Below are 113,249 nucleotides of genomic sequence, written 5' to 3'. Positions count from 1 at the left end.
CGAGCAGGCGCTGGCGGGCGAGTCCCGCGCGATGTCGAAGCAGGGCGCCGACTGAGTCGCTGGCCCGCATGTCACCGGCGCCAGCAAAAAGCCCACTGAACAGGCCAAAACCGCGCGCCGTGACGACGGCTGTCTGTCCCTCGCCCCTCGGGGGGGCGAGGGGAGTGCGACAGCGCATATCCGGCGTGCCGGTAAGGTGATGCAAGCGGCTCTCGGGTCTGCCGGCACGCGTCCGCATCAGGTTGATCCTCGTGTTTTCCTTACGTTTTCCTTTCGATTCCCTTCAATTTCCCTTCGGGTTCCTTTCATTCGTCTTTCGGTGTTACATCACAGCGTGATGTATGTATTTTGGCGGGATTTCCCGGCGTATCGGTGAATACCCCTAAACCAAGACAAATGAAAGCAAGCTGAAAGATCGCCTCTCTAATGTTCGTTCCATCCTGCAGGGACACTATTTTCTTCCTGCCGAACGGACCACCTCCGCATGCAAAGAGCCTGCGAGCGGAGGGGCACTGCTTTCACGTACTTTGAGGAGAATCGTTTTGCGCATACGCAGCCAAAAGGACTTTGCCTCCGGCCTGATGTTCATTCTGGTCGGATTGTGCTTTTCCTGGGTCGCCCGCGGCTATTCCATGGGAACAGCCGCCAAGATGGGCCCCGGATATTTTCCGTTTCTACTCGGCCTGGTACTCGCCGTGCTCGGTGCATTCGTGCTGATCGGCGCGGTATCGAAAAAGGGTGAAGCTGACCAGCTCGCCCGCTGGGACTTGAAGACCCTGTTGTGGATTCTGGGTTCGGTGGTGCTGTTCGGCCTGCTGCTCAAGCCGCTCGGCATGGTGTTGTCGGTGTTCGTGCTGGTGCTGGTGTCGTCGATGGCCAGCCATGAATTCAGCTGGAAGGGCGCGGTCTTGAACGCGATCGTCCTGGTGCTGATCAGCATGGGCGCCTTTGTGTACGGCATCAACCTGCAGATGCCGGTGTGGCCTGCTTTCATTACTGGTTAAGGAGTCGGCCATATGGAATTGATTGACCATCTTGCCTTGGGCTTTTCCACGGCGCTTTCGTTGCAGAACCTGGCATACGCCTTCCTGGGCTGTGTGCTGGGTACCTTGATCGGCGTGCTGCCGGGCCTGGGGCCTCTGGCCACCATCGCCATGCTGCTGCCGGTGACTTACACGCTGCCCCCGGTGGCCGCGCTGATCATGCTGGCCGGTATTTACTACGGCGCCCAGTACGGTGGCTCCACCACCGCTATCCTGGTCAACCTGCCGGGTGAATCGTCGTCGGTGGTGACCACCATCGATGGCTACCAGATGGCACGGCGGGGACGAGCGGGCGTGGCACTGGCCACCGCCGGCCTGGGTTCCTTCTTTGCCGGCTGCGTGGCTACCCTGATCCTGGCCGCGTTTGCTACGCCGCTGTCGGAACTGGCGTTCAAGTTCGGCCCTGCCGAGTACTTCTCGCTGATGTGCCTGGGCCTGATCGGCGCCGTGGTGCTGGCTTCGGGCTCGCTGCCCAAGGCCGTGGCGATGATCGTGCTGGGCCTGCTGCTGGGCCTGATCGGTACCGACGTGAACTCGGGCGCAGCACGCTTTTCCTTCGACATCCCCGAACTGACCGACGGCATCGACTTCGTCGCGCTGGCCATGGGTATGTTCGGCTTCGCGGAAATCATCGCGAACCTGGAGCAGAAGGAAGCCCGCGAGACCTTCACCGACAGCGTTACCAACCTCTGGCCGACCAGGGAAGATTTCCGTCGCATGATCCCGGCAGTGCTTCGCGGCACGTTCCTGGGCTCCGCGCTGGGCATCCTGCCGGGCGGCGGTGCGGCGCTGGCTTCGTTCGCAGCCTACTCGCTGGAAAAGAAGACTTCCAAGTACGCACATGAGTTTGGCAAGGGCGCCATCGAAGGCGTGGCAGGTCCGGAATCGGCCAACAACGCCGCGGCGCAGACCTCCTTCATCCCGCTGCTGACGCTGGGCATTCCGCCCAACGCCGTGATGGCGCTGATGGTGGGCGCGATGACCATCCACAACATCCAGCCGGGCCCGCAGGTCATGACCAGCAACCCCGCGCTGTTCTGGGGCCTGATCGCCTCGATGTGGATCGGCAACCTGATGCTGATCATCCTGAACCTGCCGATGATCGGCGTGTGGGTGAAGCTGCTGACCGTGCCTTACCGCTTCCTGTACCCGGCCATTCTCGTGTTCTGCGGTATCGGCGTGTACTCGGTCAACAACCAGACCTTCGACGTGTTCATGGCAGCTGGCTTCGGCATCATTGGCTACCTGTTCCTGAAGCTCAAGTGCGAGCCGGCGCCGTTGCTGCTGGGCTTCGTGCTGGGGCCGATGATGGAAGAAAACTTCCGCCGCTCCCTGCTGCTGTCGCGTGGCGAGTTCACGGTGTTCGTGACCCGTCCGCTGTCGCTGGGCCTGCTGATCGCAGCGGCTTCGCTGGTTGCCATCGTTGCCCTGCCTTCCATCAAGGCAAAGCGCGAAGAGGCGTTCCAGGAAGAGTAGTCGTCAAGCCCCACCCGCGCCGGCCTCGTGCCGGCGCGCGCAATGCAAGAAATGGGGTGCCTCGCGCACCCCTTTTTTTTAATTGGCGCGCCTGGTGCCGACCGGGCCGCTTGCAGGTAACACGCCCGGGTGCGCTCGCAGCGCCAGGGCTGCCTATGTAGATCTGCTCTATCGCACCGCTGGCTGGTGTGTCACAGGAGCCGCATGAGAGCGCCAACGCTAGACGGCTTCGTTTCGAAGCTGTACATCCTCAAGCTTGTCCAGTCGAGCCCGTCGACGGTCATGACGCTGGTCGACCGCCTGCGCGAGCATGGCGTGGAAAAGAACATCCGTTCGCTCAGGCCCATCCTGCGCAGCCTGATGATTGCGCGCGCGATCACAGCGGAGCTGGTGGAAGGCAGTGGCCGCGTCTATTGCATTACCGATAGCGGACGCGAAGAACTGCACAAATACCTGTCGCACCTCGACGTCCTGCAAAGCGACATCGAGCAGACGCGCTAGGACTGAGCCTCGCCCTCGGCCCACCGCGCCGGGTAGAGCAGCAGGCTGACGGTCGTGCCCCGCTCCGAAGACGCAATCGACAACTCGCCGCCAATGGCGGCCGCGCGGCTGCGCATATTGGCCAGGCCGTGGCCCTGCGCGCCGGACGTCGCATCGAAGCCGCGCCCGTCGTCGCGGATCTCGATCAGGATGGCCTCGGCCTCAGCGCTGGCGCCCGCTAAGCTGCGCGCCACCACTTGCACCGTAGCGCCGCCGGCATGCTGCATCACGTTGGAGAAGGCTTCCAGCAGCAGGTACTGCAGCTCGCGCACGATCTGCGGCGTCAGGCCGGCCACGGGCGGCAGCCGCTCCACTTGCCAGTCCACCCGCAACTTTGCCGCCTCCAGGCGCGCCCGCAGCCGGTAGCGCAGGTTGCCCAGCACCACGGCGAGGTCGCCGCCGGTGTCTTGCATGGCATCCACCGAGAGCTTCAAGGCATCCAGCGCTTGCTGCAGATGTTGCTGCAGCATCATGGGCGAGCCATGGCCCGAGCGCAGCAGGCTGAGCGCCCCGACCAGCGTGCTGCCCAGGCCATCGTGCATGTCGCGCATGATGCGCCCGCGCTCTCGCAGGGTGGCCTGCTCGCGCTCGATTTCGCGTGAGTGCGCATAGAGCAGATGCAACTCTTCTTCCTTTTGCGCAACCTTGCGGTCCAGGTTGCGGTTGAGCTCGGCCAGCGTGCTGGTGGTGCGCGTATAGCGGTCCACCAGCAGCCAGGCCATGCTGAGGCTGAACAACTGCGAGACGTACTTGGTCAGCGAGGTGTCCCAGTAAAAATCGTTGCTGAACTGGATGCGGATCACGTCGGCGGTGCTCAGCGCGCTGGCCAGCGCCACCGTGGCGGCCAGCACCAGGCGCTCGCGGCTGGGGCGCCGCAGCGCCGCCCACGCGAGCGCCGTGGCGATGCCGCACGCCAGCAGCATGTTGACGGCCCAGTCGAACAGCTTGAGGCTGGGGGCGTTGAACAGGAATGTCATCACCACGATCAGCGGCAGCTTGATCCACAGGAAAGCGGTGACCAGCCATGCCGGCCACGGCGAGCGAACGTCGATGATGATCAGCGCGAACCGGGCGGTGGCCACGATGAACAGGGTCCGGCTGGCCAGCACCAGCACCTGCCACGCGTGCAGCGGCAACGGGGCGCTGTCCAGCAGGCGCTCGACCACGCTGACCGACCATGCGATCTCGGCTAGCGCATAGAGGCCGAACAACGGATCGCGCTGGCGCCACCAGATCAGCAGCGAGATCGCCGTCAGCAACAGGCTCAGCGCGGTGATCACCAATGGCCCGATCACGCGGAACCAAAGTGCACCCAGGTAGTGCGAATGCACCAGCTGGCCCGGCCCGAACTCGACGCGCGACAGGCCGGCCTTGGCATTGGCACGGGCGGCGATCTTGATCGTCAGCACATTCTCCGGCAAGAGCATGGCCTCGGGCACGGGGATGTACAAGGGGCGCTGGCCGCCGTAGAGGGCTGGCGCATCCATGGCGCCGGAGGCGGCCAGCAGCTTGCCGTTGAGATGCATTTCGAAGCTGTTGGCCGCGCGCGCCAGGTACAGCGCGGGGATGTCCTGCCCGCCGCCGTGGTAGGGAAAGGCCAGGTGGTAGGTCGCCGTGCCGTCGCGGCCGGGGTAGATGCGGTCCCAGTCGTGGGGTAGTGCGATCTCGGCCGGCTGTGGCGCCTGGCCTTGCCCGGCGCCGTCGGGGCGGACCACGGCCAGCGCTTGCTGCAGCACCTGCACCTGGTTTGCCGGGTCCGGCGCCGATGGCCGCGACGAATCCTGGCGCTCGCCGCAGGCGGTGACCCCACAGCCCATGGCGAGCCACAGGGCACTCAGGCACACCAGCCGCAGGATGGGCAGCAGGGCCATCGGCATTGGCCTCAAAAGGTCTTCAACAGGCCAAGCTTGTGGGCTTCGAATACGGCCTCGGTGCGGGAGTTGACCGCCAGCTTGCCGTAGATATTCTTGATATGCGCCTGCACGGTGTGCACGCTGATCGCCAGGTGCCCGGCGGTTTCCGCATAGGTGTACCCGCGCGAGATCAGGTCGAGCACCTCGGTCTCGCGGGCGGATAGCGTCACGTCCATGCCAGGGGCGCCCTGCGCGTCCGGCGCCGGGATGCCAGGCACGCTGGCACTGCGCAGCCGGGTGATGACCTTGCGCGCGATCACCGGGCTCATCGGCGAGCCGCCGGCGCGCAACGCCAGCACGGAGGCGCGCAGATTGTCGTCCGATTCGTCCTTGAGCAGATAGCCGGTGGCGCCCGCGGCGATGCTGGCCAGCACATTGGCCTCGTCACCGAACATGGTGATCACCATGCAGTCGCAGCGCGGGTGCAGCCGGCGCGCGTGGCGGATGACATCGATGCCGGACCCGTCCGGCAGCCCGAGATCGCACAGCAGCACGTCGGGCTCGTGCGCGGCCAGCCACTCGCAGGCGCTGGCGCGCTGCGCGCAGGCCGCCATCACCTGAATGCCCGGCAAGCTGGCCAGCGCACTTTGCAGGCGCGCGCTGGTGGCGGGGTCATCCTCGACCAGCAGGACGCGGATATCGGCTTGCGGGGCCGCAGACAGGTTCTGTGAGGGCATGGTTTAGGCTGAGGTGGTCTCGACTATGGCGCGGATTGGCTGGGGGCGGTACTCCATATTCATGGGATGGCGTCTGGCGGCAATCGTAGCGCCGGCGCCGGATACGGTCAAACCGGCGGCAGCCCGCGCCGCCGCAGGGGGGGCAGGGCAGGGAGAAAGGAGAACGGAGAAGGAACCAAACCTACCCTTCGGTTCGGCCGTGTTTCCCGCCAGTCAGGCGGGAAACACCCCAGCGCGATGCGAAGCGAGCCGTGGAGGTTCACCAAGGCCGTATGGGGCGCCTCGGGCTTCGGCGAAAAGAGCGGAAAAGAGGGACCCATGTCTGAGTATCGCCTTAAGGCGATGCGAGTTTGGGTCCCGGCCGCTCTTTTCGTCGAAGCCCGAGGAGGTAGTCGCCCCATCCGGCGCGCCTTCTTTGCCTACTTTCTTGGCAAGACAAGAAAGTAGGTCGCCGCCCCGCAGGGGTGGTGAAACCGCAGTTGAAGCTGCAGTTGAAGCTGCAGTTGAAGCTGCAGTTGAAGCTGCAGTTGAAGCTGCAGTTGAAGCTGCAGTTGAAGCTGCAGTTGAAGCTGCAGTTGAAGCTGCAGTTGAAGCTGCAGTTGAAGCTGCAGTTGAAGTTGAAGTTAAAGCTCCAACCCAACCCACCCTCACCCCTCAAGAAGTCATAACAACCTGATTCCTCCCATTCCGCTTAGCCTGATAAAGCCCGGCATCAGCAATCTCCACAATCCGGCTAAAAGGCAAATCCGCACCAGGCACGATCGCCGTGCCCCCAATGCTGACAGTCACATGCTGCCCCACCGGCGACCCGCTATGCGGCACCTGCAGGGACTCGATCGCGCGCCTGACCTTCTCGGCCAGCAGCCGTGCCCCGCCGGGCGAGGTGGACGGCAGGATCATGGCGAACTCCTCGCCGCCAAAGCGCGCCGGAAGGTCCGCCGGGCGCGCGCAGTTCTCGCGGATCACGCGGGCCACGCGGCGCAGCACCTCGTCCCCGGCCACGTGGCCATAGGTGTCGTTGTAAGCCTTGAACGAGTCCACATCGATCATCAGCAGCGCCAGCTGGCTTTGCTCGCGATTGGCGCGTTTCCATTCGGCCCCGAGGTACTCGTCGAAATAACGCCGGTTGGACAGCCCGGTCAGCCCGTCCGAGTTGGTCAGCCGTTGCAACTCCAGGTTGGTCTCGAGCAACTGCTGCTGGCTCTGGCGCAGCGCGCGGTAGGCCTCGTCGCGCTGCTGCAGGTTAAGGTAGGAGCGCGAGTGATAGCGGATGCGCGCGACCAGCTCGATGGTGTCGGGCAGCTTGACCAGATAGTCGTTCGCGCCGGCGGCGAAGGCCGCGCTCTTCATGAGCGGGTCCTCCTTGGTGGAAAGCACGATGATGGGGATATCGCGCGTTGCCGGGTTGGCGCGGTAGCGGCGCACCAGCGTCAGGCCGTCGATGCCGGGCATCACCAGATCCTGCAGGATCACCGTGGGGCGGGTGCGCTCGGCCACGGCAACGGCCTCGTCAGGCTTGGCGCAATAGTGAAAATCGATATCGTGTTCGGGCTCCAGCTCGCGCCGTACCGCTTCGCCTACCATGGCCTGGTCGTCCACCAGCAGCACCATGGCCAGGTATTCATCCGGGCGCAGGGGCGCTCTAGGGGTTGTATCTTTAGGCATTGTCTTCCTCGTGCTCTCCGACCTGGAGACGCTAACAGCATGATCCTGGCATGGCGGCGCGGGTGCGCGCGGCCAGGTTTGCATCGTTTTTCATGTTGTTAGCGCCTCTGTGCTACCCCTGGTTGTTGATGGCATTGCATGCCCGTACGATGCGGGCGGCGATCTGCTGCAAAGGCAGGATTTCGCTGGCGGCCCCAATGGCGGCGGCGGCCTTGGGCATCCCGTAGACGGCACTGCTGGCCTGGTCCTGGGCGATGGTCAGGTAGCCGCGCTCGCGCATGGCCTTGAGGCCGAGCGCGCCGTCACGGCCCATGCCGGTGAGCAGCACGCCCACCGCGTCACCGCGCCAGTGCTGCGCCACGGTCTCGAAAAACACATCGATCGACGGCCGGTACAGGTAGTCGCTCGGCTCTTCGGTATAGACCATGCGTGAGGCGCTGACCAGGCGCAGGTGGTCGTTGGTGCCAGCCAGCAGCACGGTGCCCGGCTGCGGCGCCTCGCCCTCGCGGGCCAGGCGCACCGGCAGCGCGCACTGCGCGTCCAGCCAGTCGGCCATGCCGGCCGCGAAAGCCTCGTCCACGTGCTGGACTGCGACCACGGCGGCGGTGAAGCTGGCCGGCAGGCCACCCAGCACGGTAGCCAGCGCGGCCGGGCCGCCGGCCGACGCGCCCAGCGCGACAAGGCGCTCGGTACTCGCCTTGTGCCTTGGCGCCGCGGCCACGCGCGCGGGGCCGGTGCGGCCCTCCAGCAAGCGGCCGATATTGCGGATCTTGCGCAGCAGGGGGCCGCTTGCCAGTTGCGAATCCGGCTGGGTCAATGTGGGCGTGTCCACGGCGTCGATGGCGCCTTGTCCCATGGCATCGAAGACCTGGGTGGCGTTGCGGCCAAGGTCCATGGTCACCACCACGATGGCGCATGGCGTGGCGGCCATGATGCGGCGGGTTGCCTCGACGCCATCCATCACCGGCATCATCAGGTCCATCAGGATCAGGTCGGGCGTGCGCACGGCGGCCAGGCGCACGGCGCTCTCGCCATCCTCGGCCACCCATGTGACCTCCAGCGCGGGATCGAGGGCGATGACGCGCCGCAGGGCGACCACCGCCAGGTGGGAGTCGTTGACAATGCCGATCTTCATGCGCGTGCTTCTCCAATCAGGTCTTGCACCGCATCGAGCAACGCGGCGTCCTGGAAGCTGCCCTTGGCCAGATAATAGTCCGCGCCGGCCTGCAGGCCGCGCTGGCGATCCTGCTCCCGGTCCTTGTAGGAGACCACCATCACGGGCAGGTGCATCAGGCGGCCCTCGCGCTTGATGCGGCTGACCAGCTCGATGCCGTCCATGCGCGGCATGTCGATGTCGGTGATGACCAGATCGAAGGATTCCGCGCGCAGCACGTTCCAGGCATCCATGCCGTCCACCGCGACCGTGACCTCATAGCCGCGGTTGGACAGGAGCTTGCGCTCCAGCTCGCGCACCGTGAGCGAATCGTCCACCACCAGCACGCGCTTGCGCCGCACCGGCGCTGCCTCCGCTGCGCGGCGGATGCGGTCGATCTTGCCCTCCGAGAGCAGCTTCTCCACCGAGCGGACCATATCCTCCACGTCGAAGATGAGCACCGGCGTGCCATCCTCGGTGAGGCTGCCGGCGGCGATGTCCTTGATCTTGCCCAGGCTTGCCACCAGGGGCTGCACCACCAGGATGCGCTCGCCCAGCAGCCGGTCCACCGCCACGCCGTAGGTACGTTCGTGATCGCCCAGGACCACCACCGGCACGGTGTCCTCGTCGCGCCGGGTCTCCGCCTGCTGCAGGACCTGTGCCGCGCTCACCAGCCCGACCTGGCGGCCGCCAAAGCGGAAGTGCTGGCGGTTTTCCAGCTGTTCGATGCTGCCGCGCTCGAGGTTGATGGCCTGCATGACATAGGCCAGAGGAAAGGCATAGGCCTCGCCGGACACCTCCACCAGCAAGGCGCGCACCACCGACAAGGTGAGCGGCAACTCCAGGTGGAACTGCATGCCGCGCCCGCTTTCCTGCGTCAGGCGGATGCTTCCGCGCACCTGGCGGATCATGTCCTGCACGGCGTCGAGCCCGACGCCGCGCCCGGACACCTCGCTGACCGTGTCGCGCATGCTGAAGCCGGGCAACAGCAGGAAGTCGAGCAGCTCGGCCTGCGACAGCCTGGCCACGGTGTCCTCGGGCACCAGCTTGCGCTGCACGATGGCGGCGCGCAAGGCGTCGAGGTCCACGCCGGCACCGTCGTCGGCAATCACGATCATCAGGCGGCCGGCGTTGTGGCGCGCGTTCAGCGTGATGCGGCCTTCGGCCGGCTTGCCGGCGGCGCGGCGCGCCTCGGGCAGCTCGATGCCGTGGTCCACCGCGTTGCGCAGCAGGTGCGCCAGCGGCGCTTCGAGCTGTTCCAGGATGTCGCGGTCGACCTTGGTGCTCTCGCCGACCAGTTCAAGGTGCACTGCCTTGCCCAGCGAGCGCCCCAGGTCGCGCACCATGCGCGAGTAGCCGGTGAGCCCGTCGGCGAGGGGCCGCATGCGGCTGGCCAGTGCCCGGTCGTAGAGCTGGTGCGAAAGCTGGCCGGTGCGGTGGTCGTACTGCTCCAGCTCCGTGACCCGTTGCGACAGTTGCTGGTGGCTCTCGCCCAGCAGGCGCTGTGCTTCTGCCAGCGCGGCGTGGGCGGCGGGATCGGCCGCGCTGGCCGCGAGCGTGACCTGCAGGGCGTCGAGTGCCTGCAGCGCGCGCATCTGCATGCGCCGGGTTTGCTGCAGGGCGTTGCCGAAGGGCTTGAGCCAGTGCGTCTCCACCATCGCCGCGCCCGACAGCGCCAGCAGCTGGTCCAGCGTATCGGCGCTGACGCGCAGCATGCGCTCCTGGGCCTGCGGCTCGCGGGGGGCTTCGCCGGGCGCGAACGTGGCTGGCGTGGCTGGTGCCGTGGTTGCTCCTGGCGCTCCGGGGACCGTGTCGGCCGCCAGGCTATCGGGTGGTGCCGGGTGGATGGCCTCTGTCACCGCGGCCTCTGGCGCGCCTGCGGATATACCCCCGGGCGTTGCTGCCGCTGACGCATGACCCATGGCCCAGGCGTCGGAGTCCACCTCCTCGCCGGCCAGCAGCGCGGCCATGCGCAGCACCAGCGCATCGACCTCAGCCTTGCCGTCCCGGTCGGCCCAGTCCAGATCGCCGCCGGGCGGGCAGCCCAGCCGCAGCAGGAGGTCGGTGGCATGCAGCAGGGTGTCGATATGCACGGGCCGCAGCAGCAGCTCGCCACGCTGGGCGGCCACCAGGCAGTCTTCCATCACGTGTGCCACGCGCACGCCGCCATCCAGGCCGACGATGCGCGCGGCCCCCTTGAGGGAATGCGCGGCGCGCATGCACGCCTCGAGCTGCTCGGCCGCGGTGGGGTCGCGCTCCAGCGCCAGCAGGCCGGAGTTGAGGACTTCGGCCTGCGACTGCGCTTCCAGCGCGAACAGCTCGAGCAGCGAGGCGTCGCGCAACTGGTCGGGGTTCATGCCAGGCTCCGCTTCAAGGCTTGTTGCAGCAGGGCCGGGTCGAGCAAGCCCACCGTGCGTTGGCCGCTCTTCAGCAGCGCCCGGGTGTAATGCGCCGAGGCGCGTGACAAGGTGGTCGGCAAAGGCTGCAGGTCGGCTTCGGCGATCCGTTCGATGCCGGTGACTTCATCCACTGGCAGCGCGATGGCGGTGCGGCCCTGGCCCAGCACCAGCAGCCGGGCGCCGTGCCCGGCGCTGCCTTTGGCATTGGCGGCGGCGTTGGCGGCCGCGTTGGAGGCGGCGCCAGCGGCAGGGTCCTGCCCGAGCAGCCGTGCCAGCGAGATGCATACCAGCAGATTGCCGCGCACGCTGGCCAGGCCCAGTACCGCGGCGTGGCGGCGGTGCGGCAGCGAGTGCACGGGGCAGGGCGCGGTGACCAGCGCCAGCGCGCCCGCGGGCAGCGCCAGCCATTCGTCGCCGATGCGAAACACCAGGCATGACATGGCAGGCCCGCGCGCGGCGGTATTGGCATGACCGGCGTGGCCGTCCGGCAGGCTGACTTCGCCGGTGGGCAGGTTGTCGAGCAGCGTGAGCGCCGCGCGCGAATAGGTTGGGCAGTTGCGGCAATGGATGTGCTCGGCCAGCAGCGCGCAGCTGCCATCGCCCAGCACGCCGATGCGGCGCCAGCAATCGTCGACGGCGACCGTCACGGTGCCCATGCCGGGCGGCTGGCCATGTGCGGCCAGGGGATGCGATGCGGGCTCAGCCATGACGGATCGGGGTCTTGCGCTGTGCGCGGTTTCTCAGGCGGGCCGAGGCCGCGCCGTCGCCTTCCGCTTCCAGGATGGCAGCCATATGGTAGAGCGCCTCCTGGTGGGCCGGGTCGAGGTAAAGCGCGCGGCGATAGGACTCGCGCGCGTCGGCGGGACGGCCGGTGGCGTCGTAGAGCACGCCCAGCAGGCAGTAGCCGGCAGCCGACGGACCTTGCGTGTCCAGGTGCGCCACGCAGGCCGTCACTGCGGCGGCCAGTTCGCCGCGATCGGCAAGCCGGGATATCCGGGACAGCGCCTCGGCGCCGGCCTTGGCCCGTTCGGCCGCTTTGTCGGTGGCGGGGACGCCAGGTGCCGGTGCCGGTGCCGGGGGCGCTAGCACGCCGGTGGAACCCGCCTGGCCGCGTGCGGCCGGCGGCCTTGGGGGCAGTGGCGGCTGCGGCCACGGTTGCGGGGCGGCCCGGGCCGGCGCACTCGGGTGCGCAGGGTAGCGCGGCATTGCCGGCGTGGCGCTGCCCGCCTGGTGCGCGCCGCGCCGGGTGAAGGCAAAGGCGAGCGGCACGCCTGCCGAGATAAAGCCGTGCCGCGTAAGCAGGCTGGCCTCGGCCGGGCCGACAAAGAGCGTGGCATCCTGCCGGCTAAGCCGTTCCAGCATCTTGAGCGAACGGCGCTGGGTCGGCGGATCGAAATAGATCAGGAGGTTGCGGCAGAACACAAAGTGGTAGGGCGGTTCATTGGCCATCAGCCCCGGGTCGAGCAGGTTGCCGCGCAGCAGCCGCACCTTGGCGCGCACGTTGGCCTTGAGCGCGTAGCCACCCGCGCAAGGGGTGAAATGCCGGTCGCGGAAGTCCAGCGGGGCGCCCCTGAAGGAGTTGTTGCCGTATTGCCCGATGCGCGCGCGCTCCAGCGAGCGGGCGCTCACGTCCACGGCATCCACCTGGAAGCGTTGCTCCGGCACGCCGGCGTCCAGCAGCGCCATGACAATCGAGTATGGCTCTTCGCCGGTCGAGCAGGGCACGCTGAGGATGCGCAAGGGCGCGGCGCCGTCCGGCGCGCGATCACTGCCGAAGACCCGCATGGCGGCGAAGCGGCCGAGCGCCAGCAGCGCCTCGCGATGGCGGAAGAACCAGGTCTCGGGGACCACCACGGCTTCGATCAGCGACTGCAGTTCGTCCGGGTGCGAGTGCAGCAGGTTCCAGTACGCGTGGTGGTCGGGCACCGCGGCCGCTGCCAGGCGCTCGCGCAACGCGCGTTCGATCATGCCGGGGCCGACGGTGGCGGCGTCCAGGCCAATGCGCTCCTTGAGCAGCGCTTCGATATGGGAGGCGGTGGTCATGGCCCTGGCGCGCCGGCGTCAGCCGCCGGCAGATCGGGGAATAGCCTGGCGTGCACGTCATCAGGCAGCAGGGCATCGACCTTGATCCACTGCACCAGCCCCTGGCTGCCGCTGCGCACGGGCCCCAGGTAGCGGGCCGGGGCGGTGTCCACGCCGCTGTCGATAAACTCGGCGGGCTCGCAGCGCAGCGTCTCGGTAGCGTACTCCAGCCGTAGCCCGAGCAGGCGCGCGGGTGCCTCCGCGTGCCGGCGGTAATGCACCAATACGGTGCGTGTGCTGGTCCGGCTGGCGACCGGCGTGCCGATGGCCAGCGCATTGATGTCGATGACCGGCACCACCTGGCCGCCCCGCGCCAGCAGCCCGCTGACCCAGGCCGGCGCCTCGGGCAAGTGCTTGAGCGTGGTCAGCGGCAGCACTTCGACGATCTCCTTCGCGTCCAGCGCGTAGTGGTCGGGCCCGATGCGAAAGAGCAGGAAGAGTTTCATGGGGTGCCGTGGATGCCCGGGGCGCTCAACGTGCGCTCAAACCTTGAAGCGCGACACGCCGGTGCGCAGGTCGTTGGCGACCAGCGTCAGCTCGTCGATCGCCTGGCTGGACTGGCGCAGGGATTCCACCGTCTGCTGGGCCGCCTCGGACAACTGCATCAGGGCCTGGTTGATCTGTTCCGCGCCGCCCGCCTGGGCTTGCATGCCCTCGTTGACCATCTGCACGCGCGGTGCCAGCGACTGCACCTGGCCGATGATCTGGGAGAGCTGGTCGCCCACCTGGGTCACCTCCGACATGCCGCGCCGCACTTCCTCGGAGAACTTGTCCATGCCCATCACGCCCGCCGCCACCGCTGACTGGATCTCGCGCACCATCTGCTCGATGTCGTAGGTGGCCACCGCGGTCTGGTCGGCCAGGCGGCGGATCTCGGTGGCGACCACCGAGAAGCCACGCCCGTACTCGCCAGCCTTCTCGGCTTCGATGGCAGCGTTGAGCGACAGCAGGTTGGTCTGGTCCGCAACCTTGGCGATGGTGGTGACCACCTGGTTGATATTGCCCGCCTTCTCGTTCAGGGTGGCCAGCTTGGCGTTGACCGAGCCGGCGGCTTCCATCACATGGTGCATGGTGGCTTCCATGCGCGACAAGCTTGCCTGGCCGGTGCCGGCCAGGCCGGCGGTCTGCTCGGCGGCGCCGGAGACTTCGGTCATGGTGCGGACCAGGTCGCGCGAGGTGGCGGAGATCTCGCGCGAGGTGGCGCCGATCTCGGTGGTGGTGGCCGCCGTTTCGGTGGCGGTGGCCTGCTGCTGGCGCGCGGTGGCGGCGATCTCGTTGACCGAGGTGGTGACCTGGATGGCCGAGCGCTGGGCCTGTCCGACCAGCGCGGTGAGGTCGCCGGTCATCTGGTTGAAGCCCTGCTCGACTTCCAGGAACTCATCCTTGCGGTTTAGCGACAGGCGCTGGCGGAAGTCGCCGCCACGCATGTCGGCGAGCTGCCTGACGATCGCGCGCATCGGCACCGTAATGGAGCGGAACAGCAGGTAGCCGGCCACCAGCGACTCCAGAAGGGCGGCGATCAGGGAGATCTCGATGCTGATCTTGGCCGTTTGCACCGCCTGGTTGATGCTGCTGGCGCCCTCCTCGGCCACTTTGTTGTTATCTTCCAACAGTGCTTGCACGGCCGTGCGGCCTTCGGCCCAGGCTGCGTGGATGGGGCCGCGCAGCTTGGCCTCGGCGGCGGCGACCTCCGGGCCGGTCGCCGCGAACAGCGATGCCGAGACGTCATCATAGTGCCGGCGCAACTCGCGGTATTTCTCGAAGCGCTCGCGATCGTCGGCGCGCCGGATCGAATCGGCGTACTTAGCCTCCAGGCCATCCAACCGCTTGTGCAGGGCCGAGTTGGCCTCGGCGTATTGCCGGCGCTCGGCGTCATTGGCCGCGGTCACGCTCTGCCAGGCCAGCACATAGGTCTCGCCCCAGGCGCCGCGCATCGCGGTGCTGTAGTAGAGTCCCGGGAGCGCATCGTCGCGCAGCGCATTCGCGTGGGTCTGGATGGCCGACTGGCGGTCGTAGGCGACCACCGCCGTGAGTAAGATGACCGCCAGGATGAAGGCAAAACTTGCCAGGATGCGCGTGCGGATGGTCCAGTGAGTCACGGTGCGGTTTCCCGTTGCTTATTCTTGTCGGTGGGCGGTCCATGACCGGCCGGGCGCTCGGGAATCGGCGCGCGTGCGCGGGCCGGGCGCGAGCGGCCGGTTGATAGCGGCGTAGGGTACTGTAAGGCTCCGGCCATTTCAATGGCCGCCCGCGCAGCGGTAAGGAGATTCGATGCGTTGCAACTAGTTGCCGCAACATATCGTTTAACTTGGCTTGATTTTTTCCTGGTTTTAGTCACACTTGCCAGATAGACAGATCGGACCGATGTCGATAATCACGAACAGGGCAGGCATGGTGGCCAGGTCAGAGGCGAAGGCCGGCGCCCCGCCAAACGCGGACATTGATCCGCTGACGGGCGTAGCGTCGCGCCAGGCATTCTTGAACACGCTGGAAGGCCGCCTGCGCACGGAGGCTTCCCCGCGCTGCTCGCTATTGCTGCTTGGCATCGACGATTTCCGCGCGTTCAATGACATGCATGGCCATGCCGAGGGCGACGAGATCCTGCGCCGGGTGGCCCGCCGCCTGCGCGACGCCTCGCCGCGCGACGCCATCCTGGGGCGGATCGGCGGCGACGAGTTCGCCGTGCTGCTGCCTTCCATTGCCGATCCCACCCTGGTGCGCCACGTCAGCGCCGCCATCCTTTCGCTGCAGACCGAGCCCCACGAGTACGGCAACCGGCGCCACCACGTGCTGGCGAGCCTGGGCGCCTGCGTGATGCCTGCGGGCGGTGACAATGCTTCCGATGCCCTGGCCTCGGCCAGCCTGGCTCTGGGTCGGGCCAAGCGCGACGGCGGCCGCACCATCCGCTTCTTCAAGCCGCAGATGCGCACCGACGTGACGACCCGCCTGTCGCTGGTGCAAGCGCTGCGCGACGCCTACGCGCAGCGCCAGTTCGAGTTGCTGTACCAGCCCCAGATCGACCTGCGCGACGGCCGCGTGGTTGGCGCAGAGGCGCTGATGCGCTGGCGCCATCCCACCCAGGGCTTGCTGACGCCGGCCAGCTTCATCGATGCGCTGGCCGCCAGCAGCGTGGCGGCGGACGTCGGCGTCTGGCTGCTGCACACCGCCTGCGCCCAGGCGCGCATGTGGTCGCTCGGGTTTGCCGATGCACCGCGAGTGGCCATCAACCTGTTTGCCGCGCAGCTTAGCGAGAGCCGGCTGCTGACCGAAGTCCGTCACGTGCTGCGCGAGCTGGCACTGGCTCCGGAGCGGTTGGAGCTGGAGATCACCGAGACCATCGCCCTGCAGCAGGGCGACGAGTTTTCCGGGCAGTTGCAGACCCTGCGCCGCGATGGGGTGACCCTGACCTGCGACGATTTCGGCACCGGCTACGCCTCGCTCAGCTTCCTCAAGTCCTTCCCCGTGGACCGTATCAAGATCGACCAGTCGTTTATCCGCAATGTCACGCAGAACCCGGTCGACGCCGCCATCGTGCGCGCCATGGTGAACGTCGGTGGCAGCCTGGGCATCGGCGTGGTGGCCGAGGGCGTGGAAACCGTCGAGCAGCGGGATTTCCTCTCCGAGAACGGCTGCCATGAGGTGCAGGGCTACCTGTATGGCCGGCCCATGTCCGCCGACAAGTTCACCGAGTTCCTGCAGCAGTCCGCCGCCCGCTAAGCCGGGCCGGCCGTGCCTTTCCCCTCGCGCCGGCGTCCGGCGCCGATGCGCAATTGTTTCCAGCTTTGTCCTGAGTGCGCTGGCCCGCGGTGGCCCCGGCGGGCCAGCGCAGCCAGTTCGCGCCTTCCCGGCGCGGCTGCGCGGGGAAACAAGGGAAATATGTGCTTACAAAGTCAAGTGCGCCAGTCCGGCGGCCCGGCGTTATCGGAAGTATGGTGACAGCAGGGGCGGCAGGTGTTGGCCCGCGCGCCTATTTTGACCAAGAGGTATCCCCATGTTCCCTGACCGCAAGCTTGGCCCGCGCGCGCGCTTCCTGTTCCTGGCCACCAGCCTCGTTTTAGTCACTTGGCAACTGCCGGCGCTGGCGCAATCCGCCGATCCCAGCGACCGCATTGCCACCGTGACCGATGCCGCCGGCAACCTGAGCTTTGCCCCCGCGGGGTCCGACGACTGGGCGCAGGCCGCGCTGAACCGGCCGATCACGACCGGCGACCGCCTCTGGGTCGACAACGGCGGGCGGGCCGAGCTGCACGCCGGCTCCACGGCGATCCGGCTAGGCAGCGGCACTGCCGTGACCGTGCTCAATCTCGACGACAGCGCTACCCAGGTCAAGCTGACCCAGGGCACGCTGCAATTGCGCGTGCGCGCGCTGCCGCCCGACCAGCCGGTCGAGATCGATACGCCCAACCTGGCCTTCGTGCCGCGCGAGCCAGGCGACTACCGGCTGGACGTAGCGCCTGACGGCAGTTCCACGGTCGTCACCATGCACCACGGCTCGGCCATGCTGTACGGCGACAACCGCTCGCTGGAAATGCGGCGCGGCGAGCAAGTGCGCTTCGGTGGCACCGACCTGGCCGAGGAGGGCCGCGCCGCCAACCCGCCCATGGACGGCTTCGATAGCTGGACCATGGCGCGCGACGCGCGGGAGGACCGCTCGCCGTCCGCTCGCTACGTGGCGCCTGAAATGACGGGCTATGCCGCGCTGGACGATTACGGCGACTGGCAGGAAGACCCTGGGTACGGCGCCGTCTGGTTCCCGCGCGTGGTGGCCGCGGACTGGGCGCCCTATAGCGCCGGCCACTGGGCCTGGGTGGCGCCATGGGGATGGAGCTGGTGCGACGATGCGCCATGGGGCTTCGCCCCGTCCCACTATGGGCGCTGGGCGCGCGTTGGCGACCGCTGGGGATGGATGCCGGGCCCGAGGGTGGGCCGGCCGGTCTACGCGCCCGCGCTGGTTGGCTTTATCGGCGGCGGTCCGGGCAGCGGCTCCGGTGTGGCCTGGTACCCGCTAGGCCCGCGCGAGGCATATCGACCGGTCTATGGCGCCAGCCCGGCCTACATCACGCGCATCAACCATTTCACCGTCAACAATGAGGTGATCGAGAACCATATCCGGAACACCTATATCAACCGGAACGTGCCCGGCGCCATCACCGGCATGCCGGCACGCGCCTTTGTGCAAGGCCAGCGCGTGCCGCCCGGCGCGCACGGCATGGCATGGCGCAACCTGCCGCAGGGCGAGGCCAACGGCGCGCCGCCGCTGGCGCCCGTCAAGGCCAGCCTGATCGGCGCGGCGCCCGCGCGGCCGGCCCCGGCGGCAGTCATGCAGGGCTTCGCGCGCCCCGCCATAGCGGCGCGTGCGCCCGGCCGCCCGGCAGACGATGAACTGGCCCAGCGCTTTGCCCGCGCCGGCGGCACCGTGCCCGGCGCAGGCCCGGCATGGCAGGGTGGGCGCAATGCCCCGGGCGGCGGCCAGGCCATGGCACCCGCCCCGGTCCGGATGAGCCAGGCGGCACCGGGATACCACGGGCGCAACGGGGCAGGCCAGATGCCCGGCGGGCCGGGGACATCGAACGGCGGGAGTCCGGCAAATCCGGCAAATCCGGCAAATCCGGCAAATCCGGCAAATCAAGGCAATCCAGCCTTCGGGCCGCAGCGCGCGGAAGGCGGCGCCCGTGCCCCCGTGCCGCAAGGCCTGGTGGGTACCGACCATGGCGGGCAGCCGCCGGCGCAGGGCGGCGATCCGCGCACGCGCGGCTGGACCACGCGGCCGGAGCAGGCGCACGGCCAGCCGCCGCAAAATGGCCAGTCGGCCGCGCAGCCTCAGCAGGCGCAGCAAGCCCAACAAGCCCAACAAGCCCAGCAGCTTCAGCAACGCCAGGCTGAGCAGCGCGGCATGGTGCAGCAGAACGGCCGGACCCTGCAAACGGACCCGCAAGCCATGGCCCGCCAGCAGCAGGAGCGGCAGATGGGTGACCAGCAGCGGGCGCAACAGGCGCAGCAACAGCAGCAGGAGATGCAGCGCCAGCAGCAGCAAAGGCAGGTGGGTGACCAGCAGCGGGCGCAGCAGACGCAGCAACAGCAGCAGGAGATGCAGCGCCAGCAGCAGCAAAGGCAGGTGGGGGACCAGCAGCGGGCGCAGCAAGCGCAGCAACAGCAGCAGGAGATGCAGCGCCAGCAGCAGCAAAGGCAGATGGGTGACCAGCAGCGGGCGCAGCAAGCGCAGCAACAGCAGCAGGAGATGCAGCGCCAGCAGCAAAGACAGGCGGCGGACCAGCAACGGGCGCAGCAGGCGATACAGCAACAGCAAGCCATGCAGCGCCAGCAGCAGGATATGCAGCGTCAGCAGCAAGAGCAGCAGCGCCACCAGCAGGACATGCAGCGGCAGCAACAGGAGCAGCAACGCCAGCAGGAGCAACAGCGCCAGCAGCAGGTCATGCAGCGGCAGCAGCAAGACCAGCAGCGCCAGCAGCAAGACCAGCAACGCCAGCAGCAGGAGCAGCAACGCCAGCAGCAGCAACAGCGCCAGCAGCAGGAACAACAGCGCCAGCAGCAGGAGTTGCAGCGCCAGCAACAGCACGCCGCGCAGCCGCAGTCAGCTCAGCACGTGGCAATACAGCAGCAACCGCACGCCCAAGGGCAGGCAGACAAATCGCAAGAGCATGGACATGAGGTTCACTGAGCCGGCTCAGGCAGCCGGCTCAGGCGGCCGACCCCCGATCTGGGCGTCGGCCGCGTGGCCGGCCTTGCTGGCCTACTTAGCCAGCTCCGACAGGCGTACCGGTGCGATCTTGCCGTTCTGCACCCAGCCCACCACGGTGTCGGCAACGGTGCCGCCCTTGGCGTCGATGCTCTCGATCTCGTTGGGGTTGGCATCCTTGGCCAGCGTCTTCACCGCCTCCGGCATCCTGGCCCGGATTGCGGCCACGTCGCTGGTGGTGCCGGCCAGCTTCATGGCGCCGGCCAGCGCGTAGACCATGGTGTAGTTGAGCGACATCTCGGTGGTGGCGTCGCGCCCGTCATGCAGCTTCTTGTATTTGCTGTTGTAGGTTTGCGCGGCCGGGCGGGCATCGTTGGCCAGCGGCATCACGCCGATGGCGCCTTCGAGCATGGCAAGGCCGTTGGTGACCTTGGCCATTTCATCCAGCTTGGCCTGGTCCATCACGATGAAGCCGCCCTTGAAGCCCAGCTCGCGCGCCTGCTTGACCACCAGCGCGGTCGGCTCGGACGGGCCGCCGACAAACATCACGTCGGGCTTGTCGGCCAGCACGCGTGACACGCCGCTGTAGAAGTCGGTGGCCTTGGTGTAGGACATCGGGTTGTTGGCCACCACCTTGCCGCCCGCGCCTTCCCAGGCCGGCACAAACGCCTGCACCCAGGCCTTGGCGTAATCGTGGTCGGCCGGGGCCAGCGCTACGTTCTTGCCGTAGCGCTTCATCTGCGCCTTGATGAAGGGATCGATATAGCCGGTGTAGGACGGCGGGATGCGGATGGTCAGCTTGTTGCCGGTGTCCGTGATGCGCGGCACGCTGGAGTAGGCCATCACCAGGAACTTCTCCTGCTCGTTGAAGGCCTGCAGTGCAAAGATGCCGCCCGAGTGCGGCACGAACACGGCGGGCGTCTTGTATTGCTGCACCAGGCGGCGCGCGTTGATGGCGGCTTCGGCGGGGGCGTACTTGTCGTCCAGCGAGACCACTTCCAGCTTGACCTTCTTGCCTTTGACCTCAAGGCCCGAGGCGTTGATTTCGTCCACTGCCATCTGGATGCCGGACAGGACGTTCTTGCCGTACAGCGCGGCGCCGCCGGATAGCGGGCCGGTGTAGCCGAGTTTGACGACTTCCTGTGCGAAGGCGGTGCCGGATGCCATCAGGGTGGCTATGGCGGTGGCGGCTAGGGGGAAGAGGCGGCGGATCGTTTTGGTTTGCATTTGGCTGTCTCCAGTTGTGTTTGCACTGCGTTCGTTCTTGCCTGCTGGTTCTGGTCTTGCTCCCCTCTCCCGCATGGCGGGAGGGGGCGGGGGAGAGGGCGGGCGATCATTGCGCCGCCGCGCTGCGCAAAACCGTTGGCTTTGCTTTTTGTGGCTCCTAGCTAAGCCACCCCTCTCCCCAACTCTCTCCCCCTGAGGGGAGAGGGAGTAACTGCCGTCGTCATTTCCAACGGCTTTGGCGCGCTCTAGCCACCGATATAAGCGCGGCGGATTCCTTCATCCTTTAGCAGCGTGTCGCGGTCGCCTTGCATCACGATGCGGCCGCTCTCGATCACATACGCGCGGTGGGCGATGCCCAGCGCCGCATAAGCGTTCTGCTCGGCCAGCAGCACCGTGGTGCCCGCGCGGTTGATGCGCTGGATCACCTCGAACATCTGCTTGACCACCAGTGGCGCCAGGCCCAGCGATGGTTCGTCGAGCAGCAGCGTGCGCGGGCGTCCCATCAGCGCGCGGCCGAGCGCCACCATCTGCTGCTGTCCGCCGGAAAGCGAGCCCGCCGGATCGTCTTTTTTCTGCCGCAGGATCGGGAACATCTCGAAGACGTCTTCCAGCGAGCGCTTGATGCCGGCGGAGTCGCGACGGTGTACGTAGGCGCCCAGCGTCAGGTTCTTCTGCACGCTCATGGCGGGGAACAGCTTGCGCCCCTCAGGGCAGTGCACCAGTCCCGCCTGCACGATCTGCGAGGGCTTCATGCCGGCCAGCTCGCGGCCGTCAAAGCGCATGCTGCCGCCGCTGGTGCGGTGGATGCCGCTGAGCGCCATGAAGATCGAGCTCTTGCCGGCCCCGTTTGCGCCCAGCAGCACCACCAGCTCGCCGGCCGCGGCGTTCAGCGTGATGTTGTCGAGCGCGCGAAAGCTCCCGTACGAAAGCGAAACGCGTTCAAGCTGCAACATGGTCGGCTCCCAGATAGGCTTCGATGACCTGCGGGTCTTGCTGGATCTGCGCGGGCGATCCCTCGGCGATCTTCTCGCCGTAGTTGAGCACCATGATCTTGTCGGCCAGCCGCATGATCATGTCCATCTTGTGTTCAATCAGGCAAACCGTCTTGCCGTGGCGGACCATCTTGCGGATCAGTTCGGCCAGGCCCACGGTCTCCTCGGGGTTCACGCCGCCCGCGGGCTCGTCGAGCAGCAGCAGTTCGGCATCGGTGGCCAGCGCCAGCGCAAAGGCCACGCGCTTGCGCTCTTCCTGCGTGATGTCCGCCGCCACTTCATGCGCGAGGTGCGCCAGGCCCACGAAGTCGAGCGCCTCCTCGGCCTTGGCGCGGCACAGCCGTTCTTCCTCGCGCAGCCGGCGCGTGTTGAAGATCACGTCGGCCAGCCCCGCGTGCGTGCGCAGCCGGTGGCCGACGATCAGGTTGTCCAGCACGGTGGCGCGGTCGAACAGGTGCGTGGCCTGGAAGGTGCGGGCCACGCCAAGCCGGGCGATCTGGTCGGCGCGCAGGCCGGCCACGTCGCGGCCCTTGAGCAGGATCTGCCCGGAAGTTGGCGCATGGGTGCCGGCGATCAGGTTGAAGAAGGTGGTCTTGCCCGCGCCGTTGGGGCCGATGATGGCGTTGATATGGCCCGTCTCGAAGGTGATCGAGACATCGTGCACGGCGCTCAGGCCGCCGAATTTCTTGGTCAGGTTGCGGATCTCAAGCATGGTCGGCCCCTGCATTCGCAGCGTTTGCATTCGGGTTGCCGGCGACGGGCGCGTCGGCCGGGTGCGCGCGGCTTGTGCCGCCGCGGCGTGCGGCGGCGGCGCGGCGCGCCTGGCGCTTGGCCCACGAGCCCACGATGCCGTCCGGCACGAAAATGATCAGCAGCACCAGCACCGGCCCGAACACCAGCATGCGGTAGTCCTGCAGGAACTGCAGCGTCTGCGTGACCCACGGCACCAGCACCGCGCCCAGCAGCGGCCCCAGCAGCGTGCCGGTGCCGCCCACCAGCATCGCCATCACCATCTCGAAGGTCAGGTCGGTGCGCGCGATGTCCGGCCCGAGAAAACGCACCTGGCCCGCGTACAGCGCGCCGGCAAAGCCGGCATAGCCCACCGACAGCACGAACGACAGCACCTTGGTGCGCATCAGGTTGATGCCGAGCGCCTCCGCCAGCGCGTCGCTGTTGCGTACCGCCATGAAGCTGCGGCCCAGCAGCGAAGTGACGATGCGGTGCATCAGGAAGGTGCCCGCCACCAGGAAGAACAGCACCAGGTAGTACTGCGCCTGCACGTTGTCGAACGCGAGCGGGCCCACCGAGGCCGGCACCGGAATGCCGATCAGCCCCACGGTGCCGTGCGTCAGGCTCTCCCACTTCTCGATCAGCAGGTAGATGATGTAGCCGATGCACAGCGTGAAGATCGAGAAGTAATGGCCTTTGAGCCGCAGCGATACCACGCCGACGAAGTAGCCCACCACCATGCACACCACGCCGGACAGCACGAACGCCGCCCAGAACGGCACCTGGTGATCCACCGTGAGAATGCCCAGCGTATAAGCGCCGATGGCCATGAAGCCGCCGTGCGCCAGGTTGAGCTGGCCGGTGTAGCCCGTGATCAGGTTCAGCCCCAGCGTGGCGATGGCGTAGATGAAGGCCAGCGTCATCACCGTCAGGTAGTAGCTGTTGGGCGTGACCAGCGGGAACGCGATGGCCAGCGCCAGCAACAGGGCCCAGCCGGTCTTGCCTTGCAGTGTCTTTGTCATGGTGCGCTCCTTATGCGGCCTTGCCGGCAAACAGGCCTTGGGGGCGGATCGACAGGATGAGCACCAGCAGCGCAAAGGCGATGATGTCCTTGTAGTCCGTCGAGACGTAGAAGCCGCCGAAGCTCTCGGCCATGCCGATGATCAGCCCGCCCACGATGGCGCCGGGAATGCTGCCCATGCCGCCGAGGATGATGATGACGAAGGCCTTGGTGATGACCAGGTTGCCCATGCTTGGGTAGACCAGGTTGATCGGCGCGTAGAGCGTGGCGGCAATGGCGGCGAGCGCGCCGGAGATGGCAAACACCAGCAGCGTGACACGCGTGGCGTCGATGCCAACCAGCGCCGCGCCCTCGCGGTTCTGCGCCATCGCCACGATGGTGGAGCCGGTCACGGTGCGCGTGAGGAACAGGTGCAGCAGCACCATCAGCCCGAAGGCGGCGGCGATGATCAGCAGCCGTTGCGCCGGCGCGGTCAGGCCCATCACTTCCACCATCTGGCCGTAAGGCGTGGGCATGCGATGGAAGTCCGCGCCCCACATTGCCTGCGCGCCGGCTTCGAGGAACAGCATGATGCCGATGGCGGCGATCATGTCGTGCAACTCCGGCGCATTGCGCAGCGGATGGAACACCAGCCTGTCGGCCAGCATCGACAGGGCCGCCACCGCGATGGCGGCGGCGCCCATCGCCAGCCAGTAGTTCATGCCCAGCGACGTCATCAGGTAGTACGAGACGTAGGCACCTGCCATGTAGAAGGCGCCATGCGCGAAATTGGGCACGTGCAAGATGCCGTAGACCAGCGTCAGGCCCAACGCCACCAGGCTATATACGCCGCCCAGCGTCAGGCCGTTGAGGACTTGTTGAAGAAACAATGTCACGGGCTTACCTCATGCGACTTTTCGAATCACGAACGAAGGCACGCAAGCCGCGCTGCGGGCTGCGTGGAAATGGCCGCGCCGCGCAAAGAACAACGCGGGGGCCGCTTGGTCAGGCGGTGCGAGAGTCAGCCGCGGGGCGGTGCGGCCTGGTGAATGGCGTGATGCATGCTTGGTCTCCTGTGCGATGCGGCAATGGCCTGCCGTGCAGGCCCCGGGTGCGGTGTCGTCGTGTACCGTGAAGCGCTACGCATGTCTGCGTAGGTATGTTCCAGCACGATCGTTCGTTTTCATTGACTGTTGCATACGGCCTGAGGCACAGTCAAGAAATACGGAATAGTCTTCCGCACAGCGAAATAGCCGGCTTACCTCCGGCCCGCCATCTCCAAAGGCGGCCACAGGTCTGCTTCCCGCACCCAGTAGCCAAGCGTTATCGCCACGTATGAAGCGCACCTCGTCGATCCCGCTCTCGCCTGCCTCCTCCGCTTCCTTGCCGGGCGGCGCGCATGCCGCGGCCGTGCGTGCTGCCGATGCGCCGCACGACGGCGGGGAACCGGACATCGACCGTGACGACCGCAATTTCGTCACCGCGCTGGCGCGTGGACTGGACCTGCTGCGCGCCTTCGGCCCGCACGACGATTACCTTGGCAATGCGGAACTGGCGCGGCGCGCCGGCATCCCGCGCCCCACGGTTTCACGCCTGACCTACACGCTCACCAGCCTGGGCTACCTGATCTATTCCGCGTCGCTGGAGAAGTACCGGCTCGGCCAGGGCGCGATGGTGCTTGGCCAGCGTTACCTCGCCGGCTCGGGCATCCGCGAGATCGCGCAGCCGCTGATGCAATCGCTGGCGTTCGCCACCGATTGCACGGTGGCGCTTGCCACATCGGATCGCCACGAGATGGTGTACCTGGAAGTCTGCCAGCCGCGCGGCGCGCTGGTAATGCGGCTGGCGCCCGGCTCGCGCCTGCCCACCGCTACCTCCGCGATTGGCCGCGCGTGGCTGGCCGGGCTGGAGCCGCAGCGGCGCGCCGCCGTGCTGGCCGACCTCGAGCGCCACTACGGCGCGCGCTGGCCCACGATCCGCATCAAGCTCGAGCGTGCGCTGCGCGACTACGCCAAGCGCGGCTTCTGCCTGGCCCACGCGGAGTGGGACCGCACGGTCAGCGGCGCGGCCGCGCCCGTGGTGCTCGAAGGGGGCGCGGAAGTGCTGGCCATCAATATCGGCGGCGCGGCCACGCGGCTGACGCCGGAAATCCTCGACGGCAATCTCGGCCCGCGCATCCGCGAACTGGCCGAAGCGCTGCAGAGCCGTCTGTGGCAGGGGCGCGGATAGCCGCGCCGCGCGCCATCGATGCCATCGCCACGAATCGCTTTCTCACGGCCCCATGGCCACACATCCAGCTAGCAATACAGACATAGCAAACAAAGGAGACAAAGATGGAGATTCGCAACAAGACCGTCGTGGTGACCGGTGCGGCCACCGGCATCGGGCGCGCGCTGGCGCTTGCGTTTGCCGCCGGCGGCGCGCGCGGCGTGGCCGTGGCCGACCTGGATGGCAAGGGCGCGCAGGCGGTAGCCGAGGAAGTGGCCAAGGCCAGCCCGGACTGCCAGGTGTTCGCGCAGCAAACCGACGTGGCCGACGCTGCCGCCGTGCAGGCGCTGGCCGATGAGGCCACGCAACGCTTCGGCCAGATCGATGTGTTCTGCTCCAACGCCGGCATCATCCTGCGCAAGGGCCTGGATGCCAGCGCCGAGGAATGGCAGCGCATCTGGGAGATCAACGTCATGGCCCACATCCACGCCTCGCGCGCGGTGCTGCCGCAGATGCTGGCGCGCGGCGATGGCTATTTCGTCAACACCGTCTCCGCCGCCGGCCTGCTGTCGCAGATCGGCTCGGCACCCTATGCCGTGACCAAGCACGCCGCCATCGGCTTTGCCGAGTGGCTGTCGATCACCTACGGCGATCGCGGCATCAAGGTCAGCTGCATCTGCCCGCAGGGCGTGCAGACCCGCATGCTGTTCGGCGAGGATGGCGAGCGCAAGGGCTTCCTGCAGGCCGGCTCGGTCACGCCCGAGCACGTGGCGCAGGTCACGCTGGAAGGCGTGAAGGATGAGCGCTTCCTGATCCTGCCGCATCCCGAGGTGCTCGAGTATTACCAGCGCAAAGGACAAGATTACGATCGTTGGCTAAAGGGAATGCGCCGGCTGCACGATAAAGTGATGGCGGAGTTCGGCGGCACGGTGGTTTAAGCGTGGCGTGAAACCCCGCGCAACAGTCAGTTGAGTCACCGCTGCCGGCGGACAGGCGCAAGGCTTCGCTCCTTTGCTCCTTTGCTCCTTCGCCCCTTTGCGCCGGCAGCGTGCAAGATCCGTCCGACAACAGAATAAAACCGATCATCGGGAGACACACCATGCGTTGCAAACCTTTCGCAGCTGCCGTCCTGGCCGCCTGCGCCGCCTTCGCCGTGCCCTCGGCCCATGCCGACACCTATCCTTCCAAGCCCATCCGAATGGTGGTGGGCTTTCCCAGCGGCGGCGCGCCTGACATCCTGGCGCGCATCTTCTCCGAAAAAATCTCACCCTCGTGGGGCCAGCCCGTGGTGGTGGACAACAAGCCGGGCGCAGGCGGCAACATCGGCGCCGAAGCCGTCGCCCATGCCGCGCCGGATGGCTACACGCTGGCGCTGGGCACGGTCGGCACGCACTCCATCAACGGCTCGCTTTACAGCAAGATGCCGTACGACATGGTCAAGGATTTCACCCCGGTGATCCTGGTCGCCTCCACGCCCAACGTGCTGGTGGTCAACCCTTCCGTGCCGGCCAAGAACGTGGCCGAGCTGATCGCGCTGGCCAAGGCCAAGCCGGGCGCCCTGACTTTCGGCACGCCGGGCATTGGCACCTCGCCGCACGTGGCGGGCGAGATGTTCAACTCCCTGGCCGGGGTCAAGCTCACCCACGTGCCCTACAAGGGCCGCGCCATGGCCATACCCGATCTGCTCGGCGGCCATATCAGCATGATGTTCGACAACCTGCCGTCGGCGTTGCCGGTGATCAAGGAGGGCAAGGTACGGGCGCTAGGCGTGACCAGCGCGAAACGCTCGCACTCGGCGCCGGATATTCCCACGCTGGCAGAGCAGGGGCTGCCCGGGTTTGATGCGGACTCGTGGTTTGCGATCTTTGCACCGGCGAATACGCCCAAGGATGTGATCGCCAAGCTGAACACCGAGCTCAACCGGATTTACCAGCTTCCCGATGTGCAAGCCAAGCTCAAGACCTTGGGGCTGGATCCTATTCTTGGCACGCCGGAGAAGTTGGCGGGTTATCAGAAGGTTGAGATTGCCAAGTGGGCGAAGGTGGTGAGGGATTCGGGGGCTAAGGCGGAGTAAAGGTGTTGGTTTTTGGACCCAGGGGCTATACGACGTCGCTCTGCGAGGTTGGTCGCTGTTTGTTTGAGCGGCGATGGCTTTTGCACCCAAGGTGCCATACGACATCGCCCAGCAGGGGGTTTCGCTGTTTATTCATCGGCGATGGCGCTTGCACCCAAGAGCCATACGACATCCCCCTGCGGGGGCTGCCGGTCACTTTTCTTTGACCGGCAAAGAAAACTAACGAAAAGAAAGCCGCCCTGCCGGGAGCAGAGCAATCAGGCTTATGTGGGTCGGTGGTTGCGTCGTACGGCCCGGAGTGTTGGCTAGCCAATCCTACCGGCTTGGAGGGCATCGCAAATACATGACCCAATGGTCACGTGGTGGTGCCCCTGATCGCTTTGCTCGGTGCGCGTTCGGGCATCTGCCGTTCGCGGTGCGCAGCGTCACGATCCTGCCTGCCTCGGTGGTTTCGTGGTTTTGTCTCTGGCGGCGGGCGCCCGGCCATTTGATGCCCTGCCGTACCGGCGCGAGCGGTGCCTTACTCTCAACTCCCCTGGTTTCGTGGTGGGCACCGTGGCCCGTGCGCGAGGGCCGCGCTCACACACACGTTCGGACATCACCGCGCTCGCCCTCCGAGACAAAACCACGAAACCAGCCACACTCGAAACGGCGCAGCCCCTCGCATCGCGAACGGCAGATGTGGGAACGGTCACCGCACACGAGGTCAGGGGGCCGCACCACGTAACCCGTAGGTCATGCAAGTGCGATGCCCTTTGGGTCGGTAGGATCGGCTAGCCAACACTCTGGGCCGTACGACGCAACCATAGAGGCAAAAACAGCCTTATTGCTCTGCTCCCGGCAGGGCGGCTTTCTTTTCGTTAGTTTTCTTTGCCGGTCAAAGAAAAGTGACCGGCAGCCCCCGCAGGGGGATGTCGTATGGCTTTTGGGTGCAAGCGCCATCGCCGCTCAAACAAACAGCGACCAACCCCGCAGAGCAACGTCGTACGGCTTTGGGGCCCAAAAACCAACGCCGTATCAATCAAATCCAAAGTTCGAACAAGAGCCAACGGTTCTCCCCCCGCGCATAACCCCCCCTTCACTTCCCCCTATAACTAGGAAAAAACAACTCCTCCCCCTCCACCTTGTAAGCAGCAATGCTGTCCTGCCCATCCCTGGAAGTAATCCACTCCACCAACTTCATCGCATCCGCGTAATTGGTACCAGGATGCTTGGCCGGATTCACGGCAATCACGCCATACGGATTGAACATCCTGGGATCGCCCTCCAGCAGGATCGCCAATCCGGTCTTGGCACGATACGCGCCATAAGTGGCCCGATCAGATAACGTGTAGCCCGGCATCTGCGCTGCCATGGTCAGCACCTCGCCCATCCCCAGTCCGGCATTCACATACCACGGCTGCCCCTTCGGCTCGATCCCCGCCTGCTTCCAGTAGTCCTTCTCCATCACGTCGGTCCCGGAGTTATCCCCGCGCGAGATGAACTTGGTGCCGCCGGCGGCGATTTTCCTGAAGCCGGCCAGCACGTCCTTGCTGCCTTTCAGCCTGGCCGGGTCGCTGGCCGGGCCAACCACGATGAAGTCGTTGTACATGACGTCGCGGCGATTGACGCCGTAGCCTGCCGCCATGAATTCGTCTTCCATCTTGCGGGCGTGCACCAGCAGCACATCGACGTCGCCCATCTCGCCCATCTTCATCGCCTTGCCCGAGCCTACGGCGATCACTTTGACGGTGACGCCGCTCTTTTGCTCGAACCTGGGCAGCAGGAATTTCAGCAGGCCGGAGTTCTCCGTGCTGGTGGTCGTGGCCAGCTTGAGCTCGCCGGCGAAGGCGCTGGTGGCGGTGGTGGCGCCAGCCACGCCAACCAGGCAGACCAGTCCGATAGCGCACACGGCGCGGTTCGAAATATGGCGTAAAAGGCCTTGCTTGCCGACCGCTTGCATGGATTCTCCTTGTCTTATGTTTTCAGAAACACAATTGCCACAAACTCATGAGATCGGTGAGAATGCAGCAAAATAAGTGGAAATCAGCGCATTGCATTCTCGGTGAACCACATCTCTAAAGTAAATATGAAAAGCGTTTCATATGACATTTCGCTTTGACCTGTTCCCGGTAGTCGCCGCGGACGACAATCCTCGCTCCAACGGCAAGGTGTTCCAGCTGCTCAAGGCCGTGCGCGAGACGGGCTCCCTGCATCGCGCGGCGCGCGAGATCGGGTTGTCGTACCGGCACGCCTGGGGCGTGATGCGGTCTTGGGAGGAGATGCTTGGGCGCAGCATGCTCGATATGGAGCGCGGCCGCGGGGCGTCGCTGACGCTGTTCGGCGAGCGCTTGCTGCGTGCGGAGGGGCGCTTGCGCGATTCGATCGACCCGGTCATGCAGAAGGCCATGGTCGATTTCCTGGCGGACCTGGACGACGCGGCCCAGCCGCAGACCCGCATCCGTTTCTCCGGCAGCCATGATCCGGCCATGGAGGTCCTGGCGGGGGCGCTGCACGATGCGCCGGGCAGCCTGCAGCTCGACACCGTGTTCTGCGGCAGCGTGGAGGGCCTGATCTGCCTGCAGGAGCGGCAGTCCGAGCTGGCCGGCTTCTACGTCTCGCCGATCCAGAAGGCTGGCTCCGTGGCTCACGTGACGCTGCGCAAATGGCTGCGCCCGACCGCCGTGCGCTTGATCCGGCTGGCCTGGCGCGAGCAGGGCCTGATCGTCGCGCGCGAGCTCGCGCGCGAGATCCACGACCTGCGTGACCTGGCCCGTACCCGCGCCCGCTTTGTCAACCGCCAGCGCAGTTCTGGCACGCGCATGCTGTTCGACCAGTTGCTGGCCACCGAGGGACTCTTCCCGGACCAGATCGTCGGCTATGAAACCCCCGAGTTCAGCAACGAGAGGGTGGCGCAAGCGGTGCACGACGGCCATGCCGAGGTGGGGTTCGGCCTGCGCATGAATGCCGAAGCCCATGGGCTGGCCTTTGTGCCGCTGACGCGCGAGGCCTACTACCTGGCGCTGCGCAAGAACGACCAGATCACGCCCTGGGCGCATGGCTTGCTTTCGCATTTGGACGACCCGGCTTTCCGGCGCCGCATCGAGGCGCTCCCCGGCTATGCCATGGCGGAGCCTGATGGCATCCTGACGCCGCAGGAGGCACTCCCCTGGTACGGCCCCGACGGCAAGGAAGGCGGCTGACGCCGTGCGCCGGGGAGGGTGGGAGCCCGGCCGTTTGAGCGCGCGCGTATTACACTGGTTGCATAGGCGGGGCTGCATGCCCGCCAGACAGTGCCAGCAAGGAGCGCCATGCTAGAAACGGCCGCGTTGGCCGCGGGCTTGTCCTGGACCAGCGGATTCCGCCTTTACCTGGCCGTGTTCACGGCTGGCGCACTGGGCCGCCTGGGCTGGCTGCACCTGCCGCCCGGCCTGCAGGCGCTGGAATCGTGGTGGGTGATCGCGCTGGCCGCGCTGCTGGCCCTGGCCGAATTCGTGGCCGACAAGGTGCCGGGCTTCGATTCCTTCTGGGACAGCATCCAGACCTTTATCCGCATTCCCGCCGGCGCGATCCTGGCCGCCGCCGCCTTCGGGCAGCTCGATCCGCAATGGATGGTCGCCGCCGGGCTGGTCGGGGGCACGCTGGCCGGCACTGCCCATGCCGCCAAGGCCGGCACTCGCGCCCTGATCAACGTCTCGCCGGAACCGTTTTCGAATTGGGCTGCCTCACTGAGCGAGGACGTTGCCGCCAGCAGCGGGCTGCTGCTGGCTTTTTTCCTGCCCGTGGTGTTCCTGGTGGTGCTGGCCGTGCTGCTGCTGGTGGCGGCGTGGCTGCTGCCCAAGCTGTGGCGCGGCTTGCGCCATTTGCGCGACGCGTTGGCCAAGCGTGCTCCGGCAGCCTCGCCGGCGGGGCGTCAGCCCCGGCGCTGAGTGGCGGGTTCGACCCTCGCTTTGCCCAATCCGGCCATAATCTGGCCCTGGTCCGGCGGATGCGCGCCGGGATCCTCCCGCTGGTGTCCTGCCGTCGCGCCAATCCTGGCCTGCGGCCAGCCCGGCTGGCCGCCACCATGCATGTGCACGGACAAGAGATTAGAGATAAGAGATCAATGTCTTCAGAACCCGCCTCCCAGCACGTTCCCGCAGCCGCCACCGCAGCCGCAGCCACCGCAGCAACCACTACCGTCGCGGCATCGTCCGGCGCCCGCCCGACGCGCTTCTCGCCCTGGCGCCAGGCGTTGCACATGGCGCGGCGCGATTGGCGCGCCGGCGAGCTGAGCCTGTTGCTGTTCGCGCTGGTGCTGGCCGTGGCGGCGCTCAGCAGCGTGGGCTTTCTGGCCGACCGCATGCGCCTGGGGCTGGAGCGCGACGCGCGCCAGATGATCGCCTCCGATGTGCTGATCGTGTCCGACCAGCCGTTCGATGCCGTCTTCGCCAGCCACGCCGCGCAAGCGGGCCTGGCCACCACGCAGACGGTCACCTTCCCGAGCATGGCGAGCGCGCACGCGCCGGGCAAGGCCGCCACAACGCAAGGGCAAGGGGCGGCTAGCGGGGCTCGGGCCGATGCCCCTTCGCAACTGGCTGCGCTCAAGGCGGTCGGCCCCGGCTATCCGCTGCGCGGGCAGCTCAAGGTGGCGGCCGGGCCAGGGTCGCCGGAAGCCGCCGCCACCGGCATCCCCGCCGAGGGCACCGTCTGGGTGGACGAGGCCTTGCTGGACTCGCTCGGCGTCGCCATGGGCGACACCATCCAGCTGGGCAGCCGCGCCTTTCGCATCGACCGCATCCTCACGCAGGAACTGGATCGCGGCGCCGGCTTCATGAACTTCGCGCCGCGCGTGATGCTGCCGCTGTCTGACCTGGCCGCCACCGGGCTGGTGGGCTGGGGCAGCCGGGTCTCCTACCGCCTGCTGGTGGCCGGCCCCGATGCCGCCGCGCAGGCCTACCAGAAGTGGGCCGAGGCCGAGATCGACAAGCTTGCGCTGCGCAACACCCGGGTCGAGTCGCTGGAGTCCGGCCAGCCGCAGATGCGCGCCACGCTGGACCGCGCCGAGCGTTTCCTGTCGCTGGTGGCGGTGCTGTCGTCGATGATTGCCGCGGTGGCCATTGCCATGTCGGCGCGCCGCTATATGCAGCGCCACACCGATGCCTGCGCTGTCTACAAGTGCATGGGCCTGTCGCGCCGCGAGATCCTGCTGGCGTTCGGGCTGGAGTTCCTGCTGCTGGGCGTGGGCGGCGCGGTGGCTGGCGTGGCGCTCGGCTACCTGGCGCACTACGGCCTGCTGCTCTCGCTGGGTAACCTGCTGACCGTGACGCTGCCGCAGCCGTCCGTCTTGCCGGCCGTGGTTGGGGTGCTGGCGGGCGTGGTCCTGCTGGCGGGTTTTGCCTTGCCGCCGCTGCTGGCGCTGACCCAGGTGCCGCCGCTGCGCGTGCTGCGGCGTGACGTCGGCGCGCCGCCGGTCTCGACCTGGATCGCCTACGGACTCGGCCTGGGCGCTTTCGTGGCGCTGCTGCTGGTGGCCGCGCGTGATCTCAAGCTGGGGCTGACCACCGCGGGCGGCTTTGTCGGCGCCGGCGTTGTGTTCGCGCTGCTGGCCCTGGGCCTGCTAAGCCTGCTGTCACGGCTGATGCGTGGCCGGCGCCTGGCGCGCGGCAGCGTGGGCTGGCGCTTTGCGCTGGCGGTGCTGGAGCGCCGCCGCGGCGTGACGGTGCTGCAGACGGTGGCGCTGGCGGTGGGCCTGATGGCGCTGCTGCTGCTCGGCATGACCCGCAACGACCTGATCGCCTCCTGGCGCAACGCCACGCCGGCGGACGCGCCCAACCGCTTCGTCATCAATATCCAGCCGGACCAGCGCGCGCCGCTTGCCAGCATGCTGCAGCACGCCGGCATCGCCGACCTGCTGTACCCGATGGTGCGCGGCCGCCTCACGCATATCGCCGGGCAGCAGGTGCGCGCCGAGCGCTTTGCCGATGGCCGCGCCCGCAACCTGGTCGAGCGCGAGTTCAACCTGTCCTATACCGACGCGCTGCCGGCCGGCAACCGCGTGGTGGCGGGCAACTGGCTCGGCGCCGGGAAGGGCGGGGCCGGGGCCTCGGTGGAGGAGGGCATCGCCAAGACGCTGGGGATCCGGCTCGGGGATACCTTGCGCTTCGATGTGGCGGGGCAGTCGGTGGAGGCGCCGGTCACCTCGCTGCGCAAGCTGGACTGGGGCTCGATGCGGGTCAACTTCTTCGTCATCCTGCCGCCCTCCGCCATGCAAGGCTTGCCGCAGACCTATATCACCGCTTTCCACCTGCCGCCCGCGCAAGCCGCGCTGGGCAACCGCATGGTGGCGGCCTTCCCGAACATCACGGTGGTCAACACCGACATGATCCTGCGCCAGATCCAGGACGTGCTCGACCAGGTCATCGCCGCCGTCGAGTTCCTGTTTGTGTTCACGCTCGCGGCCGGCGTCACCGTGCTCTATGCGGCGTTGTCCGGCGCGCGCGACGAGCGCAAGCGCGATGCCGGGCTGCTCAAGGCGCTGGGCGCGTCCGCCGCGGTGGTGCGGCAGACCCAGTATGCGGAGTTCCTGGTGGTGGGCGGGCTGGCGGGGCTGCTGGCCAGCCTGGGCGCGATCGCGGTGGGCTGGGGCTTGTCGCAGTTCGTGTTCGATTTCCCCTACCGCTTCAATGGCTGGATCGTGCCGGCCGGTGTGCTTTCTGGCATGCTGTGCGCTTTCGCGGGCGGCTGGCTGGGCTTGCGCGAGGTGCTGCGGCAGCCCGCGCTGGCCACGCTGCGTGATGCGTGATACCCGATGCGTGATACCTGAAGCCTGAACCACTGCAGCCTGAACCATCCTTGAGTGTTTATGAGTACCGATTCCAAGCCTGAAAATGCGGCATCCACGGCATCCGATGCCGCCCCCGAAGTCACCGCCTATGAACTGATCGGCGGCGAGGCGCGCGTGCGCGAACTGGTCGACCGTTTCTACGACCTGATGGATCTGGAGGACGAGTTCAAGGGCCTGCGCGCGCTGCATCCCGCCTCGCTCGACGGCTCGCGCGACAAGCTGTTCTGGTTCCTGTGCGGCTGGCTGGGCGGCCCCAACCACTTTATCGAGCGCTTTGGCCACCCGCGCCTGCGCGCGCGCCACATGCCGTTCGAGATCGGTACCAGCGAGCGCGACCAGTGGATGCGCTGCATGGCGCTCGCCATGCAGGACGTCGGCCTGCCCGAGGACCTGCAACTGCGCCTGATGCAGGCCTTTTTCGGCACCGCCGACTGGATGCGCAATGTGCCGCGTTGATGGCCAAGGCCACCCGACCCGCCATGGATCCCGGCACCATGGCTGACACGCATCCCAACGCCGCCACGGACCTGCCTGCCGACGCCCGGCGCGTACTCGATTTCTGGTTCGGCGTGCCTGGCTCGCCGGCATGGAACACCACACGCTCGGTGTGGTTCACCAAGTCCGCCGATTTCGACGCCACGGTCCGCGCTGACTTCCTGCCGCTGTGGGAAGCCACGCACGCGGGCGCGAATGCGGGCTGGGCGCAAAGCCCCGAATCCGCTTGCGCACGCATCGTGCTGCTCGACCAGGTGCCGCGCAACGTCTTTCGCGACGACCCGCGCAGCTTTGCCTCCGATGCGCAGGCGCTGGCAACAGCCCGGCAGATGGTGGCGAGCGGCGCCGACCGTCTGCTGCCCACGGCATTGCACCGCATGTTCTGCTACATGCCGTTCGAGCATTCCGAAGCGCTTGCCGACCAGAACACGGCCGTGCAGCTGATGACGGCGCTGCGCGACCAAAGCCAGGGTCAGGTGGACGTGGTGGACTGGGCGCTCAAGCACCGCGCGGTGATCGAGCGTTTCGGGCGCTTCCCGCATCGCAACGCCATGCTGGGACGCAGGGATACGGCGCAGGAGAGCGCCTTCCTGCAGGAACCCGGCTCGTCGTTCTGAGCGGGCCCTGCGTAGCGCAGCCGCTATCGCGGCGTGGTGGCGGTGTGGTGGCGGGGCTGGGGCGCAAGCCGATGTGGCTGGCCCTCGGTATCTCGGTATCCGGGCCTCGGGCCTCGGGCCGCGGCGAGCACCATCAGGTCTGCTCGCGCTTCTCCTGCCACTTGTCCACCAGCAAGCGCGGCGCGTTGGCGAGCTTGTCGAGGATGCCTTCGGGCGTAGGCGCCACATGCAGCAGGTCGTTGTGGACCTGCTTCAGGAAGCCCTCGTCCACGGCGTGCTGCATGAAGCCCAGCATGCTGTCGTAGAAGCCTTCCACATTGAGCAGTCCCACCGGCTTGGCGTGATAGCCCAGTTGCAGCCAGGTGAAGGTCTCGAACAGTTCCTCGAAGGTGCCGACGCCGCCCGGCATGGCGATGAAGGCATCGGCCCGGTCGGCCATCATCTGCTTGCGCTCGTGCATGTTGCGCACCACGTGCAGCTCGGTCAGGCCGCGATGGCCGACTTCCTTTTGCATCAGCGCATCGGGAATGATGCCGATGGCGGTGCCGCCGTTGGCCAGCACGGCGTCGGCCACGGTGCCCATCAGCCCGACCTTGCCTCCGCCGTACACCAGCGCAAGGCCGCGCTCGGCCAGGGTCTTGCCCATGGCGCGCGCCGCGGCGGCGTACTCGGGGCGATTGCCGGGGCTGGAGCCGCAATAGATGCAAACGGACTTCACTTTTTTTCCTTTTCAGTTTGCGCCGCCTTGGCGGCGGCGTATTCCTGGGCCTGCTTGTCGAACGCCTGGCGGGCCTTGCCGCGCAGGTAAGGGGCCAGGATCGAGAAGATATGGTAGCTGGCGCCGTGCAGGTAGCCGCGGATCAGCTCGGGGTCGTTGTACTGGCGCGGATGCTGCACGAACTGGAACGACAGCCAGTAGGTGGCGATCACCACGATATTGGTGCAGATGGCCTCGACCTGCTCCGGCGTGGCCTCCATCTCGCCGTCTTCCTGGAACTGCCGGCAGATCTCCATCGCAAAGCGCTTCTTCTGCTCGACGATGCGCTTGAAATTGGTTTCAAGCATGCGGTTGCGCGCCAGCAGGTCATTGATGTCGCGGTACAGGAAGCGGTAGTTCCACAGGAACTCCGCCATGTACTGCAGGTAGCCCCAGCTTTCGTCCAGCGTGGCCTTGTGATCGTCGGGCAACTTCAGGCGGCGCTCCATCTCCTGCTCGAACAGCACGAAGATGGAGTTGATGATGTCGTCCTTGTTGCGGAAGTGATAGTAGAGATTGCCGGGGCTGATCTCCATGGCTTCCGCAATGGTGGTGGTGGTGACGTTGGGCTCGCCCACCTCGTTGAACAGGCGGAGCGAGACGTCCAGGATGCGGTCCCGGGTGCGGCGGGGACCGGCTTGCTGTTTGGGTTCCATAGGCGACCGGGCGAGCGGCAATTCGGTAAGTTGAAGGCGATTATAAGCAATCGCCGTTTGCCGCAACCCCACGACGGCGCAAGCGCCTTTGGCGCCGTGCGCGCGCCCGCTGTGCCGGGCCTGCGCCGGGCCCGTGCCGCCAGCCCCTCAGGCCGCCAGCGCGCGCAGCCAGTCCATCACGATCGGCCCCGCAATGGCCAGCCAGGTGCCGCCGCATAGCACCAGCGCCAGCATGACCGCCGCGCTGCCGAAGTCCTTGGCGCGCTTGGACAGGCTGTGGCGTTCCAGCGAGATCCGGTCGACCGCGGCTTCCACGCTGGAGTTGAGCAATTCCACGATCAGCACCAGCAGCAGGGTGCCCAGCAGCAGGATGCGCTCGACGATGCCGACCGGCAGCAGCAAGGCGCAGGGCGTCAGGATCACCACCAGTGTCAGCTCCTGGCGAAACGCGCTTTCTTCCAGCACCGCGTAGCGCAGGCCGGACACCGAGTTGATGCCGGCATGCCAGGCCCGCGCCAGGCCGCGGTTGCCCTTGTGGGGGTTCTGCTCAATCGTGTAGTCGCTGTTCGGCGAGTCCGGGGGCGGGGCCGGTGCTGACGTGACGGTCTGTGGCGCCGGCGGGCGGTGCGGTTCGGACGGTGGGCGATGCGGAGTCGGCATGTTCGGAAGAGGGGCGGGCAGTGGTGCCGGTCGTGCCGTTGGGGGTCGCGCGTACGGCCGGCAGGGGCTGCAGGTGAGTCAGGAACTGCTCGGAGGCGGCGCGCCACGAGAACCGTTCGGCATGGGCGCGAGCGGTGGCGCGGTCAATGCGCAGCGCTTCCAGGCAAGCTTCACGCAAGTCTTCGTGCATCACGCCGGCGTCGCTGTGGCCGAGCACATCGATCGGCCCGGTTACCGGATAGGCCGCCACCGGCAGCCCGCTGGCCAGGGCTTCGAGCAGCACCAGCCCGAACGTATCGGTGCGGCTGGGGAATACGAAGACGTCGGCCGAAGCATACACCTTGGCCAGCTCCGGCTGGGTCAGTACGCCCAGGTAGTTGGCTGCCGGATAGCGCGCGCGCAGCGACGCCAGCGCCGGGCCGTCGCCCACCACCCACTTGGAGCCGGGCAGGTCCAGCGCGAGGAAGGCCTCCACGTTTTTTTCCACTGCGACGCGCCCTACGTAGAGAAAGATCGGGTGCGCCGTGTTGAGCACGTTGGCCTGCTGGGTGGTGAAGACATCAAGGTCGACGCCGCGGGTCCACAGCACGCCATGGGTGATGCCAAACTGATGCAGGTCGTGCAGCACCACCGGCGTCGGCGCCATCACGGCGCGCGCCGGGCCGTGGAACCAGTGCAGGAAGCGGTAGGTCCAGGCAAGCGGAATGCCGAAGCGTGCCTGCACGTACTCCGGAAAACGCGTGTGGTAGGCGGTGGTGAACGGCAACTGCTCGCGGATCGCATAGCGGCGCGCAGCCAGCCCGAGCGGGCCTTCCGTGGCGATATGCAGCGCGTCCGGCGCGAAGGCGCGGATGCGCGCGCGGACCTTGGCGCCGGCGAACAGGGACAGCGCGATCTCCGGATAGGTCGGGCAGGGAATGGTGGTGAATTCCTGCGGCGTGATCAGCTCCACCGTGTGCCCCATCGCGATCAGCTCGCGGCGGGTGGACTTGAGCGTGCGCACCACGCCATTGACCTGCGGCTCCCAGGCATCGGTGACGATCAGGATCTTCATAGCTGCTCCTTGCGGCCAGGCCGCGTGGGTGGCCGGCCTCGGCGAGGCCACGGCCATACCGTGGTACGGATGGCGGCGTGTGGGGCGGGTGCCGCGCTCAAGTCTGGTCAGGCCGTGGCGACGGCGCGGCGCCCAGCCGTGGCCGGCGCATCGAGCAAGGTGGTCCAGTAGACGATCTGCAATTCGCCGTCCTGCGTCTCCACCAGGGCGGAGAGGCTCTCCACCCAGTCGCCGTCGTTGCAGTAGAGCTGGCCGTCGACCTCGCGGATCTCGGCCTTGTGGATATGGCCGCAGATCACGCCATCGCAGCCGCGCCGGCGCGCCTCATCCACCATCGCCTGCTCGAACGAATTGATGTAGTTGACCGCGTTCTTGACCTGGTGCTTCAGGTATTGCGACAGCGACCAGTACGGAAAGCCCAGGCGCGCGCGGACGCGGTTGAAGTGGCGGTTGACGGCCAGGATCAGCGTGTAGAGCGAGTCGCCCAGGTAAGCCAGCCAGCGCGCGTGCTGCACCACGCCGTCGAACAGGTCGCCGTGCACCACCCACAGGCGCTTGCCCGCGGCGGTGACGTGGACCGCATCTTCGCGCACCGTGATATCGCCGAAGGCGAGGCCATCGAACTGGCGCGCCACCTCATCGTGGTTGCCCGGCACGTAGATCACCTCGGTGCCCTTGCGCGCCTTGCGCAGCAGCTTCTGCACCACATCGTTGTGGCTCTGCGGCCAGTACCAGCCGCGGCGCAGCTGCCAGCCATCGATGATGTCGCCGACCAGGTAGAGCTGGTCCGATTCATTGTGCTTGAGGAAGTCGAGCAGGTAATCGGCCTGGCAGCCGGCCGTGCCGAGGTGGATGTCGGACAGCCAGATGGCGCGATAGTGACGGGTGGGATGGGACGGATGCGGGGGCTGGGTGGTGGCTTCAGGGGGCGGGGCGCTGGCGGGAGAGGTGGCGCAACGCCCGGGAGGCCCTTGCTGCAAGTCGCTGGCCGGTGGCATGAAGGCGGCCAGCGCGGCAGGCAATGACATGGGCCGCGGCAGGGATTGCGACTCGGCGGTGCGGCTGCGCAGCAGTTGCGTGGCCTTGGCCAGATGTCCGCGGGCAGAACGAAGAGCTTGAACCATGGCGGCCTCGGTAGCGACGATGGCTGCATTGGGCCAGCGGCGCGTGACGAAGCTGTTAAGGAAACATGAATGTCATATGACTGTTGTGGGGACAGGGGCTTCCAGTTGCTGGCGCCGTCACATCAGGCCGCTGGCGCCACCGCTGATAGCTGCGCCAGCGCCCGCAATACAGCCTGCGTAGCCACCGGATGGCGCAGCAAGCTGACATGCCCGATGCCGCTAAGCGCCACATGATGCGCGCCCTCCATCCAGGAGGTCCCCACCGGCCCGGCAATCGAATCGTGCCAGCTGAAAATCGACACCAGGGCAGCACGCTGGCGTGATGTTTCGCGCGCTGCCAGCGCGTGCAGCCAGGCGCTGGCGCAGCGCATCTGGCGGGAATTGAAGCCCCTGCCGTAGCGGGCCAGCACGCAGCCGTGATGCGGCGTGCCCAGCGTGACGATGCCGCGGCAGGGCGGGGGTTTGCCACGTCCCGCCAGCGCGGCGCGCGCGGCCAGGCCGCCCATGCTGTGGCAGAGCACCAGCGGCGGCTGGCCGGTGGTGGCGGCGATACGCGCGATGGCGGCACGGACTTCGAGCGCGTATTGGTCGATGTCGCCAAACACCGGGTCCAGGTCGATCGCCTCGCAGTGGTAGCCGGCCGCCGCCAGGGCGGGCTGCATGTCGAGCCAGACGGCGTGGTTGCAGCCGTAGCCGTGCACCAGCAGCAGCGGCGGGCGCGAGCCCGGGGCTTTGGCCGGGCGCAAGCGGCGGTGCGAGCAGAAGGGCTGCAGCCAGTTGAACATCCGGAACACGGCGGCGTATTCACGCAGGTAGCAGTCCAGCGCCTGCCATGGCGTCAGCCGCGCTGGCCGCATGGCCTGCAGGGCGGGAGGAATCGGGGGGCGCGTCGCCTCGGGCTCGCCCAGGCCGCACAGGGTAAAGGCAAAGGCGCCGGCAACAGACAGCCCCAGTATCGCCAGCACCACGCCGATGCCGGCCAGCAGGCCGGTGGCGAGGGGCCACCCATGCAGGGCATTCAGTTCGGCGGCGCAGCCTAGCGCTACGGCGGCCTGCAATGCCACCGCGAGGCGGCGCAAGGCGGCGGCCGACAGGTTCATGGCTTGGGCGGGCGCAGGTCGGTCAGGCGGGTACGGGCCAGGCGGTCATGCAGGAACTGCCGCCTGGGGTCGAGCAGGGCCAGCAGGACCCAGGCCAGCAGGCCAGCGCACAGCACGCCGACGAACGGGCCCTTGACCAGGCCGAGCAGGTGCCCGAGCGCCGCCGAAGGCGGCAGCCACAGCCATGCCAGCAGGTAGCGCAGCGTGGCCTGCGGCCAGCGCGGGGGCACGCCAGCGGCCGTCTCGACCCGCATGCGCCACGTCTGCATGGCGAGCGTCTGCCCGTTGCGCTGCCAGAACCAGACGAAGTAGCAGCCCAGCACCAGAAAGCTCCAGCACTGCATCGTGAACGGGCCGTCCAGCCCAAGCTGCTGCAGCGCCGGGCGCGCCAGCAGGTAGACCCCCGTCGAGGCGCTTAGCACGCCGAACAGCAATACGCCTTCGTACAGCATGCAGGCGATGCGGCGGCGGATCGTCGGTGCCTCGGCCGGGCGCACGGGACTGGCCGGAGCAGCCGATGCGGCCGGCTTGGCATTGGGTTTGGGCGTGGTCACGGCGGGCATGGCGGGTATGGCGAAAGGGCGGTAGGGCCGTCAGGCCGGAGGATGGCGAGGCCCGGCAGCGAGGGCCGGGCCGTGAGGCAGCAAGCGAGCACGGCCGGGCCGGCGCAAGCGGCATTATGCCAAAGCGCGGGTGGGGCGGGTAGCTTGCGTGGGAGGGCGCGGGTGCGAGCCGGCCGCACAACCGCACCGCACAACCGCGCGGCGGCTCAGCGGCGCACCGGCTCGTCGGGCGTGGCGGTAGCGCTGGTGCTGCTGGCCGTGGTGGCCTCGGTGGCGGCCTCGCGCGGCGTGTCCACGGTCGGCACCGGCGCGCCGGCAGCGGCGCCTGGCATGGCAGCTTGGGACTCCGCCGCCGGCGTGCCGGCATCGGGCGTGCGGGCACGCGCGGCGGCCAATGCCGCGTTGGCGGGTGCCTTCTTTTCCAGGTGCAGCTGCCGGGTGGTCTCGGCTGGCAGGCGCTTGCCGGAGGGCAGGGCGCTGACCGCGCCGGGGCGGCGCGGCACTTTTTCGGCAGCCGCCAGGTTCTTTTTTTGCTCTTCCGGCAGTTGCTGGTACTTGTTCCAGGCCTCGGCCTTCTTCTGGGCGGGCAGCGAACGCGTGATCTGGTAGTTTTCGCGCGCCAGGCGGCGCTGCTGGGGCGTCATCTTGACCCATTCGGTCATGCGGGTCTGCAGCCGCGCCTGTTCCGCGGGCGAGAACTTCTCGTATCGTTCAGCGATCTGCAGCCATTTGCGCCGGTTGAGCTCGGGGAAATTGTTCCACTCGCCTGCCAGCGGCGCGAGCACGCGCTGCTGGACGGCGTTGAGCTCGTTCCAGTTCGGGTGCGCATTGGCGATGCTGGCCGCGGGCGCGCCGCCCGGGTGGCCGCCCTGAGCCTGGCAAGTTGCCGGAACCAGGGACCAGATCGTGGTGGCGGCGGCCAGGCCGGCCAGCAGCAAGGCTGCCAGCTGCCGGCGCGGTGCGTCGGGGATGAAGTCAGCGCCGGCCATGCCTACTGACCGCGCTTCAGGAACACGTGGAAGCCCTGGTCCGCGTAGGCCGTTGGCGGGAGGTCGTCGAGCAGCATCGCCGCGTCCACATCCGCGAGCTCATCGACGCGCTTTTGCTGCTGCCAGTGGTAGATGCCCGCCAGCCCGGCGGCCAGTGCCACCAGCGTCCATACCAGCCCAAGGCGGCGCAGCCAGGAACCTGCGCGGTGGAGTGCCGAGTCGTCCTCGTCGAAAGAGAGCGTGGGCATCCCGGCCGAGGCCAGCTGCGGCACGGCGACGGCGGCTTGCGCTTTCTTGCGAGACAGCGCAATCCGCCGCGCGGCGGCAAGCCGATCGGTCACATTGTCCGGCAACGCATTCGCAGAGGCATCGAGTGCCGTGCGGATATCGTGTGCCAGGCGGCGTTCGTTGATTTCTTTTTCGTTTCTGGTGCTCATAGTCGGACCCCCCGCGCTCGCAATGCCTGCGCCAGTGTGTGCGTGGCACGGGAACAGTGCGTCTTGACGCTGCCTTCGGAGCATCCCATGACGGCAGCCGTTTCCGCGACGTCCATATCCTCCCAGTAACGCATCAGGAAGGCTTCGCGTTGACGTGTCGGCAGGCGCTGGATCTCCTGTTCGATGATGTGCATGGTCTGGGCGCGTTCCACCTTGTCGGCGCTGCTTTCCGCGGATTCGGAGCCGATTTCGGCCTCGAAAGTGTCGAGCAGGTCATTATCCTCGCCTTCGCGGTCGTCGCGCAGGTTGGAAAACAGGGTGACCCAGGTATTGCGTACTTTCTGGCGGCGGAACCAGTCGTGAATCGTGTTCTGCAGTATGCGCTGGAACAGCGGCGCGAGTTCGGCGGCGCCCTTGTCGCCGTATTTTTCGGCGAGCTTGATCATCGCGTCCTGGACGATGTCCAGGGCGGCTTCGTCGTCGCGCACCGCAAACACGGCCTGTTTGAAGGCGCGCCGCTCGACGCTGGCGAGAAAGTCGGATAGTTCCTGATCGGTTGCCATGCAGGCGGGGTACAGACGGTGGGGCCTTGGCCGGTGGAAGTGCAGGGTAGGGCTTCTTGCACGTCCAAAATGGTGGGATGCTAGCAAATAACCCCCCCGGTGACCATCCTTGTTCTCTCTTGTGGTCATTCAGGCTCAGGATGTGATGGGGGTGCCTGGAGGATGACGGGAGGCCCCTTCGCGTAAAAAAGCCCGTAGACAAGCCCGAATCAATCCAGTATCGTCGCGGGTTCACACGACATCAGTGGTTGTCTCATTCGGCCGCTTATGAGGCGGTCTATCATGCAGACGCGCACCGCTTGAACCCGTGCCACAAGCCCGGCAGAGAGCATCCGAACAATTTTTTGCCGAAAATTGCAAAGGACTAAAATGAACATGCCCAGCGCGGAATTCCACGCAGACAGCAATTCATCCGCCGCACCCGAAATGATCGGGGCGGAGATTCTCGTTCACGCACTTGCCGAAGAAGGCGTCGAGTACGTCTGGGGCTACCCCGGCGGCGCAGTGCTGTATATCTACGACGAGTTCTACAAGCAAAAGAAGATCGAGCACATCCTGGTGCGCCACGAGCAGGCCGCGGTTCATGCCGCAGACGGCTATGCGCGTGCGACCGGCAAGGTGGGCTGCGCCCTGGTGACCTCTGGTCCCGGCGTCACCAATGCGGTGACGGGCATTGCCACGGCCTACCTGGACTCGATCCCGATGGTGATCATCACCGGTAACGTGCCGACGCACGCTATCGGCCAGGACGCTTTCCAGGAATGCGACACGGTCGGCATCACCCGCCCCATCGTCAAGCACAACTTCCTGGTCAAGGACGTCCGCGATCTCGCCGCGACCATCAAGAAGGCGTTCTATATTGCCGCAACCGGCCGTCCCGGCCCCGTTGTCGTCGATATTCCCAAGGACGTCTCGCGCAATTCCTGCAAGTACGAGTATCCCAAGTCGATCGACATGCGCTCGTACAACCCGGTGAACAAGGGCCATTCGGGCCAGATCCGCAAGGCGCTCGCGCTGTTGCAGGGTGCCGAACGGCCGTTCATCTACGCAGGTGGCGGTGTGGTGCTGGCCAATGCCAGCGAAGAGCTGCGCCAGCTTGCCGCGCTGACCGGCCATCCGGTCACCAACACGCTGATGGGCCTCGGCTCGTTCCCCGGTACCAGCAAGCAGTTCGTCGGCATGCTCGGCATGCACGGCACGTATGAAGCCAACATGGCCATGCAGAACTGCGACGTGCTGATTGCCATCGGGGCGCGTTTCGACGATCGCGTGATCGGCAACCCGGCACACTTCACCTCGCAGCCGCGCAAGATCATCCATATCGACATCGATCCGTCTTCCATCTCGAAGCGGGTCAAGGTCGACATTCCCATCGTGGGCCACGTCAAGGATGTGCTGCAGGAGCTGATTTCCCAGCTGCAGGCCAGCGACGTCAAGCCCAAGCGCGAGGCCCTGGCCAAGTGGTGGGAACAGATCGAGCAATGGCGTTCGGTGGACTGCCTCAAGTACGACCGCAACTCCGAGATCATCAAGCCGCAGTACGTGGTTGAAAAGATCTGGGAACTGACGCACGGCGATGCCTTCGTCTGCTCGGACGTGGGCCAGCACCAGATGTGGGCCGCGCAGTTCTACAAGTTCAACGAGCCGCGCCGCTGGATCAATTCCGGTGGCCTGGGCACGATGGGCGTGGGCCTGCCGTACGCGATGGGCATCAAGAAAGCCTTCCCCGAGAAGGAAGTGGTGACCATCACCGGCGAAGGCTCGATCCAGATGAACATCCAGGAACTGTCGACCTGCCTGCAGTACGACACCCCGGTGAAGATCTGCGCGCTCAACAACCGCTACCTCGGCATGGTGCGCCAGTGGCAGGAAATCGAGTACGACAACCGCTACTCGCATTCCTACATGGACGCGCTGCCCGACTTCGTCAAGCTGGCCGAGGCCTATGGCCATATCGGCATGCGCATCGAAAAGACGGCCGACGTCGAGCCCGCCCTGCGCGAAGCCTTCCGCCTGAAAGACCGTACCGTGTTCCTCGATTTCCAGACCGACCCGACTGAAAACGTGTGGCCGATGGTCCAGGCCGGCAAGGGCATCTCCGAGATGCTGCTCGGCGCGGAGGACCTGTAATGCGACATATCATTTCGGTCCTGCTGGAAAATGAACCGGGCGCGCTGTCGCGCGTGGTGGGCCTGTTCTCGGCGCGCGGCTACAACATCGAGACGCTGACGGTGGCCCCCACCGAAGACGCCTCGCTGTCGCGCATGACGATCGTCACCAGCGGTTCGGACGACATCATCGAGCAGATCACCAAGCACCTGAACCGCCTGGTGGAAGTGGTCAAGGTGGTGGACCTGACCGAGGGCGCGCACATCGAGCGCGAGCTGATGCTCGTGAAGGTGCGCGCGGTCGGCAAGGAGCGCGAGGAAATGAAGCGCACCGCCGACATCTTCCGCGGCCGCATCATCGACGTCACCGAGAAGACCTACACCATCGAGCTGACCGGCAACGGCGGCAAGCTGGATGCCTTCCTGGACGCCATCGACCGCGCCGCCATCCTCGAGACCGTCCGTACCGGCGGCTCGGGCATTGGCCGCGGCGAGCGCATCCTGAAGGTCTGAGCCTGATTGCAGTATCCAAGGGCGGCGCCGGTGCCGGCACTAGCCGGGCGGTGGCCGCCAACCCGACACACGAAAACGAAAGACTGAAGGAACCATCATGAAAGTGTTTTACGACAAGGACGCCGACCTCTCCCTGATCAAGGGCAAGAACGTCACCATCATCGGCTACGGCTCGCAAGGCCACGCCCACGCGCAGAACCTGAACGACTCCGGCGTCAAGGTCACCGTCGGCCTGCGCAAGAGCGGCGCATCGTGGAACAAGGCAGTCAACGCCGGCCTGCAGGTCAAGGAAGTGGCTGACGCCGTCAAGGACGCCGACGTGGTCATGATCCTGCTGCCGGACGAGCAGATCGCCGACGTGTACAAGAACGAAGTGCACGACAACATCAAGCAAGGCGCCGCACTGGCCTTCGCCCACGGCTTCAACGTGCACTACGGTGCCGTGATCCCGCGCGCCGACCTCGACGTCATCATGATCGCCCCGAAGGCTCCGGGCCACACCGTGCGCTCGACCTACGCCCAAGGCGGCGGCGTGCCCCACCTGATCGCCGTGCACCAGGACAAGTCCGGCGCCGCCCGTGACATCGCCCTGTCGTACGCTACCGCCAACGGCGGCGGCCGCGCCGGCATCATCGAAACCAACTTCCGCGAAGAAACCGAAACCGACCTGTTCGGCGAGCAAGCCGTGCTGTGCGGCGGTACCGTCGAGCTGATCAAGGCTGGCTTCGAAACGCTGGTGGAAGCTGGCTACGCGCCGGAAATGGCTTACTTCGAGTGCCTGCACGAACTCAAGCTGATCGTCGACCTGATCTATGAAGGCGGCATCGCCAACATGAACTACTCGATCTCCAACAACGCCGAATACGGCGAATACGTCACCGGCCCGCGCGTCGTGACCGAGGAGACCAAGAAGGCCATGAAGCAATGCCTGACCGACATCCAGACCGGCGAGTACGCCAAGAGCTTCCTGCTCGAGAACAAGGCCGGCGCCCCGACCCTGATCTCGCGCCGCCGCCTGACCGCTGAGCACCAGATCGAAGAAGTGGGTGCCAAGCTGCGCGCGATGATGCCCTGGATCGCAAAGAACAAGCTGGTCGACCAGTCGAAGAACTAAGCTGTACTGCAGCCCGACGGCCCGCCGCTGCTGACGGCGCGGGCCGCAGCCGTTCAGTCTTCCGCACAATTCCCTCTCTCGAGGGGTTATTCAGGCGGGGACTGAACGGCTTTTTGTTATCCTTGTCAGACTTTATCCACCAAGTAAGCATTGCATGAACTATCCTCATCCGCTGATCGCCCGTGAAGGCTGGCCGTTCCTGGCTGGCGCCTTTGTCATCTCGCTGCTGGTGCAGGTCAGCGCCGGCTTCTGGTGGGCCTTGCCGCTGTGGATCATTACACTGTTCGTGCTGCAGTTTTTCCGTGATCCGCCGCGGTCCGTTCCCACCCAGCCGAACGCTGTCCTGGCGCCCGCCGATGGCCGCATCGTGGTGGTCGAGAAGACCATGGACCCTTACGCGGGCCGCGAGGCGCTGAAGATCAGCGTCTTCATGAACGTGTTCAACGTACACTCCAACCGGGTGTCCGTGGACGGCAAGGTCGAGAAGGTCGAGTATTTCCCCGGCAAGTTCGTCAACGCCGACCTCGACAAGGCTTCGCTCGAGAACGAACGCAACGCCGTGGTCATCCGCCGTGCTGCAGACGGCAAGGTGGTGACCCTGGTACAGGTGGCCGGCCTGGTGGCCCGCCGCATCCTCTGCTACACCCGCGTCGGCGAGACGCTGTCGCGCGGCCAGCGCTATGGCTTCATCCGCTTTGGCTCGCGTGTCGACGTCTACCTGCCGGTGGATGCGCGCCCGCGCGTGACCATCGGCGAGAAGGTGTCGGCCTCGTCGACCATCCTGGCTGAGCTGGATTAATCCGGCGACGCCGGAACAGATCAGACCCACTGGAGAACAGGCATGGGTGCTTTCAACCGACGCAATAAGCGCGTTACCAATGGCAACGTGACCAACTTGCGTCCTTTCCGCCACAACCAGCTGCGTGGCAACGAGTCCGGCAATTTCGACGACGAAGCCGGGGACGATCACGACATCGAGTACGTGCGCCCGCGCCGGCGTGGCATTTACCTGCTGCCCAACGCGTTCACCACCGCGGCGCTGTTCGCCGGCTTCTTTGCCATCGTGCAGGCCATGAACATGCGCTTTGACAGCGCGGCCATCGCCATCTTCGCCGCGATGGTGCTCGACGGCATGGACGGGCGCGTCGCGCGCATCACCAACACGCAGAGCGCGTTTGGCGAGCAATACGATTCGTTGTCGGACATGACCTCGTTCGGTGTGGCGCCGGCGCTGGTGATGTATGAGTGGATCCTGCACGACCTGGGCAAGTGGGGCTGGATTGCCGCCTTTGTGTATTGCACCTGCGCCGCGCTGCGCCTGGCGCGCTTCAATGCCAATATCGGCGTGGTCGATAAGCGCTTCTTCCAGGGGCTGCCCAGCCCGGCGGCGGCGGCGCTGGTGGCCGGCTTCGTCTGGCTGGTGATCGACAACAAGCTGCCGGTCAAGGATCTGTGGATGCCCTGGGTGGCGTTCGGCATCACGCTGTATGCCGGGCTGTCGATGGTCTCCAACGCGCCGTTCTATAGCGGCAAGGCGCTCGACGTGCGCTATCGCGTGCCCTTCGGCATGATGGTGCTGGTGCTGGTCTTGTTCGTGGTGGTCTCGACGGATCCGCCGGTGGCGTTGTTCGGCCTGTTTGTCGCCTACGCCATTTCCGGCTACCTGCTGTGGGGCTGGCATGCGCTGCACGGCAAGCCGCCCGAAATCCGCAAGGTGCGGGACGGCGGGAACGATCGTTCCTGATCGCGGGTTGGTAAAAAGGCGCTACGGCGCCTTTTTTTACATTTGTTTTCCAGGTTGCCGCATTGCCGTGGCATTTGTCGTGGTTCACTGTAGCCTCGGTTGTACTGTAGTCCCCCTTGTTGTCCACTTATCACTGGAGGTTCTCATGGGCATGCTCGACTTCATCAAGGAAGCAGGAGAGAAACTGTTTGGCGGCAGCGCAGCGCAAGCCGCGCCCGCGGCGGCTCCGGCCGATGCGCCGGCGGCGGATGCCGATGCCGATGCGGCCAACCGCGCCGCCGGTGATGCCATCGAAGGCTATATCAAGCAGATGAACCTCGATGCCACCGGGCTGATGGTGCAGGTGGACGGCTCGCAGGGGCTGGTGACGGTGTTCGGCGTGGCGCCGGACCAGGCCACCCGCGAGAAGATCATCCTGTGCTGCGGCAATGTGCAAGGCGTGGACAAGGTCGACGACAAGATGTCGGTCAATGTCGACTCCACCGAATCGACCTGGCACACCGTGGTCAAGGGCGATACCCTGTGGGCGATCTCCCAGACGGCCTACGGCAACGGTGCGCTGTACACCGCGATCTTCGAAGCCAACGAGCCGATGTTGACACATCCGGACAAGATCTACCCCGGACAGAAGCTGCGCATCCCGCCCAAGGCCTGACAACGCAAGCAGGCCAGCAGGCCAGGGGGCATGGCGTCTCCCTGGCGTGCCTTTTCCGCTGCCTGCCCGATGCTTGCCTGATTGAGGCATCCATATTGCACACACCCGGCTTCTCGGCTATAGTCGCTCACATGATTTCGCGCCAAGCCCTACTCGCCCGCACCATTCTAGGTGGCCTACTAGGCCGTCAGGTCGGGACGCGTTCGCGCTGAGGGAAGCCAAGCCCCTCGCGCAAAGTCACACAGGATTTACAAACGCCCCGGCCTGCATCACTGCACGCCGGGGCGTTTTGCATTCAGCACGAATACAGCAGCACAGCAAAACGAAACGGCGAATGCCGAGACATCCACCCGATTCGCCGAATACAAAAGTCAGCCCAGGAGCCCCAACCATGTCCGACAAACTCATTATTTTCGACACCACCTTGCGCGATGGCGAGCAGTCGCCCGGCGCCTCCATGACCCGCGAGGAAAAGATCCGCATCGCGCGCCAGCTGGAGCGCCTGAAGGTCGACGTGATCGAAGCGGGCTTTGCCGCCAGCTCCAATGGCGACTTCGAAGCGATCCGCTCCATCGCCCAGGTCGTCAAGGATTCGACCATCTGCTCGCTGGCCCGCGCCAACGACCGCGATATCGCCCGCGCCGCGGAGGCGCTCAAGCCGGCCAACTCCTTCCGCATCCATACCTTCATCGCCACCTCGGCGCTGCATATGGAAAAGAAGCTGCGCATGACGCCGGACCAGGTGTTCGAGCAAGCCATCCTGGCGGTGCGCTTTGCGCGCCAGTTCACCGACGATATCGAGTTCTCGCCGGAAGACGGCAGCCGCTCGGACATGGATTTCCTGTGCCGCGTGCTGGAAGGCGTGATCAAGGAAGGCGCTACCACCATCAACCTGCCGGACACGGTGGGCTACGCCGTGCCGGAAGGCTACGCGGGCCTGATCCGCTCGGTGCGCGAACGCATCCCCAATTCCGACAAGGCCATCTGGTCTGTGCATTGCCACAACGACCTCGGCATGGCCGTGGCCAATTCGCTGGCGGCGGTCAAGCTCGGCGGTGCGCGCCAGGTCGAGTGCACCATCAACGGCCTCGGCGAGCGTGCCGGCAATACCAGCCTGGAAGAAGTCGTGATGGCGGTCAAGACGCGCCGCGACTACTTCGACATGGACGTCGGCGTGGACACGACGCAGATCGTGCCGGCTTCCAAGCTGGTGTCGCAGATCACCGGCTTCGTGGTGCAGCCCAACAAGGCCGTGGTGGGCGCCAACGCCTTCGCGCATGCTTCGGGCATCCACCAGGATGGCGTGCTGAAGGCGCGCGATACCTACGAGATCATGCGCGCGGAGGACGTGGGCTGGACCGCCAACAAGATCGTGCTGGGCAAGCTCTCGGGCCGCAACGCCTTCAAGCAACGCCTGCAGGAACTCGGCATCGAGCTGGAGAGCGAGGGCGAGGTCAATGCCGCGTTCACCCGCTTCAAGGAACTGGCCGACCAGAAGTCCGAGATCTTCGACGAAGACATCATGGCCATCGTTTCCGACGAGGCGCACGACGTCAACGAACACTTCCGCTTTATCTCCCTGTCGCAGCACTCCGAGACCGGCGAGCGCCCGCATGCGCGCGTGGTGTTCAACATGGACGGCAATGAGGTGACGGGTGAAGGCGAGGGCAATGGCCCGGTCGACGCCACGCTGCACGCCATCGAGGGCAAGGTCGCCAGCGGCGCCGAGCTGGTGCTGTATTCGGTCAATGCCATCACCGCCGGCACGCAGGCCCAGGGCGAAGTGACGGTCCGCTTGTCCAAGGGCGGGCGCATCGTCAACGGCGTGGGCACCGATCCCGATATCGTGGCCGCCTCGGCCAAGGCCTACCTGGCCGCGCTGAACAAGCTGCACGACAAGGCCGTGCAGAAGATCAACCCGCAGATCTGATCCCGATCTGACCGGTAAGCCCGCGGCCTATCCGGCCGCGGGGCTTGAATCGGCCCGCCGCATTCCCATGAGGATGACGGCGGGCTTTTTGCATTCTCCTGCCCTCAGCGGCGCCGGCCGGGCCCGTCCGCGAGCGGGTCTGGCGTGATCTGGGTCTGGCGCAGCACGCCGGCGTCGTCGAAATAGAAATTGAACATCGACGGCCAGTTGTCTTCATGCTTGAAGCGGTAAGACCACACTTCGCGCTTCATCAGCGGGTAGTACTGCTTGGGCTCGCGTGGCTTGCCGAAGTGTTGCTCCACGTCCAGCTTGGTCCACACATCGACTTTTGCCTTGTAGAGCTCGTTCGTCTGCAGCATCTGCCGGAACATGGTCAGATGGCCGCTGCTGTCGAAGTCAGCCGCGTAGGATTGCTGCCCGAAGGGTTGCTTGGAGTAGATCCATCGCTGTGTGCCGTCGGCTAGCTGGTAGGTATCGGTCGGCGTGCCGAAGCGGGCTTGTACGGCGGCTTCCGGTGCGCCCACCATGTCCTGGCCGACTTTGACCGGTTGCAGTGCCGAGCAGGCCGGCAGGATGGTTGCCGCTGTTGCTAGCACGAGCCACCGGGCGGCACGGCGCGACGATGAGGCTTTCATGGCAGTCCTCTTATTAAAATTCGTGATGACATGAATTATGAGTGTAGCGGCGCGCAAAAGTTGTGCGCGCCTCATGTGGCATGCGCGGCTTTTTGAGGGCAAGCGCTGCCATGGCACCGCCATCCTCGCCCAAATACCCGTTTCGCCACGAAAGCGATCCGATTTGCCTAGGCTGGGTCCCTGGCTTACCATGCAGCGCTTTGGCGGGAGATCACTCGATGTGGGCTAAACGATGGCTGGCGGGCTGTTTGCTGGCGGTGGCGGCGAGCGCCGGCGCGCAGGAGCCGATTCGTCTCGGTATGATCGAAGGTTTGTCCGGCCCCTTTGCCAACGCGGGCGACGCCGTGGTGCGCAACCTGCGGATCGCCATCGACCGCGTCAATGCGCGCGGTGGCGTGAAGACCGCGGAAGGCGCGCGGCCCCTTGAGCTGGTTACCTTCGATAGCAAAGGCAATGTCGACGAGAGCCTGATCCAGTTGCGCGGGCTGGTGGACAAGCGGATTCCCTTTGTCCTGCAAGGCAACAGCTCGGCGGTGGCTGGCGCGCTGGTCAGCGCGATCAATCGCCACAACAGCCGGCAGCCCGATGCCCGCGTGCTCTTCCTGAATTACTCGGCGGTCGATCCCACGCTGACCAATGAGGGGTGCAGCTTCTGGCACTTCCGCTTCGATGCCAGCGCCGATATGCGCATGCAGGCCCTGACCGAAGTCATTCGTGCCGATGCCGGCGTGCGGCGCGTCTACCTGATCGACCAGGACTACAGTTTCGGCCATCAGGTGTCGCGTTCGGCACGCGAGATGCTGGCGGTCAAACGGCCCGAGCTGCGCATCGTGGGCGATGAGTTCCACCCGATCGGCAAGATCAAGGACTTCGCCCCGTATATCGCCAAGATCAAGGCCAGCGGCGCGGATGCGGTGATCACGGGCAACTGGGGCAACGACCTCACGCTGATGATCAAGGCCGCGCGCGAGGGCGGGCTGCATGCCAAGTTCTACACCTTCTACGGCAACGGGCTGGGCGCGCCGGCGGCCATGGGAGACGCCGGGGTAGGGCGCGTGCTTGCGGTGGCGGAGTGGCACCCCAACGTGGGCGGCGCGGCCTCGGACGCGTTCTATCAGGCGTTCCGTGCCCGTTACCCCGAGCCCAAGGACGACTATGTTCACCTGCGCATGCAGATGATGGTGGAGATGCTCGCCCGGGCCATCGAGCAGGCGGGCTCGACCGACGCCGTCAAGGTGGCGCGTGCGCTGGAGGGCATGCGCTACGTCAACGACTTCCATGATGCGACGATCCGCGCCGACGACCACCAGGTGCTGCAGCCGCTCTACGTGTCGGTGATGGAGAAGCAGGGCGGCGATGTGCGCTTTGACAATGAAGGGTCGGGATATGGCTTTCGCACGGTGAGGAAGCTGAAGTCGGCGCAGACCATGTTGCCCACGACCTGCAAGATGGAGCGGTTCTAGCGGTTCCAGGCCTGCGTTGCCGCAAACGCCATCGCCGGCCCGTTTTCCGTTATAATCGCCCGCTGTCGTAGCCAGCCGGTTGTCAAAAACCGGTCCGGCGAGACAGTTGCCTGTATGTAGGACACGCACAAGGCACGACGCATGCGGCACATTTCGTGCTGTAGCGTTCGCAAGTGAAAAGGAAATTACCATGGCAGAAGCCCAAATCAGCAGCAAAACCGAAGTCATCAAGCAGTTCGCACGTGCCGCCAACGACACGGGTAGCCCCGAAGTCCAGGTCGCTCTGCTGACCACCCGCATCAACGAACTGACCCCCCACTTCAAGGCCAACATGAAGGATCACCACAGCCGCCGCGGTCTGCTGCGCATGGTGAGCCGTCGTCGTCGCCTGCTGGACTACCTCAAGGCCAACGATGCCGACCGTTATCGTTCGCTGATCGAGAAGCTCGGCCTGCGTAAGTAAGCAGCCAGGATTGTCCGGATGGCAGCACGAATGGATGCACTGCACGCCTTCGCGTGAGCCACTAATGCCTGCGTCAGCCTCGCTGATGCAGGCATTTTGTTTTTGCGGATGAAATGCCGCAGGTCCGGCCGTTGTCCGGTCGCTGTCCTGTCGATGTCCAGCGTTGCTGCAAGTGATTTTTGCTCTACTTGATGGTGCCATGGCCCCGGGGGCTGGCACACGTTGCGCCAAGACGTGCAACGGAGTAAGTTACTGTGTTCTTTAGCTTTTTTTAGCTTTTTTACTGTTAATCCATACCGGAGTCGGGCAAGGAAGCGGGGCTTTGTGTCATTCCAGCGCGGTATCTGCCCAGGCAGATGCCACGTACCAGCTACCAGCTATCAGGTATCGCGCTGGAATGGCATAGCACTTCCCTGTGACTGAGGCCGACGCTGATCCGGCAGTTCGCCCGCGGCTGCTAACGCGGGCGTTGCACAAGCGTGCAAGCATGAACAAAAGGAACGCTCATGACCATGTTCAACAAGATCGTCAAGGAATTCCAGTGGGGCCAGCACAAGGTGCGCCTGGAAACCGGCGAGGTTGCCCGCCAGGCTGGCGGTGCCGTGATCGTCGACATTGAAGACACCGTGGTGCTCGCCACCGTTGTCGCTGCCAAGTCGCCCAAGGCCGGCCAGGATTTCTTCCCGCTGACCGTCGACTACATCGAAAAGACCTACGCTGCCGGCAAGATCCCCGGTGGCTTCTTCAAGCGTGAAGGCCGTCCGTCGGAAAACGAGACGCTGACCTCGCGCCTGATCGACCGCCCGCTGCGCCCGCTGTTCCCGGAAGGCTTCTACAACGAAGTGCAAGTGGTCATCCACGTGCTGTCGCTGAACCCGGAAGTCCCGGCTGACATCCCCGCCCTGATCGGTGCCTCGGCTGCCCTGGCAGTGTCGGGCATTCCGTTCAGCGGCCCGGTCGGCGCGGCGCGCGTTGGCTACAAGGACGGCCAGTACCTGCTGAACCCGACCCGTTCGCAGATCGCCGCTTCGGAACTGGACCTGGTGGTTGCCGGTACCGAGCGCGCCGTGCTGATGGTGGAATCGGAAGCCCGCCAACTGTCGGAAGAGGTGATGCTGGGCGCCGTAGTCTACGGCCACGAGCAGATGCAGACGGCCATCAATGCCATCCATGACCTGGTGCGCGACGGCGGCAAGCCGGAGTGGGACTGGACCGCTGCACCGAAGAACGAAGCGCTGATCGCCAAGGTCGGCGAGATCGCCCTGCCGCTGCTGCAGGACGTCTACCAGCTGCGCCAGAAGTCGGCTCGCAGCCAAAAGCTCAAGGAAGTCTACGCCACCGTGGCGGCCAAGCTGGCCGAAGCCGGCGTGGAAGCCGACAAGGTCGAAGTGGGCAACGTGCTGTTCGACATCGAAGCCAAGATCGTGCGCAGCCAGGTGCTGTCGGGCGAACCGCGCATCGATGGCCGCGACACCCGCACCGTGCGCCCGATCGAGATCCGCTCGTCGGTGCTGCCGCGCGCTCACGGCTCGGCCATCTTCACCCGTGGCGAAACCCAGGCGCTGGTGGTTGCCACGCTGGGCACCAAGGGCGATGAGCAGATCATCGACGCGCTCGCCGGCGAATACCGCGACCGCTTCATGCTCCACTACAACATGCCTCCGTTTGCCACCGGCGAAACCGGTCGCGTGGGCAGCCCCAAGCGCCGCGAAATCGGCCACGGCCGCCTGGCCAAGCGCGCGCTGATCCCGGTCCTGCCGAAGGATGACGAATTCGCCTACACCATCCGCCTGGTGTCCGAAATCACCGAATCCAACGGCTCGTCGTCGATGGCTTCGGTGTGCGGCGGCTGCCTGGCGCTGATGGACGCGGGCGTTCCGATCAAGGCGCACGTGGCCGGCGTGGCCATGGGCCTGATCCTGGAAGGCAACAAGTTCGCCGTGCTGACCGACATCCTGGGCGACGAGGACCACCTCGGCGACATGGACTTCAAGGTCGCGGGTACCGACACCGGCATCACCGCGCTGCAGATGGACATCAAGGTCCAGGGCATCACCAAGGAAATCATGCAGGTCGCGCTGGCGCAAGCCAAGGAAGGCCGCCTGCATATCCTGGGCAAGATGCAGGACGCGATGGGCCATGCGCGCACCGAGCTGTCGGAGCACGCACCGCGCATGATCACCATGAAGATCCATCCGGACAAGATCCGCGAAGTGATCGGCAAGGGCGGCTCGACCATCCAGGCCCTGACCAAGGAAACCGGCACCACCATCGATATCCAGGAAGACGGCACCATCACCATCGCCTCGACCTCGACCGAAGGCATGGCCGAAGCCAAGCGCCGCATCGAAGGCATCACCGCGGAAGCCGAAGTGGGCAAGATCTACGCCGGCACCGTGCTCAAGCTGCTGGACTTTGGCGCCATCGTCAACATCCTGCCGGGCAAGGATGGCCTGCTGCATATCTCCGAGATCGTCAACGAACGCGTCAAGGACATCAAGGACTGGCTCAAGGAAGGCCAACACGTGCGCGTCAAGCTGATCCAGGCTGACGAGAAGGGCCGCCTGCGCCTGTCCCTGAAGGCCGCGCTGGCCGAAGAGGGCGGCAGCATCAGCCCGATCGCCAACACCAGCGAAGCACCGGCTGCTCCGGCAGCACCGGCAGCACCGGCAGCGCCGACGACGCCTTCGGCTGATCAGCAACAGCAGTAAGCGTTTTACGGTGCCGGCAGCACGACGGTACCCGTAGCAGAAAAAGCGGCTGGCGATGTCCAGCCGCTTTTTTGTTTACACTCCCGCCAGTCCCAACCCATGCGGCCCGGCTGTTCGGCCCGCCGCATGGCGGGTGCCCAGATTGATCCCCCCGCCATGCGTGCGCGAGCCCGCCGCATGCGCGAGGTCCCTAACCGCAAGGAACAGCAATGCAAGCCATCGAAATCCGCGAGTACGGCGCCCCCGAAGTCCTGCAACTGGCGCAACGCCCCGACCCGGTGCCCAAGGCCGGCGAGATCCTGATCCGCGTGGCCGCGGCCGGCATCAACCGTCCCGACGTATTCCAACGTACCGGCAACTACCCGGTGCCACCCGGCGCGTCCGACCTGCCGGGCCTGGAAGTGGCCGGCGTGGTCGCTGGCGGCGACCTGGCGCACCCCGACAACCGCTTCGGCCTGAAGCTGGGCGATCGCGTGTGCGCGCTGGTGCAGGGCGGCGGTTACGCCGAGTTGTGCGTGGCCCCCGCGGCGCAATGCCTGCCGGTGCCGGAGAGCCTGTCGGATGTCGAGGCGGCCGCGCTGCCGGAGACGTTCTTCACCGTATGGAGCAACGTATTCGATCGCGGCTACCTGGGCCGCGGCCCGCTGGGCAAGGATGAGACCCTGCTGATCCAGGGCGGCTCGAGCGGCATCGGCACGACTGCCATCCAGATCGCCAAGGCCCTGGGCCATAAAGTCTTCGTCACCGCCGGCAGTGCTGACAAGTGCCGTGCCTGCGAGGAACTGGGCGCCGACCGTGCCATCAACTACAAGACCGAGGACTTTGTCGCCGAGGTGAAAGCCCTGACCGGCGGCCGTGGCGCAGATGTCATCCTCGACATGGTGGCTGGCCCGTATCTGGCGCGCGAACTGTCCTGCGTCGCCGACGATGGCCGCATTGTGATCATCGCGCTGCTGGGCGGCGCCAAGGCCGAGATCCCGCTGGGCGATATCCTGCGCCGCCGTATCACCGTGACAGGCTCCACGCTGCGTCCCCGCCCGGTGGCGTTCAAGGGCGAGATCGCGCAGGCGCTGCACCAGCACGTGTGGCCGCTGCTGGCTGCGGGCAAGATCAAGCCGGTGATCCACCAGACCTTCCCGGCCGCCCAGGCCGCCGATGCGCATCGCCTGATGGAGTCCAGCGAGCACATCGGCAAGATCGTCCTGACCTGGTAATGCCGCTGCTAGCAGGTCGATAGCGGGCTGATGGCCGGGTGCGTCCGGGGCCTCGCGCCCCGGGCCGATTTCGGGGCCCTTCTGTGGCGTAGGGCCTTGGCCCGCGCTACAATAGCCGGTTTGATTGAGAGGGGCGCCCTGTGAGACAAAAGCTCGTTATCGGCAACTGGAAGATGCACGGCAGCCTGGCTGCCAATGTGACCTTGCTGGAAGCGATCAAGGCGGCGCCCGCAAGCGCGCGCCTGGCAGTATGCGCGCCGTTCCCGTATCTTGCGCAGTGCCAGGCGTTGCTGGCAGGGTCCGCGGTGGCCTGGGGCGCGCAGGACGTGTCCGCCGAGGCGCGCGGTGCCTTCACGGGCGAAGTCGCGGCCTCCATGCTGGCTGAGTTCGGTGTTTCGTATGCCCTGGTGGGGCATTCGGAGCGACGCAGCTACCATGGCGAGACGGATGCCACGGTGGCGGCCAAGGCGGTGCGCGCGCTGGAGTTCGGCATTGTGCCGGTGGTGTGCGTGGGCGAGAGCCTGGCGCAGCGCGAGGCAGGCGAGACCGAGGCCGTGGTAGGCCGTCAGCTTGGCGCCGTGCTCGAGGCCCTGTCGCTTGAGCAGCTCGGCCGCATCGTGCTGGCCTATGAGCCGGTGTGGGCGATTGGCACGGGCAAGACCGCAAGCAGCGAGCAGGCCCAGGCCGTGCACGCTTTCCTGCGCGCCCAGGTGGCGGCGCGCGACGCAGGCGTGGCCGCTCGCATGGCCATGTTGTACGGCGGCAGCGTGAAGCCGGACAATGCGGCAGAACTATTTTCCATGCCCGACATCGACGGGGGCCTTATCGGAGGCGCCTCGCTGAAGTCGGACGATTTCCTCGCGATCGGCAACGCCTGAATGCCGGCCGCTCATAGGGTCTGATCAGGCAAGCGAATCGAACCAAATGGCAATTTTCAAAACTTTGTTGGTAGTGGCGCAGGTACTGTCCGCGCTTGGCGTGATTGGCCTGGTGCTGCTGCAGCATGGCAAGGGCGCCGATGTCGGTGCGGCGTTCGGCTCGGGGGCCTCGGGCAGCCTGTTCGGCGCCACCGGCTCGGCCAACTTCCTGTCGCGTACCACCGCCGTGCTGGCGACGCTGTTCTTCATCTGCACGCTGAGCCTGACGCTGATGGGCAACTATCGGCCGGCAGCTTCGCTGGGCGTGATGGGCTCCGCGCCCGCGGTGGCACCGGCGGTGGCGGGGGCCTCGGCGCCTGCTGCTGCATCGGCTGCCGCGGCCTCGAATCCTTCTGCGCCTGCTGTACCGAAATAATCAACGAGCCTTGTGACTTATTCTTGAAGATTTTTGCTGTTGTGCATTGAACAAAACAAGAATCCTAGGTTAGAATACAAGGCTTGAAACGATCCCCCAGCGACGGGGCTCCAGCCAGGATAAAGTAGCATCCCAGCCAGAGTTCCGAAGGGTGTAAAAACCCAGGGCCCTGAAAAGCCCGGCGCGAGGCAATATTGTTTCTCCCCCAGCCGACGTGGTGAAATTGGTAGACACGCTATCTTGAGGGGGTAGTGGCGAAAGCTGTGCGAGTTCGAGTCTCGCCGTCGGCACCAAACAACTTGATCGGGGCATACGTCCGGAAACCATCCCGGATGTATGCCCCGGCCAGTCCGCAAGGCGGCGTCGTAATTTCTACGGAATGGCGCTTGGGGTGGGCAACAGGACGCCGCTTACCGCTGGTGCTGTTGACAACATTCCAGATAAGGCTGGCCGTACCTTGAATCTCGAAGCCTACTTCCCCGTCCTCATCTTCATCATCTTCGGTGTCGTGCTCGGCATTGCACTGATGTCGATTGGCCGAATTCTCGGTCCAAACAAACCTGATCCCGCGAAGCTCTCTCCGTACGAGTGCGGCTTCGAAGCGTTCGAGGACGCGCGCATGAAGTTCGACGTGCGCTACTACCTCATCGCTATTCTTTTTATCCTGTTCGATCTCGAGACCGCCTTCCTGTTTCCCTGGGGTGTAGCCCTGCGGGATATCGGCTGGCCGGGTTTCTTCGCCATGGGCGTGTTTCTGCTGGAATTCATCGTGGGCTTCGTCTACATCTGGAAAAAGGGCGCGCTCGATTGGGAGTGATGTGATATGGCAATCGAAGGCGTTCTCAATGAAGGCTTCGTCACGACTACCGCTGACAAGCTGATCAACTGGACCCGCACCGGGTCGCTCTGGCCGATGACCTTTGGCCTGGCGTGCTGCGCTGTGGAAATGATGCATGCCGGCGCCGCGCGCTACGACATGGACCGCTTCGGCGTGATTTTCCGCCCGTCGCCGCGCCAGTCGGACGTGATGATCGTGGCCGGCACGCTGTGCAACAAGATGGCCCCCGCGCTGCGCAAGGTCTATGACCAGATGGCAGAGCCGCGCTGGGTGATCTCGATGGGTTCCTGCGCAAATGGCGGTGGCTACTATCACTACTCGTATTCGGTGGTGCGTGGTTGCGATCGGATCGTGCCGGTGGATATCTATGTGCCTGGCTGCCCCCCGACGGCGGAAGCGCTGATCTACGGCATCATCCAGCTGCAGAACAAGATCCGTCGCACCAACACCATCGCGCGCAAGGGCTGACATGTCGAACCTCGATACTCTGAAGGCCGCGCTCGAAAAGGTACTGGGCAAGCGTATCCAGAAACTGGTAGAGGCGCTAGGCGAGATTACCCTTATCGTCAAGGCCGATGACTACCTGGAAAGCGCGCTGATGCTGCGCGACGATCCCTCACTGCATTTTGAGCAACTGCTCGATGTGTGCGGCGTCGACTATTCCACCTATGGCGACGGTGCCTGGGACGGCCCCCGTTTCGCGGCCGTGACGCACCTGATCTCGATCAAGCATAACTGGCGCCTGCGCGTACGTGTGTTCGCGCCGGACGACGACGTGCCCGTGGTGCCCTCGCTGACCGACGTCTGGAACTCGGCGAACTGGTTCGAGCGCGAAGCGTTCGACTTCTACGGCATCGTGTTCGAAGGTCACAACGACCTGCGCCGCCTGCTGACCGACTACGGTTTCGTCGGCCACCCGTTCCGCAAGGATTTCCCGGTCTCGGGCTACGTCGAGATGCGCTACGACCCCGAGCAAAAGCGGGTGATCTATCAGCCCGTCACGATCGAGCCGCGCGAGGTCACGCCCCGCGTGATCCGCGAAGAGAATTACGGCGGCTTGCAGCACTGAGAACGCGCAATGGCAGACATCAAGAATTACACCCTTAACTTCGGTCCGCAGCACCCTGCGGCACACGGCGTGCTGCGCCTTGTGCTGGAGCTGGACGGCGAAGTCATCCAGCGTGCCGACCCCCATATCGGCCTGCTGCACCGTGCCACCGAAAAGCTGGCCGAGCAGAAGACCTGGATCCAGAGCGTGCCGTACATGGACCGCCTCGACTATGTGTCGATGATGGTCAACGAGCACGCCTACGTGATGGCCATCGAGAAGATGCTGGGTCTCGAGGTGCCGATCCGTGCGCAATACATCCGCGTGATGTTCGACGAAATCACGCGCTTGCTGAACCACCTGATGTGGATCGGCTCGCACGCGCTCGACGTGGGCGCGATGGCGGTGTTCCTGTACGCCTTCCGCGAACGCGAAGACATGTTCGACATGTACGAGGCGGTGTCGGGCGCGCGCATGCACGCGGCCTACTACCGTCCGGGCGGCGTGTACCGCGACCTGCCGGACACGATGCCGCAATACAAGGCGTCGAAGATCCACAACGAGCGCGCCATCAAGGCCATGAACGAAGCGCGTTCGGGCTCGCTGCTGGATTTCATCGAGGACTTCACCAACCGCTTCCCGAAGTACGTCGACGAATACGAGACGCTGCTGACGGACAACCGGATCTGGAAGCAACGCCTGGTCGGCATCGGCGTGGTGAGCCCCGAACGTGCGCTGCAGATGGGCTTTACCGGCCCGATGCTGCGCGGCTCCGGCATCGAGTGGGACCTGCGCAAGAAGCAGCCCTACGAAGTGTACGACCGCATGGACTTCCAGGTGCCGGTGGGCGTGGGTGGCGATTGCTACTCCCGCTACCTGGTGCGCGTGGAAGAAATGCGCCAGTCCAACAACATCATCAAGCAGTGCATCGACTGGCTGCGCCGCAATCCGGGCCCGGTGATGAGCGACAACCATAAGGTTGCACCGCCGTCGCGCGTGGACATGAAGTCGAACATGGAAGAGCTGATCCACCACTTCAAGCTCTTCACCGAAGGCATTCACGTGCCCGAAGGCGAGACTTATGCGGCAGTGGAGCACCCGAAGGGCGAGTTCGGCATCTATGCCATCTCCGACGGTGCGAACAAGCCGTATCGCCTGAAGATCCGTGCCCCGGGCTTTGCCCATCTGGCCGCGCTGGATGAAATGGCCAAGGGCCACATGATTGCGGATGCGGTAACGATCATCGGTACGCAAGACATCGTCTTCGGCGAAATCGACCGCTGACGAGCTAACAAGAGCCGCCGGCCCCGGACGACGATCCGGGCGCCCCTGGCACGGACCCACAAAAGATCGTGTCCGGTCACGGGAAACCCGCGGTGAGCCCGGCATGCCTTTGACATGCGGGCTGCAACGGCAGCGACGGCTGCAAACCTGTGGGATGCGCGCCATGTGGCGGCGCAGATCCACAAATGACACGGCGTATTACAGCAACGACCATGCTATCAGCAGAAGCTCTCAAGGAAATCGATCGCGCGATCGCCAAGTATCCGGCTGACCAGAAGCAGTCGGCCGTGATGGCGGCGTTGGCCGTGGCGCAGGGCGAAGTGGGCTGGGTCTCCCCGGAAGTCATGCAGTTTGTTGCCAGCTACCTCGACATGCCGCCGGTATGGGTCGAGGAGGTTGCAACCTTCTACAACATGTACGACACCAAGCCGGTCGGCAAGTACAAGCTGACCGTCTGCACCAACCTGCCGTGCGCACTCTCCGGCGGCGAACGTGCCGGCGACTACCTCAAGCAAAAGCTGGGGATCGGCTACAACGAAACCACCCCGTGCGGCACCTTCACCCTCAAGGAAGGCGAGTGCATGGGTGCCTGCGGCGACGCACCGGTGATGATCGTCAACAATACACGCATGTGCAGCCATATGAGCGACGCCAAGCTGGACGCGCTCGTCGACGAGCTCAAGGCCGCCGGCAGCACTGCAGCCAAGGGAGATAAGTAACATGACCTCTCTGCACGACCGTCATATCAAGCCGCTGATCCTGGCTGGCCTCGATGGCAGCAACTGGCACCTCGACGACTACGTCAAGCGCGGTGGCTACCAGCAGCTCAAGCGCATCCTGACCGAGAAGATCACGCCCGAGCAGGTGATCGCGGACGTCAAGGCCTCGGGCCTGCGCGGCCGTGGCGGCGCGGGCTTTCCCACCGGCCTGAAGTGGAGCTTCATGCCGCGTCAGTTCCCCGGCCAGAAATACCTGGTCTGCAACACCGACGAGGGCGAGCCCGGTACCTTCAAGGACCGCGACATCATCCGCTACAACCCGCATGCGCTGATCGAAGGCATGGCCATCGGTGCGTACGCGATGGGCATCACCGTGGGCTACAACTACATCCACGGCGAGATCTGGAACGAGTACAAGATCTTCGAGCAAGCCCTCGAAGAGGCGCGTGCCGCCGGCTTCCTGGGTGACAACATCCTGGGCTCGGGCTTCGACTTCCAGCTGCACGCCCACCACGGCTACGGCGCCTACATCTGTGGCGAGGAAACCGCGCTGCTCGAATCGCTGGAAGGCAAGAAAGGCCAGCCGCGCTTCAAGCCGCCGTTCCCGGCCAGCTTCGGCCTGTACGGCAAGCCGACCACCATCAACAACACGGAAACGTTTGCCGCGGTGCCGTTCCTGTTGTCGATCGGGCCGGAAAACTACCTGAAGATGGGCAAGCCGAACAACGGCGGCTCCAAGATCTTCTCGATCTCCGGTGACGTCGAGCGCCCCGGCAACTACGAGATCCCGCTGGGCACGCCGTTCGCGACCCTGCTGGAACTCGCCGGCGGCATGCGCGGCGGCAAGCGCATCAAGGCAGTGATCCCGGGCGGCTCGTCCGCCCCGGTGGTGCCGGGCGACATGATGATGGCGTCCGACATGGATTATGACTCGATCGCCAAGGCCGGCTCGATGCTGGGCTCGGGCGCGGTGATCGTGATGGACGAGACGCGCTGCATGGTTCGCTCGCTGCTGCGTCTGTCGTATTTCTACTTTGAAGAATCGTGCGGCCAGTGCACGCCGTGTCGTGAAGGCACAGGCTGGCTCTATCGCATGGTGAATCGTATCGAACACGGAGAAGGGCGCCAGGAAGATCTGGACCTGCTCAATAACGTCGCTGAAAACATCATGGGCCGCACTATCTGCGCGCTTGGTGATGCGGCAGCGATGCCGGTCCGCGGCATGCTCAAGCACTACTGGAAAGAGTTCGAATATCACGTCGAACACAAGCAGTGCATGGTTCCGGCCTACTCTTAAGCGTGGCAGAACATGGTTGAACTCGAGATCGACGGCAAGAAGGTTGAGGTTGCTGAAGGCAGCCTGGTGATGGAAGCCGCCCGCCAGTTGGGCACCTACATCCCGCACTTCTGCTACCACCGTAAATTGTCCATCGCGGCGAACTGCCGCATGTGCCTGGTTGAGGTTGAGAAAGCGCCCAAGGCGCTGCCCGCCTGCGCCACGCCGGTCACCCCTGGCATGAAGGTCTTCACCAATTCGGAGAAGGCAGTCAAGGCCCAGAAGTCGGTGATGGAATTCCTGCTGATCAACCACCCGCTGGATTGCCCGATCTGCGATCAGGGCGGCGAGTGCCAGTTGCAGGATCTGGCGGTGGGCTACGGTGCATCGGAGTCGCGCTACAAGGAAGAAAAGCGCGTTGTATTCCACAAGAACGTGGGCCCGCTGATCTCCATGGAAGAGATGAGCCGCTGCATCCACTGCACCCGCTGCGTGCGCTTTGGCCAGGAAGTGGCCGGCGTGATGGAGCTGGGCATGCTGGGCCGTGGCGAGCACTCCGAGATCACGACCTTCGTCGGCCAGACCGTGGATTCGGAACTGTCCGGCAACATGATCGACCTCTGCCCGGTCGGCGCGCTGACCAGCAAGCCGTTCCGCTACTCGGCACGTACCTGGGAACTGGCACGCCGCAAGTCGGTGTCGCCGCACGATGGCCTGGGCGCGAACCTGGTGGTGCAGACCAAGAACCAGCGCGTGATGCGCGTGCTGCCGCTGGACAACGAAGCCGTCAACGAATGCTGGCTGTCCGACAAGGACCGCTTCTCGTACGAAGGCCTGAACAGCCCCGACCGTCTCACCAAGCCGCTCGTCAAGCAAGGCGGCGAATGGATGGAAACCGACTGGCAGACCGCGCTGGAATACGTGGCCAATGGCCTCGCGAGCATCAAGCGCGACCATGGCGCCGACCAGATCGCCGCGCTGGCCAGCCCGCACAGCACGCTGGAAGAACTCCACCTGCTGGGCAAGCTGGTGCGTGGCCTGGGCAGCGACAACGTCGACTTCCGCCAGCGCCAGACCGATTTCTCGGCTGCCATCAAGGGCGCGCCGTGGCTCGGCCTGCCGATCGCCGACGTCTCCACGCTGCAACGCGTGCTGGTGATCGGTTCCGCCCTGCGCAAGGATCATCCTTTGCTGGCCGCGCGTCTGCGCCAGGCTGGCAAGAAGGGCGCCCGCGTGGCCGTGCTCGGCGCCAGCGCCGAGGACCTGCTGATGCCGCTGGCCGCACGCATTGACGTGGCGCCGTCCGGCTGGACCGCAGCCCTGGCCGGCGTGGCCCGTGCCGTTGCCGCCGCCAAGGGCGTGGCCGCTCCGGCGGGCACCGATGGCTTCGATGGCGACGACAAGGCCAAGCTGGTGGCCGATGCGCTGCTGTCGGGCGAGCGCCGCGCGGTGTTCCTCGGCAACGAGGCCGTGCGTCATCCGCAATTCGCCGCGCTGCATGCGCTGGCACAGTGGATCGCCACGGAAACCGGTGCCACGCTGGGCTTCCTGACCGAAGCCGCAAACACCGTCGGTGGCTATATCGCCGGCGCGCTGCCGCAGAACGGCGGCGCCAATGCGCAGGCCATGTTCGACACGCCGCGCCGTGCCTACGTGCTGTTGAACACGGAGCCCGAGTTCGATGCCGCCAACCCGACGCAGGCACTGGCCGCGCTGGCTCAGGCCGGCACCGTGGTGGTGCTGTCCGCGTTCCGCTCGGACGCGGCGCTGCAATATGCTGACGTGATCCTGCCGGTGACCCCGTTCACCGAAACCGCGGGCACGTTCGTGAACTGCGAAGGCCTGCCGCAAAGCTTCAACGGCGTCGTCCGTGCGCTGGGCGATGCGCGTCCGGGCTGGAAGGTGCTGCGCGTGCTGGGCAACCTGCTGGACGTGCCTGGCTTCGACTTCGAGACCGCCGAAAGCGTGCGCGATGAAGTGCTGGCCAAGCCGGTCGCACCGCAACTGAACAACGGCACCGACGCGGCCATCCGCGTCACTGCCCAGGTGGCAGGCGGGATCGAACGCATCGCCGATGTGCCGATCTACCACGCCGACCCGATCGTGCGCCGTGCCGATTCGCTGCAACTGTCCGCAGCCGCGCGCCGCGCCATGCAAGCCGGCCTGTCGGCCGACCTGTTCGCCTCGCTGGGCGTGCAGGCTGGCGACCCGGTGCGTGTGACGCAAGGGCAGGGCAGCGTGGTGCTGCCGGCCGCCCTCGAAGCCGCGTTGCCTGCCGGCACCGTGCGCGTGTCCGCCGGCACCGTTGCCGCGACCACGCTGGGTGCACCGTTTGGCACCGTCACCGTAGAGAAAGCCATCGACCTGGCCGCCACCGCGAAGGGCGCGGCCGAGCCGGCGGCCACGGCATAAGAAGAGCGAGAAAGAAACATGATCGATTGGATTACCTCGCAAGGACAGAATCTCTTCGGTGGCGCCTGGACGCCGCTGTGGATCCTGATTCGCGCCGTGGTCATAGTGGTGCCGCTGCTGTTGTGCGTGGCCTACCTGATCCTGTGGGAGCGCAAGCTGATTGGCTGGATGCACGTGCGTATCGGCCCGAACCGGGTCGGGCCGCTGGGCCTGCTGCAGCCGATCGCCGACGTGCTCAAGCTGCTGCTCAAGGAAGTGATGATGCCCACGCAGGTCAGCCGGGGCATGTACCTGGTTGCCCCGCTGATGGTGCTGATGCCCGCCGTGGCGATCTGGGCGGTGATTCCGTTCCAGGCCGAAGTGGTGATGGCCAACGTCAACGCCGGCCTGCTGTACGTGATGGCGATCAGCTCGGTTGGCGTCTACGGCGTGATCCTGGCCGGCTGGGCCTCCAACTCCAAGTACGCCTTCATCGGCGCCATGCGCGCCGCGGCGCAGATGGTCTCGTATGAAATTGCCATGGGCTTTGCCCTGGTGACGGTGTTGATGGTGTCGGGCAGCCTGAACCTGTCGGCCATCGTCAACTCGCAGAACACCGGCTATTTCGCCAACATGGGGATCAACGTACTGTCGTGGAACTGGCTGCCGCTGCTGCCCATGTTCGGCGTGTACTTCATCTCCGGCGTGGCCGAAACCAACCGCCACCCGTTCGACGTGGTGGAAGGCGAATCGGAAATCGTTGCCGGCCACATGATCGAGTACTCGGGCATGGGTTTCGCGCTGTTCTTCCTGGCTGAGTACATCAACATGATCGTCATCTCGACGATGACCGCGTTGATGTTCCTGGGAGGCTGGGCGCCGCCGTTCGAGAGCTTCATCACCAATGCGGTCCCGGGCTTCTTCTGGCTGGTGATCAAGGTATTTTTGCTGCTGTCGGTGTTTATCTGGATTCGTGCTTCGTTCCCGCGCTACCGCTATGACCAGATCATGCGCCTGGGCTGGAAGATCTTCATCCCGCTGACGGTGGGCTGGCTGGTCATCGTCGCGATCTGGATCCGGTCGCCCTGGAATATCTGGCATTGAACGGCCAAAGCAGGGGCGCAGCCAAGACAGGCGGCGCCCTGCGGAATCATTAGGAAGCAATCGTCATGCTGCTCGCCATCAAGGACTTCTTCAACAGCCTGCTCCTGAAGGAACTCTTCAAGGGCATGGCTCTGACCGGGCGCTATCTCTTCGCCCGCAAGATCACGGTCCAGTTCCCCGAAGAGAAAACGCCGATGTCGCCGCGTTTTCGCGGCCTGCACGCGCTGCGCCGCTACCCCAACGGGGAAGAGCGCTGCATCGCCTGCAAGCTGTGTGAAGCGGTTTGCCCGGCTGTGGCCATCTCCATCGAGTCCGATGCCCGCGCCGATGGCACCCGCCGCACCACGCGCTATGACATCGACCTGACAAAGTGCATTTTTTGCGGCTTCTGCGAAGAAGCCTGCCCGGTCGACGCCATCGTCGAGACGCATATTCTTGAATACCACGGCGAGAAGCGCGGCGACCTGTACTTCACCAAGGACATGCTGCTGGCAGTGGGCGACCGCTACGAGCCGCAGATCGCCGCGGCCAAGGCTGCGGACGCCAAGTACCGCTGATAAGCGCATTACAGGGCATGCCCGCCGAACCTGGCGGGCGTTGCCAATGCATTGTGAATCGGGCCCCGTGTGGGGCTAACGAAAAGGATGCCGCAAGGGCAGGCCACCGGGGGTGGCTTGTGCCGGAAGGCTCGACGAGGACCATGGAACTCACGACCACCATCTTCTATGTCTTTGCGCTGGTGCTGGTGCTCTCCGCACTGAAAGTCATCACCGCGAAGAACCCGGTGCACTCCGCACTGTTCCTCGTGCTGTCGTTTTTTACGGCGGCCGCGATCTGGATGCTGCTGAAGGCCGAATTCCTCGCCATCCTGCTGGTGCTGGTGTACGTGGGCGCCGTGATGGTGCTGTTCCTGTTCGTGGTGATGATGATCGATATCGACATCGAGCACCTGCGACGGGACTTCTGGACCTACGTGCCGCTGGCCTCGGTGGTCGGCGCGCTGATCATCGGCGAGATGGCCACCGTGCTGGTGCGTAACTTCATCGGCACCACGGTGCCGCTGAACAACGTGGCGCAGGGCCCGGACTACTCCAACACGGCCGCGCTCGGCAAGCTGATCTACACCGACTACATCTACGCGTTTGAAGTGGCGGGCATCATCCTGCTGGTGGCGATCATCGCCGCCGTCGCGCTGACGCTGCGCCGCCGCAAGGACAACAAGTCGCAAGACGTGGGCGAGCAGTTGCGTACCCGCCGCCAGGACCGCGTGCGCCTGGTCTCGATGCCCAGCGAAGCCCGTGCCGGCACCCAAGCCAGCCCGGATGCCGCGGCTGCCGCCAACAAGAACTAAAGCCCGGAGAAACGCTGTGCTCTCTCTCGCCCATTTCCTCGTGCTCGGTGCGATCCTGTTCGCCATCAGCATCGTTGGTATTTTCCTGAACCGCAAGAACGTGATCGTGCTGCTGATGGCGATCGAGCTGATGCTGCTTGCGGTCAATATGAACTTCGTCGCCTTCTCGCACTATCTGGGCGACCTGGCAGGACAGGTTTTCGTTTTCTTTATCCTCACGGTGGCTGCGGCCGAATCGGCAATCGGCCTTGCAATCCTGGTCGTGCTGTTCCGCAACCTGGACACGATCAACGTGGACGACATGGACACCCTCAAGGGCTGATCCGCGCCGCTACGTTATGAATCAAGACCGTTCTCCGACCGCACACCACTAAGCGTCCTATGGCAACCACGCTCGACCCCAACCTGCTACTGGCGATTCCGCTCGCACCGCTCGCCGGTGCAGCCATCGCCGGCCTGTTCGGCACCAAGTTCTTCAGCACGTTCTCCTCGGAGACACGCGCCGGCCGCACGCTGGCCCACACCGTGACGATTCTCGGCGTGGCGATTTCCTGCCTGCTGTCGATCATCGTGCTGATGGACGTCATGAACGGCGCGAGTTTCAACGCCACGGTGTACGAGTGGATGAAGATCGGCGACCTGAAGATGGAAGTGGGCTTCCTGGTCGACTCACTGACCGCCATGATGATGGTGGTGGTGACCTTCGTCTCGCTGATGGTGCACATCTACACCGTCGGCTACATGAGCGAAGACCCCGGCTACAACCGTTTCTTCGCCTACATCTCGCTGTTCACCTTCTCGATGCTGATGCTGGTGATGAGCAACAACTTCCTGCAGCTGTTCTTCGGCTGGGAAGCTGTGGGCTTGGTGTCGTACCTGCTGATCGGCTTCTGGTACACCCGCCCGACCGCCATCTTCGCCAACCTGAAGGCGTTCCTGGTCAACCGTGTGGGTGACTTCGGCTTCATCCTCGGCATCGGCCTGCTGCTGGCCTACAGCGGCAGCATGAACTACACCGAAGTCTTCGCCGCGCGCGACCAGCTTGCCACGGTGATCTTCCCGGGCACCGACTGGTTGATGATCACGGTCGCCTGCATCTGCCTGTTCATCGGCGCCATGGGCAAGTCGGCGCAGTTCCCGCTGCACGTGTGGCTGCCCGACTCGATGGAAGGCCCGACCCCGATCTCCGCGCTGATCCACGCCGCCACCATGGTGACGGCCGGCATCTTCATGGTCGCGCGCATGTCGCCGTTGTTCGAGCTGTCGGACACCGCGCTGTCGTTCGTGCTGGTGATCGGCGCCATTACCGCGCTGTTCATGGGCTTCCTGGGCATCATCCAGAACGACATCAAGCGCGTGGTGGCTTACTCCACGCTGTCGCAGCTGGGCTACATGACCGTCGCCCTGGGCGCCTCGGCATACTCGGTGGCCGTGTTCCACCTGATGACCCACGCATTCTTCAAGGCACTGCTGTTCCTTGCCGCGGGTTCGGTCATCATCGGCATGCACCACGATCAGGACATCCGCAACATGGGTGGCCTGCGCAAGTACATGCCGATTACCTGGATCACCTCGCTGGTGGGCTCGCTGGCCCTGATCGGCACGCCGTTCTTTGCTGGCTTCTACTCCAAGGACTCGATTATCGAGGCCGTGGCCGAGTCGCATATCCCGGGTTCGGGCTTCGCTTACTTCGCGGTGCTGGCCGGCGTGTTCGTCACGGCGTTCTACTCGTTCCGCATGTACTTCCTGGTGTTCCACGGCGAAGAGCGTTTCGGCAAGGAAGACCACCACGCACACCACGCGGGCAACCATGACGATGAGGAGGCAACGGCCGACCATCATCACGGCCTGGCTCCGGGCGAGAAGCCGCACGAGTCGCCGTGGGTCGTCACGCTGCCGCTGGTGCTGCTGGCCATCCCGTCGGTGGTGATCGGCGCGATCGCGATCGGCCCGATGCTGTTCGGCGACTTCTTCAAGAATGGCGTGGCCTTCAAGAACGTGATCTACGTGGGCGAGAACCACCACGCGATGGCGGAGCTGACCGAAGCCTTCCACGGCTGGGTGGCGATGGGCCTGCATTCGCTGACCACGCCGGTGTTGTGGCTGGCCATCTCGGGTGTGGTGCTGTCCTGGTTCTTCTACATGAAGCGCCCGGATATCCCTGCCGCGATCAAGCAACGCTGCTCGGGCCTGTACACGCTGCTCGACAACAAGTACTACATGGACGCCATCAACGAGGCAGTGTTTGCCCGCGGTGCACGTCTGCTTGGCACCGGCCTGTGGAAGGGCGGCGACCAGGGGCTGATCGATGGCCTGGTGGTCAACGGTGCCGCACGTGTGGTCGGCTGGTTCGCTTCGGTGAGCCGCTACCTGCAGTCCGGCTATATCTACCATTACGCATTCGCCATGATCCTGGGCATGCTGGTACTGCTGACGATGACGGTGTTCGGCACCTCGTTCGCCACAGTGGGCACCAAGTAAGGAAAACAAGAAAATGGTTCTGTCTTTCGCTATCTGGCTGCCGATCTTTTTTGGCCTGCTGATACTAGCCTCGGGTTCCGACCGCAGTCGCTGCTATGTGCGCTGGATGTCGCTGTTCGGCTCCATCGCCAGCTTCATCGTCACGCTGCCTCTGGTGTTTCACTTCGACCGCTCCACGGCGGCCATGCAGTTCGTCGAGAAGTCGAGCTGGATCGAGCGCTTCAACATCAACTACCACCTGGGTGTCGACGGCATCTCGATGTGGTTCGTGGTGCTGACTGCCTTCATCACGGTGATCGTGGTGATCGCCGCCTGGGAGGTGATCACCGAGCGCGTGGCCGAGTACATGGCTGCGTTCCTGATCCTGTCGGGCGTGATGGTCGGCGTGTTCTGCGCGCTCGACGGCATGCTGTTCTACGTGTTCTTCGAAGCCACGCTGATCCCGATGTACATCATCATCGGTGTGTGGGGCGGCCCGAACCGTGTCTACGCGGCCTTCAAGTTCTTCCTGTACACGCTGCTCGGCTCGCTGCTGACGCTGGTTGCGCTGCTGTACCTGTACAGCAAGACCGGTACTTTCGAGATCCTCGAATGGCACCAGGCCAAGCTGTCGATGAACGAGCAGATCGCGCTGTTCATTGCCTTCTTCATGGCCTTCGCCGTGAAGGTGCCGATGTGGCCCGTCCACACCTGGCTGCCTGACGCCCACGTGGAGGCGCCGACCGGCGGCTCGGTGGTGCTGGCTGCCATCATGCTGAAGCTGGGCGCCTACGGTTTCCTGCGTTTCTCGCTGCCGATCGCACCCGACGCCAGCCATAGCCTGTCCGGCTTCATCATCGCGATCTCGCTGATCGCCGTCATCTACATCGGTCTGGTCGCGCTGGTGCAGGCCGACATGAAGAAGCTGGTGGCGTACTCGTCGATCGCCCACATGGGCTTCGTCACGCTGGGCTTCTTCATCTTCAATGAGATCGGCATCGAGGGTGGCATCATCCAGATGATCTCCCACGGCTTTATCTCGGGCGCCATGTTCCTTTGCATCGGCGTGCTGTATGACCGGGTGCACTCGCGCCAGATCGCCGATTACGGCGGTGTGGTGAACACCATGCCGAAGTTCGCGGCGCTGTCGGTGTTCTTCGCCATGGCCAACTGCGGCCTGCCGGCCACCTCGGGTTTCGTCGGTGAGTTCATGGTCATCCTGGGCGCGGTCAAGTTCAATTTCTGGATCGGCCTGCTGGCAGCCACGGCACTGATCCTGGGCGCCGCCTATTCGCTGTGGATGGTCAAGCGCGTGATCTTTGGCGACGTGGTGCACAAGCACGTGGCCGAGCTGGTCGACCTGAACAAGCGCGAGTTCTTCATGCTCGGCCTGCTGGCGATCATGACCCTGTATATGGGCCTGTATCCGAAACCCTTCACCGATGTGATGCACGCTTCCGTGGTGAACCTGCTGTCGCACGTGGCGCAGTCGAAGCTGTAATCGGGGAGAGAAACAAACATGCAACCGTCCTCGACATTGGCACCTGTGGCGCCAATCATTTTCCTGGCGATCGCGATCGCCGCGGTCAACTGGATCGACCTTGCCCGTGGCAAGAACCGCACCAGCGTGGCCTATCCGCTGTCGCTGCTGATCACGCTGGTGCTGACCGTGTGGTTCGGCATCAACGGCGTCGCCGGCGAGACCCATTACGCCTTCGCCAACCTGGTGGTGGTGGACCCGATGGCCAACTTGCTGTCGGCTTTCGCTTCCGCAGCGCTGTTCGTCACGCTGGTCTACACCCGTAGCTACCTGGCGGACCGCGATATGTTCAGCGGCGAGTTCTACATGCTCGCGCTGTTCACGCTCGGCGGCCAGATCGTGATGATCACCGGCAACAACTTCCTGACCCTGTACCTGGGCCTGGAACTGCTGTCGCTGGCATCCTACGCGCTGGTGGCCCTGCGCCGCGACAACCGCGTGACCTCCGAATCCGCCATCAAGTACTTCGTGCTGGGCGCACTGGCCTCGGGCTTCCTGCTGTATGGCATGTCCATGCTGTACGGCGCCACCGGCTCGCTGAACCTCGCGGAAGTGTTCCGAGTGGTGGAATCGGGCCGCGTCAACACCACCATGCTGGCCTTCGGCGTGGTCTTCATCGTGGCCGGCATTGCGTTCAAGATGGGCGCAGCACCGTTCCACATGTGGATCCCGGACATCTACCAAGGCTCGCCGACGGCGGTGACGCTGCTGATCGCTGGCGCGCCCAAGCTGGCTGCGTTCGCCATGGCGCTGCGCCTGCTGGTGGAAGGCCTGCTGCCGCTGGCGGTGGACTGGCAAGTCATGCTGATGGTGCTGGCCGTGGCGTCTCTCGCCATCGGCAACCTGACCGCTATCGTGCAGACCAACCTGAAGCGGATGCTGGCTTACTCCACCATCTCGCACATGGGCTTCCTGCTGCTGGGCCTGCTGTCCGGCGTGGCCGACGGCAAAGCCGACGGCGCCGCCAGCGCCTACGGTTCGTCGATGTTCTATGCCGTGACCTACGTGCTGACCACGCTGGGCACCTTCGGTATCGTGCTGCTGCGCGCCGGCAAGGATTTCGAAGCCGAGACCCTGGACGACCTCAAGGGCCTGTCGCGCAAGAACCCCTGGTACGCGCTGCTGATGCTGGTGATGATGTTCTCGCTGGCCGGCATCCCGCCGACCATGGGCTTCTACGCCAAGCTGGCGGTGCTCGAAGCCGTGGTCAAGAGCGGCATGACCTGGCTGGCCGTGGTGGCTGTGCTGTTCTCGCTGATCGGCGCGTTCTACTACCTGCGCATCGTCAAGCTGATGTACTTCGATGCACCGGCCGACGAGCGCAAGCTGGAGTCCAGCTTTGGCCTGCGTTCGATGCTGACGCTGAACGGCGCGGTCATCATCGCCCTGGGCCTGTTCCCCGCGGCGCTGATGAACCTGTGCTACCAGGCGATCCGCGCCACGCTGGCGTCCTGATGCACCCCGGCGGCGTAGCGATATGAGTTCATCCGCGGCGGGCTGGTTTGTCATCTTGTTGGCATTGGTCTGTGCCAACCTGCCGTTCATCAACCAGCGGCTGTTTGCGCTGATTCCGCTGCGTTTCGCTAGGAAGCCGCTGTGGATGAGGCTGGCTGAGTTGATCACCTGGTATGTGGCGGCAGGCCTGGCCGGCTTCGCCGTGGAGGCGGGGCTGGGCAACGCCTTCCCGCAGGGCTGGCAGTTCTACGCCATTACCGCCTGCATGATGCTGGTGTTCGCCTTCCCGGGCTTCACCTGGCAGTACCTCGTCAAACATCGCGCGGCTTGACAGCCGGGTAGCGAAGGCGCCCGGGCCGGCCGCGTCCGGACCCGGAGCTTTCATGAGCGACAAGATTGACACGCTGGACGCTAGCGAGATCGCCGCTGGCGGCGATCAAGGCCTGAAGGAAGTGTGCGTGGCGTCCGCCACGCTGCACACAGGCAAATTCCTCACTCTCAAGCAAGATATCGTCAAGCTGCCCGACGGCAAGCATGCCGGGCGGGAATACGTGCTGCATCCCGGCGCGGTGATGATGATCCCGCTGTTCGACGATGGCACCGTGCTGCTGGAGCGGCAGTACCGCTATCCGGTTGGCGAAGTGATGCTGGAGTTTCCTGCCGGCAAGCTGGATCCCCAGGAAGGCGCGCAACGCTGCGGCGAGCGCGAGCTGCGGGAGGAAACCGGCTACAGCGCGCGGCGTTGGGATTACCTCACGCGCATCCATCCCGTCATTTCGTATTCCACCGAGTTTATCGATATCTTCCTGGCACGGGACCTGACCGCCGGGCCGGCACAGCTCGATGAGGGCGAGTTCCTCGAGACGTTTATCGTGCCGGCGGGGCAGGTGATTGATTGGGTGCGCTCGGGGCGGATTACCGATGTGAAGACGATCATTGGGGCGTTTTGGCTGGAGAAGGTGGTGTCGGGGGTGTGGGAGGGGGGACATCATGTACGAAATCAACGTTCAGTTTGAGGATGAGAGCCAGGGGATAGTCGTTTCGTACTTTCTCGGTCCGCAGGATCCTCAATTGATACCCAACGTTGGCACGGTGAAATCCGATGACCCGAGATGGAAGGCGTTCTATGACGGGATTTCGGGCTTCATCAGGCAATCGCTGCCGTCGCCGGCGTAGAGGGATGAGTCGGTTGCTGCGCGCCGTCTTCCAGAAATAGCCGGTCAAGGCGGCAAGTGCGCTATCCTTCCGCCATTAAATCAGACGTCCGGGGGACGGCGCGTGGCATTGCAGGGTGAAAACAGGGGTGGCGGGCCGATCCTCTGGGTCGACAACATCAAGTTGCTGGCGATGTTGGGGGTGATCTCCTTCCATTTCTGGCTGTTCTTCAACAAGCGGACTACGGATCCGCTGCATTTCCTATCCAGCATCAAGGCCTTCCTGTCCATCCCATTTGAGTTGGGCTGGCAGGGGAATCAGTTATTTTTCGCGGCAAGCGGCTTGGGGCTTGCTCTGTCGTGCATGAGGAAGCGTCCGAGTTGGACGCAGTTCATAGTGGCCAGGGCATGGCGGATTTACCTACCATACTGGGTCACCATTAGCGCAATCCTCATCTATCAAGTCGCTATGCACTGGGCAGGAAGCTGGGATGTGCCCTATGTGTTGCCGAAGAGCGCCCAGGAGTGGGTCGCCAACGTGTTTTTGCTGAACATCGGCGGAACCACCTACCTTTCCACGCATCATTGGTTCCTGTTTAGCCTGGTGGTTTTGTACGTGGCGTTCCCGTTGTTCTTCGCTCTATGCAGGAAGCTTGGCGTGTTTGCGCTTGTCGTCACAACGTGCATACAGGCGGCTGTGCTCAAGTTCCCTCCGGACCTTGGTGTACTCACGCCGTTCACGTATATCTCCTTTGTGATGGGGTCTTTTTGCGTCGGTATCCTTTTCGGCATTGCTTTGCACGAGGATCGCCAGAAGCTTGAAAGTCGGCTGAGGAAGAGTTGGCCGATTGGTTTGGTCCTTTGGCTCGCGGCTACGTTGATGAGCCTGTACAACATCGGCGCCGCAGCGGTCGACCCGCTGATCGCCATCAGCGGTTTCATCTGTGTCTACCAGATAGCCCGGCTACCGTGGTCATTTCCTTGGCTGAACAAGCTCAGCTTTGAGATCTACCTGGTGCACATGCCGTTCGTCGGTTTCTACCGTCATTTCTTCGGATTCGTCGAGCAGCCGTTGTGGGCGATCTATGCCTTCTACCTTGTTTCCACGGTGGCTATGGCCGCGCTCGTCCACATGCTGGTCGTCCTAGTGGGGGCCGGGCTGCGCCGTTTGCGAAGTAGCGACAAGGGGCTTCAGCCAGCCTCCTAATACTGAGACTCTGAACTATCACCACGCCGCCCTCGGGCGGCTTTTTTGCGCCCGCTTCCTTCGGGCTTTTTCTTTTCCGGGGTCACAAATGTCCGAACCAATCAGCGGCAGCGCCGCAGCCGGCGCGGCGGGCGCTGCTGCCTTCAAAGCCTTCGGCGGCCCGGCGGCGGTTGCCGCTGGCGCATCCGGCCTGGCCGCCCTCGTAGTGATGATGATGATGACTCCACGAAGCCCAAGAGAGTGGGCGGTAGGGCTGATCTCTACCGTCGTTTCCAGTGTGGCCGGCGGCGCGGCCGTCGTGCAGAAGTTCGGGCTGCAGGCCTGGACGCACGACTACATCGGCCTGGTGGCGCTGTTCGGTGTGGTCTTTGCCTGCGGCCTGCCGGGATGGGCGATCGTGCGCTGGCTGTTCAATTTCATCGAGCGCCGGCGCGACAAGGACCTGGCCGAGGTGGCGGGGGAAGTGCGCGACGCGGTGACGGGGGGAAATCATGGCTGATGCACTGGTCACCGCCGCGCAGTTGCGCGCCATCATGCCGCTGGCCGGCGCGCGCGCCGACGCGTTCGCTGCGCCGCTGGCCGTCGCGATGCTGCAGTTCGAGGTCAACACGCCCACGCGCGCGGCCGCGTTCCTGGCCCAGGTCGCGCACGAGTCAGGGCAGTTGCGCCTGCTGCGCGAGATCTGGGGCCCGACGCCGACCCAGCGCCGTTACGAGGGCAGGGCGGACTTGGGCAATACCGAGCCCGGCGACGGCAAGCGGTTCATGGGGCGGGGGCTGATCCAGGTCACCGGCCGCAAGAACTATCTGCTGTGCGGTTTCGTGCTGCACCTGGACCTGCTGACGCAGCCCGAGCTGCTCGAGCTGCCCGTGCATGCGGCAGCGTCTGCCGGCTGGTACTGGCACACCCACAACCTGAACCGCTTTGCCGATGCCGGCGATTTCGTCGGCCTGACGCGGGCCATCAATGGCGGGATCAATGGTATCGCCGAGCGGCGCGCCTTCTGGGCGAAGGCCAAGGCCGTGCTGGGCACCTAGTCTCCCCGTCGCGGTTTTTCCCCAGACACCCATTTTTTTTCTCATTCCAGCCGCCTTCGGGCGGTTTTTTGTATTCTGAGGCCCCTATGGCTGTCACCGATACCCACGAAGAAGAAAGAGACCCTGGCCGTCGACGTGCTGCTGCCCGGGCACGAGGCGCGCACTACCACGCCGCTGTTCCTGCACTCCAAGAAGGCGCTGATCGAGCGCGAGGGCGGGCGCTGCTTCATCTGCGGCGAGACGGCGGAAGAGAGCGGCCATCCGCTCGAAGCCCACCACCATCCCATCGAGCGCTCGCTGGCCAACATGATCGACTGGGCCAGCGTGGCCGAATTCGCGCGCGCCGGCGCGCTGGGCCCGCATGCCGCCGCGTTCGATTGGGACCACTTCGACCCGGCCGACCCCTACACCTTCGTGGACGACATGACGGTCAACGGGCTGCTGCTCTGCAAGGCCCACCACACCGGCAAGGACGAGGGCATCCACGACATGCCATTCCCGCTCTGGATCGCCCAGAAGTACGCTCGGGAAGGGTATCAATTCACGCCCACGGAGGTGATTCACCATGCTGATTCTTGATGCGATCGGGGCGGCCATCAAAGCCGTCTTCGCCACGCCTGAACGGATCTTCTTTGCTGCGGTGCTGGTGGTGCTGGCGCTGGCCGGCGGCTCGGTCTGGGTCTATCGCGGGGAGCGGGATTCGGCGCGCGCTGAGCTGGTGCAGGCCCGGGCCGACCTGGTCAAGGCCAAGGGCGACAACCAGGCACTGGCCGGATCTCTGACCACCCAGAACGCCGCGGTGGTCGCACTCGAGGCGCAGGCTAAGATTCGCGCCTATGCCGCGGCGAAGGCCGACGCCGACGCGCAGGCGGCCCAGTCCAAGTACACGCTGCTGGCCAGCAAGATCCAGGCGCAGGTGCCAAGCTCGGACCAATGCGCATCGCTGCACGGTTTGCGGCAGACCTTTGTGAAGGAGCGCCCATGATCCGCGCGCTGATGTTGTGCCTGGTGCTGGCCGGCTGCGCCGCCGCGCCGCAAGTGATCGAGAAACCGGTGGAGGTGAGGGTGCCGGTGGCCGTGCCGTGCAAGACCGCTGAGATCTCCGAGCCGGACTGGCCGTTGGCGAAGGTGCCGGCGGCCGCCAGCGACTTCGAGTTCTTCCAGGCCGCGCTGGCTGAGCTGCTGCTGCGCGCCGGGTATGAGCTCCGGTTGAAGGCGGCGGTGGCCGCATGCCAATAAAAAAGCACCGCCCACATACGGGGCGGTGGCGAGGGTCACCAAGGGGCCAGGTAGGAGCCTCGCCCTGAGTCGAAATCCTAGCGCCTTGCCTGTAAAAAATTCCTTAAATTTATCCCGCCAGGAAGAGACAGTGCGCGTTGGGTATGAGGTCAGGCTGAACGCGGCTGCGGCGGCTTGCCATTAGGACTCGCAGCTCCGCGTCTCCAATCCACAAGGTGAAAACTGTACAAATGGATTAGCCTCGGTTGGCAACGCAGATTTTGCGATGCGAGTTGCTTGTGATGTTGGATATGTGCCGGTGGGACCTTCAATTTTTTCAGAGCAACCACAGAGGGAATAAAAATGAAAAGAATAAAAGAATTTCTGTCGTGTCTTTTTGCGGTGTTTGCCTTGATCTCTGCCGCGTATGCGCAGGGCGCGGCAGGGAAACTAAATCCATCTTATCCATATCAAAGAACGTTTGCAGGTGCTAAGGTTATCGGAGTCTATAATGGGGTCGTATATGGGCTTCAGTTTGGGCAGAGCGGTACGGTGCCGGGGTACGATAATTTTTTGTATAGTAACGACCAGGGAAATACTTGGGTTAATACTGGGGTTTCGTCTAGTCAGGCGTTGGGTAACGCTGGGAGCGTTATCCAGATGGTGTTTCAGTGCAATATGCAGTTCATAATAACAAATAATGGGAAGATATATAGAAACCAGCTGAATGCTTGGTCGAGTTGGGCTGACGTTTCCGTTCCAAATGTTCCCGCAAATACCACTGGTCGCCCCGATAGTTTGGCTTCAAATGGGCTGTATCTTTATTATGGAAACTACAACGGAGATACAAATAATCCTGGGGTCGGTGCGCATGTCTATTCTTCTCCAAACTGCGGAACCTCATGGTCGGAGGTCTTGGCAACGAATGGTCGCCATGTACACGCCATTGGTGCTGATCCCTCAAATATTAGCTCGATTTGGGTAAGCATAGGCGATGGTGGCTATGCAGATGCAGGACTCTGGCATTCTTCTAGTTCGGGAAGCGGGGGGTCGTTTGTACGTGTATCAGGCAATCGATATGGTATTGACCTTGCATTCCCGCCTCAGGTTAATGGCTTGCCAGGATGGGTGCTTCTCGAAGGCGATGGATCGAATCCGAGTGGATTATTTGCGCCGCCCGTTGTAATGGCATTCGATAAGGCCAATCTAAGTGGTTCACCCGGAATACTTAATTCCACTACAGAGGGATTGATTTGGCCGAACTCCAGAAAAACTGCTCCTACTATACCTGGGTGTACCCAGGCTTCTTACTGGGGAGGGAGCGGTGCCGGTATTAGTGTGACATCCGAGGGAAATCTGTTTTGGATAAACAGTAATGAAGGTGATCCTTGCATCAGAACCGGCGTTTGGTTGGCGCAAGGGCCGGATTTTACTTCATGGGTGCTTTTGGAAGAGCTCACTGGGCAGATTACGGGATGGGAGTATTACAAGACTTTCGAGATTGGGCCGTATCTTTTTAATAATATATACAGAATTAAAAAGCCACGATTCGTAGGGCAGTAAAATTGACCCGGCGGCCGGACTCGCCAACAAGGCGTTGGCCGCGCCGCCGTAGTTTTCACGCAAAGGATTGTCGCTGTATCGTTTGGAGCCCATTTTCGAGCGGCTCAAGGGCACACCACCAGTGCCTAAGAGCAGATATGGCACTCGTCGGCGCCGTGGAGTATCCGCGGCGTCGACTTCTTAATGATGAACTGAGGAAGCGCTCAAGCGGCGCGGCACTTGCCCGCTTGACTTTCACCCAGTCCCGGGACCGCACGCCGGCCTGATAGGCGCCGCCACAGCTCCCGGCGCTGCCGGCGGGGCTGGTGAAGCGCGAGCCGAACTTGCTCCAGAGGCTGCAGCAGCTCTCGACGCCATCGCCCGCGATGGCGACCGCGGGATCCGCGACGCCAATGCCTGCATCGACGCTTGCAACGCCGTCCGCGACACGCTGAACCAGGCGCAGCAGTAAAGACAGGGCGACCGCTACCGGTGTTAGTACTGGCGGCGGTCGCCGACTCCGCACGACCGTGGGATGTGTTAGCGTAGGTGATTCCAGATGGTAGGCATGCTGGTGCTTGGTATAGCTGCTACCTCGTAGTTTGTGATGCCAGCGTGCGACGCAGCATTCGTGACGTCAACCTTGGTGGTATCGAGAGCGCCGGCTTCCGTTACTCCTTCTTTAAATTTTGCATACCAAGTGGTAGTCAGCGTCAGTTTGGTCCATTGCTCTTGCTTCAGAGCCTCGTTGAACTTGTCTCGCGCCTCTTCGGTGACGCCGCGGTTAAGGTCAACAGTGAGCATTACAAATACAGCCATTTGGTGCACTCCTTAGGTTTGTGAGTAATCCTCTTTGCTCCAGAGGATTGGTGAGGACGCTGGCCGACACGCTCGCTATCGGAGCGTTTGACGATGTAACCTGATGGGCCCCAAGAGGAGAAGCCCCTCGCAGGAGGGGCTTCTGGAGCTTTGACAGGCACGTGGAACTTGAAGAGTGATAGCGGGGGCAATCTGTCGTTGCTATTGATTGTGCTGCGTTGCGGCAATGGTGGTGCCCTGGCGATGAAGGGAGGCATCGCAGAGCAGGGGAGGCGGCCATGCAGGTTACCTCTGGGTGGCTTGCTGTGGCATCCTTCGGGGATAACGAGGGGTCACATGAACAAGCTTCTATTGCTCGGCGTCGCGGCGGCTGCCGCCTGGTTCTATTTCAAGCAATCGCCCAAGGCTGAGCAAGCTGCTCGACCTGCAGAGCCCATGATTGAAGCGACCGCTCCTCCTGCAGCTTCGCCAGTCTTTCAATGCCAGGGGAAGCAGCACTGCAGCCAAATGACTTCATGCGACGAAGCTCGTTTTTACCTGCGCAATTGCCCTGGCGTGAAGATTGACGGCGACCACGATGGCATCCCGTGCGAAGTGCCACCATTGCAGTGTTCGTAGATGGCGCTAGCCGAGCTGGCGCTGCGCGCCGGGTATGAGGTCCGGCCGAGGGCGGTGGTGGGGGCGTGTCAGTGAGCGCGCAGTCGAGTAGGGCAAGCGGCTGGCGGATCTGGAGAACGAGGTGCGGGCTCGGTGGCGCTGATGGCAGTAGGTTAGATGGTTTCCCCGGTGGAAGTCGACATTACCAAGGTGGGAATATTAAGGAACTCCTGTCGCCAGTCGTCGCGGTATTTTCGAGCGAAGGCGCCAAGCTCGGCAGCTCGATAAAATCTTATGGTCGTTTCGAATGATTGAAACGCTACTAGGAAGGCGGATCGCAGGACAGCATGGACGTCGCCAACGTCGCGAATCGGGAGCATGTGTAAAGTCGCACCAGAAAATCTGATGTGATCGCGATATGACTGCGAGTGGGTGATTGCGGACCCTCGCGAATAGAACATCGAGTATTCCGACACTCGTTGAACTTGCACCGCAATGTCTCTGATTGTTTTAACACCTGCAAGCTCATACCAGTGCGGGTCATACTTTCGCTTCTTGCGACCCGCGTCGAAAAGATCGTTATATGGCGAAAGGCTGGGCTGCGCCAGCACCCTATCGATGTCCGCGATCTGAGTTGCTGCGCCGGATTGTTGCTCGGCGGAAAGCGTGGTCAGGGACGTCGCTAGCTCTGGCAGCAGGCTTGAAAGATCCCCGGATGAAGGCGGTATGGTGGCTCGTACCGCCCATCGCCGTGCTTCCCGGAGATCAGCTACATAGTAAAGTGCCGCCTTCTTTTCCGAATCTGAAGCCAAAATCCACTGCAGATACAAGGAGGCCTCAAAGCCCGCTCGCACCGTAAGTTGTGCCGGCTTTGATGAGCCTGAGGTCAGTAGGACGTGGGTTGCGTCGAGCATAGCCACAACCTGCTTTAGTAGTACCGAGCATGTGACAGCGGCAGCCATGTCTTTGGAACTGCTCGAATAAGCCCGTATGACGAGATTTGATCCATAGTTCGACATGTCTTCCAGTACGCTCAGGTGCTTCGCAAAATGCGTACGCACTGCGTCACCGGAGTGCTGCCGGTCAAGGAGTTTGGCGTGGGGAGTTTCGATTGGCATCAGGCTTTCACAAGGGGTTTCAGTGCCGGCGCGCGCGGCGCCGGCGCAGCGTCCATCAACTCGCCGGGTAAGGCCTCATGAAGGTGCGCGCCCGTCCGGGATCCCGGCAGATCGGATAGGCGGCCTCTCCCGCGCTACGCTGGCACCTAATGCGTAAGCGCTAGTAGCTTCGGTACGTGTTCTAGCACATAGCCCGCAAACTTGGATGTAGTGTCTGCTGCCTTCACAACCTCGGTCACCGTCGAAGCAAGCTTTCCGATCTTTGCGACCAAAGATTTTTGTTCACTACTGGTCTTTGTCATTGCCTCGTCAAGTTGCTTTTCGCGTAGGATGGCATTGCCGCCAAGGCCTTCTACTGCATCAGCAACAGGTGCGAGACCGGTCACCGGATAGAGTTCCAGCGCTTGTTCCATCGCCTCAAGGTGTTTCATGAGGAAGTCTCTCAGGACCGTGGGCAGGTCCGCTTTTGCAACTTGAGTTCGAAGATCGACAACCGTTTGGAGTAGGTCCGCAATCTCTGCCGCGGCAATAAGTTCTTCCTCGTCATCCAGGATGTGTGCTAGAAAACGGAGGCAGACGATATCGTGCTGCCCGACACCCAGGGTCCAGATGTTCCGCAGCTTCGCAGGAGATATGGCCTCCGTCAGCACGTGCAGCGTCGATTCGTGTAGATGCTGAGGAACCCCCATATTATCGAGGGCTGTAGCGGTCAGTTCGATTTCCTTGTGAAGCGCATCGAGGTGCATCGCGACTTTTCGTTCTTTCCGGCGCTCTTCAGCCTCCGTAATCTGAAATATCTGGCACCAAGCTGTGGTACCGGTGCCGTTTGAGTTCGGTACTTGGTTAGCACTGGTGAAGATTCGAAGCAGTCTTGCCGCACTATTCTCTTTTTCTTTACTTCCTGACATTGAGCTGCCTTTTGTTCGAATTGACCTGGCCGAAAGCCGATAGCGTATCGTTCTAGCTTGCAATCCCACTCCCTTCGGAAGTGGGGGGCGGAACTATCTCGTTATCCTCGTGAGGTGCTTCACAGTTTTTCCTCAAAGCGCATTTTTGTTGCAGATGCGCGCGGTGCCGGCGCGGCGTCCATTAATTCGGGCGGGTAGGGCCGCATGAAGCTGCGGGCCCGCTCTGGATCCCGGCAAGTCAGCCAGTCATCCCACTCCGCCCGCGGCACGATGACGATCATCCGTTTTTCCTTGCCCGGGGCGTGGAACCGGTTCATCAGCGGGTGCTTGTCCGAGTTGATGGTCAGCATGGTGAACGAGAACGCGCCATCCGGCCAATCCCGCCACAGGCCCGCGATGGCGAACTCGGGCTCGTCCTTCAGCCAGATCCGCCAGCGCACCGACTTCGCTTGCCCCTCCGCATAGAACGGCTCGTAGAAGCTGCTGGCCGGCACCAGACAGAGCTGGCCCTTCTTCCAGGGGCCGGAAAATGACCGCTTCTCACCAACCGTTTCCGATCTGGCGTTCGTCGTGTCGAACTTGGCCACGCCCGGCGGGATGCGCGCCTTGGGTACCATGCCGAACGTGCCCACCAGCGCCTGGCGGGTTCCGTCGGCACCGGACACAATGATCGGCGCGGCATAGTCCGGCCAAGTCTCAGGCGGGTAGTCGAGCGGCGGCGGCTCGACGCCAAAGACATCGCGCAGCAGCTGGCGCTGCACCGGGGCGTAGTTAGTGCACATCCTCATCTCCTGGCAAGGGCGTGAGCGGCAACACCCGCCGCGCCTTCTCCGAGACGCGCCGGTGCTTGTCCACGTCGCCGAGGTGAAGATCTTGTCGATGCCGCTCGCGGACAGGTGGGTAAGAAAAAGAGGCTTGTCGTTCATCTTGTCCGACCATGGGCAGAAACATGTCCAGACGCGGGCATCCTGCTCGGGAAGGTCAGTGCGCAGCACGAAGCGTTTGAACCAGCCCCTCAGAAATTCATGATGCGCGTTGCCGTCCAGCGTGTGGACTGGCTGGCCGTGAGGGTCCAGGACGTACAGCTGCATGCTGAATGGATCGCCAAAGGCATCCGGCGTGCCGCCGCGAACGGCGTGGCGTAGCGCGCGTACCCAATTCTCTGGGGTGTTGGGTGGCATGGCGAGGCGGCTGCTGCTAGTCAGCGGCGCGGGAACCGCGCGCGCAGCGGCGTCTTCACCGCCGGCCGAGCAACCTTGATCCGGTGGTGCTGGCCGTCCTGCTCGAAAGACAGGTAGTCGGCCGTCCACACCATCTTCTCGATGTGGCGTGTCTCGATGCCGTGCACGGTGACGGCGCTGGCGGAAACCGTGACGCCTTCGCAGTCGAGGCGCAGCTCGGCCGTGTCGCCGGGCAGGAACTGGGTTTCCAGGAAGATCGATGCCGCCTGGTAGGTCACAGGGAACATGCCGTCTCCTGCCGGGTGGCGTAGTGGCGTTCGCCGCGGGTGCGCAGGGCCCGGGAAGTCGACGCGATCCGCCAGGCAGAAGCTGATGCGCGCACCGTCGTGTTCGAACGCCAGGCGGTCAATGGTCCACGGCAGCGCCTGGATGGCCGCCGCATCGACGCCCACCAGGTGCAGGGTGGCGCCGGCGGCTTGTGCGGCAGCCTCGACCTCTGGGTTCCAGGTATCCGCCGTCAGCAACGGGTCATCTACTGTCAGGGCCGCGCAGCGAATCGCAAGACGCGCCACTGCGGGCGCTTGGCTATACAGGTAGACGGTATCGGGGGTGCAGGTAAACATGTCTCTCTCACTGGATACTGTATGGATGTCCAGTATAGGAGTCGTCCTAAGCCAAGCGCCGATAGTTGAGTTAACTGTACGGATATACAGTATCGCCAGCGTCCAAGCGACGCGGGGCGCATGAGTCACGGCACCCGAAGGGGCTATACTGGCGACTCTCACGGGTTCGATACCGCCTTCGGTTGCCAGTTCGAGTCCCGATAGGTTGGAAGTGCGCCCGGCCCCAGAACGGCCCCGAAAGCAATCTAAGTGATTGATTTCATAGTAGAATGGGGTCCCCTCCCTCGCACCAAAGTCCTCTTTCCGTACTACCCAAATCCACACCAAATCATGCCGCAAACCTAAGCCCCACAAGGGTTTCTAGGGTTTTGCGCGTCTCGGCATCCGCTTTTCCTTGCCCCGGGGCATGGAAGCGGCTCATCAGTGGATGCTTGTCCGAGTTGATCGTCAGCATGGCGCGGCTGAACACCTCGCCGCCGGCCTCTCCCTGCCAAGCACGCCACAGGCCTGCGATAGCAAACTTGTCCTCGTCCTTCAGCCAGATCTTCCAGCGCACCGACTTTGGCCCGCTCTCGTAGTTGGGTTCGTAGAAACTGGTGGTGGGCACCAGGAAGAACTGGCCCGACTTCCAGGGGCCTGAGAACGACCGCTTCTCGCCAACCGTCTCAGATCGCGCGTTGGTGGTGTCGAGCTTGGCCACGGCGGGTGGATGCGTGACAACTGCCGCCGTATGCTCGTTGCAGCTGGTTGGGGTGTGCCTGGTCACAGGCAAGAGTGGATGGTGTAAGTGAATGCCAAAGGCAATCAGCGCCAACGCTGGCCAGCATCGTGCGTCACACCAGCGCTGGGGCACGCCGTATCGGATGCGGGCATAAAAAGAAGACCGGCCGAGACGGGAGATCTTTGCCGGTCTTGCGCAGAAGCAGGAGCGCAAAGGGGCACAGCAGATACCGTGCGGCGCGAATTAAATCAAATTAATATCTGATATGCAATAAATTTAATTTGTAAAAGTCAGGTGACAAGATGTCCTTAAATTCAGTCAAAGTCAGCCATGTGCTGGTTTCTTCATTTTTTCGGCGTAGTGGGCGAAACAACCTTCCGGGCCGCCGCTGGCGGCACTGTCGCCCAGCAATCCGGCACGGTTTACGGAGTTGGCGCGAGCTTACGGATCTTGTTGTTTCTTGAATCCGCGACATAGACCACGCCGTTGCCGCCAAACCGCCACGCTCGTCGGGCTGGAACAGGTTGCCGACGTGACGGGCCCATCCTGGGCGCCCACAGCGCCTGTGCCGGCAAGGGTCGTGACCAAGCTTGTGAGCGCTGAGTGCGCTGAAGCTGCGCGCCAGGCCTGATGCGATAGGCGGTGTTGGCTGCGCGATGATCTTGGCCCGGATGTTGAATGCGTGGAAGCGGTTCATGGGCGAATGCCTGTCCGCTACTCGTGGGGCAGATCATGATGTCCGAGGGGGACCGCCGGTAGTCAGCTGCCCGCAATACCGCTTGCATGACGCGTCAACGATTGCGAAAATCGCGATCGTTTTGGACGATGCATGACGAATGCGCGTCGCAATACGGGCTCAAGAAACAACCCATGAAAATAATTGCAACGCTTTTTTTGGCGGTGACAGTCGCCGGCTGCGCAAGCTCGGCGGCGCCGAACTTCGTGAACGGAAGATATTACATGGCGGGCGATTCGACATGCGAGCGATACAGGGTCCTTTCGCCAAGCCGAATCATGTGCTTTAACTCGGACGGTCAGGCAACCGGATACAGGGATGCAATGACCGATCAGCAGCTGCAGATGTATCAGTTCAATCAGCAGATGGTGGTCCAGCAAATGCAGCAGCTTAATGCGCAATTGCTGCAGCAAAACCAGCAGATGCAGCAACAGCAGAACGCATGGCGTCAAATGCCGCAATACGTGGCGCCGCAAGCTGCGCCACTGACGCCACAAGACGGCAATCAGATCCGATGCATCAACCCTGGGCCGGTTACCAACTGCAGATACTAGTAAATGCGGCAAAGGCATGGCGAGCCGAAGAGCGCCACCGCAGGCGGCTCGGCGCCGAAGGCATCGCGCAGCAACTGGCGTTGCGCCTGAGCGTAATTAGTGCGCAGCCTCATCGCCTGGCAAGGGCGTGAGCGGCAGCACCCGCCGCGCCTTGTCCGAGACGCGCCGATGTTTGTCCTGCGCATCTTGCCACGTTGACGAGGTGAAAATCTTGTCGACGCCGGGTGCGTTCAGGTGGGTCAGGAAGACCGGCGCCTCCATCATTTCCGACCATGGGCAAAAGCAGGTCCAGACGCGGGCGCTCTGCTCGATCAGGTCGGTGCGCAGGACGAACCGCTTGAACCTGCCCCTCAGGAATTCCTGGTGCGTCTGCATGCGCGACTCCTTCACCGGCTCGCCGTTGCGGCCGAGGATGTAGAACTGCATGCGATAGATCTTGCCGTAGGGATCCGGCATGCCGCCGCGAACGGCGTGGCGTAGCGCCCGGGCCCATTTCTCTGGTGCATCGGGTGGCATGGCGGCAGACGGTAAGGCTACTTCACCGCCGCGGGATCCGTGCGCGCAGCGGCGTCCTCGCCGTCGGGCAGGAACCGGGTTTCCAGGAAGAGCGATGCCGCCTAGCAGGTCACGGGGAACATGCCGTCTCCTGGCGGGTGGCATAGTGGCGCTCGCCGCGGGTGCGCAGGCAAATCGAGCGAGGACCTGTGAACTGGATGCTGTAGGCAAGCTGGAAGCCTAGCCAGGCGCCCTTGTAATTGAATGCCAGGCGGTCGATTGTCCACGGCAGTGCCATGATTGCTGCCGTGTCGATGCCGTTCAGGGTAAGCGTGGCGCTGCTGGCCTGCGCTGCCGCTTCTGCCTCAGGATTCCACGTGTCGGCGATCAGCAGCGGATCGTCCACCGTGATGTGCGCGCAAGGAAAGGGCACGGCGACCGCATCGGCTGCGCGGCGGTACAGGAAGACGGTTTCCAGATCGCAGGCGAACATGTCTTTCTCATTTATACTGTATGGATATCCAGTATAAGAGCCGCTGTAAGCCAAGCGTGGATAGTTGAGTTAACTGTATGGATATACAGTTTCTTGGCGCTGCGACCCCTTTGCGATCGTCAGATATTCTTCGAATTTGACAGGATGCTGTCAAATTGGTCAAAATGACAGCATCCTGTCAAATTGATGGGTGGCTCGGCGCTTTGGTGATGTGCCCGCGTCAGTGATTGACGCTGTCTATTGCACAGCTGATCACAGTTGCTGACGGTTTACCCACTTCTCCGCGAAAGCCGCGGAATCGATACAGGAGATCACGATGAAGCAGGCAGCAATCGCTGGAACTCAGGGCAAGCTTGCGCTGCTTGAAGCGGGCAACGGCAGCGATCTGCCCGTGCTGTTCCTGCATGCGGACTCAGGGAGGGCAAGCCAGTGGTCGGAGATGCTCAAACGCATCGGGCGATGCAGGCGGGTGTATGCGCTTGATTCACGGGGAAGCGGAGATAGTGCCCCTGCTGCGGATGGTGATTATTCCTATGCGGGGCGAGCACAGGACATTGTCGATGCCGCCGCGTCCTTGAAACTTGATCGGTTCATTATCGTGGCACACAGCGGCAGTGGCGCGGCTGCCTTGGAATATGCTGCCAGGCACGCGGGCCGGGTGGCGGGGCTGTTCCTGCTTGATCCTGCGACGGATCCACGGGCGCTTCCTGCTGATATTCGCGCCGGATTTCTAGAGGCCCTGAATGGGGCTGCGAGCCTTGATGTGCAGCAGGGGTTCTATGCCACGATCGCGGGCACCAACCCACAGGTAAAGGCCAGAGTGCTGGAAGACTGTGCTGCGGTCGACCCGGCAGCACGGCTGGGATTTGCGGCCGCGTTCGCAAACTGGAATCCCGACGCTGCGCTCGATGCATGGAAAGGCCCCATTTTTCTCCTGGTCAGCAGCGCGAACGACAAGCCGAGTGCGCTTCATGCGCTGCGGCCGGCGTTGCCGCATGCCGTGGTGGCCGACACCGGGCACTGGATACAGCTCGACCAGCCCGATCGCGTCGAGCGAGAAATCCTGCGCTTCATCGCGGGCATCCAATAGGAAGGAGCTCGGAAATGCGTGTCGATAAAACCGAAACGGGCGTGATTCTGACGGATATCGTGCTGAAGGTGTTCCGTCTCGAAGGCGGTTTCATGGCAGCAGCCGAACAGATCGCTGCGCCAGCGGGATTGACGGCGGCCCGATGGCGCGTTCTCGGAGCCGTGCTCCATGAACACCGCACTGTCGCGGAGATTGGGCGTTTCATGGGGCTGACCCGGCAAAGTGTGCAGCGTCTGGCAGACGTCTTGGTAGGCGAGGGTCTAGCGATGTTCCTCGACAATCCATCACATAAATCCGCCAAATTGCTTGCCCCAACCCCCGCAGGCCATTCCGCTGTGGCGCTATTGGCAACGCGTCAAGCTGCCTGGGCGAATGCGGTCAGTCAGACATTCAGCGCTGAGCAGCTCATCCAGTGCAGAACAATGATCGAAGCCATCACCTCATGTGTCGAGGCGACACGAATTAGCCCGGGCGAGATATAAGCGAGGGCGCTGGGGCTATGGCAAAACGTCGATGCGCACCTTCCTCGACACCCTTGAACCTGCCAAGGAGAAACGCGTCCGGCATTGAATCGCGCTTCTTGATTCAATGCCCCGGCTACCTGTCGGATTTCCACGCACCACGTCTCGCTTTCAGACGAGGAATTCGACAACTCCACCGTTCAAGTGGTACATCGCTCCGACAATTTTTATTGTTCCATCCTTCTCCATCGGCGCCAGCACGTTACTTCCGTTTCGTATGGCGTCGATCGTGCGCCGAACATTGGTTGTTGCCACCGCATCGACAAATTCAGCATTCTTGCTGCTTCTGTCGCCGGAGTACTGCGTTGCATCCACAGCGGGTCTGATCTTGGCCAGGAGACCGGTCAGGCTTCCCAGTTCGACATGATCAATCGCGCCCTTGATTGCTCCGCATCCTGTGTGCCCCATCACCAAGATCACTTTAGCGCCGGCCGCCGCGCAGGCGAACTCCAGGCTTCCAATGAGATCCTCATTGGCGATATTGCCCGCGATACGCGCGTTAAAAGTGTCTCCAATTCTCGCATCAAGGATGATCTCGGCCGGGGCCCGGGAGTCAATGCAACTCAAGATCACCGCCGCTGGATACTGCCCGCCGGCAGTCTCTCTTTTTTGCGCCAGATAATCGTGGGGCAGCATCTTCCCCAAACGGAAACGTCTATTTCCTTGCTTAAGGCTCTCGATAATCTGGTCTGGCGTCAATTTGTCTCGCTCAGACTTCGATAGCGCTGCCGCGTAGGCTGATTCAGCGCCGCCCATGCTTCCCGCCAGCCCAGCGGCTGCGATGCCAAGCGCAGTCTTCAGCACGGTACGTCTTCCAACGCCGTTGGAGGACGCCGCCGGACAACAGTCAGTTTTCTTGTGCATCTCATTCTCCGCAAACAACCGCAAGGCGATCATTGTTGCCGGCATCGCGGAACTGTCGTGCACACATAGTATTTGCAGTGACGTTCCCGGGCAATTGGACTTTGGTCCCACGGGGGATCCTCGCATCGTCAGTGTGGACGCTAACGCTTCGTTTGCGTAGAAGCGGAAGCCGAACTCGCGCGGAAAGTCCTGGGATGTGACGGCATTTCAGGTCTACGTGCCCGAGAGCCGGGCGGACATGCCGCTTGCGTTTGCCGCAGCCTTTTGCCGTGGCCGCGTATCGTTTTGGTACTCAGGAAAATGGGGCGCTCATGGTCTCAGCACGCCGGCGTCGCTCCCATCACTTGCCCGGCTGAGAGCGGGCTGTCGACGGATTCAACGAAGTTTTGCTTGCACCGCCGCCGTAGTCCCGCGAAGCGCCCGCAGTCTGCGCTGCGGTCATATCCTCTCGCTGATGCCCTGAAGTGGCATTGCTATAGCGCTGCGTAATAGCGCCGTTTACGCCGGAGAGCGAATTGCTCTGACTTTGTGCTGAGCCGTAGGCGGTGCTGCCGTGCTGCGGCGAGGCGGCGGCATAGCCACCGTAGCCAGCGGATCCGGAAGCTCTGTATGCCGTGAGTTGGGCGTGGACTGCGCCCGGCACCAACAATAGAGCAAGAATCGTAGTCATTCTCATGCTGCATCCCGGTTGGGTGAAAAAGGGGGCGGCAAGGTGGTTGCCTACACCCTTGATAGAAGGCAAAGGGGCAATCTGTCGCCGCTATTGATTGTGGTGCGTCGCAGCAGTTTCAGTACCCCGCCGTAGAGGGGACTAGGGCTTTACGCGATAGCGGGTGACTTCGCAGTGGACGTTGGCTGCTGGCTGCTGGCTTCGCAAGCCTGTGCCAGAATCGTGATTTCGGCAATGAGTCAGGAATGAAACGATGACTGCAGATCGCAGCGCCAGTCTGGATATCCGAAGGCTTTCCCCTGCGCAATGGGGGCAAGCTTTCCCTGTCATCGCGCAATTGCGCTCGCTGGATGAGGCTGAGTTCCTGCGCCGGGCGCGCCGGCAATCGCATTCTGGCTACGAGCTGGTTGGCGCCTTTCAAGGCAGCAAGCTGATCGGTGTGATGGGGATGCGGCCCGTCCATACGTTGGCGCGTGGGGCACACCTGCACGTCGATGACCTTGTGGTCGACGTGCAAGCGCGCGGAAGTGGCGCTGGTCACGCCCTGATGGCATATGCGGAAGCCGACGCGCGTGCGCGCGACATGACTGCGGTGTTTCTCGACGCACGGCCGGAGGCCATTCCTTTCTATGAGCGCGAGAGCTATGTTCTCCATCCTGCCCCCTCGATGAAGAAAGTGCTCTGATCCCGCTAGTGGCTATTCCATGAGGCAGGCTGGCGCGCCGGGTCCTGGACGCCAGGCGCCAGCCACCTGGACATGATCAGCCCCTTATGCTCCTGGGGTCTCGCCCGTAGCTGTTCCGCGTACGGATCTGGCCATCCTGGCCGTGCACCAGGAGTTCCACCTTCTCGCGCTGTGCAATCACCGTCGCGGCTTCCACCGCTTCTTCCTGGGTGAGGAAGTGTGCTCTTTCACCCTTCGCCCCTTCGTGGATGATGTCCCACCCGTCGCCATGCGGCACGACGTGTACGTTGCGTTGCGGTATCGAATCCATGGTTGTCTCTCTGAGCAGTGCGCTACTGCTGTTTTAGGGGATGTTCTGTCCGCGGGATCGCGGGATAGCGGGAGGTGTCCGGTGCTTCGCCTGGACATCGGATGTCGCGCTATTTTTCCGGCTGTCCCACCAATACGTCGAGCGGGACGCGCAGCGCCGCCGCCAGGCTCTGGAAAACCTCGGGGCTGCCATCGCGTTTGCGGTTCTCTATCTGGCTAAGGTAGGGCTTGCTGAGGCCCGCCGCTGTCGCCAGCGCATCCTGGGTCATGCGGCGATATTCCCGCCAGGCCTTGACCGGGTTATCCCCGGCGAGTTCGGCGTCCAGGATGGCAGCGGGGATCCGAAAGCTGTTGTCCTGGGCCTTCGCGTGGCCTGGCAGCGTGACATCAATTGGGTCCTCGACCCGGTGCTTGATGCGCTCCCACAACTCAATAGGTACCACCGCGAATTCGGGGCGGCCGTCGCGTTCGATGAACTGAATATTGATCATGGCAAGGCACCTCCTCGATGGGCATTCCCGGACACTCCCTGGGTGGCTTGGGCCACCGGGCCGAATGCCTGGTGAATGCGATCGTGTGCATCTTCATGGTAGCCATTGCAGCTAACCATTGTGCAAATATTGTTTGCTGGTTGCCGTCGCGCTCGATGCGCCGAACCTTGATCATTGGCCGGCGTCGCAACCCGTCAACCCGCCAGAACGTCCTCGCCCACGATCGCATCAATTTCCGCATACAGCCAATCCGACTCCTCCTCGACCTCCAGCTCCAGGTCAATCCATGCACGCTTGATCGACGGGGCAGCCCCCAGCCCGCGTCGCGAAACGACCCGGATCAACCGTCCACCGCGCGCCTGTATGAACTCAGCCTCTGCTTGTGTGCACACATCGGGGACCACAACATTCCGGCCGTCGTGCCGGGCCAGCGTTTGCGCGAAGTACCTGACCAACACATCCGGATCCATCGGTGCACGGATCCAGGATTCCCGAAGCGTGTGCAGCAGCTGGGCGGGTGACTTGCCGAGCGCCGGGATGACGTCGTGGCATTTTGCCAGGCCGAAGTACGTCTCATGGATGCCCGCACAGGCCTGGATCATATGGCGCAGCGGCGCGTCGAAAGTGATGACGTGGAAGGCGCGGTTCCCGCAGGCCAGGTAGTTCGTGATGAGGTCCTGGCCGGAGTCCGGGCGCCCGCAGAGTCCTATGAGCATGACGTTTCCTTGGTCGTGCAGCTTCAGGGAAGTCGATGCCAGAGATTACCCATAGGTAATCAAAAAGGCAAGCTCATTGGGTAATTGGTGCGCCCCAACACGATCGTGCGGAGCGCGCAGGGCGGGGTGATACATCCGGCAAGCCGGATGTCGCGCTTATCTCAGCTTGCGGACGTTTTCTTGCGTGGCTTGCCGGGTGGCTGCGTGCCGCTTTCGTGAACGGCGTTGCTGGCTTGCTTGAATGCCGTGCTTCTGCCGCCGGTCTTCAGCACGCGGGCAGTTTTGGTGTTTTTCTTGTATTTACGCACCGATTGCACGGCTTCGACCTGCGTGATCAATTCGATGGCCGCGAGCATCCTGTCGATGTCTTCGTTGCGCAAGCCATTGATCAGGCGGGCGAATCTGGCGGCAATCTCGGGTGGCAGGGTTTCTTCTTTCGGGGGTGCGGCGGCGTCTTGTGCGTCGCCGTCCAGCCACAGGCGCGGCAGGCCGAGCTTGGCTTCGATGTCGCGAGCGAGATGTTCGCCGATGCGTTTTTTCCCGGCTTTACCTGTGTCCGAGAATATGCGGGAGAAGTATGAGGGGTCACGGTCCAGCCGGTCTGATAGGCGCGCTATGGAGCCGCCGAACTGTTCGGCCATGATCTGGGCTAGGCGCTGTTCACGCGTGTCTTGAATATCCATGGCCCATTAAACCTGTGCATTACCTGAAGGTAAATTTTCTGTTGGTACTGCAAATTCAATGACTAATTGGTAATTTAATGGGTGGTATATGCGCCAGGGAACGTTTTCCGGCCATCGATGAATGGCGTGAGAGGCTGGCCGGGGTGCGGGGGATTTTGCCGGTGCGTCATTGTTATGAGGTATCAGGTATCGCTTCGCCAGTCACCGGCCTGGCGTGGGTCAGTAACACTCGATACGGTTGCGGCCGCGTTCCTTGGCGCGGTAGAGCGCCCCATCGCTGCGCAACAGGGACAGGTCCGCGCTGGGATCGGTGGCATGCATGAGGGCGATGCCGACGCTGACGGTTAGCGTGACGATCTGGCTGCCGTCAAGCAGTGCGGTTTCCGCGATCTGATGCTGTATGCGCCTGGCAAATCGTGTCGCCGTCTCAAGGCTCGCATCGGGGAGCACCACGGCAAATTCTTCGCCGCCGATGCGGCCGGCGAAATCGTGCTTTTGCAGTGCATCGCGCAGCAGCGCCGCGAAACACCGCAGGGCGTGGTCGCCCATGGCGTGGCCCCAGGTGTCGTTGATGGCTTTGAAGTGGTCGAGGTCAAACGTCAGGACGGCGGCAGGGCGGCTGTCTGTGCGCTGGATCCGGGCGAGTTCCTGTTCGATCCGCACGACGAAGTGACGGCGATTGGGTAGCTGCGTCAGGAAATCGATGGTTGCAAATTCCTGCAATTCTCCCTCGATGCGCTTGCGCTCGGTCACGTCTGTGATAAATCCGTGCCATAGCGTGCTGCCGTCGTCGAGCCGCCGGGGACGCGCGTCGCCTTGCCGCCAGCGCAGCCCCTGCCTGGGCAGCTCGACGCGGTACTCGAGGTGCCACGGCGTCAGGCTCGCGGCGGAGGCGTGAAGCGAGGCGCGGTAGGCTTCCAGATCGTCGGGGTGAATGACGGTATGGATGGGGCTGGTGCTGCCGGCTACCTGTTGCGGCGTGAGCTCGTAGATATCGGCGATGCCGGCGCTGGCGTAGGGCAGGAAGGATTCGCCCGTTGGCAGCAGGCGATGCTGGAATACCAGGCCGGGGACTTCGTTGGTCAGGCTGGTGACCAGGTCGACGGTCTGCTGCAGTTCTTCGGCGAGTGCCTGGATGGCCGTGATATCGGTGGTGGTGCCGATCATGCGCAGCGGCTCGCCGTTGCTGCTGCGGCTGACTACCTTGCCGCGGCTGGATATCCATTTATAGCTGCCGTTCTTGCAACGGATCCGGTGATCTACCGCGTAGCTTTCCGTTTCCTGGTTGAAGTGGGCTTGTATGGTGGCCTGGACGTAGGCGAGGTCGTCGGGATGGACGCGGGTATAGCTGTCTTCGATCCGGTTGGTGATCTCGGATTCTTCATAGCCGATGATGGCTTTCCAGCCGGCCGAGTAGTGGATGCTGCCCGCCTGGATATCCCGGTCCCAGACCCCCGTGCCGCTTCCCGCGATGGCCAGTTCGAGCCGCTTTTCGTTTTCCTCCAGCCTGTTGGCGTCGTCGTTCAGTTTGCCTTGGGCCAGGTCGCGCTCGATGATGGCGACCGCCATGTCGGCAAAGTCTTGCAGGAGGCCGCGCTCCGCCTGGTCCAGCTCGCGTGATCCGGCATCGAACAGGCAGAAGGCGCCAAGCCGGCTGCCGCTCGATGTGGTCAAAGGGCACGCCGCGTGAAAGCCCATGCGCAGGCCGTCGATGAGGATGGGCGCGTCGCCAGGATGCACGTCATGCAGCACGTCAAGCGTAACCAGCGCAACCGGGACCCTGAAGAGGTGCCGCGCGAGTCGTGTCAGCGCGTCAAACCGCTCTTGCTGTAAGGCGACTGTCAGGTTCAGCGACCTTGAGGTGTCGATGCGTTCGTGTCTGGTTTCCGCTTCGGTAGAGGCCCGCATATCCAGGTCAAATGATGACAATTGACGTTAGCCCGAAGGTGTTGATTGTGCGCAGGTGCTGCAAAGTTATGCACGGCTGCGCCAATACTATCAGACGGATCAGCTCGCGGCGGGGCCAGCTAAGTGTTGTCGGCGAAAGGCAACTCTCCCTGCACCGGCAGCGAAGCCGGCTCCAGTTCTCCCGCGGGCGTCAGCGCGCTGACCCTCACGCCCAGCAAGCGGATCTTCCGATCCAGCGGAACGCGTTTGACGCATTCGGTGGCGGCGCGCCGCAGTTGTACGGCGTCCGCCGTCGGGGCTGGCATGCTGAGGTCGCGGGTGACGGTGTGAAAGTCGTCGTAGCGCAGCTTGACGCCGATGGTGCGGCCCACGTAGCCCTTGCGGCGAAGGTCTTCCGCCACGCGCTGGCACAGGCCGGTAAAGACTTCGGAGAGGGTCTGGCGGTCTTGCCTGGGGTGCAGGTCGCGCTCGAAGGTGGTTTCCCGGCTCATGGACTTGGGCTCCGAACTGGTGACCACCGGGCGTTCGTCATGGCCTTGCGCAATCTCGGCCAGCCAGGCGGCGTAGCTGCGGCCGAAATGGCTCTGCAGCATGCCCAGGTCCGCGCTGGCGAGGTCGCCGACCGTGGCGATGCCCAGCGTGGCGAGTTTCTCGGTGGCCTTCGGGCCGATCCCGTTGACCTTGCGCACGGGCAGCGGCCAGATGCGCAATGGCACATCGCTGGCTGCCAGCAGGGTGAGGCCGTCGGGTTTGTCGAGTTCGGAGCCGATCTTGGCGAGGAGCTTGTTGGGGGCGATGCAGATGGAGCAGCTCAGTCCCGTGGCTTCGCGCACCGCTTGCTTGATGCGGGTGCCGATATCGGCGGGCTCGCCGGGCACGTCGCTCAGGTCGATGTAGATCTCGTCGATGCCCCGGTCTTCGATGTCGCTGGTGAAGGTGGCGACGGCAGCCTTGAACAGGCGGGAGTAGTGCCGGTACGAGTCGAAATCCGTGGGCAGCAGGATGGCGTCGGGGGCGAGTTGCGCGGCCTTCATCATGCCCATGGCGGAGAACACGCCCAGCGCGCGGGCTTCGTAGGTGGACGTGGTGACGACGCCGCGCCCGGCGTAGTTGCGCAGGCGGGCAAAGCGCCGGCTGCCGTCGGGCAGTATCTCGGGTACCGCATTTCGTCCACCACCGATCACCACGGGCTTGCCGCGCAACTCCGGATATCGCAATAGCTCGACGGACGCGTAGAACGCGTCCATATCCAGGTGGGCGATGCGGCGGGGTGCAGATGACATGGCGTCGGCGGGTTACTGTATGCATATACAGTATATCGAATTCTGCCGACAATTCCGCTGTGTCCCGGTCGCGCTACCAGCGATGCGCGTAGGTAGCCGACATGCCGATGCCTGCCGGCGCGAAAAAAAAGCCCGCGAACTGCGCGGGCCTTTGAAAGCGCAGCCGGTGTAAGCGGATCCGGCTGGCTCGCGATTGTCGCAACGTGCGTCGGAATCTCTTTCCCCTCTGGCGATGGGATCAGCGGAGCAGGAAGGCGATATCGTCGACGCTGATCTGCGCCGGCGCGACGCCGCGGCGCTGCTGGAAAAGGATGTGCTGGAGGACCTGGCGGCGCTGCCTGGCGAAGACGGCCAGGTCGATGGGAATGCCGGCCCGGGCATAGTGCTCGACCAGCAGCTTGTAGGCACGGTGGCGCATCTGCAGGGCTTCACTTTCGGCGCGCAGCCGGCCGGTGTCTTCGGGCGGTGTCACCTCGGCCTGGCGCAACGCCTCCATGGCGGCGGCGTGCATGTCGCGGTAGCGGTCCAGTTCGGTTTGCGTGGCGTGCAATCGCTCGCGCAGCGCGCGGACCTTGCGCTGCAGCTTTAATGTCATGCCAACGCCGTGCTCGATGAGGGCGACGGTTTCCAGCGCGTGGCTGGCTGCGGCGATCGTGTTTTTCCAGATGCCCCTGTCCGTCACTTCGACATCCGGCGCCCACCCGTTGCTGGCTCCGCGCAAGCTTTTCATAAGACCCCTTGACCCTTTTGTGTTGATGTCCGGCGGACAGCTTTATGGTTGCCGTCCTGTCCTGGACCACGGAGATCGTGCCACCGTGGTTGCGATGGGAATCGTACGGTCTGGCCGCGCGCGGGCGAAGTAGAAGATGCTTAGATCTGGTTTTCCCAACACCTATGTCGTGTCATGTCTGTGCGGCTCGACACCTGGTCATCGGTAAGCGATATGGCAGTGAGAAGGGGTCTTCTCCAGACTTGCTGATGGGGTCTCTGCCCAATCCGGCGCAAATACGGCAGTCCTGCCTTCTATACCGTACAGAGGGGGCCGAATCGGACTAGGATACAGAGATGGCACTTAATTTTCCCAATCCCAGCCGGAGTTACGACCCATCCAGGCATTGCGTATGTTTTTGGGGCTACGACAGTTCCCGTGAGATCTCCTTCGAGGTCGACCGAGCGGTACTCTCCAACCTCAGCCCCGAACTGCGTCCGGACGAGCCTGCCGTGCTGGAGGCATTCGACCGCCACCGCGACCACATCCTGGAACTCGCACGCGGGCTCTATTCCCGCAGCCGGCAGAACAGGTACACCATCGCCTGACGGCGGCTCGATCGCTGGCGGATCCAATCGTGAGGGGCGTCCGCCCGTCACGATGCCTTTGCCGTGCGAGGCGGCGGCGGTGCGGGTTCCGCCGCCAGGATCAGCTTTCCTGCGCTTCCAGCGTGAAGCCGGCGCCGTCGTCCTGGCGCAGCATTGTCACCAGGGCGGGCATGGCTGCCTCCAGAGTTTCCTTCAAGCGCCACGGCGGGTTGACGATGAACATGCCGCTGCCGTGCAGGCCCAGCCCGCCGGCGACCGGGTGCTTGACGCGCAGGGTGACGTGCAGCCAGTTCTTGAGCGGCAGCTTTTTCAACTGCACCGGCAACTGCACGGATACGCGGCGCTGCACTTCGGGATACCAGATCGCATACATGCCGGTGGCAAAGCGCTGCAGGCAATCCTGCAGGCTGCGCACCACGCGGCCGTAGTCCTGCTTGTCCTCATATGAGGGGTCGATCAGCACCAGCGCGCGGCGCGGCGGCGGGGGCAGGATGGCGTTGATGCCGGTGAAACCGTCGCCGTCATACAGCATGACGCGGCGGCCGGCGCCACGGAAGTTGTCGCGCAGCACCTGGATTTCGGTGCTATGCATCTCGAACAGGCGCAGGCGGTCCGCGTCGCGCAGCATCTGCCAGGCGAGCCAGGGCGAGCCGGGGTAGTGCTTCAGGTTGCCGTCCGGGTTCAGCGTGCGTACCTGCTCCAGGTAATCCTCGACCAGCGTCGGCATGGGCCGCTTGGCGGCGGCGGCCTGCCACAGCCGGGCAATGCCGGTCTCGAACTCGCCCTTTTTCTGCGCGTAGGCGTGATCGAGCGCGTACAGCCCGGCGCCAGCGTGCGTGTCGATGTACCAGAAGGGCTTGTCTTTCTGGCTCAACTGCTCCAGCAACTGGACCACGATGGCGTGTTTGAGAACATCGGCGTGGTTGCCGGCGTGGAAGGCGTGACGGTAGCTGAGCATGGCGAGGCGGGAAAAGGGCGTGCAGGGCGTGCGGGTGCCGGCCTGGAGGGGCCGGCGGCACAGGGCGCTATGCTACCATCGCCCGGCTTTGGGGCGGCCCGGCGGCATGCCGGAGGGCGCGCCTGGCGGGCGTTTGCGGATTGCCGATTGCCGATTGCCGGCTCCTGCGCCATCCTCCCGTCCCGATGCACTTCCAACGCACTTCCAATGCATTGCGCGTTGATGGTCCTGCGCATTTCCCATTCTCCCGGCCCTTGTCACCTTGTTGTCCTGTCCATGTCCCGCAGCCTAGATCTCGCCGAGCCCGCTTTTTCCGCCTCAGGCTTGCCATATTCGCCACGCTACGACGAGGCCTATCACGGTAACGAGGATAGCCTGGAGCGGGCCCGTCACGTCTTCCTTGCCGGCAACGGCTTGCCGCAGGCCTGGGGTGGGCGCGACCAGTTCGTGATTGTGGAGGCCGGTTTCGGGCTGGGGCTGAACTTCCTGGCAACCTGGCAGGCATGGCGAGACGATCCCAAGCGTTGCCGGCGGCTCCACGTTGTGTCGATCGAGAAGCATCCGTTGACGAGCGAGGGGCTTGCCGCGATGCATGTCAGCCTTGGCGCGCAGGCGGCGCTCGAGCCGCTGGCCGCCGAGCTGAGGGCCGCATGGCCGCTGGCGCTGCCGGGCCTGCACCGGCTGGAATTCGAGGGCGGGGCGGTCGTGCTGACGCTGGCGTTTGGCGATATCGACGCCGTGCTGCCGCGGCTGGTGCTGGGCGCGGATGCGTTTTACCTGGACGGTTTTTCGCCTGCCCGCAATCCCGATATGTGGCAGCCGCAGTTGATGAAGCGGCTGGCCCGGCTGGCCCGCCCGGAAGCCACGCTAGCCACGCACGTGGCGGACATCGTCTTCCAGCGGGGTTTGCAAGCCGCCGGCTTCGCGGTCAGCTCTGCACCCGGATATGGCTCGGAGCCACCGATGACCGTGGCGCGCTTGCCTGTCATGCGCGGCACGCGGCGGCAGCCGCCGCCATCCGCCGCGGCGTGGCCTGAGCGGCACGCGATCGTCATCGGCGCGGGCCTGGCCGGCTGCGCGGTCACGGAGCGGCTGGCCGCGCGTGGCTGGCGCGTGACCTTGTTCGATGCCCATGACGGCCCGGCGCAGCTGACCTCGGCCCACCGTGCCGCCGCCATGCATCCGCACTTGTCCTCGGATGACAGCGTCCTGTCGCGCCTGTCGCGCGCCGGCAACCTGCAGGCCCTGCGGACTTGGGCGGGGCTGGCGGCGGCGGGACATGCGCCCGGCTGGCAGGGCTGCGGCGTGCTGCAGACCGGTGCGGGCGTGGAGGATGCGGATATCCAGCAGGCGGCTCTTGCCGCCCTGGGTTTTCCGCAGGCGTTCGCGCGGTGGATGAGCGCCGAGGAAGCGGCCAGCCGGCATGGCGCGCCGGTGCCCCATGGCGGGCTGTGGTTCGGGCAGGGCGGCTGGGCGCCGCCGCCCGAAATCTGCCGCGCGCAGCTGGCGCAGGCCGGGACGGCGGTCACGGCGCGCTATGGCAACCGCGTTGCGCGGCTGGCGCGTGTGGCGGATGGCTGGCAGGCGATGGACGAGGCGGGCAAGGTCATGGCCGCGGCGCCGGTGGTGGTCGTGGCGAACGCGTACGAAGCGCTGCGCTTGCTCGCGCTGCGCCATATGACGATCGACCGGGTGCGCGGCCAGCTCACCACGCTGGCGCCGGCAGAGCTGGCACGCCTTGGCGAATGGCCCGATTGCGTGGTCACCGGCACCGGCTACCTGCTGCCGCGCGCCGCGGACGGCACCGCGCGCATCGGTTCCAGCTACGAGCCGGATGCGCAGGAGTCTGGCGCGCTGGATGAGCGCCCCGCGGTGCACGCCGAGAACCTGGCCCGGCTCGCCGCATTGCTGCCGGCGCTTGCCGGCACGGCCGCCAGCCTGGACCCGGCAATGCTCAGGGGGTATGTCGGCGTGCGCAGCGTCTCGCACAACCGCCTGCCGCTGATCGGGCGCGTGGCCGATGAGGCCCAGGCGGCGCGGGACGCCGCGGCGCTCAGCGGGGCACGCCTAAGGGATATCCCTCGGCTGCCGGGGCTTTACGCGGCACTTGCATATGGCTCGCGCGGCCTCACATGGGCCGCATTGGGGGCGGAATTGCTGGCCAGCCAGATCGAAGGCGAGCCATTGCCGCTCGAGCTCGAACTGGCCGAGGCCATCGATCCGGCGCGCCTGCTGGTGCGCGCCTTGCGGCAGGGGGCCGTGGCAAGCGGCGATGTGCCCGCCGAGCCGGTTCCCGGGTAAAAACTGCCGGAACCGAATGAAAACCGTGCGATAATGCCCGTTTTCCGTTTGCGTGGACCTGCGCCCGGATGCTCTGGAAACGCCGATTTTTGCGCGTGTCCTGCGTGCGACGCGGTTTGCGTGCCGGGTATCGGCATTAGCCGTCGCTTTGCCTGTGTCTTCTCGGGCACGCGAGCGGGGTGCGCTTACGAACACAACAACACTCTGGATTGGATCAACGACCATGTCGAATGTCATTGAAAACCTTGGCAAACTGGACCGCAAGGTGACCCTGGCCATTCCCAAGGCCGAAGTCGAAAAGGAAAAGCTGGAACGTCTGGTTCGCCTGTCGAAGACGGTGAAGATGTCCGGTTTCCGTCCCGGCAAGGTACCGATGAAGATGGTCGAGAAGCAATACGGCCAGCAAGTCGAGTTCGAAGTGCGCTTCGACAAGGCTGCCCGCAAGTTCTTCGACATCACCAAAGAACAAGACGTCAAGGTTGCCGGCCAGCCGAAGTTCGAAGTCAAGACCGACGGCGTGAGCGAAGACGAAGTGGCCTTCGACGCGACCTTCGAGGTCTATCCGGAAGTCAAGCTGGGTGACCTGGCTGGCGCCGAAGTGACCCGCACCAAGACCGAAATCACCGATGCCGAAGTCGACAAGACCATCGACATCCTGCGCAAGCAGCGCGTGCACTACCACACCCGTGGCGAAGCCGGCGAGCACGGCGACGGCGGTGCGGAAGTGGCCGCCCAGAACGGCGACCGCGTGACCCTGGACTTCGTTGGCAAGATCGAAGGCGTGGAATTCCCCGGCGGCAAGGCTGACGACTTCGCCTTCGTGCTGGGCGAAGGCCGCATGTTGCCCGAGTTCGAGCAAGCTGCACTGGGCCTGAAGGTTGGCGAAAGCAAGACCTTCCCGCTGGCGTTCCCCGAGGACTATCACGGCAAGGACGTGGCCGGCAAGACTGCCGAGTTCACCGTCACGCTCAAGAAGATCGAGTGGGCGCACCTGCCGGAAGTCAACGACGAGTTCGCCAAGTCGCTGGGCATCGCTGACGGCAACGTCGAGAAGATGCGCGCCGACATCCGCGAAAACCTGGAGCGCGAAGTCAAGCGCCGCACGCACGCCATGCTGAAGGACCAGGTCATGGACGCGCTGCTGAAGGCGAGCGAGCTGGAAGTGCCGAAGGCCCTGATCGAGCAAGACCAGGAGCGCCTGGTGGAAATGGCGCGTCGCGACCTGGAGCAACGCGGCATGCCCAACGCCAAGGACATGCCCATCCCGGCCGAAATGTTCACGCAGCAAGCTGAGCGCCGCGTCAAGCTGGGCCTGATCCTGGCCGAGATCGTCAAGGCTCACGGCCTGGACGCCAAGGCAGACCAGATCAAGGCCGAGATCGAAGACTTCGCCAAGAGCTACGAAGACCCGAAGGAAGTCATGCGCTGGTACTACGGTGACCAACAGCGCCTGGCCGAGATGGAGGCCTACGTGCTCGAAAACAACGTGGTAAATTTCGTGTGCGACAAGGCCAAGGTCACCGACAAGACGGTGTCCTTCGAGGAATTGACTGCCGAAGGCAACAACCAGCCTCAGCAGGCCTGAGCCTGGCCCGTGGCCGGCGCGCGTGGCGCGTTGGCCGCAGCCTTGTCTCTTACCGAACTCCAGGAGAACTTGCATGACCCGCAATGATTTGCTTGACCGTCTGGCCACCACGCAGGCCTCCGCCCTGGAAACGCAGGGACTGGGGCTGGTGCCGATGGTGGTTGAGCAGTCCGGTCGGGGCGAGCGCGCCTATGACATCTATTCGCGCCTGTTGAAGGAGCGTCTGATTTTCATGGTCGGCGAAGTCAACGACCAGACCGCCAACCTGGTGGTCGCCCAGTTGCTGTTCCTGGAAAGCGAGAATCCCGACAAGGACATCTCGCTATACATCAACTCGCCGGGTGGCTCGGTGTCGGCTGGCCTCGCCATCTACGACACCATGCAGTTCGTCAAGCCGGACGTGGCCACGCTGTGCATGGGCATGGCAGCCAGCATGGGGGCCTTCCTGCTGTCGGCTGGCGCCAAGGGCAAGCGTTCGGCGCTGCCCAACTCGCGCATCATGATCCACCAGCCGCTGGGCGGCGCGCGCGGCCAGGCCTCGGACATCGAGATCCAGGCCCGCGAGATCCTGTACCTGCGCGAGCGGCTCAACACGATCCTGTCGGAAGTCACCGGCCAGCCGGTCGACAAGATTGCCCGCGACACCGATCGCGACAATTTCATGAGCGGCGATCAGGCAGTGGACTACGGCCTGATCGACAAGGTGCTCGCCCGCCGTGCCTGACAGACCGGCCCGGCTGCCGCAAGGCGGGCCGGGCAGGGGCCGGGTGGCGATCCTTCGGGTATCGCCGCGCGGCCGCAACGAAGAAGGCTATACAGAAACGAGGCCTTGTGCCTCGTTTTTTGCTTTTGCCCCACAGCTTGGGGGTCTACCCGCCGCGCCATTTTTTTTGGCGTATGATGCGTTTGAAGCGTATCCCCGCAGCGCTCCGGCACTGCGGCACGCACACTGCTAATGTGACTGATTCCTATGGCGGATAAAAAAGGTTCATCCAGCGAGAAGCTCCTTTACTGCTCGTTCTGCGGCAAGAGCCAGCACGAGGTAAAGAAGCTCATCGCGGGCCCGTCGGTGTTCATTTGCGACGAATGCATCGACCTGTGCAACGAGATCATCCGCGACGAGGCTGCTGCATCCGACAAGGACGCGGGGGCCACGGCCAAGTCCGATCTCCCCACCCCGCACGAGATCCGCGAAAGCCTGGATCAATATGTGATCGGGCAGGAGCAGGCCAAGAAGATCCTGGCCGTAGCGGTGTACAACCACTACAAGCGCCTGAAGCACCTCGGCAAGAAGGACGATGTCGAGTTGTCCAAGAGCAACATCCTGCTGATCGGCCCCACCGGTTCGGGCAAGACGCTGCTTGCGCAAACGCTGGCGCGCCTGCTCAATGTGCCGTTCGTGATTGCCGATGCCACCACGTTGACCGAAGCCGGCTATGTCGGCGAGGACGTGGAAAACATCATCCAGAAGTTGCTGCAGAACTGCAACTACGAGGTGGAAAAGGCACAGCGCGGCATTGTCTACATTGATGAGATCGACAAGATCTCGCGCAAATCCGACAACCCGTCCATCACCCGCGATGTCTCCGGTGAAGGCGTGCAGCAGGCCCTGCTGAAGCTGGTCGAAGGCACCATGGCTTCGGTGCCCCCGCAAGGCGGCCGCAAGCACCCGAACCAGGACTTCCTGCAGGTGGATACCACCAACATCCTGTTTATCTGCGGCGGTGCGTTCGACGGCCTCGAGAAGGTCATCATGCAGCGTTCGGACAAGACCGGTATCGGTTTTGCCGCGCAGGTGCAGAGCAAGGAAGAGCGCGAGGCCAGCGAAGTGCTGCCGCAGGTCGAGCCGGAAGACCTGATCAAGTTCGGGTTGATCCCGGAACTGATCGGCCGCCTCCCGGTAGTGGCCACGCTGGCCAAGCTGGACGAAGCCGCGCTCATGCAGATCCTGGTCGAGCCGAAGAACGCGCTGATCAAGCAGTACCAGAAGCTGCTGGCGATGGAAGGCGTTGAGCTGGAAATCCGCCCGGCCGCGCTCTCCGCGATTGCCCGCAAGGCAATCCGCCGCAAGACCGGTGCACGTGGCCTGCGTTCGATCCTCGAACAATCGCTGATGGATGTGATGTACGACCTGCCTAACTACAAGGGCGTGCAAAAGGTGGTGATCGACGAGAACACCATCACCGGGGATGCTCCGCCGTTGCTGATGTACGAGGAACAGCCTAAGGTGGCTGGTTCGAACTGACGCGAACGCCGGCGCTTATGACGATGCCAGGCCGGCAGCGAGTCCTGAGAGGCCGTTCGCGAAAAGCGAGCGGCTTTTTTTCTTCATTTTCGTAAAACGAAGGGGAGGAAACGGGGGTATGCTGTTTGGACGGGTCTTGCAAGTGCGGGGAGCAGCATTTTGCAACTAGCATCGATTCGTGCGCAAAGGATGTCTTGCAATCGAATCATGAGACCCAATTTACGCCTAAATGACTGACTGGGGAAAATGATGTCCGGAACACAACTCCTCCCGGCTGAGCCGATCCGCTTGCCACTGTTGCCGCTGCGCGACGTGGTGGTGTTTCCGCACATGGTGATCCCACTGTTCGTGGGACGTCCGAAGTCCATCAAGGCGCTGGAAACTGCGATGGAGGCGGGCAAAAGCATCATGCTTGTGGCCCAGAAAACGGCGGCCAAGGATGAGCCGACCGCTGATGACCTCTATGAGGTGGGCTGCATCGCCAACATCCTGCAAATGCTCAAGCTGCCCGACGGCACCGTCAAGGTGCTGGTGGAAGGCACGCAGCGCGCGAATATCCGCGAAGTGAGCGAAGACGAATCGCACTTCATGTGCGAAGCCGTGCCCGTGCCGCCGGGCCCGGTCGAGACCGCCGAGACGGAGGCGCTGCGCCGCGCCATCGTGTCGCAGTTCGACCAGTACGTAAAGCTGAACAAGAAGATCCCGCCCGAGATCCTGACGTCGCTGTCGGGTATCGATGAGCCGGGTCGCCTGGCCGACACCATCGCCGCGCATCTGCCGATCAAGCTCGAGCAGAAGCAGAAGATCCTGGAGATGGTGAATGTCACCGAACGCCTGGAGAGCCTGCTGTCGCAGCTCGAGGGCGAGATCGACATCCTGCAGGTGGAAAAGCGCATCCGTGGCCGCGTCAAGCGCCAGATGGAGAAGAGCCAGCGCGAGTACTACCTCAACGAGCAGGTCAAGGCCATCCAGAAGGAACTGGGCGAGGGCGAAGAAGGCGCTGACCTGGAAGAACTCGACAAGCGCATCAAGGCTGCGCGCATGCCGAAGGAAGCCAAGAAAAAGGCCGACGCCGAATTCAAGAAGCTCAAGCTGATGTCGCCGATGTCGGCGGAAGCCACGGTCGTGCGCAACTACATCGACACGCTGGTCAACCTGCCGTGGCGCAAGAAGAGCAAGGTCAACAACGACCTCGCCAATGCCGAGCGCGTGCTGGATGAAGACCACTATGGTCTCGAGAAGGTCAAGGAACGTATCCTTGAGTATCTTGCAGTGCAACAGCGCGTGGACAAGGTGAAGGCGCCGATCCTGTGCCTGGTTGGGCCTCCTGGCGTGGGCAAGACCTCGCTCGGGCAGTCTGTTGCGCGTGCCACGAACCGCAAGTTCGTGCGCATGGCGCTGGGCGGCGTGCGCGACGAGGCCGAGATCCGCGGCCACCGTCGTACGTACATCGGCTCGATGCCCGGCAAGATCCTGCAAAGCCTGGCCAAGGTCGGCGTGCGCAATCCGCTCTTCCTGCTCGATGAAATCGACAAGATGGGCATGGATTTCCGCGGCGATCCGTCGTCGGCATTGCTCGAAGTGCTGGACCCGGAACAGAACCACACGTTCCAGGACCATTACATCGAGGTCGATTTCGACCTGTCCGATGTGATGTTCGTGGCGACCTCCAATTCGCTCAACATTCCGCCTCCGTTGCTGGACCGGATGGAAGTGATCCGCCTGTCGGGTTACACCGAGGAAGAAAAGGTCAACATCGCCCAGCGCTACCTGCTGCCCAAGCAGATCAAGAACAATGGTCTGAAGCCCGGCGAGATGGAAGTGAACGAAGACGCCCTGCGCGACATCATTCGCTACTACACGCGGGAAGCGGGCGTGCGTTCGCTCGAGCGTGAAGTGTCGAAGATCGCCCGCAAGGTGGTGAAGCTGCTGCTGCTCAAGAAGGAAACGGGCACGGTCAAGGTCGCGTCCGAGAACCTGGACAAGTTCCTTGGCGTGCGCAAGTACGACTTCGGCCTGGCCGGCAAGGAAAACCAGGTAGGCCAGGTGACCGGGCTGGCGTGGACAGAAGTGGGCGGCGATCTGCTGACCATCGAAGCCGCGATCATGCCGGGCAAGGGCAACATCACCCGCACCGGTTCGCTGGGCGACGTGATGAAGGAGTCGGTCGAGGCAGCACGTTCGGTGGTGCGCTCGCGGGCACGTCGTCTGGGCATTACGGACGAGATGTTCGAGAAGCGCGACATCCACATCCACGTGCCTGAAGGCGCCACCCCCAAGGATGGCCCTTCGGCAGGCGGTGCGATGACCACGGCGCTGGTGTCGGTGCTCACGGGCATTCCGGTGCGCGCTGACGTGGCCATGACCGGCGAGATCACGCTGCGCGGCGAAGTCCTGCCGATCGGTGGCCTCAAGGAGAAACTGCTCGCGGCGCATCGCGGCGGTATCAAGCTGGTGCTGATCCCCGAAGAGAACGTGAAGGATCTTGCGGAGATTCCGGACAACGTCAAGAACGCCATCGAGATCGTCCCGGTGCGCTGGATCGACAAGGTCCTGGAACTCGCGCTCGAGCGCAAGCCCGAGCCTCTGCCTGAAGAAGTGGCCAAGCCTGCCGATGTGGCGGACAAGGGCGCTGCCAAGGTCGAGATGATTCATCACTGATGATGTCTCGCTGGTGCTGCCTTAGCTTGCTGGTAGCACATGAAAAACGCCGCGGGTGTCCCCCGCGGCGTTTTTCTATTTTGTCTCCTGTTTCGCCTCCTGTTCTGCCTTCTATTCCGTGCCACTTTGCACAACGTGCAGGTGCATTTTCCGGCCTGTAAAAATGTCTGCGAAGACTACTTGGCAAAACGGCAAAGGCTGTATTACACTTGCGCCCTCGCAACGCAAACGGCAGTAATTACTCTGATATGTGCGCGGCGATGCTTGCAGCATGCAGTGCGGCTGCGGTACGAGCGGGTGCTTAGCTCAGTTGGTAGAGCGGCGCCCTTACAAGGCGTAGGTCGGGGGTTCGAGCCCCTCAGCACCCACCATCGCTCCTGCCGCAAGACAAGCCCGACACACAGATGCATCCTGCAACACCGATTCAGGAGTGGTAGTTCAGTTGGTTAGAATACCGGCCTGTCACGCCGGGGGTCGCGGGTTCGAGTCCCGTCCACTCCGCCAAACAAGCAGTCAGCAAAACGGGCCCTTAGTGGCCCGTTTTGCTTTTTGCGCATCACATCGATTTACCCATTCCGCGCTCCGTTCTTGATCAAACCGGCTCCGGCTTGCAGTGTCCCGCAGCACCCGCCCGGCAAGGGCAGATATGGCTCGCCAATTGCGCCGCAGGGCTGCAAATCGCGTGAAGCCGGCCGCTCCTGATAGAATCCCGGAGTTTGCCGTTCGTACAACCCTTTTCCTGAGTCAGCATGCTTGATTTCGTACGCAACAACCGGCGCTTGATGCTTTTGCTGCTGCTGGTGCTTGTCTTCCCGTCGTTTGTGTTCTTCGGCGTGGAGAGCTACTCGCGTTTCATGGACAGCTCGCACGACCTTGCCAAGGTCGACGGCCGCGCCATCACGGCGCAAGAAGTGGATAACGTGGTGCGTGACCAGAGCGAGCGCATGCGCCAGATGCTTGGCACGAACTATGACCCGCGCCAGTTCGAAGGCGCGCAGGCACGCCAGCAGGTGCTCGACCAGCTGATCCTGCAGCGCGTGGTAGCGGATGAGGTGGCCAAGAAGCACCTGACCGTTTCCAACGAACGCCTGCTCGAGACGATCAGCAGCATTCCCGCCATCGCCCAGTTGCCGAAGAAGAAAGACGGCACGATCGACGACAAGGCCTATGTCAGCCTGCTGGCCCAGCAAGGCATGACGCCGGAGCAGTTCGATGCCCGCATGCGCTTCGACCTGGCCACCCAGCAGCTCAGTAGCTCGGTTGGCGCTACCGCCTTCGTGCCGAAGTCCTTGCTGGACCGCCTGATCGCCATTCGCGACCAGCAGCGCGATGTGCAGGCGCTGCAAATCAAGCCGGCCGATTTCACCGCCAAGGTCAATCCGGATGACGCTGCGCTGAAGGCCTACTACGAAAGCCACAAGGCGGCGTTCTCGGTGCCCGAGCAAGCCAAGGTCGAATACCTGGTGCTGTCGGCCGACGCGCTGGCCGCGTCGACGCCAGTCACGCCCGAAGAGCTCAAGTCCTACTACGACAGCAACATCGCGCGCTTTCGCACCGACGAGCAGCGCCGCGCAAGCCATATCCTGATCGGTTCGCCCAAGGAAGCCCCGGCTGCGGAGCGCCAGGCGGCCAAGGAAAAAGCCACCAAGCTGCTCGAGGACCTGCGCAAGCATCCCGAGACGTTTGCCGACGTAGCCCGCAAGCAGTCGCAGGACCCGGGCTCGGCGGAGAAGGGCGGCGACCTCGGCTTCATGGGCCGTGGCGCGCTGGTCAAGCCGTTCGAAGACGCGATGTACGCGCTCAAGGATGGCCAGATCAGCGACGTGGTCGAGACCGACTACGGCTATCACATCATCAAGCTCACCGGCATCAAGCCGGCCGAGACCAAGCCGCTTGACCAGGTCCGTACCGAACTGGAAGTGGAGTTGCGCAAGCAACTCGCCGCCAAGAAGTACACCGAACTGGCCGACACGTTTGGCAATACGGTCTATGAGCAGTCCGACAGCCTCAAGCCGGCCGCCGACAAGTTCAAGCTGACGATCCAGAGCGCCGACAACGTGACCCGCCAGCCGAACCCGGCCCTGGGCGCGCAAAACCCGCTCAATAACGAGAAGCTGCTCAAGGCGCTGTTCAGCGATGAGTCCGTCAAGAACAAGCGCAACACCGAGGCCGTGCAGGTTGGCCCCACCACGCTGGTGGCGGCGCGCATCGTCGACTACCGCCCGGCCACGGTGCGCAAGTTCGAAGACGTGCAGGCCAAGGTGCGCGAAGGCTATATCGCGCAGCAGGCAGCCGAGCTTGCCGCCAAGGCGGGCGCGGAGCGTCTCGAAGCGCTGAAGAAGAGCGGCGGCGCCGACGGCTTCGGCGCGCCGGTAACGGTCTCGCGCGCCAAGGCCGACGGCCTGGCGCCGAAGGCTGTGGAAGCCGTGATGCGTGCCGATACCGCCAAGCTGCCCGCGTATGTCGGCGTGGATCTGGGCGCCGACGGCTACGCGATCTATCGCATCGGCAAGGTCAGCCAGCCTGCGCAGGCGGATGCCGCGCAGCGCCAGGGTGAGGCGCAGCAACTGGGTCAGATGCTCGGCCAAAGCCAGCTGGAAGCCTTCTATGAAGGCCTGAAGGACCGGGCCAAGGTGAAGCTGCTCAAGCCCGCTACTACCACGGAAGCGGGTTCGGCCAGCGGCGCTGGCGCGCAGTAATACTGCCGCTCGCAGCCATAAAGAGAAAGGCGCCTTCGGGCGCCTTTCTCTTTATGGCAAAGCCGCGGACAACTAGCGCGTGGCCGTCTTGGCCGCCGGCGTTTTCAGCAGCGGCTTGAGCTGCGGCCAGACGGTATCGAGCAGCGTGCCCTGCGCCTGCGCCGTGGGATGGATGCGGTCCGCCTGGAACCACTCTGGCTTGGCGATGACCTGCTCCAGCAGGAAGGGCACCAGCCGGATCTTGTACTCGCCGGCCAGCTTGGGGTAGAGCGAGAAGAATCGCTCGGTGTAGTCCGGCCCGTAGTTGGGCGGGATGCGCATGCCCACCAGCAGCACGCCGGCCTTGGCTTGCTGCGCGCTGGTGACGATGCTGCGCAGGTTGGCCTCGGTGGTCTGCAGCGGCAGGCCGCGCAAGGCATCGTTGGCGCCCAGCTCCACGATGACCACGGCCGGATGGTGCCTTGCCAGCAGGTCGGGCAAGCGCGTCTTGCCGCCCACCGTGGTCTCGCCGCTGATGCTGGCATTCACGACGTTATAATCGAAACGTTCCGCCCGCAGACGCGCCTCCATCAGCTTGACCCAGCCTGCATCGCGGGCCAGGCCATACTCAGCGGACAGGCTGTCGCCCAGCACCAGGATGGCGGGCGTTGCTGCACGCGCCATCGACGCCGTGGCCGGCACCATCGCGGGCAGCAGCGTAGTCACGCATACCGCCAGCGCCAGCTTTCGCCAACCGCACCAGAACTTCTTGCTCATGTCTTCATCCATTCTTGCAGTCGAGTCATTAGGAAAGACCGTAGCCGACACGACAGGTTCGCTGACGATTTTGCACGACGTGTCGTTTTCCGTCACGCCC

The 113,249-nt window shown here is 64.1% G+C and carries 108 protein-coding genes and 3 tRNA genes (2 of these 111 running past the window's edge); 67 read left to right on the top strand and 44 right to left on the bottom strand.

All coding sequences use genetic code 11. The features are described from left to right. From A9975_RS16225 to A9975_RS16210, 4 genes are all read left to right on the top strand, one after another. On the top strand, positions 1-55 hold the end of the coding sequence (locus A9975_RS16225; protein WP_183033730.1) for an MATE family efflux transporter. It extends 1,472 nt beyond the left edge of the window; the window shows 55 of its 1,527 coding nt (coding positions 1,473-1,527); its start codon lies off the left edge, out of view; its stop codon occupies positions 53-55. Positions 56-542: 487 nt separating this feature from the next. After that, on the top strand, positions 543-1,004 hold the full coding sequence (locus A9975_RS16220; protein ID WP_043356722.1) for a tripartite tricarboxylate transporter TctB family protein: 462 nt from the start codon (positions 543-545) through the stop codon (positions 1,002-1,004). Between the two features lie 12 nt (positions 1,005-1,016). Continuing rightward, positions 1,017-2,519 (top strand): tripartite tricarboxylate transporter permease, encoded by a 1,503-nt coding sequence (locus A9975_RS16215; RefSeq protein ID WP_150987429.1) that lies wholly within the window; start codon positions 1,017-1,019, stop codon positions 2,517-2,519. A gap of 204 nt (positions 2,520-2,723) precedes the next feature. Beyond that, positions 2,724-3,020 (top strand): helix-turn-helix transcriptional regulator, encoded by a 297-nt coding sequence (locus A9975_RS16210; protein ID WP_043356716.1) that lies wholly within the window; start codon positions 2,724-2,726, stop codon positions 3,018-3,020. Here the strand turns inward: A9975_RS16210 and A9975_RS16205 are convergent. Further along, complete coding sequence (locus A9975_RS16205) at positions 3,017-4,930, bottom strand: ATP-binding protein (protein ID WP_183033729.1); 1,914 nt, start codon at positions 4,928-4,930, stop codon at positions 3,017-3,019. The two genes, A9975_RS16210 and A9975_RS16205, sit on opposite strands and share 4 nt — an antisense overlap. An 11-nt stretch (positions 4,931-4,941) precedes the next feature. Then, entirely contained in the window at positions 4,942-5,649 is a 708-nt protein-coding gene (locus A9975_RS16200; protein WP_183033713.1) for a response regulator transcription factor, read from the bottom strand. A 427-nt stretch (positions 5,650-6,076) separates the two neighbouring features. On the opposite strand from A9975_RS16200, the gene A9975_RS16195 reads away from it, so the two are divergent. Further along, positions 6,077-6,325, top strand: a complete 249-nt coding sequence (locus tag A9975_RS16195) for a hypothetical protein (RefSeq protein WP_183033711.1) — start codon at positions 6,077-6,079, stop codon at positions 6,323-6,325. Here the strand turns inward: A9975_RS16195 and A9975_RS16190 are convergent. The 7 genes from A9975_RS16190 to A9975_RS16160 all read right to left on the bottom strand — a co-directional run bounded on the left by A9975_RS16190 (position 6,304) and on the right by A9975_RS16160 (position 15,047). Next, positions 6,304-7,314, bottom strand: a complete 1,011-nt coding sequence (locus A9975_RS16190) for a PleD family two-component system response regulator (RefSeq protein ID WP_183033709.1) — start codon at positions 7,312-7,314, stop codon at positions 6,304-6,306. The two genes, A9975_RS16195 and A9975_RS16190, sit on opposite strands and share 22 nt — an antisense overlap. A gap of 112 nt (positions 7,315-7,426) precedes the next feature. Next, positions 7,427-8,449, bottom strand: coding sequence for a chemotaxis response regulator protein-glutamate methylesterase (locus A9975_RS16185; RefSeq protein WP_183033707.1), 1,023 nt, complete (start codon positions 8,447-8,449; stop codon positions 7,427-7,429). Then, positions 8,446-10,824 (bottom strand): hybrid sensor histidine kinase/response regulator, encoded by a 2,379-nt coding sequence (locus A9975_RS16180; protein WP_183033705.1) that lies wholly within the window; start codon positions 10,822-10,824, stop codon positions 8,446-8,448. Before A9975_RS16180 ends, A9975_RS16185 begins: the two co-directional genes overlap by 4 nt. After that, positions 10,821-11,573 (bottom strand): chemotaxis protein CheW, encoded by a 753-nt coding sequence (locus tag A9975_RS16175; RefSeq protein ID WP_370564757.1) that lies wholly within the window; start codon positions 11,571-11,573, stop codon positions 10,821-10,823. The genes A9975_RS16180 and A9975_RS16175 overlap by 4 nt, the downstream gene beginning before the upstream one ends. Beyond that, positions 11,566-12,909 carry a protein-glutamate O-methyltransferase CheR gene (locus A9975_RS16170; protein ID WP_183033703.1) on the bottom strand — a complete coding sequence of 448 codons (1,344 nt, stop codon included), beginning with the start codon at positions 12,907-12,909 and terminating at the stop codon, positions 11,566-11,568. Before A9975_RS16170 ends, A9975_RS16175 begins: the two co-directional genes overlap by 8 nt. Further along, on the bottom strand, positions 12,906-13,394 hold the full coding sequence (locus A9975_RS16165) for a chemotaxis protein CheW (RefSeq protein ID WP_183033701.1): 489 nt from the start codon (positions 13,392-13,394) through the stop codon (positions 12,906-12,908). The genes A9975_RS16170 and A9975_RS16165 overlap by 4 nt, the downstream gene beginning before the upstream one ends. A gap of 36 nt (positions 13,395-13,430) precedes the next feature. Further along, positions 13,431-15,047, bottom strand: a complete 1,617-nt coding sequence (locus A9975_RS16160; RefSeq protein WP_183033699.1) for a methyl-accepting chemotaxis protein — start codon at positions 15,045-15,047, stop codon at positions 13,431-13,433. A gap of 292 nt (positions 15,048-15,339) precedes the next feature. Between A9975_RS16160 and A9975_RS16155 the strand changes: the two genes are divergently transcribed. Then, positions 15,340-16,665, top strand: coding sequence for a bifunctional diguanylate cyclase/phosphodiesterase (locus A9975_RS16155; protein ID WP_183033697.1), 1,326 nt, complete (start codon positions 15,340-15,342; stop codon positions 16,663-16,665). Positions 16,666-16,939: 274 nt separating this feature from the next. Beyond that, positions 16,940-19,627 (top strand): DUF6600 domain-containing protein, encoded by a 2,688-nt coding sequence (locus A9975_RS16150; protein WP_183033696.1) that lies wholly within the window; start codon positions 16,940-16,942, stop codon positions 19,625-19,627. A 72-nt stretch (positions 19,628-19,699) separates the two neighbouring features. Here the strand turns inward: A9975_RS16150 and A9975_RS16145 are convergent, their stop codons facing one another. The 5 genes from A9975_RS16145 to A9975_RS16125 all read right to left on the bottom strand — a co-directional run bounded on the left by A9975_RS16145 (position 19,700) and on the right by A9975_RS16125 (position 24,489). After that, entirely contained in the window at positions 19,700-20,872 is a 1,173-nt protein-coding gene (locus tag A9975_RS16145) for an ABC transporter substrate-binding protein (protein WP_174425293.1), read from the bottom strand. A gap of 245 nt (positions 20,873-21,117) precedes the next feature. Then, entirely contained in the window at positions 21,118-21,825 is a 708-nt protein-coding gene (locus A9975_RS16140; protein ID WP_150993387.1) for an ABC transporter ATP-binding protein, read from the bottom strand. Further along, positions 21,812-22,576 (bottom strand): ABC transporter ATP-binding protein, encoded by a 765-nt coding sequence (locus tag A9975_RS16135; RefSeq protein WP_183033693.1) that lies wholly within the window; start codon positions 22,574-22,576, stop codon positions 21,812-21,814. The genes A9975_RS16140 and A9975_RS16135 overlap by 14 nt, the downstream gene beginning before the upstream one ends. Continuing rightward, complete coding sequence (locus tag A9975_RS16130; RefSeq protein ID WP_183033691.1) at positions 22,569-23,615, bottom strand: branched-chain amino acid ABC transporter permease; 1,047 nt, start codon at positions 23,613-23,615, stop codon at positions 22,569-22,571. Before A9975_RS16130 ends, A9975_RS16135 begins: the two co-directional genes overlap by 8 nt. 10 nt (positions 23,616-23,625) lie before the next feature. Then, positions 23,626-24,489 carry a branched-chain amino acid ABC transporter permease gene (locus A9975_RS16125; protein WP_150993602.1) on the bottom strand — a complete coding sequence of 288 codons (864 nt, stop codon included), beginning with the start codon at positions 24,487-24,489 and terminating at the stop codon, positions 23,626-23,628. Between the two features lie 439 nt (positions 24,490-24,928). Between A9975_RS16125 and A9975_RS16120 the strand changes: the two genes are divergently transcribed. The 3 genes from A9975_RS16120 to A9975_RS16110 all read left to right on the top strand — a co-directional run bounded on the left by A9975_RS16120 (position 24,929) and on the right by A9975_RS16110 (position 27,875). After that, on the top strand, positions 24,929-25,822 hold the full coding sequence (locus tag A9975_RS16120) for an IclR family transcriptional regulator (protein WP_183033689.1): 894 nt from the start codon (positions 24,929-24,931) through the stop codon (positions 25,820-25,822). 104 nt (positions 25,823-25,926) lie between these two features. Then, complete coding sequence (locus A9975_RS16115) at positions 25,927-26,739, top strand: SDR family oxidoreductase (protein ID WP_150993598.1); 813 nt, start codon at positions 25,927-25,929, stop codon at positions 26,737-26,739. A 161-nt stretch (positions 26,740-26,900) separates the two neighbouring features. Further along, entirely contained in the window at positions 26,901-27,875 is a 975-nt protein-coding gene (locus tag A9975_RS16110; protein WP_150993596.1) for a tripartite tricarboxylate transporter substrate binding protein, read from the top strand. Between the two features lie 1,078 nt (positions 27,876-28,953). On the opposite strand, the gene A9975_RS16105 is transcribed toward A9975_RS16110, so the two are convergent. Next, positions 28,954-29,817 carry a substrate-binding domain-containing protein gene (locus tag A9975_RS16105; protein ID WP_183032800.1) on the bottom strand — a complete coding sequence of 288 codons (864 nt, stop codon included), beginning with the start codon at positions 29,815-29,817 and terminating at the stop codon, positions 28,954-28,956. 142 nt (positions 29,818-29,959) lie between these two features. Between A9975_RS16105 and A9975_RS16100 the strand changes: the two genes are divergently transcribed. From A9975_RS16100 to A9975_RS16080, 5 genes are all read left to right on the top strand, one after another. Continuing rightward, complete coding sequence (locus tag A9975_RS16100; protein WP_183032801.1) at positions 29,960-31,057, top strand: substrate-binding domain-containing protein; 1,098 nt, start codon at positions 29,960-29,962, stop codon at positions 31,055-31,057. A gap of 108 nt (positions 31,058-31,165) precedes the next feature. Next, positions 31,166-31,783, top strand: coding sequence for a DUF4126 domain-containing protein (locus tag A9975_RS16095; RefSeq protein WP_183032802.1), 618 nt, complete (start codon positions 31,166-31,168; stop codon positions 31,781-31,783). Between the two features lie 176 nt (positions 31,784-31,959). Next, positions 31,960-34,638 carry an FtsX-like permease family protein gene (locus tag A9975_RS16090; RefSeq protein WP_183032803.1) on the top strand — a complete coding sequence of 893 codons (2,679 nt, stop codon included), beginning with the start codon at positions 31,960-31,962 and terminating at the stop codon, positions 34,636-34,638. A gap of 60 nt (positions 34,639-34,698) precedes the next feature. Next, positions 34,699-35,136, top strand: coding sequence for a group II truncated hemoglobin (locus tag A9975_RS16085; RefSeq protein ID WP_255503167.1), 438 nt, complete (start codon positions 34,699-34,701; stop codon positions 35,134-35,136). 38 nt (positions 35,137-35,174) lie between these two features. After that, the gene (locus A9975_RS16080) at positions 35,175-35,792 is read left to right on the top strand and encodes a DUF924 family protein (protein WP_183032804.1); all 618 of its coding nucleotides are present in this window, start codon (positions 35,175-35,177) and stop codon (positions 35,790-35,792) included. Positions 35,793-35,925: 133 nt separating this feature from the next. On the opposite strand, the gene A9975_RS16075 is transcribed toward A9975_RS16080, so the two are convergent. From A9975_RS16075 to A9975_RS16030, 10 genes are all read right to left on the bottom strand, one after another. Further along, entirely contained in the window at positions 35,926-36,510 is a 585-nt protein-coding gene (locus tag A9975_RS16075) for a TIGR00730 family Rossman fold protein (RefSeq protein WP_150983726.1), read from the bottom strand. After that, on the bottom strand, positions 36,507-37,205 hold the full coding sequence (locus A9975_RS16070) for a TetR/AcrR family transcriptional regulator (RefSeq protein WP_183032805.1): 699 nt from the start codon (positions 37,203-37,205) through the stop codon (positions 36,507-36,509). The genes A9975_RS16075 and A9975_RS16070 overlap by 4 nt, the downstream gene beginning before the upstream one ends. Positions 37,206-37,352: 147 nt before the next feature. Then, complete coding sequence (locus A9975_RS16065) at positions 37,353-37,865, bottom strand: diacylglycerol kinase (RefSeq protein WP_183032806.1); 513 nt, start codon at positions 37,863-37,865, stop codon at positions 37,353-37,355. Next, on the bottom strand, positions 37,753-38,919 hold the full coding sequence (locus tag A9975_RS16060) for a glycosyltransferase family 1 protein (protein WP_183032807.1): 1,167 nt from the start codon (positions 38,917-38,919) through the stop codon (positions 37,753-37,755). The genes A9975_RS16065 and A9975_RS16060 overlap by 113 nt, the downstream gene beginning before the upstream one ends. A gap of 107 nt (positions 38,920-39,026) precedes the next feature. Then, positions 39,027-40,043, bottom strand: coding sequence for a UDP-2,3-diacylglucosamine diphosphatase (locus A9975_RS16055; protein ID WP_183033687.1), 1,017 nt, complete (start codon positions 40,041-40,043; stop codon positions 39,027-39,029). Between the two features lie 122 nt (positions 40,044-40,165). Then, positions 40,166-41,143 (bottom strand): triacylglycerol lipase, encoded by a 978-nt coding sequence (locus tag A9975_RS16050; protein WP_183033685.1) that lies wholly within the window; start codon positions 41,141-41,143, stop codon positions 40,166-40,168. Next, a complete protein-coding gene (locus tag A9975_RS16045; protein ID WP_183033683.1) occupies positions 41,140-41,706 on the bottom strand; it encodes an RDD family protein in 567 nt (188 codons plus the stop codon). Before A9975_RS16045 ends, A9975_RS16050 begins: the two co-directional genes overlap by 4 nt. A gap of 206 nt (positions 41,707-41,912) precedes the next feature. Next, complete coding sequence (locus A9975_RS16040; RefSeq protein ID WP_183033681.1) at positions 41,913-42,695, bottom strand: DUF3106 domain-containing protein; 783 nt, start codon at positions 42,693-42,695, stop codon at positions 41,913-41,915. A gap of 2 nt (positions 42,696-42,697) precedes the next feature. Continuing rightward, positions 42,698-43,132: a DUF3619 family protein gene (locus A9975_RS16035; RefSeq protein WP_150983734.1), complete on the bottom strand. Its 435-nt coding sequence runs from the start codon at positions 43,130-43,132 to the stop codon at positions 42,698-42,700. Next, entirely contained in the window at positions 43,129-43,695 is a 567-nt protein-coding gene (locus A9975_RS16030; protein WP_183033679.1) for an RNA polymerase sigma factor, read from the bottom strand. The genes A9975_RS16035 and A9975_RS16030 overlap by 4 nt, the downstream gene beginning before the upstream one ends. 369 nt (positions 43,696-44,064) lie before the next feature. Between A9975_RS16030 and A9975_RS16025 the strand changes: the two genes are divergently transcribed. The 7 genes from A9975_RS16025 to A9975_RS15995 all read left to right on the top strand — a co-directional run bounded on the left by A9975_RS16025 (position 44,065) and on the right by A9975_RS15995 (position 51,759). Next, positions 44,065-45,825 (top strand): acetolactate synthase 3 catalytic subunit, encoded by a 1,761-nt coding sequence (locus tag A9975_RS16025; protein ID WP_043344716.1) that lies wholly within the window; start codon positions 44,065-44,067, stop codon positions 45,823-45,825. After that, positions 45,825-46,316 (top strand): acetolactate synthase small subunit, encoded by a 492-nt coding sequence (ilvN, locus tag A9975_RS16020; protein ID WP_006156850.1) that lies wholly within the window; start codon positions 45,825-45,827, stop codon positions 46,314-46,316. The genes A9975_RS16025 and ilvN overlap by 1 nt, the downstream gene beginning before the upstream one ends. Positions 46,317-46,413: 97 nt before the next feature. Beyond that, entirely contained in the window at positions 46,414-47,430 is a 1,017-nt protein-coding gene (ilvC, locus tag A9975_RS16015; RefSeq protein ID WP_043344720.1) for a ketol-acid reductoisomerase, read from the top strand. A 154-nt stretch (positions 47,431-47,584) separates the two neighbouring features. Next, entirely contained in the window at positions 47,585-48,229 is a 645-nt protein-coding gene (locus tag A9975_RS16010) for a phosphatidylserine decarboxylase (RefSeq protein WP_150983736.1), read from the top strand. Positions 48,230-48,271: 42 nt separating this feature from the next. Continuing rightward, positions 48,272-49,174 carry a CDP-diacylglycerol--serine O-phosphatidyltransferase gene (gene pssA / locus A9975_RS16005; protein ID WP_150983737.1) on the top strand — a complete coding sequence of 301 codons (903 nt, stop codon included), beginning with the start codon at positions 48,272-48,274 and terminating at the stop codon, positions 49,172-49,174. Positions 49,175-49,319: 145 nt separating this feature from the next. Beyond that, positions 49,320-49,829, top strand: a complete 510-nt coding sequence (gene lysM / locus A9975_RS16000; protein WP_150983738.1) for a peptidoglycan-binding protein LysM — start codon at positions 49,320-49,322, stop codon at positions 49,827-49,829. A 391-nt stretch (positions 49,830-50,220) separates the two neighbouring features. After that, on the top strand, positions 50,221-51,759 hold the full coding sequence (locus A9975_RS15995; protein WP_183033678.1) for a 2-isopropylmalate synthase: 1,539 nt from the start codon (positions 50,221-50,223) through the stop codon (positions 51,757-51,759). Positions 51,760-51,863: 104 nt separating this feature from the next. Here the strand turns inward: A9975_RS15995 and A9975_RS15990 are convergent, their stop codons facing one another. Continuing rightward, complete coding sequence (locus A9975_RS15990) at positions 51,864-52,394, bottom strand: hypothetical protein (RefSeq protein WP_183033676.1); 531 nt, start codon at positions 52,392-52,394, stop codon at positions 51,864-51,866. Between the two features lie 218 nt (positions 52,395-52,612). Between A9975_RS15990 and A9975_RS15985 the strand changes: the two genes are divergently transcribed. The 30 genes from A9975_RS15985 (at position 52,613) to A9975_RS15840 (ending at position 81,183) form a co-directional block, all read left to right on the top strand. Beyond that, the gene (locus A9975_RS15985; protein ID WP_183033674.1) at positions 52,613-53,857 is read left to right on the top strand and encodes a branched-chain amino acid ABC transporter substrate-binding protein; all 1,245 of its coding nucleotides are present in this window, start codon (positions 52,613-52,615) and stop codon (positions 53,855-53,857) included. Positions 53,858-54,047: 190 nt separating this feature from the next. Then, a complete protein-coding gene (gene rpsO, locus A9975_RS15980) occupies positions 54,048-54,320 on the top strand; it encodes a 30S ribosomal protein S15 (protein ID WP_006156843.1) in 273 nt (90 codons plus the stop codon). A 506-nt stretch (positions 54,321-54,826) separates the two neighbouring features. Further along, positions 54,827-57,031 carry a polyribonucleotide nucleotidyltransferase gene (pnp, locus tag A9975_RS15975; RefSeq protein WP_043344729.1) on the top strand — a complete coding sequence of 735 codons (2,205 nt, stop codon included), beginning with the start codon at positions 54,827-54,829 and terminating at the stop codon, positions 57,029-57,031. Between the two features lie 209 nt (positions 57,032-57,240). Further along, on the top strand, positions 57,241-58,245 hold the full coding sequence (locus tag A9975_RS15970) for an NAD(P)H-quinone oxidoreductase (protein ID WP_150983743.1): 1,005 nt from the start codon (positions 57,241-57,243) through the stop codon (positions 58,243-58,245). Positions 58,246-58,385: 140 nt separating this feature from the next. After that, positions 58,386-59,123: a triose-phosphate isomerase gene (gene tpiA / locus A9975_RS15965; protein ID WP_183033672.1), complete on the top strand. Its 738-nt coding sequence runs from the start codon at positions 58,386-58,388 to the stop codon at positions 59,121-59,123. A 46-nt stretch (positions 59,124-59,169) separates the two neighbouring features. Beyond that, a complete protein-coding gene (gene secG, locus A9975_RS15960; RefSeq protein ID WP_150983745.1) occupies positions 59,170-59,538 on the top strand; it encodes a preprotein translocase subunit SecG in 369 nt (122 codons plus the stop codon). Between the two features lie 208 nt (positions 59,539-59,746). Then, positions 59,747-59,831 (top strand) — tRNA-Leu (locus A9975_RS15955). Positions 59,832-59,995: 164 nt separating this feature from the next. Next, on the top strand, positions 59,996-60,355 hold the full coding sequence (locus A9975_RS15950; protein WP_006156838.1) for an NADH-quinone oxidoreductase subunit A: 360 nt from the start codon (positions 59,996-59,998) through the stop codon (positions 60,353-60,355). 6 nt (positions 60,356-60,361) lie between these two features. Further along, positions 60,362-60,844, top strand: a complete 483-nt coding sequence (locus A9975_RS15945; protein WP_006156837.1) for an NADH-quinone oxidoreductase subunit B family protein — start codon at positions 60,362-60,364, stop codon at positions 60,842-60,844. A 1-nt stretch (position 60,845) separates the two neighbouring features. Further along, entirely contained in the window at positions 60,846-61,445 is a 600-nt protein-coding gene (locus A9975_RS15940; protein ID WP_174426495.1) for an NADH-quinone oxidoreductase subunit C, read from the top strand. Positions 61,446-61,454: 9 nt separating this feature from the next. Continuing rightward, positions 61,455-62,708, top strand: a complete 1,254-nt coding sequence (locus A9975_RS15935) for an NADH-quinone oxidoreductase subunit D (RefSeq protein WP_006156835.1) — start codon at positions 61,455-61,457, stop codon at positions 62,706-62,708. Positions 62,709-62,920: 212 nt separating this feature from the next. Beyond that, the gene (gene nuoE, locus A9975_RS15930; protein WP_006156834.1) at positions 62,921-63,427 is read left to right on the top strand and encodes an NADH-quinone oxidoreductase subunit NuoE; all 507 of its coding nucleotides are present in this window, start codon (positions 62,921-62,923) and stop codon (positions 63,425-63,427) included. Position 63,428: 1 nt separating this feature from the next. Beyond that, on the top strand, positions 63,429-64,724 hold the full coding sequence (gene nuoF, locus A9975_RS15925; RefSeq protein WP_043344740.1) for an NADH-quinone oxidoreductase subunit NuoF: 1,296 nt from the start codon (positions 63,429-63,431) through the stop codon (positions 64,722-64,724). A gap of 12 nt (positions 64,725-64,736) precedes the next feature. Further along, positions 64,737-67,115 carry an NADH-quinone oxidoreductase subunit NuoG gene (gene nuoG / locus A9975_RS15920; RefSeq protein ID WP_183033670.1) on the top strand — a complete coding sequence of 793 codons (2,379 nt, stop codon included), beginning with the start codon at positions 64,737-64,739 and terminating at the stop codon, positions 67,113-67,115. 18 nt (positions 67,116-67,133) lie between these two features. Further along, positions 67,134-68,198: an NADH-quinone oxidoreductase subunit NuoH gene (gene nuoH / locus A9975_RS15915; protein WP_043344744.1), complete on the top strand. Its 1,065-nt coding sequence runs from the start codon at positions 67,134-67,136 to the stop codon at positions 68,196-68,198. A 65-nt stretch (positions 68,199-68,263) separates the two neighbouring features. Further along, a complete protein-coding gene (gene nuoI, locus A9975_RS15910) occupies positions 68,264-68,755 on the top strand; it encodes an NADH-quinone oxidoreductase subunit NuoI (protein WP_006156830.1) in 492 nt (163 codons plus the stop codon). A 143-nt stretch (positions 68,756-68,898) separates the two neighbouring features. Then, the gene (locus A9975_RS15905) at positions 68,899-69,549 is read left to right on the top strand and encodes an NADH-quinone oxidoreductase subunit J (RefSeq protein WP_150983751.1); all 651 of its coding nucleotides are present in this window, start codon (positions 68,899-68,901) and stop codon (positions 69,547-69,549) included. Positions 69,550-69,565: 16 nt separating this feature from the next. Next, a complete protein-coding gene (nuoK, locus tag A9975_RS15900) occupies positions 69,566-69,871 on the top strand; it encodes an NADH-quinone oxidoreductase subunit NuoK (protein ID WP_006156828.1) in 306 nt (101 codons plus the stop codon). A gap of 59 nt (positions 69,872-69,930) precedes the next feature. Then, a complete protein-coding gene (gene nuoL, locus A9975_RS15895; RefSeq protein ID WP_183033668.1) occupies positions 69,931-72,030 on the top strand; it encodes an NADH-quinone oxidoreductase subunit L in 2,100 nt (699 codons plus the stop codon). A gap of 13 nt (positions 72,031-72,043) precedes the next feature. Continuing rightward, a complete protein-coding gene (locus A9975_RS15890) occupies positions 72,044-73,510 on the top strand; it encodes an NADH-quinone oxidoreductase subunit M (protein WP_183033666.1) in 1,467 nt (488 codons plus the stop codon). Between the two features lie 18 nt (positions 73,511-73,528). Beyond that, the gene (gene nuoN, locus A9975_RS15885; protein WP_183033664.1) at positions 73,529-75,004 is read left to right on the top strand and encodes an NADH-quinone oxidoreductase subunit NuoN; all 1,476 of its coding nucleotides are present in this window, start codon (positions 73,529-73,531) and stop codon (positions 75,002-75,004) included. A gap of 22 nt (positions 75,005-75,026) precedes the next feature. Then, complete coding sequence (locus tag A9975_RS15880) at positions 75,027-75,335, top strand: DUF2818 family protein (protein ID WP_174426490.1); 309 nt, start codon at positions 75,027-75,029, stop codon at positions 75,333-75,335. 52 nt (positions 75,336-75,387) lie between these two features. Next, positions 75,388-76,020 carry an NUDIX domain-containing protein gene (locus A9975_RS15875; RefSeq protein WP_183033662.1) on the top strand — a complete coding sequence of 211 codons (633 nt, stop codon included), beginning with the start codon at positions 75,388-75,390 and terminating at the stop codon, positions 76,018-76,020. A 262-nt stretch (positions 76,021-76,282) separates the two neighbouring features. Further along, entirely contained in the window at positions 76,283-77,365 is a 1,083-nt protein-coding gene (locus A9975_RS15870; RefSeq protein WP_183033661.1) for an acyltransferase, read from the top strand. A gap of 88 nt (positions 77,366-77,453) precedes the next feature. Continuing rightward, positions 77,454-77,864: a hypothetical protein gene (locus tag A9975_RS15865; RefSeq protein ID WP_220810781.1), complete on the top strand. Its 411-nt coding sequence runs from the start codon at positions 77,454-77,456 to the stop codon at positions 77,862-77,864. Next, complete coding sequence (locus A9975_RS15860; RefSeq protein ID WP_183033659.1) at positions 77,857-78,402, top strand: glycoside hydrolase family 19 protein; 546 nt, start codon at positions 77,857-77,859, stop codon at positions 78,400-78,402. Before A9975_RS15865 ends, A9975_RS15860 begins: the two co-directional genes overlap by 8 nt. A 135-nt stretch (positions 78,403-78,537) precedes the next feature. Further along, complete coding sequence (locus tag A9975_RS15855) at positions 78,538-78,981, top strand: hypothetical protein (RefSeq protein WP_370564739.1); 444 nt, start codon at positions 78,538-78,540, stop codon at positions 78,979-78,981. Then, on the top strand, positions 78,968-79,387 hold the full coding sequence (locus A9975_RS15850) for a hypothetical protein (RefSeq protein WP_183033657.1): 420 nt from the start codon (positions 78,968-78,970) through the stop codon (positions 79,385-79,387). Before A9975_RS15855 ends, A9975_RS15850 begins: the two co-directional genes overlap by 14 nt. Continuing rightward, the gene (locus A9975_RS15845) at positions 79,384-79,641 is read left to right on the top strand and encodes a hypothetical protein (RefSeq protein WP_183033655.1); all 258 of its coding nucleotides are present in this window, start codon (positions 79,384-79,386) and stop codon (positions 79,639-79,641) included. Before A9975_RS15850 ends, A9975_RS15845 begins: the two co-directional genes overlap by 4 nt. A gap of 342 nt (positions 79,642-79,983) precedes the next feature. Next, positions 79,984-81,183 (top strand): hypothetical protein, encoded by a 1,200-nt coding sequence (locus A9975_RS15840; RefSeq protein ID WP_183033654.1) that lies wholly within the window; start codon positions 79,984-79,986, stop codon positions 81,181-81,183. A 519-nt stretch (positions 81,184-81,702) separates the two neighbouring features. Here the strand turns inward: A9975_RS15840 and A9975_RS15835 are convergent. Continuing rightward, complete coding sequence (locus A9975_RS15835) at positions 81,703-81,981, bottom strand: hypothetical protein (RefSeq protein WP_183033652.1); 279 nt, start codon at positions 81,979-81,981, stop codon at positions 81,703-81,705. Between the two features lie 336 nt (positions 81,982-82,317). Here A9975_RS15835 and A9975_RS15830 point away from each other — a divergent pair, with 336 nt between their 5' ends. Continuing rightward, complete coding sequence (locus A9975_RS15830; protein ID WP_183033650.1) at positions 82,318-82,599, top strand: excalibur calcium-binding domain-containing protein; 282 nt, start codon at positions 82,318-82,320, stop codon at positions 82,597-82,599. Between the two features lie 152 nt (positions 82,600-82,751). On the opposite strand, the gene A9975_RS15825 is transcribed toward A9975_RS15830, so the two are convergent. The 5 genes from A9975_RS15825 to A9975_RS15800 form a co-directional block, all read right to left on the bottom strand. After that, complete coding sequence (locus A9975_RS15825; protein WP_183033648.1) at positions 82,752-83,696, bottom strand: DUF5677 domain-containing protein; 945 nt, start codon at positions 83,694-83,696, stop codon at positions 82,752-82,754. Positions 83,697-83,842: 146 nt separating this feature from the next. Continuing rightward, positions 83,843-84,604, bottom strand: coding sequence for a hypothetical protein (locus A9975_RS15820; protein ID WP_183033646.1), 762 nt, complete (start codon positions 84,602-84,604; stop codon positions 83,843-83,845). A 119-nt stretch (positions 84,605-84,723) separates the two neighbouring features. Continuing rightward, positions 84,724-85,386, bottom strand: coding sequence for an SOS response-associated peptidase (locus A9975_RS15815; RefSeq protein ID WP_183033859.1), 663 nt, complete (start codon positions 85,384-85,386; stop codon positions 84,724-84,726). 419 nt (positions 85,387-85,805) lie between these two features. Beyond that, positions 85,806-86,408: a hypothetical protein gene (locus tag A9975_RS38115; RefSeq protein ID WP_255503252.1), complete on the bottom strand. Its 603-nt coding sequence runs from the start codon at positions 86,406-86,408 to the stop codon at positions 85,806-85,808. Positions 86,409-86,736: 328 nt separating this feature from the next. Continuing rightward, entirely contained in the window at positions 86,737-87,108 is a 372-nt protein-coding gene (locus A9975_RS15800) for an SOS response-associated peptidase family protein (RefSeq protein WP_370564735.1), read from the bottom strand. 891 nt (positions 87,109-87,999) lie between these two features. Here A9975_RS15800 and A9975_RS15795 point away from each other — a divergent pair. Next, positions 88,000-88,419, top strand: a complete 420-nt coding sequence (locus A9975_RS15795) for a hypothetical protein (RefSeq protein ID WP_183033643.1) — start codon at positions 88,000-88,002, stop codon at positions 88,417-88,419. Between the two features lie 96 nt (positions 88,420-88,515). Here A9975_RS15795 and A9975_RS15790 read toward each other — a convergent pair whose 3' ends face one another. Next, positions 88,516-88,875, bottom strand: coding sequence for a hypothetical protein (locus tag A9975_RS15790; RefSeq protein WP_183033641.1), 360 nt, complete (start codon positions 88,873-88,875; stop codon positions 88,516-88,518). Between the two features lie 169 nt (positions 88,876-89,044). Then, on the bottom strand, positions 89,045-89,407 hold the full coding sequence (locus tag A9975_RS15785) for a hypothetical protein (RefSeq protein WP_183033639.1): 363 nt from the start codon (positions 89,405-89,407) through the stop codon (positions 89,045-89,047). Positions 89,408-89,723: 316 nt separating this feature from the next. Between A9975_RS15785 and A9975_RS15780 the strand changes: the two genes are divergently transcribed. Next, complete coding sequence (locus A9975_RS15780; protein ID WP_183033637.1) at positions 89,724-90,497, top strand: alpha/beta fold hydrolase; 774 nt, start codon at positions 89,724-89,726, stop codon at positions 90,495-90,497. 14 nt (positions 90,498-90,511) lie between these two features. Then, a complete protein-coding gene (locus A9975_RS15775) occupies positions 90,512-90,979 on the top strand; it encodes a MarR family winged helix-turn-helix transcriptional regulator (protein WP_183033635.1) in 468 nt (155 codons plus the stop codon). Positions 90,980-91,129: 150 nt separating this feature from the next. Here A9975_RS15775 and A9975_RS15770 read toward each other — a convergent pair whose 3' ends face one another. Continuing rightward, entirely contained in the window at positions 91,130-91,882 is a 753-nt protein-coding gene (locus tag A9975_RS15770; RefSeq protein WP_183033633.1) for a carbonic anhydrase family protein, read from the bottom strand. 923 nt (positions 91,883-92,805) lie between these two features. Between A9975_RS15770 and A9975_RS15765 the strand changes: the two genes are divergently transcribed. After that, positions 92,806-93,237, top strand: coding sequence for a GNAT family N-acetyltransferase (locus A9975_RS15765; RefSeq protein WP_183033631.1), 432 nt, complete (start codon positions 92,806-92,808; stop codon positions 93,235-93,237). Between the two features lie 76 nt (positions 93,238-93,313). Here A9975_RS15765 and A9975_RS15760 read toward each other — a convergent pair whose 3' ends face one another. The 7 genes from A9975_RS15760 to A9975_RS15730 all read right to left on the bottom strand — a co-directional run bounded on the left by A9975_RS15760 (position 93,314) and on the right by A9975_RS15730 (position 99,357). Further along, positions 93,314-93,547 (bottom strand): DUF2188 domain-containing protein, encoded by a 234-nt coding sequence (locus A9975_RS15760; protein ID WP_174424498.1) that lies wholly within the window; start codon positions 93,545-93,547, stop codon positions 93,314-93,316. Positions 93,548-93,656: 109 nt separating this feature from the next. Next, complete coding sequence (locus tag A9975_RS15755) at positions 93,657-94,037, bottom strand: helix-turn-helix domain-containing protein (RefSeq protein WP_183033629.1); 381 nt, start codon at positions 94,035-94,037, stop codon at positions 93,657-93,659. 194 nt (positions 94,038-94,231) lie between these two features. Further along, entirely contained in the window at positions 94,232-94,753 is a 522-nt protein-coding gene (locus A9975_RS15750; protein WP_183033627.1) for a hypothetical protein, read from the bottom strand. A 161-nt stretch (positions 94,754-94,914) separates the two neighbouring features. Next, complete coding sequence (locus A9975_RS15745; protein WP_183033625.1) at positions 94,915-95,436, bottom strand: hypothetical protein; 522 nt, start codon at positions 95,434-95,436, stop codon at positions 94,915-94,917. A 219-nt stretch (positions 95,437-95,655) separates the two neighbouring features. Then, positions 95,656-97,365 (bottom strand): sensor domain-containing diguanylate cyclase, encoded by a 1,710-nt coding sequence (locus tag A9975_RS15740; protein ID WP_255503251.1) that lies wholly within the window; start codon positions 97,363-97,365, stop codon positions 95,656-95,658. A 98-nt stretch (positions 97,366-97,463) separates the two neighbouring features. Continuing rightward, complete coding sequence (gene dinB, locus A9975_RS15735) at positions 97,464-98,627, bottom strand: DNA polymerase IV (protein WP_183033623.1); 1,164 nt, start codon at positions 98,625-98,627, stop codon at positions 97,464-97,466. A 238-nt stretch (positions 98,628-98,865) separates the two neighbouring features. Then, a complete protein-coding gene (locus tag A9975_RS15730; protein ID WP_174424504.1) occupies positions 98,866-99,357 on the bottom strand; it encodes a hypothetical protein in 492 nt (163 codons plus the stop codon). A gap of 335 nt (positions 99,358-99,692) precedes the next feature. Here A9975_RS15730 and A9975_RS15725 point away from each other — a divergent pair, with 335 nt between their 5' ends. Beyond that, positions 99,693-99,944, top strand: a complete 252-nt coding sequence (locus A9975_RS15725; protein WP_150990531.1) for a DUF1488 domain-containing protein — start codon at positions 99,693-99,695, stop codon at positions 99,942-99,944. Between the two features lie 100 nt (positions 99,945-100,044). On the opposite strand, the gene A9975_RS15720 is transcribed toward A9975_RS15725, so the two are convergent. Then, positions 100,045-100,902: a 23S rRNA (adenine(2030)-N(6))-methyltransferase RlmJ gene (locus A9975_RS15720; RefSeq protein ID WP_183033621.1), complete on the bottom strand. Its 858-nt coding sequence runs from the start codon at positions 100,900-100,902 to the stop codon at positions 100,045-100,047. A gap of 276 nt (positions 100,903-101,178) precedes the next feature. Between A9975_RS15720 and mnmC the strand changes: the two genes are divergently transcribed. The 8 genes from mnmC to A9975_RS15680 all read left to right on the top strand — a co-directional run bounded on the left by mnmC (position 101,179) and on the right by A9975_RS15680 (position 112,393). Then, the gene (mnmC, locus tag A9975_RS15715) at positions 101,179-103,203 is read left to right on the top strand and encodes a bifunctional tRNA (5-methylaminomethyl-2-thiouridine)(34)-methyltransferase MnmD/FAD-dependent 5-carboxymethylaminomethyl-2-thiouridine(34) oxidoreductase MnmC (protein WP_183033619.1); all 2,025 of its coding nucleotides are present in this window, start codon (positions 101,179-101,181) and stop codon (positions 103,201-103,203) included. A 223-nt stretch (positions 103,204-103,426) separates the two neighbouring features. Further along, complete coding sequence (tig, locus tag A9975_RS15710; RefSeq protein WP_183033617.1) at positions 103,427-104,788, top strand: trigger factor; 1,362 nt, start codon at positions 103,427-103,429, stop codon at positions 104,786-104,788. A gap of 73 nt (positions 104,789-104,861) precedes the next feature. After that, positions 104,862-105,512 (top strand): ATP-dependent Clp endopeptidase proteolytic subunit ClpP, encoded by a 651-nt coding sequence (gene clpP / locus A9975_RS15705; RefSeq protein WP_183033615.1) that lies wholly within the window; start codon positions 104,862-104,864, stop codon positions 105,510-105,512. Between the two features lie 246 nt (positions 105,513-105,758). Then, complete coding sequence (gene clpX / locus A9975_RS15700) at positions 105,759-107,033, top strand: ATP-dependent Clp protease ATP-binding subunit ClpX (protein ID WP_043345921.1); 1,275 nt, start codon at positions 105,759-105,761, stop codon at positions 107,031-107,033. 249 nt (positions 107,034-107,282) lie between these two features. Next, a complete protein-coding gene (lon, locus tag A9975_RS15695) occupies positions 107,283-109,694 on the top strand; it encodes an endopeptidase La (protein ID WP_043351692.1) in 2,412 nt (803 codons plus the stop codon). 295 nt (positions 109,695-109,989) lie between these two features. Continuing rightward, positions 109,990-110,065, top strand: a tRNA-Val gene (locus tag A9975_RS15690). 56 nt (positions 110,066-110,121) lie between these two features. Beyond that, positions 110,122-110,198: transfer RNA gene (locus A9975_RS15685), tRNA-Asp, on the top strand. Between the two features lie 245 nt (positions 110,199-110,443). After that, the gene (locus A9975_RS15680; RefSeq protein ID WP_183033614.1) at positions 110,444-112,393 is read left to right on the top strand and encodes a SurA N-terminal domain-containing protein; all 1,950 of its coding nucleotides are present in this window, start codon (positions 110,444-110,446) and stop codon (positions 112,391-112,393) included. 72 nt (positions 112,394-112,465) lie between these two features. Here A9975_RS15680 and A9975_RS15675 read toward each other — a convergent pair whose 3' ends face one another. After that, positions 112,466-113,149 carry an arylesterase gene (locus A9975_RS15675; RefSeq protein WP_183033611.1) on the bottom strand — a complete coding sequence of 228 codons (684 nt, stop codon included), beginning with the start codon at positions 113,147-113,149 and terminating at the stop codon, positions 112,466-112,468. On the opposite strand from A9975_RS15675, the gene A9975_RS15670 reads away from it, so the two are divergent. After that, a protein-coding gene (locus tag A9975_RS15670) for an ABC transporter ATP-binding protein (protein ID WP_006160846.1) crosses the window boundary here: on the top strand, positions 113,148-113,249 show its beginning. 597 nt of this gene lie beyond the right edge of the window; 102 of the gene's 699 nt are visible here — the first part of the coding sequence; the start codon lies at positions 113,148-113,150; the stop codon falls past the right edge of the window. The two genes, A9975_RS15675 and A9975_RS15670, sit on opposite strands and share 2 nt — an antisense overlap.

Source organism: Cupriavidus sp. UME77 (assembly GCF_014170355.1).
Classification (GTDB): Bacteria; Pseudomonadota; Gammaproteobacteria; order Burkholderiales; family Burkholderiaceae; genus Cupriavidus; species Cupriavidus basilensis.
Note: the sequence above shows the minus strand (reverse complement) of the source record. Positions and strands in the feature narration are given on the sequence as shown.

Excerpts from the sequence above, each read along its gene's own strand:
- A9975_RS16215 (WP_150987429.1), top strand. The coding sequence starts at position 1,017 with ATGGAATTGATTGACCATCTTGCCTTGGGCTTTTCCACGGCGCTTTCG.
- A9975_RS16210 (WP_043356716.1), top strand. The coding sequence starts at position 2,724 with ATGAGAGCGCCAACGCTAGACGGCTTCGTTTCGAAGCTGTACATCCTC.
- A9975_RS16205 (WP_183033729.1), bottom strand. The coding sequence starts at position 4,930 with ATGGCCCTGCTGCCCATCCTGCGGCTGGTGTGCCTGAGTGCCCTGTGG.
- A9975_RS16200 (WP_183033713.1), bottom strand. The coding sequence starts at position 5,649 with ATGCCCTCACAGAACCTGTCTGCGGCCCCGCAAGCCGATATCCGCGTC.
- A9975_RS16190 (WP_183033709.1), bottom strand. The coding sequence starts at position 7,314 with ATGCCTAAAGATACAACCCCTAGAGCGCCCCTGCGCCCGGATGAATAC.
- A9975_RS16185 (WP_183033707.1), bottom strand. The coding sequence starts at position 8,449 with ATGAAGATCGGCATTGTCAACGACTCCCACCTGGCGGTGGTCGCCCTG.
- A9975_RS16180 (WP_183033705.1), bottom strand. The coding sequence starts at position 10,824 with ATGAACCCCGACCAGTTGCGCGACGCCTCGCTGCTCGAGCTGTTCGCG.
- A9975_RS16175 (WP_370564757.1), bottom strand. The coding sequence starts at position 11,573 with ATGGCTGAGCCCGCATCGCATCCCCTGGCCGCACATGGCCAGCCGCCC.
- A9975_RS16170 (WP_183033703.1), bottom strand. The coding sequence starts at position 12,909 with ATGACCACCGCCTCCCATATCGAAGCGCTGCTCAAGGAGCGCATTGGC.
- A9975_RS16165 (WP_183033701.1), bottom strand. The coding sequence starts at position 13,394 with ATGAAACTCTTCCTGCTCTTTCGCATCGGGCCCGACCACTACGCGCTG.
- A9975_RS16155 (WP_183033697.1), top strand. The coding sequence starts at position 15,340 with ATGGTGGCCAGGTCAGAGGCGAAGGCCGGCGCCCCGCCAAACGCGGAC.
- A9975_RS16150 (WP_183033696.1), top strand. The coding sequence starts at position 16,940 with ATGTTCCCTGACCGCAAGCTTGGCCCGCGCGCGCGCTTCCTGTTCCTG.
- A9975_RS16145 (WP_174425293.1), bottom strand. The coding sequence starts at position 20,872 with ATGCAAACCAAAACGATCCGCCGCCTCTTCCCCCTAGCCGCCACCGCC.
- A9975_RS16140 (WP_150993387.1), bottom strand. The coding sequence starts at position 21,825 with ATGTTGCAGCTTGAACGCGTTTCGCTTTCGTACGGGAGCTTTCGCGCG.
- A9975_RS16135 (WP_183033693.1), bottom strand. The coding sequence starts at position 22,576 with ATGCTTGAGATCCGCAACCTGACCAAGAAATTCGGCGGCCTGAGCGCC.
- A9975_RS16130 (WP_183033691.1), bottom strand. The coding sequence starts at position 23,615 with ATGACAAAGACACTGCAAGGCAAGACCGGCTGGGCCCTGTTGCTGGCG.
- A9975_RS16120 (WP_183033689.1), top strand. The coding sequence starts at position 24,929 with ATGAAGCGCACCTCGTCGATCCCGCTCTCGCCTGCCTCCTCCGCTTCC.
- A9975_RS16115 (WP_150993598.1), top strand. The coding sequence starts at position 25,927 with ATGGAGATTCGCAACAAGACCGTCGTGGTGACCGGTGCGGCCACCGGC.
- A9975_RS16110 (WP_150993596.1), top strand. The coding sequence starts at position 26,901 with ATGCGTTGCAAACCTTTCGCAGCTGCCGTCCTGGCCGCCTGCGCCGCC.
- A9975_RS16105 (WP_183032800.1), bottom strand. The coding sequence starts at position 29,817 with ATGCAAGCGGTCGGCAAGCAAGGCCTTTTACGCCATATTTCGAACCGC.
- A9975_RS16100 (WP_183032801.1), top strand. The coding sequence starts at position 29,960 with ATGACATTTCGCTTTGACCTGTTCCCGGTAGTCGCCGCGGACGACAAT.
- A9975_RS16095 (WP_183032802.1), top strand. The coding sequence starts at position 31,166 with ATGCTAGAAACGGCCGCGTTGGCCGCGGGCTTGTCCTGGACCAGCGGA.
- A9975_RS16090 (WP_183032803.1), top strand. The coding sequence starts at position 31,960 with ATGTCTTCAGAACCCGCCTCCCAGCACGTTCCCGCAGCCGCCACCGCA.
- A9975_RS16085 (WP_255503167.1), top strand. The coding sequence starts at position 34,699 with ATGAGTACCGATTCCAAGCCTGAAAATGCGGCATCCACGGCATCCGAT.
- A9975_RS16080 (WP_183032804.1), top strand. The coding sequence starts at position 35,175 with ATGGCTGACACGCATCCCAACGCCGCCACGGACCTGCCTGCCGACGCC.
- A9975_RS16070 (WP_183032805.1), bottom strand. The coding sequence starts at position 37,205 with ATGGAACCCAAACAGCAAGCCGGTCCCCGCCGCACCCGGGACCGCATC.
- A9975_RS16065 (WP_183032806.1), bottom strand. The coding sequence starts at position 37,865 with ATGCCGACTCCGCATCGCCCACCGTCCGAACCGCACCGCCCGCCGGCG.
- A9975_RS16060 (WP_183032807.1), bottom strand. The coding sequence starts at position 38,919 with ATGAAGATCCTGATCGTCACCGATGCCTGGGAGCCGCAGGTCAATGGC.
- A9975_RS16055 (WP_183033687.1), bottom strand. The coding sequence starts at position 40,043 with ATGGTTCAAGCTCTTCGTTCTGCCCGCGGACATCTGGCCAAGGCCACG.
- A9975_RS16050 (WP_183033685.1), bottom strand. The coding sequence starts at position 41,143 with ATGAACCTGTCGGCCGCCGCCTTGCGCCGCCTCGCGGTGGCATTGCAG.
- A9975_RS16045 (WP_183033683.1), bottom strand. The coding sequence starts at position 41,706 with ATGCCCGCCGTGACCACGCCCAAACCCAATGCCAAGCCGGCCGCATCG.
- A9975_RS16040 (WP_183033681.1), bottom strand. The coding sequence starts at position 42,695 with ATGGCCGGCGCTGACTTCATCCCCGACGCACCGCGCCGGCAGCTGGCA.
- A9975_RS16035 (WP_150983734.1), bottom strand. The coding sequence starts at position 43,132 with ATGAGCACCAGAAACGAAAAAGAAATCAACGAACGCCGCCTGGCACAC.
- A9975_RS16030 (WP_183033679.1), bottom strand. The coding sequence starts at position 43,695 with ATGGCAACCGATCAGGAACTATCCGACTTTCTCGCCAGCGTCGAGCGG.
- A9975_RS16025 (WP_043344716.1), top strand. The coding sequence starts at position 44,065 with ATGAACATGCCCAGCGCGGAATTCCACGCAGACAGCAATTCATCCGCC.
- ilvN (WP_006156850.1), top strand. The coding sequence starts at position 45,825 with ATGCGACATATCATTTCGGTCCTGCTGGAAAATGAACCGGGCGCGCTG.
- ilvC (WP_043344720.1), top strand. The coding sequence starts at position 46,414 with ATGAAAGTGTTTTACGACAAGGACGCCGACCTCTCCCTGATCAAGGGC.
- A9975_RS16010 (WP_150983736.1), top strand. The coding sequence starts at position 47,585 with ATGAACTATCCTCATCCGCTGATCGCCCGTGAAGGCTGGCCGTTCCTG.
- pssA (WP_150983737.1), top strand. The coding sequence starts at position 48,272 with ATGGGTGCTTTCAACCGACGCAATAAGCGCGTTACCAATGGCAACGTG.
- lysM (WP_150983738.1), top strand. The coding sequence starts at position 49,320 with ATGGGCATGCTCGACTTCATCAAGGAAGCAGGAGAGAAACTGTTTGGC.
- A9975_RS15995 (WP_183033678.1), top strand. The coding sequence starts at position 50,221 with ATGTCCGACAAACTCATTATTTTCGACACCACCTTGCGCGATGGCGAG.
- A9975_RS15990 (WP_183033676.1), bottom strand. The coding sequence starts at position 52,394 with ATGAAAGCCTCATCGTCGCGCCGTGCCGCCCGGTGGCTCGTGCTAGCA.
- A9975_RS15985 (WP_183033674.1), top strand. The coding sequence starts at position 52,613 with ATGTGGGCTAAACGATGGCTGGCGGGCTGTTTGCTGGCGGTGGCGGCG.
- rpsO (WP_006156843.1), top strand. The coding sequence starts at position 54,048 with ATGGCAGAAGCCCAAATCAGCAGCAAAACCGAAGTCATCAAGCAGTTC.
- pnp (WP_043344729.1), top strand. The coding sequence starts at position 54,827 with ATGACCATGTTCAACAAGATCGTCAAGGAATTCCAGTGGGGCCAGCAC.
- A9975_RS15970 (WP_150983743.1), top strand. The coding sequence starts at position 57,241 with ATGCAAGCCATCGAAATCCGCGAGTACGGCGCCCCCGAAGTCCTGCAA.
- secG (WP_150983745.1), top strand. The coding sequence starts at position 59,170 with ATGGCAATTTTCAAAACTTTGTTGGTAGTGGCGCAGGTACTGTCCGCG.
- A9975_RS15945 (WP_006156837.1), top strand. The coding sequence starts at position 60,362 with ATGGCAATCGAAGGCGTTCTCAATGAAGGCTTCGTCACGACTACCGCT.
- A9975_RS15940 (WP_174426495.1), top strand. The coding sequence starts at position 60,846 with ATGTCGAACCTCGATACTCTGAAGGCCGCGCTCGAAAAGGTACTGGGC.
- A9975_RS15935 (WP_006156835.1), top strand. The coding sequence starts at position 61,455 with ATGGCAGACATCAAGAATTACACCCTTAACTTCGGTCCGCAGCACCCT.
- nuoE (WP_006156834.1), top strand. The coding sequence starts at position 62,921 with ATGCTATCAGCAGAAGCTCTCAAGGAAATCGATCGCGCGATCGCCAAG.
- nuoF (WP_043344740.1), top strand. The coding sequence starts at position 63,429 with ATGACCTCTCTGCACGACCGTCATATCAAGCCGCTGATCCTGGCTGGC.
- nuoG (WP_183033670.1), top strand. The coding sequence starts at position 64,737 with ATGGTTGAACTCGAGATCGACGGCAAGAAGGTTGAGGTTGCTGAAGGC.
- nuoH (WP_043344744.1), top strand. The coding sequence starts at position 67,134 with ATGATCGATTGGATTACCTCGCAAGGACAGAATCTCTTCGGTGGCGCC.
- nuoI (WP_006156830.1), top strand. The coding sequence starts at position 68,264 with ATGCTGCTCGCCATCAAGGACTTCTTCAACAGCCTGCTCCTGAAGGAA.
- A9975_RS15905 (WP_150983751.1), top strand. The coding sequence starts at position 68,899 with ATGGAACTCACGACCACCATCTTCTATGTCTTTGCGCTGGTGCTGGTG.
- nuoL (WP_183033668.1), top strand. The coding sequence starts at position 69,931 with ATGGCAACCACGCTCGACCCCAACCTGCTACTGGCGATTCCGCTCGCA.
- A9975_RS15890 (WP_183033666.1), top strand. The coding sequence starts at position 72,044 with ATGGTTCTGTCTTTCGCTATCTGGCTGCCGATCTTTTTTGGCCTGCTG.
- nuoN (WP_183033664.1), top strand. The coding sequence starts at position 73,529 with ATGCAACCGTCCTCGACATTGGCACCTGTGGCGCCAATCATTTTCCTG.
- A9975_RS15880 (WP_174426490.1), top strand. The coding sequence starts at position 75,027 with ATGAGTTCATCCGCGGCGGGCTGGTTTGTCATCTTGTTGGCATTGGTC.
- A9975_RS15875 (WP_183033662.1), top strand. The coding sequence starts at position 75,388 with ATGAGCGACAAGATTGACACGCTGGACGCTAGCGAGATCGCCGCTGGC.
- A9975_RS15865 (WP_220810781.1), top strand. The coding sequence starts at position 77,454 with ATGTCCGAACCAATCAGCGGCAGCGCCGCAGCCGGCGCGGCGGGCGCT.
- A9975_RS15860 (WP_183033659.1), top strand. The coding sequence starts at position 77,857 with ATGGCTGATGCACTGGTCACCGCCGCGCAGTTGCGCGCCATCATGCCG.
- A9975_RS15850 (WP_183033657.1), top strand. The coding sequence starts at position 78,968 with ATGCTGATTCTTGATGCGATCGGGGCGGCCATCAAAGCCGTCTTCGCC.
- A9975_RS15845 (WP_183033655.1), top strand. The coding sequence starts at position 79,384 with ATGATCCGCGCGCTGATGTTGTGCCTGGTGCTGGCCGGCTGCGCCGCC.
- A9975_RS15840 (WP_183033654.1), top strand. The coding sequence starts at position 79,984 with ATGAAAAGAATAAAAGAATTTCTGTCGTGTCTTTTTGCGGTGTTTGCC.
- A9975_RS15835 (WP_183033652.1), bottom strand. The coding sequence starts at position 81,981 with ATGGCTGTATTTGTAATGCTCACTGTTGACCTTAACCGCGGCGTCACC.
- A9975_RS15830 (WP_183033650.1), top strand. The coding sequence starts at position 82,318 with ATGAACAAGCTTCTATTGCTCGGCGTCGCGGCGGCTGCCGCCTGGTTC.
- A9975_RS15825 (WP_183033648.1), bottom strand. The coding sequence starts at position 83,696 with ATGCCAATCGAAACTCCCCACGCCAAACTCCTTGACCGGCAGCACTCC.
- A9975_RS15820 (WP_183033646.1), bottom strand. The coding sequence starts at position 84,604 with ATGTCAGGAAGTAAAGAAAAAGAGAATAGTGCGGCAAGACTGCTTCGA.
- A9975_RS15815 (WP_183033859.1), bottom strand. The coding sequence starts at position 85,386 with ATGTGCACTAACTACGCCCCGGTGCAGCGCCAGCTGCTGCGCGATGTC.
- A9975_RS38115 (WP_255503252.1), bottom strand. The coding sequence starts at position 86,408 with ATGTTTACCTGCACCCCCGATACCGTCTACCTGTATAGCCAAGCGCCC.
- A9975_RS15795 (WP_183033643.1), top strand. The coding sequence starts at position 88,000 with ATGAAAATAATTGCAACGCTTTTTTTGGCGGTGACAGTCGCCGGCTGC.
- A9975_RS15790 (WP_183033641.1), bottom strand. The coding sequence starts at position 88,875 with ATGCCGGATCCCTACGGCAAGATCTATCGCATGCAGTTCTACATCCTC.
- A9975_RS15785 (WP_183033639.1), bottom strand. The coding sequence starts at position 89,407 with ATGTTCGCCTGCGATCTGGAAACCGTCTTCCTGTACCGCCGCGCAGCC.
- A9975_RS15780 (WP_183033637.1), top strand. The coding sequence starts at position 89,724 with ATGAAGCAGGCAGCAATCGCTGGAACTCAGGGCAAGCTTGCGCTGCTT.
- A9975_RS15775 (WP_183033635.1), top strand. The coding sequence starts at position 90,512 with ATGCGTGTCGATAAAACCGAAACGGGCGTGATTCTGACGGATATCGTG.
- A9975_RS15770 (WP_183033633.1), bottom strand. The coding sequence starts at position 91,882 with ATGCACAAGAAAACTGACTGTTGTCCGGCGGCGTCCTCCAACGGCGTT.
- A9975_RS15765 (WP_183033631.1), top strand. The coding sequence starts at position 92,806 with ATGACTGCAGATCGCAGCGCCAGTCTGGATATCCGAAGGCTTTCCCCT.
- A9975_RS15760 (WP_174424498.1), bottom strand. The coding sequence starts at position 93,547 with ATGGATTCGATACCGCAACGCAACGTACACGTCGTGCCGCATGGCGAC.
- A9975_RS15755 (WP_183033629.1), bottom strand. The coding sequence starts at position 94,037 with ATGATCAATATTCAGTTCATCGAACGCGACGGCCGCCCCGAATTCGCG.
- A9975_RS15750 (WP_183033627.1), bottom strand. The coding sequence starts at position 94,753 with ATGCTCATAGGACTCTGCGGGCGCCCGGACTCCGGCCAGGACCTCATC.
- A9975_RS15745 (WP_183033625.1), bottom strand. The coding sequence starts at position 95,436 with ATGGATATTCAAGACACGCGTGAACAGCGCCTAGCCCAGATCATGGCC.
- dinB (WP_183033623.1), bottom strand. The coding sequence starts at position 98,627 with ATGTCATCTGCACCCCGCCGCATCGCCCACCTGGATATGGACGCGTTC.
- A9975_RS15730 (WP_174424504.1), bottom strand. The coding sequence starts at position 99,357 with ATGAAAAGCTTGCGCGGAGCCAGCAACGGGTGGGCGCCGGATGTCGAA.
- A9975_RS15725 (WP_150990531.1), top strand. The coding sequence starts at position 99,693 with ATGGCACTTAATTTTCCCAATCCCAGCCGGAGTTACGACCCATCCAGG.
- A9975_RS15720 (WP_183033621.1), bottom strand. The coding sequence starts at position 100,902 with ATGCTCAGCTACCGTCACGCCTTCCACGCCGGCAACCACGCCGATGTT.
- mnmC (WP_183033619.1), top strand. The coding sequence starts at position 101,179 with ATGTCCCGCAGCCTAGATCTCGCCGAGCCCGCTTTTTCCGCCTCAGGC.
- tig (WP_183033617.1), top strand. The coding sequence starts at position 103,427 with ATGTCGAATGTCATTGAAAACCTTGGCAAACTGGACCGCAAGGTGACC.
- clpP (WP_183033615.1), top strand. The coding sequence starts at position 104,862 with ATGACCCGCAATGATTTGCTTGACCGTCTGGCCACCACGCAGGCCTCC.
- clpX (WP_043345921.1), top strand. The coding sequence starts at position 105,759 with ATGGCGGATAAAAAAGGTTCATCCAGCGAGAAGCTCCTTTACTGCTCG.
- lon (WP_043351692.1), top strand. The coding sequence starts at position 107,283 with ATGTCCGGAACACAACTCCTCCCGGCTGAGCCGATCCGCTTGCCACTG.
- A9975_RS15680 (WP_183033614.1), top strand. The coding sequence starts at position 110,444 with ATGCTTGATTTCGTACGCAACAACCGGCGCTTGATGCTTTTGCTGCTG.
- A9975_RS15675 (WP_183033611.1), bottom strand. The coding sequence starts at position 113,149 with ATGAGCAAGAAGTTCTGGTGCGGTTGGCGAAAGCTGGCGCTGGCGGTA.